Below are 112421 nucleotides of genomic sequence, written 5' to 3' on the forward strand. Positions count from 1 at the left end.
CAGTTGCAGTGCCCGAGCGAGACGCATAAAAAATCCGATGCCAATTCAGGCATCGGATTTTGATTTCTTGCGGCCCAAGGTCAAGCGAAAGGGCTTAACTGACTGGCATTAGCCTTGCGGCTCCCTTTTTCGACTCAGCGTGACTCAGTGCAGGATCTGACTGAGGAACAGCTTGGTCCGCTCGTTCTGCGGGTTGCTGAAGAAGGTATTCGGATCGGCCTCTTCGACGATCTCGCCCTTGTCCAAAAAGATCACCCGGTTCGCCACGGTGCGGGCAAAGCCCATTTCATGGGTCACGCAGAGCATGGTCATACCGTCTTCGGCCAGACTGACCATGGTGTCCAACACCTCCTTGACCATTTCCGGGTCGAGGGCCGAGGTCGGTTCATCGAACAGCATGATCTTCGGCTTCATGCACAGTGCGCGGGCGATGGCCACGCGCTGCTGCTGGCCGCCGGAGAGCTGCCCCGGGTACTTGAGGGCCTGCTCGGGAATGCGCACGCGCTCCAGGTAATGCATGGCCACTTCCTCGGCCTCCCGCTTGGGCATGTTGCGCACCCACATCGGTGCCAGGGTGCAGTTCTGCAGCACGGTCAGGTGCGGGAACAGGTTGAAGTGCTGGAACACCATGCCCACTTCGCGACGCACCGCTTCGATGTGTTTGAGGTCGTGGGTCAGCTCGGTGCCATCGATCACGATGCGGCCCTGCTGGTGTTCTTCCAGGCGGTTGAGACAGCGGATGGCGGTGGACTTGCCGGACCCGGACGGGCCGCACAGGACGATACGCTCGCCCGCCTGCACGTTCAGGTTGATGTCCTTGAGCACATGGAACTGGCCGTACCATTTGTGCACGCCCTGCATCTGGATCATGCCCGGCTCGGTGCTGGCCGACTGCTTGATTGCTTCACTCATGACAAAACTCCTAACGCTTGTGGCCAGTGTCCAGCTTGCGCTCCAAATGCATGGAGTAGCGGGACATACCAAAACAGAAAATCCAGAAAATCAGCGCGGCGAACACATAGCCCTCGGTCGCCATCCCCAGCCAGGCCGGGTCGGTGGTCGCCTGCTTGATGCTGTTCAGCAGGTCGAACAGGCCGATGATGATCACCAGGCTGGTGTCCTTGAACAGGGCAATGAAGGTGTTGACGATGCCCGGAATCACCAGCTTCAGTGCCTGCGGTAAAATCACCAGGCCCATCATCCGCCAGTAGCCCAGGCCCATCGCCGCCGCCGCTTCATATTGCCCCTTGGGAATGGCCTGCATACCGCCACGCACCACCTCGGCGACATAAGCCGACTGGAACAGGATCACGCCAATCAGGGCGCGCATCAGTTTGTCGAAGCTCAAGCCTTCCGGGAGAAACAACGGCAGCATCACCGAGGACATAAACAGCACGGTGATCAAGGGCACACCGCGCCAGAACTCGATAAAGGTGACGCACAGCACGCGAATCGCCGGCATGTCCGAACGCCGCCCGAGGGCCAGCAAGATGCCCAGTGGCAAGGCTCCGGTGATACCGACGGAAGCGATCACCAGGGTCAGCATCAGACCGCCCCATTGGCTGGTCGCTACCGTGCTCAGGCCGAAGAAGCCGCCATGCAACAGCCAGTAAGCCAGCAGCGGATAGACGACCAGAAAGCCCAGTCCATACAGGCTCTTGCGCGGCACCTGGGCGATGAACAACGGCGCCGCGCCGATGATCGCCAGCCAAAAGGTGAGGTCGACGCGCCAACGCAGCTCAGACGGGTAGAAACCGTACATGAACTGGCTGAAGCGCTGCTTGATAAAGACCCAGCAGGCGCCTTCACTGGTGCAGTCGGCGCGGGTGGTACCGCTCCAGTCGGCTTGGATAAAGGCCCATTGCAGCAGTGGCGGGATGATCAGCCAGACCAGGTAGATGGCTAAAAAAGTCAACAGGGTGTTGAACCAGCTGGAGAACAGATGGGCCCGCAGCCAGCCAAGCACGCCGACACTCAAGAGTGGCGGCGGTAGATCGGGTTTGAAGGTATGAGTTGTCATGCGCCTATCTCTCCACCAGCGCCATGCGCTTGTTGTACCAATTCATCAACATCGAAATGCTCAGGCTGATGGCCAGGTAAACGCTCATGGTGATGGCAATCGCCTCGATCGCCTGGCCGGTCTGGTTGAGCACCGTACCGGCAAACAGCGACACCATGTCCGGGTAACCGATACCGGCGGCCAGCGAGGAGTTCTTCGCCAAGTTCAGGTACTGGCTGGTCAGCGGCGGAATAATCACCCGCAGGGCCTGCGGGATGATCACCTTGCGCAGCGTGATACCCGGTTTGAGGCCGAGAGAACGCGCGGCTTCGGTCTGCCCGTGGCTCACCGCCTGAATCCCGGAACGCACATTCTCGGCGATAAAGGCCGCGGTGTAGATCGTCAGCGCCAACACCAGCGCAATCAGCTCGGGAATCAGCACCCAGCCGCCGCGAAAGTTGAAACCCGTCAGCTCCGGCAGACTCCAGCTCAGCGGATTACCCGCGAGCAGAATGGCGATACCCGGAATCGCGACCAGCAGCGCCAGGGAGCTCAGCAGCAGCGGAAAGGGTTTTCCGGTCACCTCGAACCGCGCCCGGCCCCAGCGCACCAGCAGCACGATGCCGACCAGGGTCAGCAGCAGCGCCAGCAGGAAAGGCACGAAGGCTTCGGTCGCAATGGGTGCGGGCAGATAGAGTCCACGGTTGTTGAGAAAGAACGTCCCCCCAAGCTCCATGCTCTGCCGCGGTCCCGGCATCGCCAGCATCACCGCGAAGTACCAGAAGAAGATCTGCAGCAGCGGCGGGATGTTGCGGAAGGTCTCGATATAGACCGTGGCGAGCTTACTGATCAGCCAGTTCGGCGACAGCCGCGCGACGCCCAGGATGAAGCCGATAATGGTCGCGAAGACGATACCGATGACCGACACCAGCAAGGTGTTGAGCAAACCTATGACGAACACACGGCCGTAGGAGTCGCTCTCGTTGTAGTCGATCAGGTGTTGCGCAATACCGAAACCGGCACTGCTATTCAGGAAGCTGAAGCCGGAAATGATCCCTCGTGCGGCCAGGTTTTGTTGCGTGTTGTTGAACAGGTACCAGCCGAACGCCACGACGGCGATAACGGCAATAATCTGGAATAGCCACGCGCGGATCTTCGGATCGGTCCAGACCGAACCTCTAGGACGCGGGACATTAGCAGTAGTTTGCATAGCAGCCCTCTTGGAAGCCCCACGCCCGCAGGAGCGGGCGCAGAGTTCACGGAATCAAGAACAACAGCGGCGCTCCAGAACCGGAGCGCCGCTGCAGAAGGTCAACGCACCGGCGGTGCGTATTGCAGACCACCCTTGTTCCACTGGGCATTGAGGCCACGTTCGATCTTCAGCTCGCTGCCGGCACCGACGTTGCGATCGAAGATTTCACCGTAGTTACCGACTTGCTTGACGATCTGTACCGCCCAATCTTTCGGCAGTTTCAGATCCTTGCCGAACTCACCCTCGCTACCGAGCAAACGGGCGATATCCGGGTTCTTGGTGGATTTGGCCATTTCCTCGACGTTCTTCGAGGTGATGCCCAGCTCTTCGGCGTTCAACTGTGCGAACAGCGACCAACGCACAATTTTGAACCACTCATCATCACCCTGACGCACTGCCGGGCCGAGCGGCTCCTTGGAGATCACTTCCGGCAACACCACGTAGTCGTTCGGGGACGCCAGCTTGATACGCTGCGCATAGAGTTGCGACTGGTCGGAGGTCAGCACGTCGCAACGACCGGCTTCCACAGACTTGGCGCTCTCATCGGAGGTGTCATAGGTGATCGGGGTGTACTTCAGGCCATTGGCGCGGAAGTAGTCGGAGAGGTTCAGCTCGGTGGTGGTGCCGGCCTGAATGCAGACGGTGGCGCCATCGAGTTCCTTGGCACTGGAGACGCCCAGCTTCTTGTTCACCAGGAAGCCCTGGCCGTCGTAGTAGGTCACGCCGGTAAAGCTCAGGCCCATGGCCGCATCACGCGAGCTGGTCCAGGTGCTGTTACGCGAGAGGATGTCGACTTCACCAGACTGCAACGCCGTGAAGCGTTCCTTGGCGGTCAGCGGGCTGAACTTGACCTTGCTGGCATCGCCGAACACCGCGGCGGCCACCGCACGGCAGACATCCACGTCGATCCCCAGGTAGTTGCCCTTGGCGTCGGCGTAGGAGAAGCCCGGCAAGCCATCGCTAATACCGCACTGCACGAAGCCTTTCTTCTTCACTGCATCCAGGGTTGCGCCCGCCTGAGCGAAGCTGCTGACGCCGAGCACCGCTGCAGCGGTCAGCACAGCCAGGGTGGATTTCACCATCTTCATTAAAACCTCCAGTTGCTGTTGTTGTGTTTGGAGTCTCGGCCCCACCGCCGTACCCTTATGAGGCACGCTCAACCCTCTCGATAGCAGCAGGGTCAACCGGGGTGCAGACCTAAGGAGTGAGTCTAGCTGGCGATAGTCCTCTCGGCCAAAAACTCACCCCCGCCCATTGTTCGAATGGACTGGAGAGGGATCATCTCGTTCGCTTGTGCGCCAACCTGCAGCGTTTGACGAATCTGTTGGGAATCTCCCATCGCTTGTTTTGTCTGTGGCAGCGCCCAGAAATCCGCAGTGTTACCACCGCTGGGCCTTGCGATCAGTCAGCGCAGGACCTAGCAAAGCCCGTACCAACGCCTCTTGAAAAGCACTATTCGGGCAGGTCAAGGGCAAAACTTGTAACCTTGCGACAAGTTCTTCACTGATTCGCCAAACCCTCGGCGAATCCACGCCCTGTCTGAGGGCGCTCGCAGCGTACCGGAGTCGCTCATGCACGAAACCCTGATACTTCAGCCCACACACGCCGCCGATGCGTGCGTCATCTGGTTGCACGGCCTGGGCGCCGACCGCTATGACTTTCTGCCGGTGGCCGAGGCGTTGCAGCAACGCCTGCTCAGCACCCGCTTCGTGCTGCCGCAAGCACCGACCCAAGCGGTGACGATCAACGGTGGCTATGCCATGCCCAGCTGGTACGACATCCTCGCCATGAGCCCGGCTCGGGCGATCAACCGCGAGCAGCTGGAAGCCTCGGCACAGAAAGTCATCGACCTGATCGAAGCGCAACGCGACAGCGGTATCGATCCGGCACGGATTTTCCTCGCCGGTTTCTCCCAGGGCGGCGCAGTCGTGCTGCACGCTGCATTTTTGCGTTGGCAGGGGCCGCTGGGCGGCGTGCTGGCGCTGTCCACCTATGCACCGACCTTCGGCGCCGAACTGCAGCTGTCGGATACAAAAAAACAACTGCCGGTTTATTGTTTGCATGGCACCTTCGATGAGGTGGTGCTGCCTGCGCTGGGCCGCGCCGCCCATGATTGCCTGGTCACCCAGGGAGTGCCGGTGACCTGGCAGGAGTACCCGATGAGCCACGAGGTGTTGCCGGAAGAGGTGCGCGATATCGGCACTTGGCTGGCGGCGCGCCTGGGCTGAACTCTTTGCAAACAGGCCAGCAAAAACCGCCATGAGCCAAACCGCCGTTGCCGCTATCGGTTCGCTGCGCGATACCGAGTCGATCGAACAGCTCTCCCTCCAAGATCGCGCCATGCCGCCCAGCACTTACGAGCTGCTGCAACGCAGTGCGGCACGCAGCCCAGATGCCACGGCGCTGACCTTCCTGTTACAGGGTAATAATGAAGAGACGCCCTACCGGCTAAGCTACGCCGAGTTGTTCGGCAAAATCACCCAGACCGCCAACGCCTTCCATCGCCTCGGTGTGCGCCCAGGCAAGGCGGTGTCGTTCCTGTTGCCGAACCTGCCGCACACACACTTCACTATTTGGGGTGGCGAGGCCGCGGGGATAGTCAATGCGATCAATCCGCTGCTGGATGCCGAGCACATCGCCGAACTGATCCGCGCAGCCGATTCCGAGGTGCTGGTGACCCTGGCCCCTTTCCCCGGCACCGATCTGTGGGACAAGGTCGCCGGCCTGCGTGAACGGTTGCCGGAACTGCAAGCGATTGTCACCGTCGACCTGGCCAACTACCTGCCAGAGCCACAGCGCAGCGGCTTGCAAGTCCAGCGCGGCGGGTTACCGACGGGCGCGCTGGACTTCGACGAACTGATCGCCGCCTGCCCGGACGATCACCTGGAAAGCGGCCGGATGATTCAGCCCGACGACATCGCCTCCTACTTCCACACCGGCGGCACCACCGGCACCCCCAAGCTGGCGCCGCACAGCCATCGCAACGAGGTGGCGATGGCGATGATCCTCGCCATGGCGATCGACCTGAACGAGCGGGACACCACCCTCTGCGGGCTGCCGCTGTTCCACGTCAACGGCGTGATGGTCACCGGCCTGGCGCCGTTCTATGTCGGCGCCCAAGTGCTGCTGGCGACCCCGCAGGGTTTTCGCAACAGCAGCCTGATTGAGAACTTCTGGAAGATCATCGAACGCTACCGCGTGAGCTTCTTCAGTGGCGTACCGACTATCTATGCCGGCCTGCTGCAAGTGCCGAGCGCCGGCCACGATCTGTCCAGCCTGCGCTATGCCCTGTGTGGCGCGGCGCCGATGCCGGTGGAGCTGATTCGCCAGTTCGAAGGCAAGACCGGGCTCAAGCTCATCGAAGGTTACGGCCTCACCGAAGGCACCTGCGGCAGTTGCGGCAATCCCCCGGCGGGCGAGCGACGGCCCGGCTCGATTGGCCTGCGCATGCCCTATTGCGAAGTGAAGATCGCCGTACTCGACGAGCAGGGCCAGTACCTGCGCAATGCCGCAGAGAACGAGATCGGCACCCTCTGCCTGCGCGGCATTACGGTGTTCAACGGCTACCTGCAGGCCGACAAGAACACAGGCATCTGGGTCGATGGCGACTGGTTCAATACCGGCGACCTCGGCCGTATCGACGCCGATGGCTATATCTGGCTGACCGGGCGCAGCAAGGATCTGATCATCCGCGGCGGGCACAACATCGACCCGCAGATGATCGAAGAGGCCCTGCACAAACACCCGGCCGTGGCCATGGCCGCCGCCGTGGGTAAACCCGACGTCAAGGCCGGTGAGTTGCCGGTGGCCTACGTCCAGCTCAAACCCGGGGTGACGGCAAGCGAAGCCGAACTGCGCGAGCATGCCGCCGCGCATATCCCGGAACGCGCGGCGATCCCCAAGGAGGTGTGGATCATCGACGCCATACCGGTCACCGCGGTGGGCAAGACCTTCAAGCCGGCCCTGCGTTTCGATGCCATTCGTCGCGTTTTCGAAGAGTCCCTGCGTCACCTTGATCCGACTATCCGGGTCGAAGTCATTGCCGATGATCGGCATGGGCAACTGGCGCGGATCCATGTCACGCAGTTGGATACGGCGCGGCGGGCGGCCATCGAAAACTGCCTGGTCGGCTTTGCGGTGAGGTGCGAGCTAGTCGCGGCGGACTGAACCCGGCAAGCACGACCGGTCGACCGCCAAGCAAAGGCCGCCACCTTTGCTTGGCAGCAAACCCGTCGAGAGCAGCAAACCAACGATGGGGTAGCGATCAACCCAGAGTTCAGCAATCCGCTAAGGGTCTGAGCGACCACTGGTCGGCCCGACTTTGCGCGAGGATTGTCAGCCTGGCACGGCTCGAATACTGTCGGGCCAGGTGTTCGCCCAAACGAAAGGAAGCGTACGCGATGCCCTCCACCTCTCGCAGCCAGCCCGGCCAACCACCCTCCTTGCGATGAAAACCGCGCATTGGCAGGCAGACCTGCAGCAAATGCGACAACTGCGACTGTTTCACAACGTCGCCGCCAGTAGCCTTGCACTGCTACTCAAGGAGTTTCACGCCTGCGAATTAGAGGCCGATGAAGTCCTGCTTTCACCGTTCAACCGTAATCAGTACCTCTATCTTCTGCTCAAAGGCCAGCTCAAGGTCTACCTCGGTTCGCTGGATAACCAGGCGGTCAGCACCCTGGAAGTGGGTGAGTGCGTCGGCGAAATCAGCTTTATCGACAACGACCACCCTTGCGCCTATGTGGTCGCCACGGCGCCGAGCCTGGTGCTGCGCCTACACCGGGAATCCCTGCTCAAGCTGCTCACGCAATCGCCGCAACTGCTGCATAACCTGCTGGAGCTGCTCTGCGAACGCGTGCGCCAAGGCAACCAAATCATCCTCGACAGTGAACAACACGCCAATATCGACACCCTCACCGGCTCCTTCAACCGCCGCTGGCTGGAGCATGTGTTTGCGCGCGAGAACACTCGCTGCGCCTTCAACGGCCAGCCGATGTGCCTGTTAATGCTGGATGTCGACCACTTCAAAGCCTACAACGACCAGCATGGCCATCTGGCCGGTGACTATGCCTTGTGCCTGGTCGCCCATACCCTGCGTAAGCAGTTACGGCCGAAGGACAGCCTGACCCGCTATGGCGGTGAGGAATTCGTCATCCTGCTGCCGGAGATGGCCGCAGAAGAAGGCCGCAGCATCGGTGAGCGGCTAAGGCGAGGGCTGGAACAAATCAACTCCTTCTACTCCCCAGTCGGCGTATTGCCCGGCGTCACCCTGTCCATCGGTCTGGCGCAAATGCGCGCCAAAGATAGCCTGCAAAGCCTGATCGCCCGCGCCGACAGCGCGCTTTACCAAGCCAAGCAACTAGGTCGCAACTGCCTCTGCGGCGAAGCGACAGACAGGCTCTGCTAGAGTGCCCGGCATAACAACGAGCTCGGATGCTACCCATGCGCAAACTCTCGATGGCCCTGATCGCCCTGCCTGTCATCGGCCTCGCCATCTTCTTCAGCCTGCCTAACCTGCTCGACCGCAAGCTCAATAGCGTTGCTACGCCGGCGCCCTACCCGGCCAGCGCCGATGCTAAACAACTGCACAACAGCTTGTTTATCGCCGACCTGCACGACGATGCGCTGCTCTGGGAGCGCGACCTGCTCAAGCGTGTGGATTACGGCCACTCGGACCTGCCGCGGATGCTCGAAGGCCGGGTTGGCCTGCAGGTGTTTTCCACCGTAACCAAGACCCCGCGCGGCCTGAATTACGAAAAAAATGCCAGCGACAGCGACAACATCACCCTGCTGGCCATGGCCCAGCGCTGGCCGCGCGCGACCTGGACCAGCCTGCTGGAACGCGCGCTCTACCAAAGCCAGAAACTGCATCAGGCCGCTGCCAATAGCGCCGGCCGCCTGGTGGTGGTGAGAAACCGCGGCGAACTGGCCAGCTTTATCCAAGCCTGGAAACAGGACCCACAGCGCCTCGCCGCCATTCTCGCCACCGAGGGTCTGCACCCGCTGGAGGGCAAACTTGAGAATATCGACCGCCTGTATGACGCGGACTTCCGCATCGCCGGGCTCACCCACTTCTTCGACAACGAAGTCGGCGGCTCCGCCCACGGCCTGGAAAAGGCTGGACTGACACCCTTTGGCCGCCGCGTGATCGCCCGCCTGGAAGAAAAAGGCATGCTAGTCGACCTGGCCCACGCCTCGCGAGCACTGATCGACGACGTGCTGGCCATCGCCACACGCCCGCTACTGGTCTCCCACACCGGCGTCGAAGGCACCTGCCCAGGCACACGCAACCTCAGCGACGAACACCTCCAGCGCATTGCGGCCACCGGTGGGGTGATCGGCATCGGCTACTGGGACACTGCGGTGTGCGCCACCTCGGTCGCCGCCATCGTCAAAGCGATTCGTTACACGGCCGATAAAATCGGCGTTGAGCATGTGGCCCTGGGCTCCGACTTCAACGGCACCATCCATGCGCCCTTCGATGCCACGGGCCTGGCCCAACTGACCGAAGCTCTGCTGCAGGCGGGCTTCAGCCGCACCGATATTGCCGCGATCATGGGCGGCAATGTGCAACGCTTGCTCCTGCAGAGCCTGCCACAAGCCTAAGCAACGTCGCTCAACAGCCCGCAGCGCCGGGGCCTTAAGGGTTCTGGTGCGCCACCCGCCGCAACATTTCGCCACACCGGCTTCTTGCTTTACACTGGCGGGCGTTCATTCCTTAATCAATTGAAGAGATTCCCGTGCTCAAAGCACTTAAGAAAATGTTTGGCAAAGGCGAGGGCGAACTGCCCGCGTCTGGCCCCGTTGCAACCTCTTCCGCTCCCACTACCGCCGCCGAGGGTGCCGCCCGCCAGCGTCAGCCTGCGCACACCGCCCGCGAGCCGCAAGCCGCCCAAACCGACAACACGCCACGCAGCGCCACGGCCAAGAGCGACAGTCCGAAGACCGAGAAACCGCGCCGCGCACGCCCCGCGAAAGCACCGGTCAGCACCTGGAAGCTGGAGGATTTCGTCGTCGAACCGCAAGCCGGCAAGACCCGCTTCCATGACTTCAAGCTCTCGCCAGAGCTGATGCACGCCATCCACGACCTCGGCTTCCCTTATTGCACGCCGATCCAGGCGGGCGTTCTGGGCTTCACCCTGGACGGCCAGGACGCCATCGGCCGGGCACAGACCGGCACCGGCAAAACCGCGGCCTTCCTGATCTCGATCATCACCCAGCTGCAGCAGACCCCACCGCCGAAAGAGCGCTACATGGGCGAGCCGCGGGCGCTGATCATCGCGCCAACCCGCGAGCTGGTGGTGCAGATCGCCAAGGACGCCGCCGCGTTGACCAAGTACAGCGGTCTCAACGTGATGTCCTTCGTCGGCGGCATGGACTTCGACAAGCAGCTCAAACAGCTGGAAGCCAAGCACTGCGATATCCTGGTCGCCACCCCCGGCCGCCTGCTGGACTTCAACCAGCGCGGCGAAGTGCATCTGGATATGGTCGAAGTGATGGTGCTGGACGAGGCCGACCGCATGCTCGACATGGGCTTTATCCCGCAGGTTCGGCAGATCATCCGCCAGACCCCGCACAAGGGTGAGCGCCAGACTCTGTTGTTCTCCGCGACCTTCACCGAAGACGTGATGAACCTGGCGAAGCAGTGGACCACTAACCCGGCCATAGTCGAGATCGAATCGGAAAACGTCGCCAGCGATACCGTTGAGCAGCATGTCTACGCGGTGGCGGGCAGCGACAAGTACAAGCTGCTGTACAACCTGATCGCGCAGAACGACTGGACCCGCGTGATGGTCTTCGCCAACCGCAAGGATGAGGTCCGGCGCATCGAAGAGCGCCTGACCAAGGACGGCATCAGCGCCGCGCAGATGTCCGGCGATGTGCCGCAGCACAAGCGGATCAAGACCCTGGAAGACTTCCGCGAAGGCAAGATCCGCGTGATGGTCGCCACCGATGTCGCCGGCCGCGGTATCCACGTCGACGGCATCAGCCACGTGATCAACTTCACCCTGCCGGAAACCCCGGACGACTACGTGCACCGCATCGGCCGGACGGGTCGCGCCGGCGCCAGCGGCACCTCGATCAGCTTTGCCGGTGAGGACGACGCCTACGCCCTGCCGCCGATCGAAGCGCTGCTGGGGCGCAAGATCAATTGCGAAACCCCGCCGACCGAGCTGCTCAAGCCGGTGCCGCGCAAGCACTAAGCGTGGCGCGAAGGAAAAAGCGGCGCAGGGCAACCTGCTCCGCTTTTTATGGCTGTGGTTCGGGCCACGAAGCGTAGCCTGGGTAGAGCCGTTTTTTAGCGAAACCCAGCGAGGCCTGGCTGGGTTTCGCTTCGCTCTACGCCAGCCTGCAGATGCCGCGACAGCTATCCCCTAACCTTGCAGGGACGCGTCATTCCCTTACAGGCATTCGCCTGTCCGCTTGCCGAAAAATACTTAAAAGTCCAACATAGACAAATAAGTTTATTTTCAGCCTCGGAGTGGAACCATGTCCAGCAGCCTTCCCTATGTCATTCAACAGGCTGAAGCCGAGCAATTGCTCGCCAAAGTCGACGTGCACCAGGCCATGAGCAAGATGTTCCGCGACCTGGCTGCCGCTACTGCCGTACAACCGGCACAGCAGTTGGTGGAGTTTCCCAACGCCGCCGGCGACTTTATCAATTACCTGGGAGTCCTGGCGGCAGAGCGGGTCTACGGGGTCAAGACCTCGCCCTATATCAAGGGCGAGCAGGGTGCACTGGTCACCGCCTGGACCCTGCTGATGTCCATGGACAGCGGTCAGCCCTTGCTGCTCTGCGATGCCGGCGCACTGACCACCGCGCGGACGGCCGCCACCACCGCCGTGGCGGTAGACGCCTTGGCTGCGCCGCAGGCCAAACGTCTCGCGGTGATCGGCAGCGGTCCCGTGGCGCGCGCCCATGTGCAGTATGTGCGGGGCCTGCGCGACTGGCAGAGCATCCACCTCTACTCCCCCGGCCTCGCCCAGCAAAGCGCGGCGGCGCACACCGAGCTGAGCAACCTCGACCCACGCCTGCAACTCAGCGCCAGCCTGGCGGAGGCGGTCGCAGACGCCGATGTGATCATGCTCTGCACCTCGTCGGCCAACCCGGTGCTGGACCCGAGCACGCTGAGCAAACCGGCGCTGATCACCTCCATCAGCACCAATGCCGTGCGCGCCCATGAGGTGCCGCCGCAGGCGCTGGCGCAGATGGATGTGTACTGCGACTACCGCGCCACCACCCCAGGTTCTGCCGGTGAAATGCTCCTGGCCAGCAGCCAGCATGGCTGGAGCAACAGCGCCATTCTCGGTGACTTGCCGGAACTGCTGAGCGGCACGGCGCGTCTGCCCGACTACCAGCGCTCGGTGTTCTTCCGCTCCATCGGCCTGGGCCTGGAAGATATCGCGCTGGCCAATGCGCTCTACCAGCTTTATCAGCAAACCCACTAAGAACCCGTTCAAGATCGTCGCAGGATGTACTAGGAGCCCCCATGCTCGAAGCAGACTTCATCATCATTGGCGCCGGTATTGCCGGCGCCGCCACCGGCTTTTGGTTGTCGCCACACGGCCGCGTACTGATTCTCGAACGTGAGTCGCTGCCCGGCTATCACGCCACCGGCCGCTCCGCGGCGCTCTATACCGTGGCCTATGGCAGCCCGCAGGTACGCGCGCTGACCGCCGCCAGCCGCGCCTTCTTCGATGCACCGCCGGCAGGCTTCAGCGAACACCCGCTCCTCAGCCCCCGCGGCGAGATGGTGGTGGATTTCAACGGTGACCCCGAAGAGCTGGAGCGCCAATACCTGAGTGGCAAGACCAGCGTCCCCGAGATGCAATTGCTCAGTGCCGACCAGGCCTGCGCCCTAGTGCCAGTACTGCGCCGGGACAAGGTCCACGGCGCCATGCTCGACCCAAGCGCCGCCGATATCGATACCGATGCCTTGCACCAGGGTTACCTGCGCGGTATCCGCCGCAATAACGGGCAGATCCACTGCGACAGTGAAGTCACCAGCCTCGAGCGCCTAGACGAGGTCTGGGAAGTCCGCACGGGCAAGCAGACCTACCGCGCGCCGGTGCTGATCAACGCCGCCGGGGGCTGGGCCGACAAGCTGGCCGAACTGGCCGGCGTGCCGCCCCTGGGCCTGCAACCGAAACGCCGCGCAGCGTTCATCTTTGCGCCACCGGAAGGCCTGGATACCCATGCCTGGCCGTGCCTGGTGAGCCTCGACGAATCCTTCTATTTCAAACCGGACGCCGGCATGCTGCTCGGCTCGCCCGCCAACGCCGACCCGGTCGAACCCCATGATGTGCAGCCGGAAGAGCTGGATATCGCCATGGGCATCTACCAGATCGAAGAAGCCACCACGCTGAACATCCGCCGACCGACGCGCACCTGGGCCGGCTTGCGCTCCTTCGTCGCCGATGGCGATCTGGTCGGCGGTTACGATCTGCAGGCACCGGGTTTCTTCTGGGTGGCGGGCCAAGGCGGCTATGGCATCCAAACCTCCGCGGCGATGGGCGAAGCCTGCGCCGCACTGATCCGCCAACAACCGCTCCCCGAGCACCTGGGGCGCTTCGGGCTGAGCGCAGCCATGCTCTCCCCGGCACGCTTGAAATGACGCGCACAGCGCTTTGCGGCACACTCGCAGCATCCGGCGCGCACCTTACGCGCGCCTGTCGCAGTCACCTGGAGTCCCATCCCGCATGAAGCCAGAGCACCGCCAAGACCCCGCCCTGGATAATTTCAGGGCGATTGCCGACGCCATTGCCACCTTGTTCTACCCCCATGCCGAGGTGGTGCTGCACGACTTGCGCAGCCAGCGGGTGGACTACATCGCCAACAATATCTCTAAGCGCGAAATCGGCGACGACGCGGCGCTGGAGGATTTGCTCAGCGAAGAGCGCGGCGAGCGCAATATCGGCCCCTACGAGAAGCTCAACTGGGACGGTCAGAAGATTCGCTCGGTCAGCAGCGTGCTGTGCGATGCCCAGGGCGCGCCGTTGGCCGTGCTCTGCATCAACCTGAACATCTCCCTGTTCGAGAGCGCCAAGGCCGCGCTGGATCTGTTCCTCTCCTCCAGCAAGCTGATCCCGCAGCCGGACGCACTGTTCCGCGACGACTGGCAGGAGCGGATCAACACCTTCCTGCACAACTGGCTACGCCAGCGTCAACTCGGCCTCAACCTGCTCACCCGCGAGCACAAGCGCGAACTGGTCGAAGCCCTGTACGGCGAAGGTGCGTTCCGTGGCAAGAGTGCCGCCAACTACGTGGCGAATGTCCTGAATATGGGCCGTGCCACGGTCTACAAGCATTTGAAAGAGATCAAGGGCGAAGGCTGACGAGGTGTTTGCCTGGCGGGCTGGGCTATGGATTGGATGGCAGATTTCGGCCAGGAGCTGCCATAGCAATTGATCCAGCTTTTTAGCTGCTCAAGATCTTGAGCCATGACCAACGCTCTTGGTAACTCTTCGCTTTTTGAATGAAGAGGTCTGGCTGATGATTCAACGGATTTATGCGTAACAGACCTTCGTCTGCGTCCGTCAAACCGTAGGGCGCATAAATTTCTCCGCTCCGGATATCCAACCCAATGCACGTACCCGAGATTAGATAGCGATCAACTCCCTCTTTTGCTGAGCGAAGCTGAGGGTAAGGTCTACCGAACCGCTGGGCGTACCAGAGGTGGACACGTGCTTGGTTTTTGACCTCGATACTGATATCCAGATCTCGGCATGCGTCTTGGACAGCGTTGATTACTGAGTTCTCAGCTTCCCAAGATACATCCTCATCGAAATAGAAGATGTCGTAGTCTTTGATACCCCATCCCGCTGGTAACCCAGACTTTTGATTCCACACTGTTTGGAAAAGGCAACCAGCCGTCAGCATGCATTGATCCAGACCTAGGGCTGGCAAGCGACGAATCAGCTCGGCATTTACACGGTTAGTTGCAGCAATCTCGATGAGCCTTTCACTTGTCAACACTGCCTAATTTCCCTGTTCCCTGAATGTAAATTTCCCTGAGAGTTCTATATTGGGTAGAAAGCAGCCACTCACCTTCCCCCAACAAATAGCCCCGCAGATGCGGGGCTATTTTCTTCCTGCAAGCTTACTTGCCGTAGATATCGAAGTCGAAGTACTTGCTCTGAATCGCCTGATACTTACCGTTGGCGCGGATCGCCTTGATCGCGTCATTCAGCTTATTCAGCAATGTCGTATCGCCTTTACGCACGGCGATACCGGCGCCTTCACCGAAGTAATGCGGATCGGTGAAATCCGGGCCGACGAAGGCGAAGCCCTTACCACTGCCGGTCTTCAGGAACCCCTCATTCAATGGGATGGCATCCGCCAACACACCGTCCAGACGCCCGGACAGCAGGTCCAGGTAGATCTCGTTCTGCGTGCTGTAGCGCACCACCGTCACGCCCTTGGGCTCTAGCACCTCGGTGGCGAAGCGATCGGTGGTGGTCGAGCGTTGCACCGCGATGCGCTTGCCCTTGAGGCTCTGGAAGTCGGCATCGACCTCAGTGCCGGCCTTCATCGCCAGGCGCGCCGGGCTGTAGTAGTACTTGCCGGTGAAATCCACCGACTTGCGGCGCTCATCGGTGATGGTCATCGACGACAGAATCGCATCGACCTTGCGCACCTTGAGGGACGGGATCAAACCATCGAACTCCTGCTCGACCCACTGACACTTGACCTGCATCTGCTCGCACAGCGCATTGCCAATATCATGGTCGAAGCCCTCGATCTCCCCCGCCGGCGTCTTATAGGCGAACGGTGGATAGGCCGCCTCGATGCCCAGCCGCAAGGGCTTATCGGCGGCGAACAGGCTGGAGGCCATCAGGCCGAGGGCGATGCTGCCCAGTAGTGCGATTTTTCTCATGGTTGCGACTCCCGCTGTACGTAGACGTATAGGACTACTCGCTGCCGGCACGGGCCTAGCAGTTAAGTTCGGTTTGGGTATTAAGTTGCAAGGCAGAAGAAAGGGCACCAGCGGTGGGCAGGTGCTCAAACAGATTGGCTGATGACTGACGGTGAGGGTTCATGGCTCGCCACTGTATTGTACTTGTGAGTCCATACTGGACTTAAAAGTACATATCGTCAACAGTCCAAAACCTTCCCGCATTCCGCTGCGGGATCCTGGGCAATAGCGCTAAACAGTGAGGTGGGGTCAGGCGCCAGAGTGCCAAGACTGGCGCTGCTCGCCGCCACGCTGGAGCGGCGCTGCGAGGCGGTGAGTCAAACGGCAGCGAAGCCAATGGACAGCAGTTCTAGGAGGCCTAGAAATAAGACTGTTTCCCTAGTTTTTCTGCCAACGCTCAGCCGCTTGCTGATCGCTGCAGCGTCCCTCGACCCAGCGCGGGCCGTCGGCGGTGTCTTCCTTCTTCCAGAACGGCGCGCGGGTTTTCAGGTAGTCCATGATAAAGGCGCAGGCATCAAATGCCGCCTGGCGATGGGCGCTGGCGGTGCCGACGAAGACGATCGGCTCGCCCGGCTCCAGCCGGCCGATGCGGTGCAGCACTTCGATCTTCAGCAACGGCCAACGCTGCTCGGCTTCGCTGGCGATCTTGGCCAAGGCTTTTTCGGTCATTCCGGGGAAGTGTTCGAGGAACATCCCGGCCACCTCGCGGCCCTCGTTAAAGTCGCGCACATAACCGACGAAGCTGACCACCGCGCCGACACCGACGTTAGCTGCGTGCAGAGCGTTGACTTCAACACCCGGATCGAAAGCGCTTTCCTGTACCCGAATGCCCATGCTAGCCACCTGTGACCGTGGGGAAAAACGCCACCTCGTCACCATCCGCCAGCGGCTCATCGAGGCTGCACAGCTCCTGATTGCGCGCGCACATCAGGTTCTGCTCGGCCAACACCGCCCAGACGCCACCGCGGGCCAGCAGGTGCTGACGCAGCGCGTCGAGGGTGGCGAACGTCTTGTCACCGCCCAGTTGCTCGGCATCGATACCCAGCGCCTCACGGTAACGGGCGAAATACTGCACGCGAATCATCATTGCTCCTCGGCTTTGGGCTCTTGCACCTTGAAGGCACCGCTCTTACCACCGAGCTTTTCCAGCAGGCGCACGCTTTCGATGACCATGCCGCGATCCACCGCTTTGCACATGTCGTAGATGGTCAATGCCGCAACGCTGGCCGCGGTCAGCGCCTCCATCTCCACCCCGGTCTGCCCGGCCAGCTTGCAACGGGCGCGGATCCGCACCGCGTCGTGGCCCTCTGCCGTCAGTTCGACTTTGACGCTGGTCAGCATCAACGGGTGGCAGAGCGGAATCAGATCTGCGGTTTTTTTCGCCGCCTGAATGCCGGCGATGCGCGCCACGGCAAACACATCGCCCTTGGGATGCCCGCCGTCTTGGATCAGTTGCAGGGTTTCCGGGCGCATGCGCACCAAGGCTTCGGCGACGGCTTCACGGGAAGTCACCGCTTTTTCGGTGACATCGACCATATTGGCGCGGCCTTGGGAGTCGAGATGAGTTAACACTGCCTTACTCCTGATGAGGAGTGGCGATTGTAAACCCGCGGGTCAGATTCCGGCACGCCTGAATAGCGGCCAATCGACGAGAAGGGGGCCGGGCGGCGCCTAACCGCCCGGCGGTCGGCAGACTTACATATTGGCTTCGGCGTACTCCGCCAGCACCGAGCGCGGCACCCCTTGCAGGGTGATGTGCACGCCGTGGGGGAAGTCCTTGAAGCGTTCGGTGAGGTAGGTCAGGCCTGAACTGGGCGCCGACAGATAAGGCGTATCGATCTGCGCCAGGTTGCCCAGACAAACCACCTTAGAGCCGGTCCCGGCGCGGGTGATGATGGTTTTCATCTGGTGTGGAGTGAGGTTCTGGCACTCGTCGATCAGGATCAGGCTCTGCTGGAAACTGCGACCCCGAATGTAGTTCAGCGATTTGAACTGCAACGGCACCTTGCTGAGGATGTAATCGACGCTGCCATGGGTGCTTTCATCATCCATGTGCAGGGCTTCCAGGTTATCGGTGATGGCGCCGAGCCAGGGTTCCATCTTCTCCGCCTCGGTGCCCGGCAGAAAGCCGATCTCCTGATCCAACCCCTGCACGCTGCGGGTGGCGATGATCCGCCGGTAGCGTTTGCTGACCATGGTCTGCTCGATCGCCGCGGCCAGCGCCAGAATGGTTTTACCCGACCCGGCAGCGCCGGACAGGTTGACCAGGTGGATGTCCGGATCGAGCAAAGCGAACAACGCCAAGCTCTGGTACACGTCCCGCGGACGTAAGCCCCAGGCCTCCTGATGCAGCAGCGGCTCCTGGTGCAGGTCGAGGATCAGCAGTTCGTCGGCCTTGATGCCCTTGATCCAGCCGACAAAGCCCTGCTCATCGACGATGAACTCGTTGATATGCACCGCCGGCAGGTTGTCGGTGAGCTGCACGCGGTGCCAGGTGCGACCATGATCCTGGCGGGTTTCCACCTTGCTCACGCGGTCCCAGAACGAGCCGTTAAGCGTGTGATAGCCACGCGGCAGCAGCGAGATGTCGTCGACCAGCTGGTCGGTGTGATAGTCCTCGGACTCGATACCGCAGGCGCGCGCCTTCAGGCGCATGTTGATGTCCTTGGTCACCAGCACCACGGCCAAACCGGGCTTGCGCGATTTCAGCTCCACCAACTGATTGATGATTTTGTTGTCGTTGAGGTCTTCCGGGAGCCAGGTGATGGGCTCGGCACGCCGGCTCATGAGGATCGACAAAAAGCCACAAGGCCCACTCTTGTCGCGCTGAATGGGTACCCCATGCTCCACTTGTTCCGGCGAGGCTCCACCGAGAATCTTGTCAATCAGGCGAATGGCCTGACGGCACTCGGCGGCGATGCCTTGTTTGCCGGTTTTCAGCTTATCCAGTTCCTCCAATACGGTCATCGGGATGGCAACGTGGTGTTCCTGAAAGTTGAGCAACGCGTTGGGATCGTGGATCAGGACGTTCGTATCGAGGGCGTAGAGGGTTGGAGCGGTAGGGCTGGAGCGTCCGTGGTCATCCATACTCGGTCACCTTCTTATAGGAGCCAAGCGACGGAATGCCAGAACGGCGCTCCGCCGCGGAGAGGCCGCCGTCTTCTCGGGCCGCGGCGCAAGAAGATGCAAACAAGGTATAGGCCGATGGCCGCCACCTGTGTTGCAGGGTTCGACGGTCTGTCTTTTAAATACTCCAAAAAACATGACAGCAAAAAGTAATTTTTTTGTTTTTAGGGTTTATTTGTCGGCACGACGAAAAGCGCTTGGCGCCGCCCGGGTAGCTCGTTACAGTCGAAAGTCCTACCGCCTCGCGGCAGGTTCCTCCGCGCGGCAACGATTCACCTCCACGGTCACATGCACCAGCTCGGTAAAGCCCGCCAGGCGCGCCTTGTAGCGATCCGCCGAGGTGTCGCCATGGGTTACCGCCCCAAGATCAAACCGCAGAGCGTGGCTGGGTAGAGCCATCTTTGGCGAAACCCAGCGTCTGCCCCAGCTGGGTTTCACTTCGTTCTACCCAGCCTACACCCCTAGCTCCAACCTATAAGCGTTATAGCTAGAGCCTGGACAGCGCAGCGCCTAGAATCAGCGCAGCCTTTAGGAGACGACTCATGCTGATGGTGCTATCCCCCGCCAAAACCCTCGACTACGCCAGCCCACCGACCACCGCCCGCTACACCCAGCCCGAGTACCTCGATCACGCCCAAGAGCTGATCATGCAACTGCGCGAACTCAGCCCCGCCCAGATCGGCGAGCTGATGCACCTCTCGGACAAGCTCTCCGGGCTGAATGCCGCGCGCTACGGCAGCTGGACGCCGCTGTTCACTCCCGAGAACGCCAAGCAGGCGCTGCTGGCCTTCAAGGGCGATGTGTATACCGGCATGCACGCGCAAGACTTCACCGAAGCCGACTTCGACTTCGCCCAGGAGCACCTGCGCATGCTCTCGGGCCTATACGGTGTATTGCGGCCGCTGGATCTGATGCAACCCTATCGCCTGGAAATGGGCACCAAACTGGCCAACCGCCGGGGCAAGGATCTCTACGCGTTCTGGGGCGAGCGCATCAGCGGCTGGCTGAATGAAGCCTTGGCCGCTCAAGGCGACGATATCCTGCTCAACCTGGCCTCCAACGAATACTTCAGCGCGGTGAAACGCCAAGCGCTCAACGCGCGGATCATCGACACCGAGTTCAAGGATCTGAAAAACGGCCAGTACAAGATCATCAGCTTCTATGCCAAAAAAGCCCGCGGCATGATGGCGCGCTACGTGATCAAGGAACGCCTGAGCACCCCCGAAGGGTTGAAGGACTTCAATTGTCAGGGCTATCGCTTCTCGGCAGAAAACTCCAAACAGGACAGCCTGGTGTTCCTGCGCGACGCGCCACAAGACTGAGCCCTGACCTTGCCCCCTATCTATTACCCCAACCCCCTGTTGTAGGATGGTGCCTCCCCTCTCGGCGAGGCCCCCACATGCCCTATCGCAGCACTCCAGCAGGCCGCCAAACTTATGAGTCGAGGTCCTGGCCATGCTGATCGGCGCCCTGCTCGTCCTCACCTGGCTGATTCTGCTGATCCGCTACCCGGCTAAAGCCCTGCCGGTGTCCCTCGCCGCCTTACTCGGCCTGGCCATGGTCGCGGTCTGGGTGTTCTGGCTGGAGCAACGTGAAGAACGCCAACTGGCCCACCTCGAGCTGCGCTTGAACTACGCGCCCGACGCCTGCCCGGCCGACCGCCCGCTGGCCCTCCGGCTGAAGAACGGCAGCGACAAGCCATTGCTGGAGTTGCGCTGGAGAGTCAGCGCTTATGCTCCGGGAGACAGCGTCAACCTGGTGCAAAGCTTCTACGATTCGCCCCGCTACCGCGGCCCGGGCGAACTGCTCCCCGGCGAGAGCTGGCAAGATTGCCTGCCACTCCCGCCCCTGCGCCCCGGCTATCGCGCGGCGACCGTGGAATTCCGCGCCGAGCGTCTGCAAGGTAGTTTTGCCGATTAACCCCTCGCCCCGAACCGACATCGGCTACGAACCCGCCATGCCCAACCAAAGGACTAGCGCATGACCCAGCCCACCGCCCTCATCACCGGTTGCTCCAGCGGCATCGGCCGCGCCCTGGCAGAGGCCTTCCAAGCCGCCGGCTACCAAGTCTGGGCCACCGCCCGCAAAACCGACGACCTCGCCGCCCTCAGCGCCGCCGGTTTTATCGCGGTACAACTGGACGTCAACGATGGCGCCGCCGCCGAACAGCTCGCCAGCCGCCTGAACCAGGAAACCGGCGGCCTTGACGTACTGATCAACAACGCCGGTTTCGGCGCCATGGGCCCATTGCTGGATGGCGGCGTCGACGCGCTGCGCCGGCAGTTCGAAACCAATGTCTTCGCCCTCGTCGGCGTGACCCGCGCGCTGTTCCCGCTGCTGCGCCGCAGCAAAGGTCTGGTGGTGAATATCGGCAGCGTCTCCGGCGTCTTGGTTACCCCGTTTGCCGGCGCCTACTGCGCCTCGAAAGCCGCCGTACATGCGCTGTCCGACGCCCTGCGCCTGGAGCTCGCACCCTTCGGCATCGGCTTGATGGAAGTCCAACCCGGCGCCATAGCCTCCAGCTTTGGCGCCAACGCCAGCCGTGAAGCCGAACAGGTGATTGCCGAAGGCTCACCCTGGTGGCCGATTCGCGAAGGCATCCGCGCTCGCGCCAAAGCCTCGCAAGACCACCCCACACCCGCCAGCGACTTTGCCCGCAACTTGCTCGCCGCCGTCCAAAGCGCCTCCCCGCCACGCCTGCTGCGCCTGGGCAACGGCAGCCGCGCGCTGCCGTTGCTGGCATGCTTGGTGCCTAAGGCGCTGCTGGAGAAGGTACTGAAAAAACGTTTTGGCCTGGATCGAACGCTTTGACTCAGCCATGGCCGCTAGACTGCCGGCAAGGTTGGCCAGCTCGGAGTCATGGAGGGCTATATGAGAGACCCAGCAAAGCCCAAGGTGTATTACAACAGCGCCTGCCCGGTGTGCAGAGCCGGCATCAACGCTCAAAGAAAGCGCATGGAGTCGTGTGGCATCACCGATATCGAGTGGGTGGATGTGCACCACAACCCGGAGGCGGTTAAAGAAGTCGGTGCGTCTCTGGAGGAAGTCCGCGAGCGCCTTTACCTTAAGGACGAAGCTGGGCATATCAACATAGGCACCGAAGCCTTTGCCGAACTCTGGGCGAAAACGCCGAAGCAGCGTTGGCTGGGCCATATGGTTCGCCTGCCAGTCATTCGCCCCAGCGTAGCGTTCGCCTACAAAGTCTTCGCCAGGCTGCTCTATCGCTGGAATCGCAGGCTCGGGCATTGGTAGCGGCTTTAAGCACGCTAGTGTGCTGTCTCAGAATTATTGTTTCGATGACACCGGCTCGTAGGGTGCGCCGTGCGCACCAGGCACCCGGTGTCAGTGGTGCGCACGGCGCACCCTACACAGGCCAGCCGCAGCCGCTTGAGCAATGATTATTGCGAGACAGCACACTAGCGAGCAAGCGCCGCCAGCGGCCGCGGCTTGGGCTTACGGAACACCAGCACGTTCCCCAGCATCACCAATACCAGCCCCGCCAGCGCGGGTAAGGTCCATTGGTAGCCCTCGACCAAGGCCGAGATATTCAGCGCGACGACCGGGAACAACACGGTGCAGTAAGCGGCGCGCTCCGGCCCCATGCGGCCGACCAGGGTCAGGTAGGCGGTAAAGCCGATGACCGAGCCGGGAATCGCCAGGTAGAGCAGCGAGCCGACATAGCGGCTGCTGGTATCGAAACTGAACGGCGTACCGCTGAGCAGGCAATAACCCGAGAGCAGCAGCGCGCCATACAGCATGCCCCAGGCGTTGGTGGTCAGCGGCTTGAGGCCGGCCTTCTGCTGCAGGCTGGAGAGCATGTTGCCGGCGGAGAAGCACAGCGTGCCGAACAGCGCCAGGCCCAGACCGATCAGGGTTTCCTGGCTGGCCTGGTGGCCGGCCAGTTCGGGCCAGAACAGCAGCGCCAAGCCTGCCAAGCCGAGGGCGCCACCCGCCAGCACATTGGCGGCCACCTTATGGCCAAAGAAGATCCGCGCATTCAGTGCATTCCACAGCGTCGCGGTGGAGAACACCACGGCGATCAACCCACTGGGAATCCACTGGCTGGCGGTGTAGAAGCACAGGAAGTTGATGCAGAACAGGCACAGCCCCTGCGCCAAGCACAGCAGTTGCGCGCGACCATCGAGCTTCTGCAAGCGGCGGCTGAGCAGCAAGACGGCGAACAGCACCGCAGCCGCCAGGCCAAATCTATAGGCAATCGACAGCGGAATGGCGACTGCGCCCATCTGCAGCTTGATGGCGATCCAGGTGGTGCCCCAGATCAGCACGGTGAGTAGATACAGCGAGAGGTTCATGCGCGACTCCTACGACTATGCCGGGGAGTCTGGGCCGTGCAAGCGACGACCCGCTTGCACAAACTTGCGCTTATTTGCTGCGCCGGGCTGGCAGCGGCGCCCGCGCGCGTTAGCATGGGCCCACTAGAGCGCCGCAGTCGGCGCGGGTTCAGGCCATGTCGCAACTCGCACAGATCCAGGTATTCCAATCGCTGAGCAGCTCGCCGCATGCCCGTCTCGAGCATTGTGCCGAACTCGGCGACGGCCTGATCGCGGCGCTCTGGAGCAACCACCACGACGCCCGCGAATACCAGGGGCCGAGCCACCACACCCTGTCCTGCTACCTGGCGGGCGGCACCGGCACCTTCCGCCGCGACAGCCCGAGCAGCAAGGGCGCGCCGGACAAGCTCTGCGTGCTGCCCGCCGGCCATGAGTCGGCCTGGGTGATCAATGGCGAAATCCGCCTCGCCCACCTCTACATCAGCCCCGAGCGCTTCGCCCTCGGCGCCCTCAGCCTGCTCGACCGCGAGCCGCGCGAGCTGCAGCTGCGCGAGCGCACCTTCCTCGACGACCCGCAGCAGGCCCTGCGCTTTCGGCAGTTGACCGCGCTGAACTGGGACGAGCCCGGCGAGCGACTGCTGACCAGCAGCCTGGCCCACGAGATGCTCAGCCACGTCCTGCTCAACCAGGTCGGCCTGCGCCAGGGCCTGCGTCTGAAGGGCGGCTTGGCGCCACGCCTGCGCCGGCACTTGATCGACTATATCGAAGCGCACCTGGCCGAGCCCATCAGCCTGGGCGAGCTGGCGAGTTTCGCCGCGCTGTCCGCCTACCACTTCGCGCGCATGTTCCGCGCAAGCTTCGGCGTCCCGCCCCACCGCTACCTGCTGGCCCGGCGTTTGGCGCGGGCGCAACAGCTGCTCAAAGACGGCGCCCTGCCCCTGGGTGAAATCGCCCTGGCCTGCGGCTTCGCCAGCGCCAGCCACTTCAGCAATCGCTTTCGCGCGGCCCTGGGCGCCACACCTGGCGACTACCGCGCGGCCCTGTGCGGCTAGAAAACGCGGAGTCAGTCGTCACCCCGGCGTAGGCCCCCAACTGAATACTCTGTGGCCTGGGCACCGACCAGATATTGCTAAGGGCTAAGCAGCAAAATCAGCGCAACCTAGTTCTGCGTCTGAGCCTGCGGCCCCAAGTTGCGCCGGAACCAGTCATCCAGCATGGCCTTCTCATAGCGCAGGCGATCACTGCTGAAATAACGATTGCCGTGTTGCAGGTAAGACTGATCGATCACCAGCGCCTCGCGATTGGCGATCTCCTGGCCGTCCTGTTGCAGGGCATAGTGCAGTTTGATCCGTGGCCAGGTGATTTCGCGCATGAAGCGCACCTCGCCGTAATTGATCCGCCAGGGCTCGTAACGCCCCGCCAGGTCGATATCCAGCACCTGTACTCGCAGGCTCTGGCCTGGTTGCAGGTAGCGCTGGCCAAGTTTCTCGATAAAGCTCTGCAACTCGTTCAGCACCGAATCATCGGCGCCGCGACCGTAGGCACGGGAGAACCGCGCATCGCTGTAGTTTTCCGGATGGCTGAAGCTGACCTCGGTGGTCGATGCCAGTGCTACCGGGGCCAGCACAAGCAACAAAACACCAAGAATCAGCGCAATAAACAGGCGCATTGCACACCTCCTAACGGTGCTTATTCGCACTCACCGTCAGGCTCAGTTTACGCCCACCGCCACGGCTGAAAAGCCGTTTCAAGCCGCCAGCGGCAGCAGCCCGCCTAACGGCAGCAGCAGGCTCAACGGCAGCACCCAGCGGCTACGCCAGGCCAGCAAGGCGACCAGCAGCAGGCCGGCCAGCATCAGTTGGCAGAGCCAGATCAGCGCGCCGATCTCGCCGCCCAAACGTTCGCTGCACAGCCCCAGCGCAATGCCGAAAGCCAGCACCGCCGCAATCCGCAACACACGACTGCGCAGGGGCGAGGGAGCCCCGCTTAGGATCGCCTGGTGATGCCGCGACATCGCCAGGCTCAACGCGGTCATGGCCAGGTAGCTCAGGGCAAAACTCAAACAGAGCATCAAGCGCTCTCCTCGGCCAGTTGACGACGAACAGCTACGGGGCTTGCCGTCGGCACGGGTGGCCGACGCCAGGCCAGCAAGGCACAGATCAGGCCGGTTGCCAGCAGGCTCAGGTCGATGCCCGCCAGCACCCAGTCACCACGTGGCACGCTGGCCAGCAGGTGGCCATCGGTGCTGGTCAGCGCGTTCAGCCAGGGCAGCCCCAGCGCCAGCACGGCGGCGCTGCCGAGCAGGTCGCGCGCGACGCGCCCACTGTTGCGCCGCACTAGCGCCCACAGCGCAACCAGCAACCAGACGCCGATAAACACATAGGCCTCGGCGCTAGCCCGCTCGGCTAAGCCGGCAGGCAGCAGGCGGTTGCCATACAGCAGGCCGAGGCTGGCCAGCGGCAGGCCGCCGAGCACCGCGCCATTCAGCGCCCGCACCAGGCCTATGCCACGGCCGCCGCGCGCCTCGCGCTTACGCAGCCAGACCTGCAAGCCGCCCACCAGCATGGCGCAACCCATCAGGCCGAGTAGCAGGTACAGGCCCCGGACTAGCTGCCCGCCGAACTGGGCCATGTGCAGGTTGCTCAGCCAGGCGTAGCTCTGGTAACCCGCCGCATAGGGCCGTTGCTCGTTTAGCAGCTCGCCGGTGCCGGCGTCGTAGGACAGGACCCACTGGAAGTCGACGATCTTCGACCGCTCGAAACGCCGGATATCCACCACCGCCGCCGCATCGCCCGGATGGTGAACACTGATCCAGCCCGGCTGACCGCCGCCCCAGCGTTGCCGAGCCTCTTCGAGCAAAGCATCGAGGGACACCGACGGTGGCGCCGGACGCTTGACCTCCTCACGTTGGTAAGTCCCCATCGCTTCGTGGAAGAAGCGCTCGGCATCGCCCTGGTAGCCCACCTGCACGCCGGCCGGCATGTAGAACACCACGAAGATGGCGAGGCCACTGTAGGCGATGAGCAGGTGGAACGGCAGGCCGAGCACGCCGAACAGGTTATGCGCATCCAACCAGGCGCGCTGGCCGTTGGCGTTCGGCCGCAGGGTGAAGAAATCCTTGAAGATGCGCCGGTGGATGATGATGCCGCTGACCAGCGCCACCAGCATGAACATGGCGGCGATGGCGACTAGGTACATGCCGATGGCGCCGGCGTGCAGGTCGTAATGCAGGGTGAAGAAGAAGGCTCCGCCGAGAGTGTCCGGCATCGCCTCGCCGCTGCTGGGGTCGAGGGCGAAGCTCTGGAAGCCACGCTCGTCCGCCGGCTCGTAGCCGGCCCACCAGAAGGGTTCGCGTTCGCTCGGCGGACGCAGCCAGATGGCGTGGGCATCCGGCGCCTTGGCCAACAGCCAGCCGCGCACCTGGTCCAGGCTCAGGCTGTGCTCGCCGGGTACATGCAGCGCCGGGCGCATCCAGCGTTCCAGTTCCTTGTCGAAGCAGGCGATGCTGCCGGCGAAGAGGATGACGAACAGCAGCCAGGAAGGCAGCAGGCCGCCCCAGGTATGCAGGCCGGCCATGGATTGTCGCAAGCTCATGGTCGCGCTCCGAATTCAGCGGGAAGGAATGCCGCCAAGGCCATCAGCGCGGTCAGCCCGAGCAGCACCAGCCAGACGCGCAACGCGCTGCGCGCCGCGAAGGCGTAGAGGATTGCCGCGGTATAAACGGCAAAACAGGCCAGGCTGGCGAACACCACCCGGTCGCTGCGCATCAGCGGCAGATACACGGCAAGAAACGCGGTGGCCGCATAGGCCAGCGCATATCCGCCGAGAATCGCCGCCAGAATGCGCGAGGTCACGGCCCAGCGCGTGGAGGTCTTGGCTTTGCTCACGGTCTTTCCCTTATCCGGCCCGGCTACCCCGGGCACTGGTCAGAAGTTGTAAGCCACGGTGCCGGTGATGGTGCGCCGTGTGCCGATGAAGCAGTCGCCGCGCGCCAGGCAGGTGGTGTAGTAGGTCTTGTCCTCGAGGTTGCTGCCGTTGAGCCTGAAGTCCCAGTTCTGCAACCGGTAGCTCAACAGGGCATCGACCAGGGTGGTGGACGGGGTTTTCAACTTATCGCGGCCATCCCAGCTCGCGCCCACATAGCGCACGCCAGCGCCGACGCTGAAGCCCGGCAGGTCACCGATGCTGAAGCGGTAGAGGCTCCATAGCGACATCGGCGGCCAATTGGGCTCGATCGAAGCTGCCGTACTGCGCCTGCACTTGGCCCTGCCGCTCTGCCTGCGGGCGTTTGCTCACCAGGTTGACGATGCCGCCCACCGAACTCTGCCCGTAGAGCATCGACGACGGCCCCTTGAGCACCTCGATGCGCTCCAGGGTGTAGGGATCGGGACGCGAGTTGGCGTAATAGCCGAAGGTCTGCTGCAGTCCGTCCTGGAAGATCACCGGTGCGCTGCCACGGATGGTGCTCCAGTCGCCAGGCCGTAGGTTTCGCCACGCACGCCGGCGGTGTAGCGCAGCGCATCCTGCACGCTCTGCGCGCCCTGATCACGAATGCGATCGGCGGTGATCACCGATACCGACTGAGGGGTTTCCAGGATTGGCGTATCCGTTTTGGTGCCAGTCGAGTTGCGCTCGGCGACATAACCGACCACCGGGCCGAACGGCGATTCGGTTTCTTCGACCCCGGTGATGCTCAGGCTCTGCAGCTCGACCTGCCCGTCTCCCTGTTGGGTTGGCGCTGCGGCGCCTTTGCTGGCATCTGCGGCCAATGCGGCCAGCGGCAGGCCGAGGCCGAACAGGGCCGCGCGCACTGCAGTGGCCACGGGCTTACGAGCAGAGAATGCAGCCATGGGAACATCCTTCTAGGGTCGGGTTTCGAATGCTTCGCCGGCTCCGTGCAAGCGAACGAGAAAAATCCGCGGAAGTGTTTACGAATTATTTGTATTTAGCAATTATTTTCAAATAGCCCGATCAAAGCCTGAAGCGGGGCCGTGGCGCCCGGCCGCTCGCCCCTTACCAGGGGTAAGCCGCGCTGGTGTTCAGCGTGCATGGGGCGGGGATGCCGGCGGCGGGGCCTCGGTGAGCACCTTGCTCTCGGGGATCTCGAACAGGGGGCGAAGGGCTGGCCGGCGTTCGGGGTAAAATCGGCGGGGTAGCTGGGGCAGGATGCCAGCCCGCCCTGTGCCCAGGGGCAGGCCTAGTCGGCCTCGACTTCACCCTCAGCTGCTTGGCCGGGCTGGCTGCGCTTGTGCCCGGATTTTTCCGTCGACACCGAGGGGAACTGCGACGAGGCATAGCGCACCACCAAAATCGCCAAGGCCAGCAGCAGAATCGCCCCGGACACGTACACCACGCCCATATCCGGGCTGTGATGGTGCGACACATCGGAAATCAGCAAGCGGGTCAGCGCGGTGATCGCCACATAGATCAGGAAGCGCACCGGCATATGGTTGGTCTTGAAGTAGATGCCGACCATGGCGCCGAGTTCCAGGTAGATGAACAGCAACAGAATGTCATCGACCGTGATATGGCCCTTCTCCACCATGCCCAGAAACGCCACCACCGCCGCCCAAGCCGTGATACCGCCGATGGCGAACAGCGCCAGGTAGTGAAAGCTCTCGACCAGCAGATTGCCCAGCGACTCCGCCAGGCCGTGCACGTTCGCGCGGAGGGCTTCGGCCCAGTTCAGTTTCAAGATGCTGCTCCTTGGTACGACTCGCCGTGATGATGGCGCTCGAAGGTGACACTTGGGTTATGCAGGATGGGGGCCAGTGCAAGCCTCCTGGGCGGAGTGGCGAGAACGGGCACTCACTGCTAACGTCATCACATCCCGCGGACCTGGGAAGCGGTAATAAACCTTGTGCCCTGCGCCGAACCCGCTGATACGAGACGCCAGGTCGGTTAGTGGAAGTCACTCGGGGAACCCCCCTTTTCCCGGCCCGCCCCCCACACAGTCGGCCATTGGCGCTCCAGGCTCCGGGGGCCAGGCAGAAAACCCAGGGAGACGGGCTCCAACCCGCCGCCAACGCCGAGCTGAGGATTCCACCGGGAGCAGCCTATGGCTGCCGCCAAGGAGGGCCGAGTGTTTCGCAAAATCCAAAACCTGCGTACCCGCACCCTGCTCTATTTGCTGCTGTTGCTGTCCGGGTTTGCCCTGGCCAGCTACTGGACCACCTCCCATCTGCTGCAGCGGAGCCTGCTGCAATTCGAAGAGCGCCATGCCCAGGAGGAGCTGGAACGGGTCCGCGCGGTGCTCACCGCCGAGGCCCAGGGCCTGCTGGGCAGCGCCGTGGACTATGGCGCCTGGGACGACACCTACCAGTATCTGCAACAAAGTAATACTGATTACCTGGAGAGCAATTTCACCGCCGCCTCCATGAAAACTCTGCGGGTGGATTTCGCCACCTTCCTCACCGCCGCCGGCCAACCTCATTCCGCCTTCGATGCCGGCTCCGAGCAACTGGAAGAACTCGGCGCCGACAGCGCCAAGCTGCGCGAGGTGCAAGCCGGCCTCGCCACGCTCACTCCCAGCCTGCAACAAAAGGGCGCCTACCTGCTGCGCTGGATCGACGGCATCCCGGCCCTCCTGGCCTACGCCCCGGTGCTCGACAACAGCCGTACCCAGCCGCGGCGAGGCTGGCTGGTGATGGGCCGTCTGCTCGATGATGACGGCCAGGCCGAGCTGGCGCAGTTGGTCTCCACGGCGTTCCAGTTGGCGCCGGCGGCGGCAAGCGTGCAGACGCCGCGGACGACGTCGGACAGCATCCGGGTTAGCCGGGTCCTCGAGGACTCCCTCGGCAGCAGCGCCCTGCGCCTCATCATCCAGCACCCACCGATCCTGCACAGCCAGAAACGCGCCGGCGACCTGCTGCTGATCGGCAACTCCCTGGTCATCCTGGTGCTGGCGGCGCTGGCCGCCGCCGCCCTGCTCGATCGCCTGATCCTCAAACGCCTCAGCCTGTTCTCGCGCCTGGCCGAACAACGGCAGCGGGTGGATGAGCAACCGCCGGTCTGGCCGGTGCAAGGCCATGACGAACTGGACCAACTGGCCCAGTCGCTCAACGAGCTGATGGCGGAAGTGCACTCCGCCCATGCGAATCTGTACCAGGATGCGCGCAAGGACCCGCTGACCGGCTTGGGCAACCGCAAGTTCCTCGGCGAGCGCCTGCCCCTCTACCAAGCCATCCAGCAGCGTCAGCCGGAACTGGCGCTGACCATCTACCTGATCGATCTGGACGACTTCAAACTGATCAACGACTGCCTCGGCCACGAGGCCGGCGATGCCCTGCTGGACAGCATCGCTCAACGGCTGCGGGTTTTGATTCGCGCCAGCGACACCGCGGTGCGCATGGGCGGGGACGAGTTCGCCGTGCTCAGCCTGGAAAGCGCCGGGCAGGGCAGCCACATCCTGGCCCAGCGGCTGCTGGAAGAGATCTGTCAGCCGCTGATGTTTCAGGGCTCCCGCCTGGCGATCAGCGGCTCCATCGGCATCGCCCATGCCGCGCCGGACATGAGCCAGGAGGAGCTGCTGCGCAACGCCGACATCGCCATGTACCAAGCCAAGCGCGCGGGCAAGAGCCGCTATGCGTTCTACTCCGCGGCCATGCATGCCAACGTGCAGGAGCGCATGTTCATCGAGCAACGCCTGCGCCAGGCCCTGATCATGGGCCAGCTGGAGGTCTGGTTCCAGCCGATAGTCGACTGCACAACCCTGGAGGTGGTGATGGTCGAGGCGCTGGCACGCTGGCCAACCGACGCGGGCTTCTGCCCGCCCGACAAATTCATTCCGGTGGCCGAGGAAGCCGGCCTGATCGGCGAACTGGGGCACTATATCGCCCGGCATGCCGTCCACGCCTTGCCGCGCTTGCAGCAGCTGCGGCCCGGGCTCGCCCTCAATATCAATCTGTCGGTGAAGCAGTTGCTGCAGGTCGACCTCGTCAGCCAACTGTGCGAACTGATAGACGCCGAGCCGCTATCCCGGCACAGCGTGCACTTCGAGCTGACCGAAAGCGCGTTCTCGGAAAACCTGGAGCTGCTCCAGCAACAGGTGAACGCCCTGGTCGCGGCCGGCTTCAAGCTCCACCTCGATGATTTCGGCACCGGCTACTCCTCCCTGCAGCGCCTGCAACACCTGCCGATGTCGGCCCTCAAGCTGGACAAGTCCTTCACCCGCCTGCTTGACGAGGGTGATGAACGTATCGTCAAGGTGATTCTCTCGCTCGGCGAACAGTTGCAGATGAGCGTGATCGCCGAAGGCGTAGAAACCCCCCAGCAGAAGGAGCGTTTGCAGGTGCTCGGCTGCCGGTTGATGCAGGGCTATCTGTTCGCCAAGCCCATGCCCGAACCGCAGCTGCTGGACTGGCTGCAGGCCCGCGAGACGGCCGCCAGCCCGCCGCTGGAGTCATAGAACCGCACACTGCGCCCCGTCGCCGCGGGCAGAGTTGGCTGGCGCCGCAAGCCAACTCTATTCGCTGAGCGATCCGCGCCGGGCATCCGGCATGAGCTGGAGATATTGCTCCGTGCTCATATGCACCAGCGCTTCATGATCGCCCGACTCGAAATACACATCCTTGACGCCCACCAGGGCCTGGTCGATCAGGGTTTCCATCTCGAAGGCACTGCCCACCGGCGGAATCGCGCCATACTCGCAGTCGCCGAAACGGGCGCTGAACTCGTTCTCCCGGGCCAGCCGCCAGTGGCGTTTGGTGAGTTTGCGCACCTTGCCGAGATCAACCTGCCGAGTCGCCGGCACCACCGCCATCAGCCAGTGCCCCTGGAAGTCATCGAGGATCACCGACTTGGCCATCAGATGGGGCGGCACGCCGGCGCGCCGGGCCGCTTCACGAGTGGTCACCGAGGGGTCGTGCTGCAGCATGTCGTAGCGGGAATGGTTCTGTGACAAGTAGCTTTGCAAACGGGTGGCCATGGTCATGATGCACCTCCTGCCGTTGGCCTGAGGATTGACGCCGGCCTCATCGTCCTGCTGAAACCCGCGCTGGCCGGTGCGGGTAGCTACCGGCTCATTCGCAACAGGGGTACCTCCCTGCCCCTACCTTGAGCGGTGAGCCAGGGCCCACTGCTCGCTCTACAAGTCTAGTGCATGGGTGTGCGGCCGCAGCGTCTAAGCCAGGCGTGGTTACACGACATCGTTTTAACCACCTGCTTGAAGCGGGCCGCTATCCAAGCGCGGCGGACTGCTTTATGCTTGCAGGCTGTATATAAACACAGTAATCAGCACGACTAACCCGCATGAAGGTGAGGTGATGAATGGCCGTCGAAGTGGTGTACCGCAGCAGCCGAGATCTGGAGCGTTTGTTCATGGATAAAGCCGAAGCCGATCGTCATGACAAAATGCTCGAACTGGCGGAGTTAGTGACGCAGGTGTTGCACAAAGCCGTACCGTCACTGAGCGAGCAACAAGGCGAAGAAATCGGGATTTATATGGCCAAGAACCGCGAGGTATTTGCCAAGGCCTTCAAGAGCCAGCCAGACGCCTTGAACGAGCTGATCAACCCTGTTGAAGAACCTGCGGACTGACATCCAGCGTTCTACAGCCGCCTGACCTGCGTCAGATGCCTGCCGAAGAAAGCCCCTCACGCGCGAGGGGCTTTTTATGCTTGGGAAAATCGTTGGTTATCGGCTTTTTTAGCCGTCAGGTTTTTCCAACGCCTCGACCATGGCCCGCATAAACCGCGCCGCTTCCCCGCCGGTTACCGCGCGGTGATCGAAGGTCAGCGACAGCGGCAGGATCGGGTGCACCAGCACCTTGCCAGCCACCGCCACCGGTTCTTCACGAATACCGCCGGCGCCGATGATCGCCACTTGGGGCGGCACCACCACCGGATTGGCGTAACGCCCGAACAGGGTGCCGAAGTTGGACAGGGTGATGGTCGCACCCATCATTTCCTGGGGTGGAATCGAGCGCGCTTTGACGTCCTCCCGCAGACGCGCCATGCCCTCCTTGAGGTCTTCCGCACTGCGCGCGCCGACATCGCGCAGTACCGGCACGAACAGGCCATCCGGCGTATCCACGGCGATGCCGAGATCGAGTTGCCGATGCTGCTTGATCGACAGCGACTGGCCATCGAACCAGGCGTTGAGCAGCGGCTCGACCGCACAGGCGGCGGCGATGGCTTTACCCAGGCGGATCAATGGGTCGCGGGCTTTGCCCCACTGGTGCAGGTCGGCGTCGCCATAGAGGGTCACCGGCACCACGGCGGCGTGCGACTTGGCCATGTTGATTGCCATGCTGCGGCGCACGCCACGCAGCTTCTCGCCGCCAAATTTGTCCCGCGCCGTTTGCGCCGTCGCTTCGACATCGGCACGGGTGATCATGCCGTCGGCGCCGGAGCCGCTCAGGCCATTGAGTTCCACCCCCAACTGCTTGGCCAATTGGCGCACGCCGGGGGTCGCACGTGGCGCCAGATGCTCGCGGGTAGACGGCGCGGCACCGACGAAGAAGCTGTCTTCCTGAGCGCTACCACCCCCTTCCAGGCGACCGACCACGGTGCCGGCATCGTCTTCCCCCTCGTAAGCCAGCAACGGCTCGCCGACGTGGAGGATCTCGCCATCGTTGCCGAAGCATTTGGCGATCACCCCGTCATAGGGTGCGGGAATATCGACTATGGCCTTGGCGGTTTCCACCGACACCAGCAACTGGTCGGCCTTGACCGTATCGCCGGCCTTGACGTGCCATTCGACGATCTCGGCTTCCTGCAGGCCTTCGCCCAGATCGGGCAATTTGAAGTACTTCATCTCCAATCTCCCATTTCGCTTCCCCCGTAGCTGTGGTCCAGCGCAAGCATCGCGGGCATGGCCCGCTCCTAGATGATCAGCAGCGTGTCGCAGGCCGCGAGAATGTCTTCGACGCCGGGGATATACAGCTGCTCGAGGCGATACAGCGGCGGCGGAATATCCGGCGCGGTGACCCGCTGGATCGGTGCCTGCAAATCCAGGAAGACCCGCTCGTAAAGGCTGGCGGCGATCTCCGCACCCACCCCGCAGGAGCGCGGCGCCTCGTGGACTATCACGCAGCGCCCGGTCTTGCGTACCGAGGCCTCCAGGGTGTCCAGATCCAGCGGCTTGATGCAGGCGACGTCTATCACCTCGGCGGACACGCCCTGCTCGGCCAAGGCGGCGGCGGCTTGCAGGGTCTCGTGGACGCTGGCGCCCCAACTGATCAGGGTGATGTCGCTGCCTTCGCGCAGGGTGAAGCAGGTGTCCAGCGGCAGGCGCCGGCCATCGTCGACCAGGGCTTGCGGGTTCATCCGATAGAGCCGCGTCGGTTCGAGGAAGATCACCGGATCGGGATCGTCGATCGCCGCCAGCAGCAAGCCATAGGCCCGCGCCGGCGAGGACGGAATCACCACGCGCAGCCCCGGAATATGCGCAAACAAGGCCTCGGTGCTTTCACTGTGGTGCTCCGGCGCGCGGATGCCGGCGCCCATCGGGCTGCGCAGCACCAGCGGGCAACTCAGACGGCCACGGGTGCGGTTACGCAGGCGGCTGGCATGGGACACCAGATGATCCATGGCCGCGTAGATAAAGCCGAGAAACTGAATTTCCACCACCGGCTTCAGGCCTTGGGCGGCCATGCCGACGGCCAGGCCAGCGATCATGGTTTCCGCCAGCGGGGTGTCGATCACCCGCTTGAAGCCAAAACTGTCGCGCAGGCCCTGGGTGGCACGAAACACGCCGCCGTTAACGCCGACATCTTCGCCGAACACGACGACGTTTTCGTCCTCGCGCATGGCGCGGTGCAGGGCCAGGTTGACCGCTTCGAGCAGGGTCAGTTTGGCATTCGGCACTTTTGTCTCACCCATGGCGCGCACCTCCGACGTGGCGCGCGGCGCCGGATGAGGGCGAGGCGCTTTGCGCCTCGCGGCGGGCCGCACGCTCCAGCAACCACTCGCGCTGCTCGGCCAAGGGCGCCGGCCATTTGGCGTAGACGTAGTCCAGCACCGCTTCGACCGGCTGGATGCCGGCAGACTCGAAGGCGTCCACCGACCTCTGTACCAGCGCCTGGCACTCGGCGACCAGCGCTTGCTCGCGGGCTTCATCCCACACACCTTGGCTGGCGAGAAAGGCCTGCAGCCGTTTGACCGGCTCCTCCAACCAGGCCTGTTTGACCTCTTCGGCCGGGCGGTAACGGGTCGCATCGTCGGCGGTGGTGTGATCGCCGAGGCGGTAGCTCAGGCATTCGATCAACACCGGGCCTTTGCCATGGCGTGCACGTTCCAAGGCGACCTGAACTCGGTCGTAGACGGCGAGTATGTCGTTGCCATCCACCTGTTCGCCGTGGAAGCCGGCGCCGAGGGCTTTCTGCGCCAGGGTCGGCGCGCCGCACTGGATGCGCCGTGGCACCGAGATCGCCCATTGGTTGTTGTTGACCACGAACACCACCGGCAACTGCCAGGTGCCGGCGACGTTGAGCGCCTCGAGGAAATCGCCCTTGCTGGTGGCCCCATCGCCGCAGGTGGTCACGGCGACCCGGTGTTCGCCGCGGATCTTGAACGCGCTGGCCACCCCGCAGGCATGCAGCGCCTGGGTAGCGATCGGCACGCAGATCGGAAAGTCCTGCGCGGCCGCCGAGTCGACGAAGGCGCTGCCGCGCTCGTCGCCGCCCCAGTAGAGGAGGATTTCTTCCATGCGCACGCCGCGCATCAGTTGCACGGCGGTGTCGCGGTAATAGGGCACCAGCACGTCTTGCGGCTGCATCAGGCCGCCGATGGCGACACCAATCGCCTCCTGGCCGAGGGTCGGCGCGTAGGTGCCGATGCGGCCGGTGCGTTGCAGGGCGACGGCCTTCAGGTCGAACAGACGGGTCAGCACCATCTGCCGGTAGAGCTTGGTCAGCAGATTGAAGTCGTCGGCCCAGGCCGGCAGCGTACCGAGCGCGCGGCCATCGGGGTCGAGGTAGCGGGTATACGGGAGGTCGATCTTGTTAGGGGTCATGACACGACTCCTCGACACACCGGGTAGGTGCGATGGCGTTCCCCCTCCGCTTGTGGCGGCGGGACTCTCGGCGGCTGCTCCCGGGTGGGGGCTCAGCCGCTATACAGCAGGCGTTCGGCCAAGGCATCGGCGACGCGCGCGGGGGAGCGTTTGTCGGCCTGGGCATGGGCGTAAATCTCGGTTAAGCGTCTGTCTATTTGCGCAAGATGCGCCGTAATGGCTGGCAAGCTTTCCCCGCGGTGCTTGAGTGCCACATAAATCAAGCCGCCGGAGTTAATCACGTAGTCCGGCGCATACAGAATCCCCCGCGCCTCCAGCTCATCGGCAATCTCGGTGCTCGCCAACTGGTTATTCGCCGCCCCGGCCACCGCCGAGCAGCGCAGCTGACCCACCGTCTGCGCATTCAAGATGCCGCCCAGGCCGCAAGGCGCGAGGATGTCGCACGGCGTGCCGAGCAGCGCTTCACTGGCCACCGGCTGTGCACCGAGTTGCTCCACCGCCAACTGCACCCGACCGGGGTCCAGATCGCTGACCAATAGCTCGACCCCGGCGGCATGCAACTGCTCGGCGAGCGCATAGCCAACATTGCCGAGCCCTTGGATGGCGACGCGCAAACCTTCCAGGTCATCGCTACCGAGGCGCGCCTGGGCCGTCGCACGAATACCGGCGAACACCCCCATGGCGGTATGCGGTGAGGGATCACCGGCACTGGTGGTACTGGTGACGTGGCGGGTGTGTTGGGCGATGCAGTCCATGTCGGCACTCGAGGTACCGCTGTCGACCGCCGTGATATAGCGGCCGTTGAGGGTTTCGATAAAGCGCCCGAAGGCTTCAAACAAGGCGCCGCGATTGTCCACATTCGGCGGCCGGATGATCACTGCCTTGCCACCGCCTTGCGCAAGCCCGGCCAACGCGGCTTTGTAACTCATGCCTTGGGCCAGGCGCACGGCATCACGAATCGCACTGCGCTCATCGGGATAAGCCAGGTAACGGCAGCCGCCGAGGGCCGGGCCGAGGCGCGTGTTGTGAATCGCGATAATGGCCTTGAGGCCCGTGACGGGATCCTGTGCCAGGTGCAGCGCCTCGAGTCGGGCGGCTTCCATGATGGCAAACATGCTGAGGCTCCATTGCCTGTAATTATCAGCAGTATAGGTCGCACCCCCGACGGCGACCGAACGGGCAGGTATAAGTACGCAGCCGGGCTGCGGCAGGCAGCATAAGGCCGGCTTGCTCGGCCAGGCTTGTACCGTCATAACGGCTAGTCACGGGGCGCACCGAGCGCTTCCGTGCATTGGAGCGCGCACCTTCAGCGCTGCGTCGGTTTTTTCTGCAAGCGGCGGGATAAAAGGGCTAGACGCAGGTTAGGCGACCCGCTACAAACCAAGAGCGAATTGGAGAACCCGATGACCCCGCGCCAAGCCTGCCTTGCCTGCCTCGAACGTGAGCCGCCTGCGGTCTTTGAAGCGGCGTTGTGGATTGCTGCCGAGCACGATCCGGCCCTGCAGCCGGAGCGCTGGCTGCGTGACATCGCCGGCTTGCAACAGCAAGTGGCTGCAGGTTTGCCGGTGCTGCCCAGCCATGAGCTGGCCCAACCGCTGCTGCGCCGGCTGAATGAGCTGGGCTTCCATGAGGACCATGAAAGCCCGCTGCGGCCACAGGCGGCCCTGCTCCACCGCGTGCTGCAACGGCGCCGCGGCCAACCCCTGTCGCTGGCCTTGGTGGCCCTCGAACTGGCCCGGCGCTTGGAGATTCCCCTGCAGGGCGTGAACTTTCCCGGGCATTTCTTACTGCGCGTTCCTGGCGCCGATCATCTGCTCGACCCCTGCGGCGGGCGCCGCCTTTACACCCAGGACTGTCGCGAACTGCTGGCTCAGCAGCTTGGGCCTAGCGCACAACTCTGCGCCGGACACCTGCAAAACTGCGATGCCCGCAGCCTGCTGCAGCGGCTTTCGCGCAATCTGCGGCATCTGCATCTGCAGGCTCAAGACTATTTGGCCGCGCTGAAAGATGCCGAACGCGTGCTCGAACTGGGGCCACCCTCCGCCAGCGACCACCTGGCCCGCGCCGAGCTCTATCAGCAGCTGGACTGTCCACAGGCCGAGCGTTTCGATCTAGAGCACGCCCTGCTGCTGAGCGACGACCCGGCGCAGCGCCTAGCGCTGACGCACAGGCTGCGCCAGCTCAGCCAAACGCCGGCACTGCATTAACAGGCCAAGCTGAGTCAACAGACCCAGGACCTTCACCCTACTGCGCGGCATGCGGGGAAATCCGCGCGCTGGCCGCTTCCCCCGTCAGACTGGCCGGATCAACCGGTGTATTTCTGCAGGTTGGCCAGCATTTGCGTCATCGCCTCGATATTGTCCGCCGGATGGCTGGCGCCTTCGAAGTCGCAGATCTGCTGCCACTGGGCCGCCACGTCTTCCGCGTCAAACCCGGCTTGCGGATCGAAACCGGCGCCATTGCTGCGCTCCCAGCGCACCTTGCCGATCCAGCCGCCGCCCACTTCGAACAGGCCGGCGGTTTCCTGGCAGTTTTCGCTGCCCAGGTAGACCACCAACGGGCTGACCAGCTCCGGCTTGAGTTGTTCGAAGACTTGCTGCGGAATCAGGCCTTCGGTCATGCGGGTGCCGCCAGTCGGGGCGATGGCGTTGACCAGGATATTATTCTTGCGGCCTTCGATGGCCAGGGTGCGGGTCAGACCGTACAGGCCGAGCTTGGCCATGCCGTAGTTGGACTGGCCGAAGTTGCCGTAGATGCCCGAGGTCGAGGCGGTGAAAATCACCCGGCCGTAGTTCTGCTCACGCAGGTGCGGCCAGGCGGCGCGGGTGACCTTGTAGGCACCTTCGACGTGGACCTTGTAAACCAGGTCCCAGTCGGCGTCCTCCATCTTGTGGAAGGTCTTGTCGCGCAGGATGCCGGCGTTATTCACCACCACGTCGAGGCGGCCGAAGGCGTCCAGCGCGTGCTGCACGATCTTTTCGCCGTCGGTCACCGAGTCGTGGTTGGCCACCGCGGTGCCGCCCGCCTCACGGATTTCCGCAACCACGCGGTCGGCGGCCGAGGCGTTGGCGCCCTCGCCATGGGTGCTGCCACCCAGATCGTTGACCAGCACCTTGGCGCCATGCTGGGCGAACAACAGCGCATGGGCACGGCCAAGACCACCGCCGGCACCGGTGACTATCACGACTTTATCTTCGAAGCGGACGGCTTCACTCATAAACGGCTCCTACGGCGGGGTTTGCGATGGGGCGAGTGTCGTGCAGGCGCGCGGCGCTCACAATGAAGACCGCCGCGGCTGAATGGTGGCCGATAAGGCAGCGGGATGATTATCCCCGAGGCCTTATCACGCCGATTGATCCGCCGGACGAATCAGGCTGAGGTGGTTGTACAGATGCAGCACATGGGCCAGGGCGTATTCCTCATGGCTCAACACACCATAGGCGAAGTGCGGCTGCAGCGCGCCTCGGTGTGCGGCGAAGCGCGCGAAGGCGTCTTGCAGCCGCTGCAGGGCCTGCTCCTGGCCGGCCGGCTCGGCCAGTGGCGCGGCGCCGGGGATCGGCTGATCCAGCGGATGACGCATGGCGCCGCGGGCGGCGAACACCCCGAAGGCGGCCACACCCAGGCTGTGACGGAACCAGGCGGGTTTCAGCTCCGGATAGCCATCCAGCGAATAGTCGATGCTTTGCGCGCAGTGGTTGAACACCTCGGCCGGGCTCCAGCCTTGGACGCTGACCAGCGCCCGCCCGGCCAGTTGCGCGAGCACAGCGCGCGCCGCCGGCAGGCTCAGGCCGGCGGGTGCCGGGCCGAGCGGCAGCGCCCAGAAGCCGGCGCCCAGCGCCGCTGCCGTAGCGCCCAGGGCCCCCAGTTTCAACAGCTGCCGTCGTTGCATCGGTTCCCCTCCAGGTGCAGGCGAAACGCCAAATAGTGCTTGAGCACCTGCTCCGGCGCCTCGGTCTGCGGATAGTGGCCGATACCGTCCAACAACAGGGTATCGGGTTGCGGAATCAGCTCGCGATAACGCGCCACCATATGGGCGCCGGAAATCGGATCGACCGCACCGTCGATCACCCGCAGCGGTACGCCGCCTTTTTGCATGGCCGCAACCCAGCGCTCACGCTGCACCCGACGCTCCGGTATATAGCGGATCAGGCGGTGCATCACGCCCGGGCCATCGTTCGCCGCGATCAGGCGCCAGAAGTCGTCCAGCTCACTGGCACTCGGCCGGGTGTTGGGACCGAAGATTTTCCCGAAGCTAGCGGCCAGCTTCCGCCGGGAAAACAGCCGGCCGATCAACGGGCCCAGCGGGCCGAGCAACAGCTTCTGCACCAGCACCGGCCTATGGGTTTCCGGAAACAGCCCACCATTGAGGAAGACGCAGGATGCCAGTTGCAGGCGCCCGTCGTGATGGCGCGCCAGCAATTCCTGCGCGACGCTGTCGCCATAGTCATGGGCCAGGACATGCACGGCCCCGTCAATGCGCAAATGACTCAGCAACGCCTGCTGGAGATCCGCCTGTTCCAGCAGGCTGTAGGCATGCCCACGGGGCTTGGCCGAATCGCCGAAGCCGAGCATGTCGCAGGCGATCAGCCGATATTTTTGCGCCAGCGGCTGCCACAGGTAGTGCCAGTCCCAACTGGCGGTGGGAAAGCCGTGAAGCAACAGCAGCGGCTCGCCCTCCCCGGCCGTCCAATAGCGGATGGCGTGGCCGCGGAAGTCGAAGCTCTGCCCCTGCGCCCGCCAGTCGTGCAAGGCAATCCCGGCCAGGGCCATCAGGCGGCGTAACCGGGGTTCTGTTGATCCAGTTTGCGCAGCAGCGCCGGCCAGGCCAGTTGCCCGCCCATGCCCTGGGCGCTGCGCATCACCCCGGCGACCATGGCTTTGGCACCCGCCAGGATCGGCTGAGGAATATGGATCAGCTCGACGCCGCCACTCTGCGCCATGACTTGCACCTCACAGGCGCGCTGCAGGGTGAACATCATCAGGAAGGCATCGGCGATGCTGCTCGAGCAGGTCAGCAGACCATGGTTGGGCAGGATCATGAAGTTGCTTTCACCCAGGTCCGCCTGCAAGCGCGCCTTCTCCTCGTGGTTCAGCGCCACCCCCTCGTAACCGTGATAGGACAGGCTGGAGAGGACGAACAGCGATTGCTGCGACAGCGGCAGCAAACCCTGCTTCTGCGCCGAGACGGCGATGCCGGCGGCGGTATGGGTGTGCAGCACGCAGGCCACATCATGGCGGACTTCATGCACCGCACTGTGGATGGTGTAACCGGCCGGGTTGATCTCATAGGGGCTGTCCATCAACTTGACGCCGCCGAGATCGACCTTGACCAGGCTGGAGGCGGTGATCTCGTGGAACATCAGGCCGAAGGGGTTGATCAGGAAGTCTTCGCTGCCCGGCACCTTGGCCGAGATGTGGGTGAAGATCAGATCATCCCAACCGTGCAAGGCCACCAGGCGGTAGCAGGCGGCAAGATCGACACGGGCCTGCCACTCGGCGGCAGAGACCCGATCCTTGATGTTCGCGGTGGGCAGAACTTGGGCTGTGTTCACGGGGTTCACCTCGGCATTTATTAGTGTGGCGTGCCGAGGAGTCTAGCGAGGGATGCCGCCGCCGGTAGTTGCCGTGGCAGCCAGCTTAGTGGCCGAGCGAGTCAGAGCGCCGCGACTTCAGCTGGCTCAGCAGAGAGATTGAGCAGGCCGTTGAAGAATGTAACGAGGGGCGGGCGCAGCTCACGGATCAGCTCAACGGCGCGCGGATGCATCAGGCCTTCAACGAGGCGGCGAAGTCGGCCAGCCAAGGCTCGGCATCGGTTTCCGGGTTGACCGTCTCGCTGGCGTCCAGCCGCAGCATGGCCTGCACCTCGCGGATACCCAGCTCGGCAAACAGCTCGCGGACCTGTTCGCCGCCGGCACAGAAGGTGTCGCCATAGCTGGAATCGCCCAGGCCGATCACCGCACCGGGCAAGCCACGCCACCCCGGCAGTTGATCGCGGATCGCGTAGTAGAGCGGTTGCAGATTATCGGGCAACTCGCCCATGCCAGTGGTCGAGGTCACCGCCAGAAAGGCCTCGGGAGCAAAGGCCTGCAATTCGGCCAGGCTCGCCCGCGGGTTATGCCAGGCGTCGAAACCCGCCGCCTTGAGTACCTGCTCGGCGTGGCGGGCGACTTCCTCGGCGGTACCGAAGACCGAACCGGAGAGAATGGCGACTTTCATACAATGGCTCCCGAAACTGGCTGCGACTCAGGCTTTGTGAAAACGTAGCGAGCGAAGGTTAGACAAGGCAAAAACAGGCGAAAAAGCGCAGTTTACATGGGGTAAATGAGCATTTTGAGCCTGTTTTTAACGCCGTATAACCGAGCGCAGTAGCTTTCACACAGCCTGAAATGCCGGGCATTATGCCTGATGAGACTCGCGGCGATCCGCGCCGCCGTGAATACCCGCCGGCCCTGCCCTCAGGTGCCGCGCAATTAGTGCAACACCCGGCGCCTGCCAGCACCCGGACTGCCTTCGGCACGCTAGGCGCGAGCGCGCCACGCCCGCAGCTTTTGTGCACAGCGGCGGACTGCGGTAACGTTGCCCTGTCCGCCGCCCCTACTGCTCGGGCTGGCGCCTACTTTTAGCCGACGAGTCGCGCATGAGCGTTTCCGCCCCCATTCTGATTACTGGCGCCAGCCAGCGGATCGGCCAACACTGCGCCGAACGCCTGCTCGATGATGGCCATGCGGTAATCATCAGCTATCGCACTGAGCGCGAGAGCGTGGCGCACCTGCGCGCACGCGGGGCCTTGACGCTGCCAGCGGACTTCTCCACCGAGGCCGGTATCCTGGCCTTTATCGCCACGCTCAAGAGCCACACCCAGCGCCTGCGCGCGATTGTGCATAACGCCTCGCAGTGGCTGACGGAAACGCCGGGCAACGAAGCCGCCGCCTTCCAGCAGATGTTCAGCGTGCACATGCTCGCGCCTTACCTGATCAACCTGCAGTGCGCCGAATTGCTCGAGCGCTCGAGCCCGGCCGATATTGTCCACATCGGTGATGACGTGGCGCGCAGAGGCAGTGCCAATCGCCCGGCCTACTGCGCCAGCAAGGCCGGGCTGGATAGTCTGACGTTGTCCTTTGCGGCCAAATTCGCGCCACGGATCAAGGTCAACGGCATCGCCCCGGCGCTGATCCTGTTCAACGAGCACGACGACGCGGCGTACCGCGCCAAGACCCTGGGCAAATCCGCGCTGGGCATCGAGCCGGGGCCCGAGGTGATCTACCAGAGCCTGCGCTATCTGCTCGACAACCCCTACGTCACCGGCACCACGCTGACCGTCAACGGCGGCCGCCACCTCAAATGAGCCGGCGGCGGGCGCAGCGGAATATACCCGCCACGAATTCCTGAAACTGATTGGACGGAGTAACTAGTTATGCCGCGACTGGAGCCTGGAATGGCACGGATTCGGGTCAAAGACCTGCGTCTGCGCACCTACATCGGAATCAAAGAGGAAGAGATCAACAACAAGCAGGACGTGCTGATCAACCTGACCATCCTCTACCCGGCGGTCGACGCCGTACAGGTCAACGATATCGAACACGCGCTGAACTACCGCACCATCACCAAGGCGATCATCCAGCACGTCGAAGGCCATCGCTTCGCCCTGCTCGAACGCCTGACCCAGGAAATCCTCGACCTGGTGATGAGCCACCCGAGCGTGCGTTACGCCGAAGTGGAAGTGGACAAGCCGCACGCCCTGCGCTTTGCCGAGTCGGTGTCGATCACCCTCGCCGGGCATCGCTAAGCACCTGTTCACTATCTGCTGCTCTTGGTCATGCGGCGTTGAAACCAGGTTCTTAGCCGACACTCATACCGCCCGACAGCTCGCAGCCGTCGGGCATTGCTGCTTCAGCCCAGCGCTTCTATCATCGCGCCCATCTGCCACCCGCACGTCCTCGGAGAACCCTGCCATGACCGAGCAAGAACACCTCGAACTCGAAGCCGCCGCCTTCCGCCAACTGGTGCAACACCTGCGTTCGCGCCCGGATGTGCAGAACATCGAGCTGATGAACCTCGCCGGCTTCTGTCGCAACTGCCTGTCCAAGTGGTACAAGGCCGCCGCCGACGACATCGGCCTGGCCGTCACCGCCGAGCAGGCCCGCGAAGAGATCTACGGCATGCCGTACAGCGAGTGGAAGAGCAAATACCAGCAGGAAGCCAGCAGCGAACAACAGGCGGCTTTCGATAAGGGCCACAAGCCATGAGCGCACTCCTCGACTTTCGCGCCAGCCTGCGCAGCGAGCAGCACCTGTTCGCCGCCACCCTGGCCTTTATCGCCGAGCACTACGACTATCGGCCCAGCGCCTTTGTCAACGGCACGCTGGAAAACGCCGCCGGACAGAATGAAGGCTCCTGCAAGACCCTCGGCCTGGCGCTGCTGGAAGGCTTGAGCCTGGAAGAGACCCTGCAGGCCTTCGGCGAACACTACCGTGCCGTCTTGGCCAGCCCGGATGGCTCCGACCACGGCAATATCCGCGCGCTGATGGAAACCGGCCTGAGCGGCGTGCGTTTCACCCAGCCGCCGCTCAAGCACAAGGGTTAAGAAGCCACGCCGTCATGCGCAAATAACCGCGCAACTGTCGGCAACGGCTGACAGACATATCTCAAAAACCCACTTATCCTGCAGCCCTGGAAAACACCAAGGACGGTGTTCCGCACGCTGACGCGCCGTCCTCCGTTGCCCCCTTACCTGGCTTGGAGTCGCGTGGATGCAGCAGACCTTGGTATGGAAACCCTGGACCAACCCTGGCGTGGAAAACCTGCGCCTGAAGCAGGATGACAGCGGTATACACGCCAGCAGCCATCTGATGCAGAGCGTGCGTGGCCAGAGCATTGCGGCCACCTACGTCTTGAACTGCGACCCACGCTGGCGGTTTCGCCGCCTGTGGCTGAAGGTCGACAACTTCGGGCAAAAAAGCCTGACCTTGGATCGCGATATCCGTGGCCGCTGGTATCAGAACGGCGAACTGCGCCACGACCTGCTCGACTGCCAGCACGTGATGCTCTCCGCCTCGCCCTTTACCCATACGCCGGCCTTGCAACGCTGTGCCCTGGAAGCCGGGCAGAGCGAGCAAGTGCAGGTGGCCTATATCGACCTGCTGACCCTCAAGGTCGAGGCCCGCACCCAACGTTACCTGTGCCTGCGCCAGCACGCCGAGCAGACGCTTTACCGCTGCGAAGCGGAAGGCAAAAAGCCCCGCGAACTGACCGTCGATCGCGATGCGCTGCTGATGAAAGCCAGCGATCAGTACCTGCGCATGAGTTCACGGACGCTGACGTTGAACACCTGGGTATGAACCCGCGCCGCTAAGCAGAAGCCCCGCACTTGGCGGGGCTTTTTATTACAGCGGTACTTACTGCGCGTCGAGGTAACGCTCCACATCCAGCGCGGCCATGCAGCCGGCGCCAGCGGAGGTGATGGCCTGACGGTAGATATGATCGGCCACGTCGCCGGCGGCAAACACGCCCGGCACGCTGGTCGCCGTGGCGTTGCCATCGCGACCACCGTTGACCACCAGATAGCCGTCTTGCAACGCCAACTGGCCTTCGAACAGCGAGGTGTTCGGCGTGTGGCCGATGGCGACGAACAGGCCGTCGACCTTGAGCTCATCACTGCTGCCATCATGGTTTTTCAGGCGCACGCCGGTAACGCCCATGTTGTCGCCGAGCACCTCGTCCACCGCGGCATTCAGCTTGAGCACGATCTTGCCTTCAGCGACCCGGGCGTGCAGCTTGTCGATCAGGATCTTCTCGGCGCGGAAGGTCTCACGACGATGCACCAGGGTAACCTTGCTGGCGATATTGGCCAGGTACAACGCCTCTTCCACGGCGGTGTTACCACCCCCGACTACCGCTACTTCACGGTTGCGGTAGAAGAAGCCATCACAGGTCGCGCACGCGGAAACGCCCTTGCCCATAAAGGCTTCTTCCGACGGCAGGCCCAGGTAGCGAGCGCTGGCACCGGTGGCGATGATCAGGGCATCGCAGCTGTAAGTCGCGCTGTCACCGATCAGGGTGAAGGGCTTGCCGGCCAGATCCACCGCATTGATGTGGTCGAACACTATCTCGGTTTCGAAGCGTTCCGCGTGCTCTTGCATCCGCTGCATCAACGCCGGGCCGGTCAGCCCGTGGACGTCGCCCGGCCAGTTGTCGACTTCGGTGGTGGTGGTCAACTGACCGCCAGCCTGCATGCCGGTGATCAGCAGCGGCTTGAGGTTGGCGCGAGCCGCGTAAACCGCAGCCGAATAACCGGCAGGGCCGGAGCCGAGGATGATCACTCGCGAGTGACGAACTTCAGACATAACTGACTCCTCCCGACGGCGAGTCGGAAATAAAAAGGGATCACCACAGCACTTGGGGAAGGCTGGTAGACAAGGGTGATCCCGCTAAAAAGGTCTGCCTAACGCAGAGAATTTGGCCATCGGGCCTTAGCCCAACGGCTGCCGACTGAAGAACGCCTTCAGCCGGCATGATCCATCCACAGCGGATGGATCCTGTTGTTGCAGGTCAAGCGTTCCAGCGGGCTGCGAAATTACAGTGCCGCAGCGTTTTCCGCCAGGTAGGAAGCCACACCGGCAGCGTCGGCCTTCATGCCTTTCTGGCCTTTGCGCCAGCCGGCCGGGCAGACTTCGCCGTGCTCTTCGGTGAACTGCAGGGCCTCGACCAGACGCAGCACTTCGTCGACTTCACGACCCAGCGGCAGGTTGTTCACCACCTGGTGCTGGACCACGCCGTTCTTGTCGAGCAGGAAGGTCGCACGCAGCGCCACGCCGTCTTCGTGTTCAACGCCATAGGCGCGAGTGATTTCGTGCTTAACGTCGGCCACCATGGTGAACTCGACTGCGCCGATACCGCCCTTCTCGACCGGGGTGTTGCGCCAGGCGTAGTGGGTGAACTGCGAGTCGATCGACACGCCGACCACTTCCACGCCCAACTCGCGGAATTTATCCATGCGGTTGTTGTGCGCGATGATTTCCGACGGGCAGACGAAGGTGAAGTCCAGCGGCCAGAAGAACAGCACCACATATTTGCCGCGCAGGGCGGACAGCTGGAAGTTCTCGACTATGGAACCGTCACCCAATACCGCAGCAGAGGTGAAGTCCGGGGCTTGCTTGTTGACCAATACGCTCATGGAAAAACTCCTTTAGCTTTAAATTTGAGGGCGAGTGGAAGAATTGACGGCAAGGCTACGCAGGCCCGATCAATTGAGGAAGTGCCGATTCTTAATCCACTTGATAGGCAATCCCTATGCAGACTGAGCGCCGCAGACAAGCCGCCCAGGCTTTCCCCTCACCCCCAAAGCCGGTAAGGTCGGCGCGACTTTAACTCTCGGGAGACCCCCATGCCCGCCCCTGTACTGTCCGGCCCACAATATTTGCGCGAAGGCCTGAAGCTGGTGCTGAGCCCTGGCTTACGGCTGTTCGTGCTGTTGCCGCTGGCGATTAACCTGATCCTCTTCGTTGCCTTGATCGGTTTTGCCGTGCAGCAGTTCAACGGCTGGATCACGGCGTTTATGCCCGACCTGCCGGACTGGCTGAGCTTTCTCAGCTACCTGCTCTGGCCGCTGTTCTTTGTGCTGGTACTGCTGATGGTGTTTTTCACCTTCACCCTGCTGGCCAACATCATCGCCGCACCGTTTAACGGCTTCCTGGCGGAAAAAGTCGAAGTGGTGCTGCGTGGCGAGGACAACTTCCCGGCGTTTCGCTGGAGTGAGTTGGTAGCCATGGTGCCGCGCACCTTTGGCCGTGAATTGCGCAAACTCGGCTACTTCCTGCCGCGCGCCATCGCCCTGCTGATCCTGTCGTTTATCCCGGTGCTCAACCTGCTGGCCGCGCCGCTGTGGCTGCTGTTTGGCGTGTGGATGATGTGCGTGCAATACATCGACTACCCGGCGGACAACCACAAGCTGGGCTGGAACGAGATGCTCGCCTGGCTGCGCGAGAAGCGCTGGCAGAGCCTCGGCTTCGGCGGCTCGGTGTACCTGGCGCTGCTGATTCCGGGGGTCAACATCCTGATGATGCCCGCGGCCGTGGCCGGCGCCACCTTGTTCTGGGTGCGTGAGCGCGGCGATAGCGCTGTCACGGCGGCGCAACGCTAACGTCACACGGGTTACATGGCGCCAGCCGAGACTGGCGCCATGACCGCCTCTCCCCTGCATATCGCGCTGATCAGTGAAACCTTCCCGCCGGAAATCAACGGCGTGGCCAATACCCTCGGGCGCCTGTGTGCGGGCCTGCGTGAGCGTGGCCATCGCCTGCAACTGGTACGCCCACGCCAGGCTGCCGACCAGGGCCAGAACAGCGATGACGACCTGCTGCTGACCCGCGGCTGGCCGTTGCCCGGCTACCCCGGTTTGCAGTGGGGCCAGGCGTCCATGCACAAACTGCTGCGGCGCTGGCAACGCCAGCGTCCGGATGTGCTCTATATCGCCACCGAAGGCCCGCTGGGGCTGTCCGCCCTGCGCGCCGCGCGCCGCCTCGGGATTCCGGTGGTCAGCGGGTTTCACACCAACTTTCAGCAATACAGCGAGCACTACGGCCTCGGCCTGCTGACCCGGGCGCTGACCCATTACCTGCGCTGGTTTCACAACCGTTCACAGCTGACCCTGGTGCCCAGCGCCAGCCAGCGCCTGGAGCTGGAGCGGCGCAGCTTCGAGCGGGTCGATCTGCTGGCGCGCGGCGTCGATGGGCAACTGTTTCACCCGGCCAAACGCTCGACCGAGCTCCGCGCGAGCTGGGGGCTGGGGGACGACGATCTGGCGGTGCTGCATGTCGGCAGGCTCGCAGCGGAGAAGAACCTGGGCCTACTCGCCCGCAGTTTTAACACGTTGCAAGCCGCCCACCCGCAACGGCGGCTGAAGCTGATCCTGGTCGGTGACGGCCCGCAGCGCAGCGAGCTGCAGCAGGCGTTGCCGGATGCCCTGTTCTGCGGCGTGCAACGCGGCGAAGAGCTGGCCGCGCATTACGCCTGCGGCGATCTGTTCCTGTTTCCCAGCCTCTCGGAAACCTTCGGCAATGTGCTGCTGGAAGCGCTCGCCTCCGGGCTTGCCGTGGTGGCATTCGACCAGGCCGCAGCGGCCCAGCATATCCACCATGGGCATAACGGCGCGCTGGCCATGCCGGGGGATGATGCGGCCTTTATCGATGGCGCCTGCTGGCTGTTGGAGGACACCGAGACCTTGCGCCGCGTGCGCCTGAACGCTCGCCAACATGCCGGTCGGCAGGGCTGGGAGGCCATAGTCCAGCGCTTCGAGGAGCACCTGCGCAGCGCTCGCCAGAAAAGTGAAGCCAGCTGCGGATCGTAAACAGGCTTGAACCAGCGCTAGCTGTGAGGCTCGCCGCTTGCCGTCTTGACCGAACGCAGTCAGCCCAACCGATTGCGGGTTTCGCCAGGCGAAAAAAAGCCCCGATGTGCCGGGGCTGCTCCCACATCCTTGTGGATCGCTTGAGGAGTGGCGCGCTGGCTAAACAGCGCACCGGGGGAACACCACTAAATAACCGCTAACTCAGACCAGGCTCATCAGCGCTTCACGGCTGAAGGGCAGGATGTCCTCTTCGCGACCCTCGCGGACTTTCACCGCCCAATCCGGGTCGACCAGCAGAGCGCGGCCGACCGCCACCAGGTCGAACTCCTGCTTGTTCAGGCGCTCCAGCAGGCCCTCCAACTTCGCCGGCTGCGCGACCTTGTCGGTGTTGACCATAAACTGCAGGAACTCGCCGTCCAGCCCTACGCTACCCACGGTGATGGTCGGCTTGCCGGTCAACTGGCGCGTCCAGCCGGCGAGGTTGAGCTCGGAACCGTCAAACTCCGGCTCCCAGAAACGCCGGGTCGAGCAATGGAAGATATCCACACCGGCGTCCGAGAGCGGCTGGAGGAATTCGCCGAGGGCTTCTGGCGTCAGCACCAGACGTGCGCTGTAGTCCTGCTGCTTCCACTGCGAGAAGCGGAAAATGATCGGGAATTCCGGCCCAACCGCGGCGCGCACGGCCTGGATCAGTTCGATGGCGAAGCGCGAGCGGTTCGCCAGGCTGCCGCCGTATTCGTCGCTGCGCTGGTTGCTGCCTGCCCAGAAGAACTGGTCGAGCAGATAGCCGTGGGCGCCGTGGATTTCCACGCCGTCCATGCCGATCGTCTGGGCGTCTTTGGCCGCCTGGGCGAAGGCCGCAATCACCTCGGCGATGTCTTGCTGGGTCATGCCATGCACGACCTCGACGCCGTCCTTGAGCTTCTCGCTCGGGCCATAGCCAGGCACGCTGGCATCCGGTTCGGTGCCCAGCTTGCGCACGTTACCGACGTGCCACAGCTGCGGCACTATCTTGCCGCCTTCGGCGTGTACCGCATCGACCACTTTCTTCCAGCCGGCCAGGGCGTCTTCACCATAGAAGCGCGGCACGTTCGGGTAACCGTTGGCGGCTTTATGGCCGACGGTGGTGCCCTCGGTGATGATCAGGCCAACGCCAGCGGCAGCGCGGCGACGGTAGTACTCGATCACCTTGGAGTTCGGTACGCCACCCGGCGAGAAGGAACGGGTCATCGGTGCCATGACCACGCGGGTGGGCAGCTCCAGAGCGCCGAGGTGGAAGGGTTCGAACAGGGCTTTAACGGGCATGGCTATCTCCTCGCAGGCAAACAATAAGCAGGCGACCGGTCGTCTCGCTGCTGGATACAAAAAAACGTGAAAAATCAGCGCGGCGTCAGCAGACGCTCCAACTGGTGCAAAAATACCTTGAGGGGCGCCGCACTGGCGCCGACTTTCATGCGCATCAGCGCACCTTCCCAGGCATTGCCGATAAATTCGGCCAGCGCCGTGCAGTCGGTTTCCGCCGGCAGTTCGCCGGCTTCGCGGGCCGCCGTCAGGCACTGCGCAAGTATCTCCACCGAGCGTTGCAGAATGCTTTCCACCTGGGTGCCGATGGGCTGGCAGAGCTCGGCCATCTCGAAGCTCAGGCTGCCGATAAAGCAGTGGTATTCGGGCTTTTCCTGGCGGGCGAAGTGCACCATCAACTCGCGGTAATAACCGACGATACGCTCGCGCGGACTCAGCGCCGGGTTGCCCAGGGCCTCGGCATAACGCACCAGGCGCGGCCCATAGAGGTGCTCCAGGGCCTGCAAGGCGAAGTCTTCCTTGCTGGCGAAGTAGTGATAGAAGGAGCCCTTGGGAATCCCGGCGGCCTGGACGATCTCCTGCACACCGGTGCCGTGATAACCACGGCGGGTCATCACCTGGGCGCCTTTGGCAAGGATCAGGTCGCGCTTGTCGAGTCGGATACTAGAGTTGGTGGCGCTGGTCATGGTGCTGTTCATGGCGCAAGCATATGACCGGTCGTCTCGCCCCGCCCAGCACTATTGATGTGCGTGATTAAGCGTCAAAAGCGGTAAGGAAACGGGGCATGCTCGGCATCCCGGGCAGTCGCTTGATTGAGCAACGCCCGGATTGCCCGGCCAGCCAGCGCTGAAACCCCTGGCAAAGCTGGCACGACTGCCGTGATCAACGGCGAGTCCCGCGGCTGTGCCAGGCGCGGTTTAGCTCAGTGCTTTTTCGATCGCCTGGACCAGTGCCGGATCATCCGGTGTGGTACGTGGCGAGAAGCGCGCCAGCACCCGGCCATCCTGGCCCACCAGAAACTTCTCGAAATTCCAGGTGATGTCGCCGGGAAATTCGGCACCCTCGCCCGCCAGCAAGCGATACAACGGATGGCGGCCAGGGCCATTGACCTCCAGCTTGCTGCCCAGCGGAAAACTCACCCCATAGTTGCGGCTACAGAATTCGCGGATCTCGTCTTCGCTACCCGGCTCCTGGCTAGCGAACTGGTTGCATGGCAAGCCGAGCACGCTGAACCCCTGGTCGCGGTAGTGCTGATGAAGACTTTCCAAACCGGCGTACTGCGGCGTCATCCCGCATTTGGAGGCGACATTAACCACCAGCAACACCTGGCCCTTGAAGGGCGCAAGCGGCAACTCCTGGCCATCGAGGGCGCGTAAATTGATGTCGTGAAAGGCACTCATGACGAACTCCCAGTAAACACAACGGACAAAAAAGGCGCCCGTAGGCGCCTTCTCAGTATTCTCAGTCTGCCGCTTTAGCAGCTTAGCTGAATCAATGGTGGTGACCACCTTCGCCATGCACGTGACCATGGGCGATTTCTTCTTCGCTGGCGTCACGCACTGCAACGATTTTAATCTGGAAGTTCAGCCGTTGACCCGCCAGCGGGTGGTTGCCGTCGACCGTCACATCATCGCCATCGAGGTCGCGGATGGTGACGATCTGCATGCTGCCGTCCGGAGCGGAGGCGTGGAACTGCATGCCAACTTCCAACTCGTCGACGCCTTCGAACATGCTGCGGCTCAGCGTGCTGACCAGTTCGGCGCTGTACTCGCCGTAGGCTTCTTCTGGCTCAACGGCCACGCTCAGCTCGTCACCGGCTTGTTTGCCGACCAGAGCCTTTTCCAGACCGACGATGATGTTGCCTGCACCTTGCAGGTAGACCAGCGGAGCGCCGCCAGCGGAGCTGTCGATCACCTCACCGGCGTCGTTGCTCAGGGTATAGTCGATGGAGACGGCCTTATTGGCGGCGATCAGCATGGGGCGAGACCTTTGCGAAAGATTGTAGAACGGGCAAGTTTAACCAAGCAGTCGCCCGAAAGCGACCCGAGCGCTGACGGACGGCCGAGCGCCGGCGCCTCCCGTATCCTTGACTTTCGTCAGGACGAAGACGGCCATTGGCTGGCAGTCCTGTCCTGCGGGCATACGCAGCACCTGCGCCACCAACCGCCCTGGCAGGCGCGCAGCTGGGTGCTCGATCCGCTGCAACGGCAAGCACGGATCGGCCAGCTGTTTGCCTGCGGTTGGTGTGCCCAAGAACTCGAGCAAATCGAGCAAACCAAGGAGTAACGATGCCTGCACGCAATATTCTGGTGATCAACTGTGGCAGCTCGTCGATCAAGTTCGCCTTGGTCAACGAGGCCCACTCGCAGTTTGCCCTGAGCGGTCTCGCCGAACGCCTGGGCAGCCATGAGGCCGTGCTGCACTGGCAGCGCGGTGGCGAAAGGGACAGCCTGATGATCCCCAATGCCGACCACCGCGCCGCGCTCGCGCAGTTGCTGCCGCTGGTGCACGGCGCGGCCGGCGGCAAGTTGCACGGTATCGGCCACCGCGTGGTGCATGGCGGTGAACGCTTCACCAGCGCCCGCAAAATCGACGCGCAGGTAGTGGCGGCGATCCAGGCCACCGCGCCCTTGGCGCCCCTGCATAACCCGGCCAACCTGCTGGGCATAGAGGCGGCCATCAGGCTCTACCCGAACCTGACCCAGGTCGCGGTATTCGACACCGCCTTCCACCAGACCCTGCCCGAATACGCCTATCGCTATGCCCTGCCGGAGCCGCTGTACCGCGAGCACGGCGTGCGCCGTTATGGCTTCCACGGCACCAGCCACCGCTACGTCAGCCATCGCGCGGCCGAGCTGGCCGGCCTGGCGCTGGGCGACAGCAGTTGGCTGTCGGCGCATCTGGGCAACGGTTGCTCGACCTGCGCCATCGTCAACGGCCAAAGCCGTGACACCAGCATGGGCCTGACCCCGTTGGAAGGCTTGGCGATGGGGACCCGCAGCGGTGATGTCGACCCCAACCTGCACAGCCACCTGGCCCGCACCCTAGGCTGGAGCCTGGAGCAGATCGAACGGATGCTCAATCACGACAGCGGCCTGCAAGGCTTGTCCGGCCTGTCCCATGACATGCGCAGCCTGGAACAGGCACGCGAGCAAGGCCATGCCGGTGCGACCCTGGCCATCGAGGTGTTCTGCTATCGCTTGGCCAAGTCCCTGGCGGCGATGAGCTGCGCCCTGCCGCAACTGGACGGGCTGATCTTCACCGGCGGTATCGGCGAGAATTCGGCGCTGGTCCGCAGCAAAACCGTGGCCCATCTCAAGTTGCTCAACCTCGCGCTCGACCCGCAGGCCAACGCCCGCTGCATCCGTGGCGTCGCCGGGCCTATCCAGGCTTACGGCCACCCGCGCGTGCTGGTGGTGCCGACCAACGAGGAGCGCCAGATCGCCCTGGACACCCTGGCATTGCTGACTAACTGAGGCAAACCTGTAACTGAAGCGAAGCTGTAGCGGCAAATTGATTCGCCCAGCCTGACCCCAGCGGGCGAATGAACTCGCCCCCACAAGGAAATGACATGCAGACCTTTTTTATCGCCCCGACCGGCTTCGGCGTCGGCCTCACCTCCATCAGCCTCGGCCTGGTCGGCGCCCTCGAACGCGCCGGGCTGAAGGTCGGCTTCTTCAAACCCATCGCCCAACCGCATCCCGGCGATCTCGGCCCGGAGCGCTCCAGCGCGCTGATCGCCCGCACCCATGGCCTGCACTCACCGCAACCGCTGAGCTTGGCCCAGGTCGAGCGGATGCTCGGTGACGGCCAACTGGATGAACTGCTAGAACAAATCATCAGCCTGTACCAGCAGGCAGCGAGCGATAAAGACGTGGTGATAGTCGAAGGCATGGTGCCGACCCGGCATGCCAGCTACGCGGCACGGGTCAACTTCCACCTGGCCAAGAGCCTGGACGCCGAAGTGATTCTGGTCTCGGCGCCGGAAGATGAACCCCTGAGCGAACTGTCCGACCGCATCGAAATCCAGGCCCAGCTGTTCGGCGGGCCGCAAGACCCGAAAGTGCTCGGCGTGATGCTCAACAAGGTGCGCAGTACGGACGGTATCGACGCCTTCGCCGCGCGCCTCAAGGAGCTCTCGCCGCTGCTGAAAACCGACGACTTCCGCCTGCTCGGCTGCATCCCTTGGCAGGAGCAACTGAACGCCCCGCGCACCCGCGATATCGCCGACCTGCTGGGCGCGCGGGTGATCAACGCCGGCGACTATGAGCAACGCCGGATGCTGAAGATCGTGCTCTGCGCCCGCGCCGTGGCCAACACCGTGCAGTTGCTCAAGCCCGGCGTATTGGTGGTCACCCCGGGGGACCGTGACGACATCATCCTCGCGGCCAGCCTGGCGGCGATGAATGGCATGCCGTTGGCCGGGCTGCTGCTGTGCAGCGACTTCCCCCCCGACCCACGGATCATGGAGCTCTGTCGCGGCGCGCTACAAAGCGGCTTGCCGGTGCTTTCGGTCACCACCGGCTCCTACGACACGGCAACCGACCTGAACCGCCTGAACAAGGAAATCCCGGTCGACGACCGCGAGCGCGCGGAGCGGGTTAGCGACTTCGTCGCCAGCCATATCGACTACCAGTGGCTGCGCCAACGCTGCGGCGAGCCGCGCGAGTTGCGCATGTCGCCACCGGCGTTTCGCTACCAGTTGGTGCAACGCGCGCAAGCCGCGAACAAACGCATAGTCCTGCCGGAAGGCAGCGAGCCGCGCACAGTGCAGGCCGCGGCGATCTGCCAGGCCCGCGGCATCGCCCGCTGCGTGCTGCTGGCCAAGCCTGAAGAGGTGCAGATCGTCGCCCGCGCCCACGGCATCGAACTGCCGCCGGGCCTGGAGATCCTTGACCCGGACCTGATTCGCAACCGCTATGTGGCGCCTATGGTCGAGCTGCGCAAAGGCAAGGGCCTGAACGCGCCCATGGCCACGCAGCAACTGGAAGATTCGGTGATGCTCGGCACCATGATGCTGGCCTTGGACGAGGTGGACGGCCTGGTCTCCGGTGCCATCCACACCACCGCCAGCACCATCCGCCCGGCCTTGCAGCTGATCAAAACCGCACCCGGCTACAACCTGGTGTCCTCGGTGTTCTTCATGTTGCTGCCCGATCAGGTGGTGGTCTATGGCGACTGCGCGGTGAACCCCGATCCAAGCGCGGCGGAGCTGGCGGAAATCGCCCTGCAAAGTGCCGACTCGGCCACGGCCTTCGGCATCGAGCCGCGCGTGGCGATGATCAGTTACTCCACCGGTGATTCCGGCAGTGGCGAGGAGGTGGAAAAAGTCCGCGAGGCGACCCGTCTGGCCCGCCTGGCCCGCCCCGAGCTGCTGCTGGATGGGCCCTTGCAGTACGACGCGGCGGCGATCGACAGCGTCGGCCGGCAAAAAGCGCCGAACAGCCCGGTGGCCGGCCACGCCACGGTGTTCGTGTTCCCCGACCTGAACACCGGCAACACCACCTACAAAGCCGTGCAACGCAGCGCCAACTGCATCAGCGTCGGGCCGATGTTGCAGGGCCTGCGCAAACCGGTGAACGACCTGTCACGCGGCGCGCTGGTCGATGACATCGTCTACACCATCGCCCTGACCGCGATCCAGGCGGCCACCTTGCCGGCATAGAACGCCCGCAATTCTGGCGTAAACAAGCTGTTGGTCAGGCTTGCAGTTCACCGAGCGCAGGTTACCCTGTGCCGCCACTTGGCCCCTTGCGCGCAAAGAACACGCGGGCCAGTTAATAACGATCCCGGGCGGGCCAAACCGCCCCCCCTTTTTTTGGAGGCCCCTGCCCCCATGCTGCGTCTTCTGCCTGCTCCGCTTAAAGGTTCGATTGCCACGCTGTTGTTGGCGTTCAATACCCTGATTTTTTGCTGGCCGCTGTTTATCGGCGCACTGGTCAAGGCACTGCTGCCCTTCCAGGCCGCCAGACGGCTGATCAACGTCGCCATGCACTGGTCGGCCGAAAGCTGGATTAGCGTCAATAAAACCTGGATGGACGCGGCGGGTCGCACTCGCTGGGATGTGCAAGGGCTCGAAGGCCTGGACCTGCACCACACCTACTTGGTCACCAGCAATCACCAGAGCTGGGTGGACATCCTGGTGCTGCAATACCAGCTCAACCGCCGCGCGCCTTTTTTGAAGTTTTTCCTCAAGCGCGAACTGATCTGGGTGCCGGTGATCGGCCTGTGCTGGTGGGCGCTGGAGTTTCCCTTTATGAAACGTTTCAGCAAGGACTACCTGAAAAAGTACCCGGAAAAGCGCGGCCAGGACCTGGCCACCACACGCAAAGCCTGCGAGCGTTACAAGACCAACCCGGTCTCGGTGTTCAACTTCCTCGAAGGCACGCGCTTCACCCCGGCCAAGCACGACCAACAGGGGTCGCCTTTCCGGTACCTGCTCAAACCCAAGGCCGGTGGCATTGCCTTCGTACTGGATGCCATGGGCGAACAGCTGACCTCGCTGGTCAACGTCACCATTCACTACCCGCAAGGCAAGCCGAGCTTCTGGAGTCTACTGTCCGGGCAGGTCGAGCAGATCGTGGTGCGTGTCGAACAGCAGGAAATTCCGCGGCAGTTCATCGGCAAGGATTACGACCAGGACGAGCAATACCGCCTGGCCTTCCAGCAGTGGGTCAACCAACTGTGGGAAGCCAAGGACGCGCAGCTGGCACGGCTGCATCAGCAGTTCCCGCCGGCGCTTTAAGCCTGCGCTATGGCTCAAGCGAGTCAACAGCTGCCTTGCAACCGCAAACGACAAGGCCTCCAAATCAGGAGGCCTTGGGCCCAGCGAGAAGGCTTATTAGTATTGCGGCTGGGACTGTTGCTGCGCCGCTAGCGGGCGCAGATTGACCTCGACCCGCCGGTTCTGCGCACGGCCTTCGGCGTTGGCGTTGCTGGCAATCGGCTGATCCGGGCCAGCGCCACGGGTAGACAGGCGCGAGCCATCGACCCCTTGCGAGCTCAGATAGTTGGACACGCTCTGCGCGCGACGCTGCGACAGATCCATGTTGTGCTGCCGGCTGCCGGTGCTATCGGTGAAACCGACGATCTCGATGCTGTTCTCGTTGAACTGCTTGAACGAGGTCGCCAGGTTGTTCAGCGGCGTATAGAAGTTGCTGGCGATATCGGAGGAGTCGGTGGCGAAGGTGATATTGCCGGGCATGATCAGCTTGATCTGGTCGCCCTGACGCTGCACCTCGACACCCGTGCCTTGCATACTGCGGCGCAGCTCGGCTTCCTGCTTATCGGCGTAATAACCATAACCACCACCGGCGGCGGCACCGACGGCGGCGCCGATCAGCGCGCCCTTGCCGCGGTCGTCATGACTGATCAACGCCCCCGCCGCGGCACCGGCCAGCGCACCTAGCCCACCGTATTTGGCGGTTTTGTTTGAGCTGGGCGGCTGGTTGTCGTAGGGGTTTTGCGAAGCACAGCCGGCCAACAGGGCCACTGCGGTAGCGGCGATGATCAGACGACGCGAAATAAACATGAACTCTACTCCTGGATATTTTTTTCAGCCCCAGTGGGCCGCGAGTAATTAGAGCATGGCCGGGGCCAGAAATTCCGTGCGCAAACCGCTAGGCTCGGACAAAGGGATTTTCGCGCATCTCATCGCCCAGACGCGTCTCCGGGCCGTGGCCGGTGACCACGGTCGCATCCTCATCCAGGCTATACAGGCGCTGCTTGATCGAGCGTTCGATGGTCGGGTAGTCGCCCCCCCACAGGTCCGTGCGGCCTATGCCGCGGCGAAACAGGGTGTCGCCGGCAATCAACAGCTTGGCCTGGGGAAACCAGAAACTCATCGAGCCGGGTGTATGGCCGGGCGTGTGCAGCGCCACCCCGCAGCCACAGGCCAGTTCCTCGTCATCGTGCAGCCACTGATCCGGCGCCGGCACCGGGGTGTAAGGCACACCGAACATGCGGCACTGCATCTCCAGGTTATCCCAGAGGAACTGATCGTCCTGATGCAGATGCAAGGTGGCGCCGGTCTTTTCCTTCATCTGCCCGGAAGCCAGGAAATGATCCAGATGCGCATGGGTATGGATGATGCTGACCACCTGCAAGCCATGGGCCTCGAGGCGCGCCATGATCAACTCGGGATTGCCGCCCGGATCGACGACTATGGCCTTCTTGCTAATCGGATCGCCGATGATCGTGCAGTTGCACTGCAAAGGTCCAACGGGGAAGGTTTCGCGAATCAAAGTGGGCTGGCTCATCACGGCATCTCCAAAAAAATCGTTCCCCGTGCAGATCATGGGGGTGCACGAAGGCTGCGCGCGGGCACTCTCACTTAATATGGCAAGCGCTACCTATAGAGTGCCCGCTTGCTACGGGAATGGAATCAGGGTTCGGCACGGTAATCGCTCGGTAACTTTCCCGTCCACTTCTTGAACGCCCGGCGAAAGTTCGAGGGGTCGCTGAAACCCAGCAGGTAGGCGATCTCGTACAGCGGCAGGTGGGTGGTGGTCAGGTACTGCAGGGCCAGGCGCTTGCGCACTTCATCCAACACCTGTTGGTAGCTGGTACCCATCAGTGACAGGTGCCGCCGCAAGCTGCGGCCGCTGGTGTGCAGGGCCTCTGCGGCGCTGCCCAGGTCGGGAAAGTCACCCGGCCGCGCTAGCAACAGGCGGCGCACCCGCGTCAGCAGACCATCCTGAACGTCCAGGCTGGCCAGCAGCGCCTCGCATTGCTGCTCGCACATTTGCACCGTGGCCGGGTTGGCCAGGGCCATCGGCCGCTCGAGGTAAGCCTTCGGCAGACTCATGCGGTGGTAGGGCTGCTCGAACGACACCGCGGCGCCAAAGACCTCCCGATAGCGCGCCGCATAAGCCGGCGCGGGATAGGCAAACCCCACCTCGACCCCCTGCATCGCCTCGCCGACCAGGAAGTGCGCGATGCTGTGCAGGCTGCTCAGCAAACCTTCGGCGGCAAAGCGGCTGAGCGCGCCCAGCGGCATCGACTCACTGGCGCGCAATTCGACCCGCTCGCCCTCCTCGACCATCTCCAATTCGAACGCCAGGCCGAGCACTCGGTAGTACTTGAGGGCGAACTGGATGGCCTTGCCCAGATTGGCGCTGGACAGTACCGCATAGCCGAGTATGCCGTGGGTCGAGACGTTCAGCCGCTGCCCCAGCACCAGTCCCAACGCCGGTTCGTTACAACGCAGCAGCGCGGCGCTGGCTAGCAGGTTGAAGTCGATAAAGGACAGGCGGCCCTTCGGATTGTCCAGCACCTGCGGCCTGACCCGCGCCGCAGCCAGCAGCTCGGCGCGCGGCAGACCGAGCTCATCTGCCAGATCGAGCAGCGCGTCGACGTAAGCCATCGGGACCAGTTCGGCGGTGAAATTCAACGGCTGTTTCATGCTGGCGGCGGCTTCATCATTATTATTTTTATCGGCTCTGGCTGAAGAACATGGCCGGATATGACCCGAATTTTGGCTGAAGATAACCTTGTCCGGCAAAGGCCGGCAAGCTCATAGTCGCACGATAGTGCTAATAATATTCCGGGAGTCCGTATGCTCAGTACCACCCCCCAAGGTTTGGAAATCCGCCCACGGCAACTGGACTTCGATCTGCCAAACCCGCTGCCCCGCCACTGGCACAGCGGCGACGCCTTCAAAACCCACACCTTCAACGCCATGTCGGTGCTGTTCCCCGATGGCGAGCGCTTCTTCATCGACTCGGTGCGCTTGTTCCGCCAGCAGATCGACGACCCCTTGCTGCAGGAGCAGATTCGCGGCTTCATCGGCCAGGAAGGCCATCACAGCCGCGAGCACGAGGAGTACAGCCGACGTCTGCGCGAACTGGGTTATGACGTGGACTATCTGGAGCGCGGACTGAAGCGCCGGCTGAGCTTCGTGAAGAAGCACCTGCCGGCCAAGCTGCAACTGGCCGCCACCTGCGCCGTCGAGCATCTGACCGCGATCATGGCCGACGCCGTGCTGAAAAATCCGCGCTGGTTGGACGGCGCCGACCCGGCCATGGCCAAACTCTGGCGCTGGCATGCGCTGGAAGAGACCGAGCACAAAGCCGTGGCCTTCGATGTGTATCAGGCCGTCTGTGGCAGCAAATGGCTGCGACGGCGGGCGATGTTGCAGAGCACGGTCTTCTTCACCCTCGACACCTTCAAGGGGCTGGTACACATGCTCAAGCGCGATGGCCTGCTGTGGAATTGGCGGGTCTGGCGCGATGGCCTGACCTGGCTGTGGGGCAAGGATGGCATCTACCGCCAACTGGTCGGCGTTTACCTGGATTTCTACCGCGGCAACTTCCACCCCTGGCAGCACGACAACCTGCACCTGGTCGAGCAGTATCGCCTGGAGTTCGACCCCCAGCCGAAAGCCGCCTGAGCGCCCCGCACATGCCTGAGGCCCCGACCGGGGCCTTTCGTTTTTCTGCGCTGCAATCGCGCGACGCCCTGGCCATAAATGACCTTGACATTGGCTGCTGATAACCTTTTCCAACCTGATTGCCCCACCCATAGTGAGACCCTGGTTAAGCAACGACTCAGGGAGTCAGCATGCTCAGCACCACCCCTGGCAGCATGACAACCTTGAGCTGCTGTACCGCTCCCGCGCGGAGTTCGAGCCGCAAGCCCAACCGGCCAGACTGCCGCTTGAGTCCGCAGATAAACACAAGGCCCCGATTGGGGCCTTGTGTTTACCGCAAGCACGGCTTGTAGCGCTCGCTTGCCTTCAGCCCTGCAAGAAACGCAAGGCATCCGCCGCGCTCTGCTCGGGAATTTCCTCCATCGGAATATGCCCGACACCCGGGTAGGTTTTCACCTGAATCCCCGGCAGATCGCGCTGCCACAACGGCACAGGCTTGGGCGAAATCCAGCGGTCACGCTCGCCCCACATCAGCAGCGTCGGCGCCTTGATCGCCGCGACCGGCGCTGGCGTGCCATGCAGCTCCTCGCGGTTGACCTGCAGCAGTCCACGCGCGCCGCGGGCTGACGCCTAACCTAGGTTGTGGGCGGGCACAGGGAGGCGATCAGCAGCTCGCTCAAGACCGCCTTGGCCTGTTCGATTTCTACCCGCGCGGCTGACCGGCCGAGCAGCTCCAAAGAAGCCGCTTCCAGCGCCCAGATCAGCGCGCGATAGGTCAGCGGATCGCGCACACCGCTCGTACCCTCCAGGCGCTCCACCAGCAAACTCACCATTTCCAGATGCGCGCGTTGCCGGTGCGGCGCCAGTGGGGAGTCCGCACGCAGCGCCTCTTCCTGCATCAGGCGGATGATCGGCCCAACCGCCAGGTGATAGTCGAAGAAGCAGGTGACCATGTCGTGCAGCCAGGCTTGCGGGCTGCCGGCGGCGTTTTGCAGGTCGCGAAAGCGCGCCAGCAGCAGAAGCACTGCGGTCTGGTAGATGCCTTCGAGCACCTCCATCTTGTTCGCGAAGTATTTATAGAAGGTCCGCCGCGACACCTTGGCCCCATCGAGCAGGTCATTTACCGTGGTATCCGCCAGCCCCTTGCGGGCAAACAGCGGGATCGCCGCCAGCTGAATATTGATGCGCTGCAAATGCCCGACCAAGGGTCCATCACCCGACTCGCCCTGCTGCCGGGCGACCGCACCATAGCCGCCCAGATCCTCGAATACCGCCCGCACCGCCCCTTGCTCGGCTCGCTCCAACTCCATCGCGCATAACTCCCAACCTAGGCCTGGGTGACGGCGCCACCCGAGCTGGTTACTCTTGGCACGCCCTCTCCCGCCGGAATCTTCCTTGCCGATGAAGCTAACACGCCGCCTGCTCTGGCCGCTGGCCATCCTTTTGCTGGTCGTGGCGCGCGCGCTCCCGGCTGCCGAGCTGTTCTACCTGGGGCAGAAGATTCCGGATATTCAAAAACCCTGGACCAGTGCCGATTACCAGCAACTGGTCGAGGCGTTGCAGAAGATCGACAGCACCCAGGTCAACGCCCTGCCACGGCGCAGTGGCGAATTCACCGGGCCGATCTATCGGCGCATGGTCAGCGAGGAGAATTTCCGCCCGCAGCTGAATATCTATGCGCCGCTGGAGTTGCGGCAAAACGGCGCCCGCGAGGTGCTGTTCCAGCTCAAGGAATTGATGCGTCTGTACTTCGACTTTCGCGCCGTACAGCAGCCTTATGGCGCCGAGGCGCTGGGGCTGATGACCTACTCGCTACGTCAGCAAGCGGTGCTGTTCACCCTCACCACCGAGTTCTGGATGACCCTCTCGCAAGGCGAGCAGAGCAACCCCGTGCGGCTGCAGGGCCTGCAGGAAACCAAGGCAGCGGCGGCCATGCTGACCTCCAGCGCGCTGGATTACCTGGGCCTGACCAAGCAATTCGGCCGTGAGGATCTGGTGTTGTATGCCGCCGAGATCGGTAAGCAATTGCCGGAACTGTTCGTCCACCTGAGTGCCGAAGTACGCCCGGAAATCCTCGCGCGAATCGCCCAGCTGATCAAGCAGCACCCCTATGCCGAGGTGCGCGCCAGCCTGGCCGAACTGCAACCGGTACTGGCCGGAATCCAAGCCGATGTGGAAAAGCAACTGGCCCAGCCGCTGAAGGCCAATCACCAGATCGCGCCTAAGCTCGACCTGTCGGCGCCGCAGCTACCCTAGGTTGGGTAGCGCCTTTTTCCGCCGTTTCAGCGCAATAAGTTTCAGCGCAATAAACCCAGCCCCTTGGCCCGCGCCACCGCCTGAGTACGCCGTTCGACGCCGAGTTTGCTGTTGATATGGCGGGCGTGGGTCTTGACCGTATGCAGGGAAATAAACAGCCGCTCGCTGATTTCCTGATTCGAACAACCCTGGGCGATCAGCTTCAACACCGCCAACTCGCGCGAGCTCAAGGCCTCTGCCGGAGCGCCGCTATCGATGCTCTCGGGCTCGCCATCGAACGCCGGCAAATGCGCCAACAACGCCTCGCGCAGCGCACAAGAGGGGCGCGCCGCCAGCTGTTCACGCAACCACTCCGGTTGCTGCACGAGCAACTCATTGAAGGGTAACAAGCCACCACCTCCGGCCGCGTCCAAGCAACTGGCCAGCTGTTGCTGGGCCTCGCGCTCACGACCCGCGCCGCGCAACAGCAAGGTCAACTGAACCTGCGCGATGACCCCAAGCAACTGTCCACCGGCGGTTTGCGCACGCGCACTCAAGGCCCGCAAGCGACGCTCGGCGTCCGGCACCTGCCCCTGAATCCGCTCCAGGGCGGCGCGTTGTAATTCGATATGCAACGGCAACTGCGGGTGGTATTCCGGCGCCGCAGCCGCCTGCTCACCGCTGTAGGTTTCGGCCAGGCGCACCAACCAACTGCCCGCCAGTTCAGTCTGACCGCGCAGCAACCAGAGCTCGCATTTGACCAGGGTGATCATCGCCAGGTAGTAGATCGCCGGCACGTCCCAGATGTGCATCAACCGCTCCGCCTCGGCGAGCTGGGCGAAGGCTTCCGGCAAGCGCCCACTGCGCCCTTCCAGACCGGCCAGTACACAGTGACCAATCAGCAGACTGGTATCGCGACAGGCGCGCGCCTCCGCGATCCCGGCAGTTAGGCGGGCGCGCGCGGCCTCGGGTTGCAGCCGCAAGGTCAGTAGATAGCCTTCATACAAGGTCAGCCGGGCGCGCACCGCATACAGGCGTTGCGGCGCCAGGCCACGCAGGCATCCCAGGCCCTGGCGCACTTCCTCCTGCGCCCGCACCACCTCGCCACGCGCCTGCAGTACCCGCGCACGGTCGTAGTGCGCCAACGCCTCGAACAAGGGATTACCGACCCGCTGCGCCAGCTCCAGAGCATCGCGGTTGAGGCCGCGGGCGCGCCACAGATCGCCGCGCACTATCGCCAGGTTGGCCAAGGTCGACAGGCACATTAAACGCTGCCCGAAACGCTCCAGCGGTAGCGTCGCCAACGCCTCCCCGCAATACAACTCCGCGCGAACGCTATCGCCGCGGCCACGGGCAATCACGCCACTTAACGCCAGCCACTGCGCCAGCATCGAGCGCTGCGCCCTGGCCGAGGGCGCCGGTAGAAAACGTGACAACTGGCTCGCCAGCTCTTGCGCGGCGTCCAACTGGCAGGCCAACGCCAGCGCCCAGGCGTACAGCACAATCAACCTCGGCGTGCTGCTCAGCAAACTCTCGGGCAGGTCCATTTTCCAGCGCAGCAGCATCGCCACATTCTGCTCGCCGAGCAGTTGCTCCTCGGAAAGACTCTGCACCAGGCTCGCCGCCACATCCGGCTGGCCGGCGCGCAGGGCCTGTTCTATGGCTTCATCGAGCAGGCCCTGGCTACTGAACCAACGACAGGCACGCAGGTGCAGGCTGGCCGCCGGTTGCGACACGGCCACGGCCGGGCGTGCCCGCAACAGGTCGGAAAACAGATGGTGATAGCGAAACCAGCGGCCCTGCTCATCCAGCGGCACCAGAAACACCTGATGCGCCTGTAGATGCTGGAGAATCGCGGCGCTGTCGTGGCCTTCGCGTACCGCATCGCAGAGCTCGACGCAAAAACGTTCGAGGAAGGCCGTGCCATACAGAAACGCTTGCACCTCGGCGCTCTGGCGCTCGATCACTTCTTCCAGCAGATAGTCGCGAATCAAACCATCGGCGCCGTGCAGTGAGTGCGCCAGCCCCTCTGCATCCCCCGCGTCCGAAGCCGCCAACAGCCACAGACGCAGCCCGGCGACCCAACCTTCGCTGCGCAGCAACAGACTGTCGAGGGCTTCGCCATGCAACTTGACGCCCTGGCTAGCGAGCAGTTCGCTGGACTCCTCGGCGGTCAGGCGCAAATCCTGCTCCTGCAACTCGAGCAGTTGCCGAGACAGACGCAGGCGGGCCAGATGCCAATCCGGTCGTTGCCGGCTGGTCACCAGCACCAGCAAACCTTCAGGTAGGTGATTGAGGAAGAATTGCAGGCAGCGATCCAGCACCGCGCCTTGCGCCAGATGGTAGTCGTCCAGCACCAGCAGCAGCGGCGTCGCCGGGTCGAGGCGCTGGGTCAGCTCATCGAGCAAACCATCCAGCCACTCTTCGAAAGCAAACGGCTGGTGTCGCTGGCGCATTTTCAACAGCCCCAGCGCATCCTCACCCAGGCCGGGGAAAAACCGCTGCAGTCCCGCCAGCAGGCGCTCGAGAAAACGCCCGGGATCGCTATCCCTGCGGCTGAGACCAAGCCATAAGCTTTGCCACTGAGTCGGCAAGCGCTCACAGAATTCGATGGCTAGCGAGCTTTTACCAAACCCGGCCGGTGCGCTGATCAGCAGCAGGCGACCGGTCAACCCGGTCGCCAGCCGCTCGCACAAACGCGGCCGCAACACGTAACCGACAGGCAACGGTGGGCGAAAAAAACGCCCCTCAACTGCAGGAATGGCGGGATAGGTAAAGCCTTGCGAACTGGATAGGTCAGTCATCACCCGGCTCTTGTCGTGGTGGCGTCATCGGGAGCGTGAACGTTCAGCAGCCTAGTCGCTTGGCCAACGCATTTGAAGCCCCATGACGGCATTACCTGGCAATTTGACTGTGATTGAGCCGCGAACATTCGCCGAGTAAATACCGGACAAAAAAACTGGACATTAAAAAACCGGCCCAAGGGCCGGTTTTTATGTCGCAAGAAGCGGGGTTAACGCACGCCAGCCTGACGCAAGGCTGCCGGGGTGTAATCGGTTTCCGAAGCGGTGTACTTGAAGTCGTAGGATTGTTTCTCCTCGTTCTTCATCCCCAGCGCCAGGTAACGGCCGGACAGCAGGTCATAGAGGCTTTCCAGGGTGTACCACGGCACTTGCGTGTTGTAGTAGTACTGGGCATGGGCCTCAGCCACACGCCAGAGCGTACCGCGACCGTCGTAATGATCGACCTCGGCAACTTGCCAGGTGTCCTCATCGAGGTAGAAGTCACGTTTGGCGTAAATGTGCCGCTCGCCCGACTTCAGCGTACCCACCACATGCCAGACGCGGTGCAGCTCGTAACGGGTCAGATCCTGGTTGATGTGGCCGGCCTTGATGAGGTCGCTGTACTTGAGCTTCGGTGAATCCAGACCGTAGCTGTTGTAAGGAATGTAGATTTCCTTCTTGCCTTCCAGCTTCCAGTCGTAGCGGTCCGGCGAGCCGTTGTACAAGTCGAAGTTATCGGAAGTCCGCAGACCGTCTGCTGCGGTACCCGGGCCGTCATAGGACACCTGCGGAGCACGGCGCACGCGACGCTGACCGGCGTTGTAGATCCACGCCAGACGTGGCTCTTTAACCTGGTCGAGGGTCTCATGCACCAGCAACACGTTACCCGCCAACCGCGAAGGAGCGGTGACCCGCTGCTTGAAGTAGAACAGGATGTTGCTCTCCTTGCTCGCGTCGTAATCCTTCAGGTTGGCACGGAAGGTGAACTCGTCCTGGAAGTAGACCAGTGAGTACGAGCCATTCGGTTGCGGCGTCGCCTGCGTCACCAGACGGCGTACGCTACCACCGCGATAACGGGTGATATGGTTCCAGATCGCCTCTACACCGTTCTGTGGGATCGGGAAGGGATAGGCCTCTTTGAATTTATCCAGACCGTTACCACCCTGCACCAACACGGTAGTCGTCGCGTTAGCCTTGGCGGCAGCCGCTATATTGGCCGGAACATTCGCCGAACGATGGGTGGGGAATACCGGGATTTTGTAGCTGTCCGGGTAACGCTTGAACATCGCCAGCTGGCCAGGGGTCAGCTTGTCTTTGTACTGATCGACGTTTTGCGCGGTGATGGTGAACAGCGCTTTCTCGCTGGCGAACGGATCGGCCAGGAAGCCCTTGCTATCCACGGCGCCGGCATTCTGCGGTAGGCCGCCGGTCCACGCGGGGATCGAACCATCGGCGTTACCGGCCATCTCGGCGCCCAGCGGAGTCAGGGTGGTGCCCAGCTTCGCGGCTTCGTCAGGAGACACGGCCGCCATCACACCGGTGGCCAGCAGGGACAGCGCCAGAGCGCCGGTTTGCAGCAGACTTTTTGTTGTTTTCATGTGCATAGTCTTCCTCAAAAATCCTGTCCGCTTAGAAGTTCACGCCGAAGCTGAGTGCGACGAAGTCACGATCGATCGAGGTGTTGTAGTCGCCACCGAAGAAGTCGGTGTAGGACAGGCTGCTCGTGTAGGTGTTCTGGTATTCGGCATCCAGACCCAGGCTGACGGCCTTGCTGCCTTCGTTGAAGATGCCATTGGCGCCATAACCATCGACATCATGGGACCAGGAGATGCTCGGCTTCAGATTGACACCGGCGAAGGCATCGTTGTAGTCCCAGATGGCACGAGCGCGATACCCCCAGGAGGTGGTGGTGACGAAGCCGTCATTTTCGCAGTATTTGCTGACGTTTTCAGCGGTTGCACTGCCAAGAGTGCCGGCGTTAAGCCCCTGGCAAGTCGGTAGACCGCCGAGAGTGCCATCCAGCGGGCCTGGGCCGTACACCGGATCTCTGCCATAACGAGCTTCCGAAGTGTGCTCCAACCCACCGACATGACTCACACCAATCTCGCCAACCAAGGTCAGACGCGAGGCGCCCATGACCTGATCGAAGAAATGGGTAAAGGTCGTTTGGAACTGTGTGATCTCTTTACGGCGATACCCATGCAGATCTTGGCCAGCTTGGCCATCCAGCACGGAAACATTGCCGAAACCAGGCAAAGGTGTAATACCGGCAAATAGGATGTCTGTGGTGTTCAGCTGTACCGGCGCATTCGGACGATAGCTGACCTCCCCGCTCCAGGCAGTACCCGTGGGCAGAGTGGTGGAGAAGCTCAAACCGTAGAGTCGGATGTCTTCGGGGTATTCAATGAAATACTTCGAGTTACCGGCAATCACCAATGGGCCTAGAGCCCCTGCCACGTTAGCAATGTTATAGCTGGCCTGCGGGGCTCCGGTGGCACTGAAGACCGGAGCACGGCTGTGGTAATTGATGAAGTAGGCACCAAACTCGGTATCCAGCGGCTCAGCGAAATAGCGCAGTGCAGTGCCCCATTGCCCGCTATCGTCTGCGTCACGATCTGGCCCACGGCGCACCAGAACACCCTCCTCATTTACATCCACACCCAATCTGGGCGCTAAAGCGAGAACGGCGGGAGGCAGGCTTGAGCGTTTACGCAATACACGCAGGTTGTCGTCGCAACCATCCGCCACGATATCCGGCTGGGCGAAGAAGGTACCGCAGTTATCCGTGACAGTCTGATCCCACTCCAACTGATAGAAAGCTTCAGCCGAGAGGTTCTCGGTCAGGCTCTGGGACACATAGAACATATTGACCGGAATCAGACCCTCTTTGATTTCGGCGCCTGGGCGACGGAACGCGGAAGCATCGATGGGGTTGATCGAGTTGATCGAGTTACCGATAAAGGTACTTTCGCCCCAGCTCACCACCTGTTTGCCCAGGCGCACGGAGCCCGGCTGATCGGCGATATCGTAGTTGTGATAGACAAAGGCATCGAGAAGCTGCGCGCCGGAAGATTTCGCGCCCTCTTTGCGGCCGTTGTCGTCGATGTCTTTGAACAGGCGGTGTTCGTCCTTCAGCTCGAAGTCGTACCAGTATTTGCCGCGCACGAACATACCGGTGTCGCCGTACTTCAGCTCGAGGTCATGAATACCCTTGAAGATTTTTGAGAAGGTCTCGCCCTTCTTGAAGTTCAGGTGCGAGTCGTCGGAAGTCTGCGACAGACCGTCCCCACCGTTATTCACCCCAATCAGATCCGGATCGGCACTGCGCGCCGACCAGCTAGCACCAACGGACAACGAGGAGTCGAATTGCCCTTCGATCTCCCCGATATTGAAAGTCACACCGAATGCCGGAGCGGCGAGAGTGGATGCGAGACTGACGGCCAATGGCAGTCTTGCCAGACGCCAGAGCGGATTTGTTGTTGTCATCGACGCTACCCCATGTGTTTTTTGTTATGGATGGCGCTGACTATAGCTACAAGGTGGTATCCGATGATCCATCTAAAGTGTGATTTGCGGCAGCCACCCACTCTGGCTCGCCGGTTGCGACCGATCAGTCAGTTCAGGAAGCCCCCAAGAAGGGAGCAGAGATAGCACTTAATGACCCAAGCGTTTGCTTGGCGGGGCGGCCGCACCGGCTGGGGGCGGCCGGATACGGTTAGAGCGTGGACAGGAAGGCGCTACCAGAAGCCTGCCATTGGGCGATATCCAGGCGAATGCGCTTCTTGTCCAACTTACCCACGCTAGTCTTGGGAATTTCAGTAACAAGCGCGATCTGCGTGGGAATCGCCCATTTATTCAGGAGACCCTGCTCGACGAAAGGCTTGAGATGCTCCTTCAAGCCCTTGGCATCCAGCTCCTGCCCTTCACGCACAACCAGCAGGGCAAAGGGCCGCTCCCCCCACTGCGGATCAGGCACACCGACCACCGCCACTTCACGCACCGCGGCATGGCGACTGATCAGATCCTCCAGTTCGAGGGAGGAAATCCATTCACCACCGGTCTTGATCACGTCCTTGATGCGGTCGCGGATATCGATGAAACCCATACCATCGATAGTGGCGACATCGCCGGTGTGCAGCCAGCCGTGCTCCCAGAGTTCGGCACCTTTCTGCGGTTCGTGGAAGTAGCCCTGAGTCAACCAGGGCGCACGCAGCACCAACTCGCCCTGAGACTCGCCGTCGGCCGGCAGGAACTGGCCATGGTCATCCATGATCGCCGCCTCGACCAACGGCACCGGCACGCCGGCTTTGATCCGGTAGGTGGTGCGCTCGTCTTCGCTACCGGCCAGCAGCTCTTCGTTGAGGTGCGCACAGGAGATCAACGGACAAGTCTCGGACATCCCGTAAGCCGCGGTGAGCTGAATGCCACGGGCCTTGGCCGCCTCGTATTGCGCACGGGTCAGCGCACTGCCGCCGATGATCAGCTTCCAACCGCCGAAATCCACTCCCTGGGCGCTCTTGGCATTCATCACCATCTGCAGGATGGTCGGTACGCAGTGGGAGAAGGTGACCTTCTCCTTCTGCCACAGCTTGACCAACAGTTCCGGGTCGTAACGCCCCGGGTAGACCTGCTTGACCCCGAGCATGGTGGCCACGTAGGGCAGTCCCCAGGCATGCACATGGAACATCGGGGTGATCGGCATATAGACATCATTGGTGCCCATCAGGCGGATGCTGTCCAGGCTACCCATGACGCTGGCCGCCGACAGGGTGTGCAGCACCAGTTGGCGATGGGTGAAATACACCCCTTTGGGATTACCGGTGGTGCCGGTGGTGTAGAAGGTGGTGGCCAGGGAGTTTTCGTCGAAATCCGCGAAGTCGTAGCTCGAGCTCGCAGCCGCCAGCAGCTCTTCGTACTCACCGACCAGGTTTGGCAGCGCCGCACTCTTTTCTGTGGTATCGGTCAGCAGCAGGGTTTTCTCTACACTGGTCAGTTGGCTGGCGATGCCCTGATAGAGCGGCACGAACTCGCTGTTGACCAGCACGAACTTATCTTCCGCATGATTCATGGTGTAGAGAATCTGCTCGGGCGACAGGCGGATATTGATGGTGTGCAACACCGCGCCAAGCATCGGAATGGCGAACATGCACTCGAGGTAGCGGTGGCTGTCCCAGTCCATCACCGCCACGGTATCACCGGCCTTTACCCCCGCCGTCGTCAGTACGTTGGCCAAGCGCGCGACCCGCTCATTGAAGGTCGCATAGCTGTAGCGCACGCTGTCGCGGTAGACGATTTCGCGAGTTTTCTCGTAACGGCTACCGGACAGCAGCAGACGCTTGATCAACAGGGGATAAGGGTAGGCATTTTCGGCCGGCGGAATGACACGGGTCTGCAACATAGAAGCACCTACTCGAATGCGTGTTGTTATCTGACTGGCATGCACTCTAGAACCCTTAGTCGCCATAGAAATCAGCCCTAAGAATGATTTGCCAGGTGACTCTTTGGCCAGTTCCGGTCACGCGGTAGAATTGATTGCAGCCGCCGACTTCGGCCCGCTACTCATAGATCAAATACAGTCATAGAGGTAACTTCGATGTCCGATATCGTCATTGTCAGCGGTGCCCGTACTCCCATGGGCGGTTTCCAGGGCAGCTTGTCCAGCGTTCCCGCCGTCGAGTTGGGCGCTACGGCCATTCGCGAAGCGGTGGCCCGCGCCGGCATCCAAGCGGCTGACGTAGAAGAAGTGATCATGGGCTGCGTCTTGCCCGCCGGCCTCAAACAAGGCCCCGCCCGCCAAGCGGCGCTGAATGCCGGGCTACCCAGCGCCACCGGCTGCACCACCATCAACAAGCTCTGCGGCTCGGGCATGAAGGCCGTGATGCTGGCCCATGACCTGCTGAAAGCCGGGACCAACAGCGTGATGGTCGCCGGCGGCATGGAAAGCATGTCCAACGCCCCCTACATCCTCGAAAAAGCCCGCACCGGTCTGCGCATGGGCCACGGCGAGATCAAGGACCACATGTTCCTCGATGGCCTGGAGGATGCGCGCAGCGGCCGCCTGATGGGTTCCTTCGCCCAGGAAACCGCCGACCAATATGGCATCGGCCGCGAAGAGATGGACGCCTACGCCATCGAGTCGCTGAAGCGCGCCCAGGCCGCTATCGCCAACGGCTCGCTGAACGCCGAGATAGCTCCGGTGAGCGTCGTCACCCGTAAGGGTGAAGTGCTGGTCAAGGACGATGAGCAACCGCTGAACGCCAACCTGGACAAGATCCCAGCCCTGAAACCCGCATTCCGCAAGGACGGCAGCATTACTGCCGCCAACGCCAGCTCGATCTCCGACGGCGCCAGCGCCCTGGTGCTGATGACTGCCGAAGAAGCCGCCCGCCGTGGCCTCAAGCCACTGGCCAAGATAGTCGCGCACGCCACCCAGAGCCAGGACCCGAGCGAGTTCACCCTCGCCCCCATCGGTGCCATGAGCAAGCTGTTCGAGAAGACCGGCTGGAGCAAGGCGGATGTCGATCTGTTCGAGATCAACGAAGCCTTCGCCATGGTCACCATGCTGGCCATCCGCGAACACGGCCTGGATCACGCCAAGGTCAACATCTACGGCGGCGCCTGCGCTCAGGGCCACCCGGTTGGCTCCACCGGCTCGCGGATCATCCTGACCTTGATCAACGCACTGCGTAATACCGGTGGCAAACGCGGGGTCGCATCCCTCTGCATCGGTGGCGGCGAAGCCACTGCCGTGGCGGTGGAACTGCTCTAAGAGCCTGTTCAAGCTCGTCGCGAGCGCAGGTCAGGGCCGCACCCGTTCCCTACGGGTAGCGGCATCCCCACATCCATGTGGGTCACAAGGCGTAGCGAGCCAAACAGGCGAGGAAGTGGACGACTGCATGGATGCAGGAGTTAGGGCGAAGCAGGATGCCCCAGCCGAGTTTACGAGTGGTAAATGAGCAGTCCGAGCCTGTTTGCAACGCCGCATGGCGCGCGCAGCCCGCAGCAGATATTGAACAGATTCTAAGGGGCAAGTCGGAACACAAAAGCCTGCAATTCAGGCTGTGTGAAAACCTAGCAGTCTGAGCCGTGGATGAAGACATTGCCCGTCTCGCTCGATACGGGCATTGTCGTTTCTGGGCTATAGCCAGGGCGAAGCACGCAACCAAGGCCATGTGTTTCCGGTTTCACGGGACGAACTGACTCCCGCGGAGCATCTGGTGCGGGTGATCGAAGCCCAGGTGGCGAGTCTCAAGGTGCGTGAGATGGACTTCAGCAAGGCCAGCGGGCGCCCCGCGTAGGATCCGGCCGATTGGCTCAAGCTTTACCCGCATGGCTATTTTCAGCGCCTCCGCTCCTCGCGGCGGCTGGCGGCCCATCCGAAGATGATGGCCAGGCGGCGCGCCACCGTCGAACACCCCGTCGGCAACCTGAAGCAGTGGCGGTCCGGCAACGGCCGCGTCCTGTTGCGCCAGTTAAAGGGCGCTCGCACCGAAATGGCCTTGGCGTGCCAGCCTACAACCTCAAACGGGCGGTCAAGGTGCTGGGGGGCGGTGAACTCATCGCGCCGATGGGTTGAAACGCCGTGTTCCCCATCATCATCCGCACAAAAGCAAACGCCCCGGACAGGTCGGGGCGTTTGCTTGGCCCGCTATCAGCGGGTTTTCACAGGGTCTGTTAGTGCGGTTTTTTTGTTTAAGCGCGACTTGTTTAAGCGCGCAAGGACAACTCGGCTCTAGCGCGTCCCGCCTTGGGACAGGCCGAACATCAGCAACAGCAGGTCCTGATCCGGACGCAACTGCACCTTGGCTTTAGCATTAGCCGGCACAGGACAATGACCTAGACCGCTCGCTGCACTCAGCACCTCCGGGCCAGGCTCATGCCAGGCCGCGACGGCAAGGGAAGCCACTCCTAGGGCTCCTACGAGGAACAGACCTCGTGCGATTTCTAGCTTCATGATTGCAACCCCTTGATAGCGCTGCCAAACGCTGTTTGGTAACCGTAGATCAGTTGTTGCCAATCCGCTTCATTCCACGACGAATGGCGCCTTAGCTGGCGCAAGTCGTGACGGGCCGCACGTTGTTTGCTCAAGCGACGTCGAGCCTTCTCCAGATCCAGCAGCGCCACGTCCGCCCGGGCCGCCGCGCCCTCACCCGTGACCCGCACAAAGATATGCTTGGCGTACAGGCAACCGTGCTGCCAGCGGCCAAGGTGCAAGCGTGCCAGCATGGCGCCCAGCGCATGCAGTAACTGTTGATGCAGCTGCTCGCCATAGTGCGCACGGCCACCGCTGGCGTACCAGTTGTCGATTTCCTGAAAGCCGTCCAACGCCGCCGTCACCAGCAGTCCGCGCCAGCTTTTATCCGCGCTGCACAACGCAGCGCAATACACCACCTCGGGAACTCGCACCCCGAGCCGGCGAAAACCCTCCAAGGCATCACGCTCGCGCAGCACCGTCGGCCGCCCGAAGGGATGCCGCAGGCTGCGATAGAGATGCCCTACTTGGCGTTTGGCATACAACAATTGCCCGTCCGCACGGACTCGCTGTACGCCACTCTCGCCGCCACGCCGCTGATTCGGCTCTTCAACCCATTCGCCGTGCTGTTGCCACCAGTGTTCAAACTGCTCGGAGGGTGCAAATGTCGGAGTCGAATACAGCGTTTCACTCATGCTTGATTACCCTTTACGCAATACATAAACCCGCCACATGGCATACAGCGGCAAGAAGTCCAAATGCTCCTGAACCTGGAAGCCGGCCTGACGGAACTCGTCTTCAACAGTAGCCGCCGGTAACACAAACCGATTTTGGTAACTTTCCTGCCCAGCCTGGCCCTGGCGCTTCTGCTCCAGACGCTTACGTTTCCAAGCCTTGAAATTGCCATCGACCCACAGCGAAACAATCAAGCTATCGCGCGTTACCCGCTTGCATTCACGCAATAGCGTCATGCGGTGCTCGGCATCACCGACGTGATGCAGCAGACGCATGCAGAAGATGCTGTCCACGGCATTGTCCGGCAGATCGATGGCGAAGGCAGATGTCGGCAAAGGCCGTACCCGTTTCACCACTTCTGCCGGCTGAGCGGCACAAGCCACTTGCAGCATATCCGCCGAGTTGTCCGCGCCGATGATCACGCGGTTGGGCTTTTCTGCCAGCAACGACCAGAAACGCCCGGCCCCACAGGGCAAGTCGAGCACCAGACCCGGCTCACCCGCCAGCGCCAGGGCGCGCCGCGCCAACTGCTGATCACGCCAATGGGACAACTTGCGCCAGCCACTCTCCTGATGCTTCTCCAGGTATTGCCGGGCATGTTGCTGATCGTATTTGTTGGAAAACTCGAGCTTGACGGGGTCGATCATGGGCCATCTCCTGCGGATCATCGCCCAACCTTATGCAGGCGCCCGTCAACAGCGGGTCAAACCCAGGTGAAAATTTCGTGAAAGCGCGCCCGCCGATCCTCTACGCGAGCCTATGACCCGCAAGGCTCAAGAAAGTTTGCTGGTCATAGGTCCAGGCCCCGATAGGGACACCGAAGTGGCAGTCAGTTCAGTTCGACCCGAAAGCGGCAGCCATTGGGTTGCGCCGCCGTGAGCTGAACCTTCCAGCCCTGGTCCTCGCAGATCCGCTGCACCAGGGAAAGCCCCAGTCCCAGACCATCGCCATGCTGCTCGCCGCCACGCACAAAGGGCTGGAACATGGCTTCGCGCTCGTTCTCGGGAATGCCGACACCGGTGTCTTCGATGACAAAACCATTGTTCAGCAGGCCCAGGCTGATCCGCCCCTGCTCGGTGTAATGCCAGGCGTTGCGCAGCAAATTGCCCATCACCGCGCGCAACAATGTCGGATTGAAGAGTTCGCGGCTGGGTTCGCCGCGCCGGTAATCCAGCTGCAAGCCCTTGCTCTCAATCGGCTCGCGCCACTGCGCCACCAGCTCATCCGCCACAGTGGACAGGCTGACCGCCGCCAGTAGGTTGCTGTCCCCCTGCTGGGCGCGGGCGAGCAACAGAAAGGTCTGCACCAGCTCACGCATCTCGTCACAGGCCCGCGCAATGCGCTGCACGTGCGCACGGGCGCGCGGATCCAAGCCGGTGTTTGCCAGCAGTAATTCGCAGGAGCTGGCCAGTACCATCAAGGGTGTACGCAACTCATGACTGACATCGCTGGTGAACAGGCGTTCGCGGGTCAGCGCATGGCGCAGCAGGCCGAGGGTGGCATCGAAGGCGGCGGCTAACTGCCCGACCTCGTCGGCGGCATAGTCCGGCGCCAAGGGTGGCGCCATGGCCAACAGTTGATCCCGATGACGAATCTGGCGGGAGAGGCGGACTACCGGCTCGATCACCTTGCGCGCCAGCAGCCAGCCCAGCACTGTGGCCAAGGCAATGCTCAGCAGAAAGCCGATCAACACCACGGCGAAGAGCACTTGCTCACGGTCTTCGAACCCGCTCTGATCCTGCAGCAGCATATAGTGGCGACCGTCGACGACACGCACGAAAGCGTGATAGGACAGCTCGCCACGAAACACCTCATGAAAGCCCGGCGCCAGCTCTTTGAGATCGTCCGGCAAGGCGAACTCGTCACGACCGCCAGAGAAGTAGAACAGTTGCTCCGGCTCTGGACGCAAGCGCCATTCGTCCATGCTGTCCATCTGCAGCAGGCGATCGAGATCGCCGCCCAGCTCGCTGGACAGCAGCTTCTCCTCCACCAGATGCACGGTTTCGACTATCCCCAGGGCAAAGGCGCCCGCCACCAGAGAGGTCATCAGCACAAAGGCGATCACGATCCGGCGTGACAGGCTGTGCTTAAACTCCATCGTTCGCCTCCGCCAGGCGATAACCCACACCATGCACGGTCTGCAGCAGCGCCGTGGCGAAGGGTTTGTCGATCACCTGACGCAGTTGATGGACGTGGCTGCGCAGGCTATCGCTGTCCGGGCAGTCATCTCCCCACAACGCCTCTTCCAATACCTCGCGGCGCAACACATGGGGACTCTTCTGCATCAGCGCGGCGAGCAGTTTGAGGCCGATCGGGTTGAGCTTAAGCGTCCGCCCGCCGCGGCTGACCTGCAGCGTATCGAGATCGTACGTCAGATCCGCCACCTGCAGGCTGCGCCGCCCGCCGCCTTGGCTGCGGCGCAAGACTGCCTCGATGCGCGCCGCCAATTCGGACAGGGCAAAGGGCTTCAGCAGGTAATCGTCGGCGCCGGAGCGAAAGCCCTGCAGGCGGTCATCCAACTGGTCACGGGCGGTGAGCATGATCACCGGGGTATCCCGGCGCGCGTCCTCGCGCAGGCGCTTGCAGAGGCTGTAGCCGTCCATCCCAGGCAACATGATATCGAGCACTATCAGGTCGTAATGCTCGGTCGCCGCCAGGTGCAGACCGGACAAACCGTCCTGCGCGCAGTCCACGCTATAGCCTTGCATGCCCAGGTAGTCGGCCAGGTTGGCCAGAATGTCGCGGTTATCTTCGACCAACAGAATTCGCATCGGTACTTTCCTCGTGGCGCGCTAACTTCCCGCGCAGCAGGGGCCAACCTTAACTCGAAGCCCCCTCGAACCAAGCCCCTTTGACAGTTTTTTCACACTTGATTCACGCCGTGACCACAGGCCGACCGGCAGACTGCCGCCCATTGTGCTCAGGAGTCGCGCGCCGTCACTGCTGCGCACTACCTCACTATACGAGCTGTGGCTACTGTTAGCGGCGTGACTGAGCGGTGCCCGGGGCTGCATGTTTTCCATCGGCCGGATGCTGCAAGGCGCGCACTTTTTCCCGCATAACTCACGGTGGGACTTCCACCCACAAGATTGCGCCCATGCTGGGCGCACAAAAAAAGCCCCGCACTAGGCGGGGCTTTTTTCTACCACTTGGATCAGACCATAAGGGCTGGTCGGCTTACATCATGCCGCCCATGCCACCCATGCCGCCCATGTCCGGCATACCGCCAGCCGCAGGCTTGTCTTCCACGATCTCGGCGATCATCGCTTCGGTGGTGATCATCAAGCTGGCGATGGAGGCCGCGGCCTGCAGAGCAGAACGGGTCACCTTGGCCGGGTCGAGGATACCCATTTCGATCATGTCGCCGTACTCGCTGGTCGCAGCGTTGTAACCGAAGTTACCCGAACCTTGCTTGACCTTGTCGATCACCACACTTGGCTCGTCACCGGAGTTGGCCACGATCTGACGCAGCGGCGCTTCAGCGGCGCGACGCAGCAGAGCGATACCGACGTTCTGATCGGCGTTCTCGCCTTGCAGACCTTCGATGGCTTGCAGGGCACGTACCAGGGCGACACCGCCGCCAGGTACCACGCCTTCTTCGACGGCTGCGCGGGTCGCGTGCAGGGCATCTTCTACGCGGGCTTTCTTCTCTTTCATTTCAACTTCGGAACCGGCGCCAACCTTGATCACGGCAACACCGCCTGCCAGTTTGGCCAGACGCTCTTGCAGTTTTTCACGGTCGTAGTCGGAAGAAGTGTCTTCAACCTGCTTGCGAATCTGGGCAACGCGGCCTTCGATATCGGCTTGAACGCCAGCACCGTCGATGACGGTGGTGTTTTCTTTGCTGAGGATCACGCGCTTGGCATTACCCAGGTGTTCTAGGGTAGCGCCTTCCAGGCTCAGACCGATTTCTTCGGAAATCACGGTACCGCCAGTCAGGACGGCGATGTCCTGCAGCATGGCCTTGCGACGGTCGCCAAAGCCTGGGGCCTTGACGGCGGCGACCTTAACGATGCCACGCATGTTGTTGACCACCAGAGTCGCCAGGGCTTCGCCTTCGACGTCTTCGGCAACGATCAGCAGCGGACGGCCGGCTTTGGCCACGGCTTCCAGCACTGGCAGCATTTCGCGGATGTTCGAGATCTTCTTGTCGACCAGCAGGATCAGCGGGCTTTCCAGCTCGGCGACCATGGTGTCCGGCTTGTTGATGAAGTACGGGGACAGGTAGCCACGGTCGAACTGCATGCCTTCGACGACCGACAGTTCGTTTTCCAGGCCCGAGCCTTCTTCAACGGTGATCACGCCTTCTTTACCGACTTTTTCCATCGCCTGGGCAATGATGTCGCCGATGGAGGTGTCGGAGTTGGCGGAGATGGTGCCGACCTGAGCGATGGCTTTGGTGTCGGCGCACGGCTTGGCCTGGGCTTTCAGCTGAGCAACGATGGCGATGGTCGCCTTGTCGATGCCGCGCTTGAGGTCCATCGGGTTCATGCCGGCAGCGACGGCTTTCAGGCCTTCGCTGACGATCGACTGAGCCAGCACGGTAGCAGTGGTGGTGCCGTCGCCAGCGTCGTCGTTGGCACGGGAAGCGACGTCTTTAACCAGCTGGGCGCCCATGTTCTCGAAGCGATCTTTCAGCTCGATTTCTTTGGCAACGGAAACGCCGTCCTTGGTGATGGTCGGAGCGCCGTAGCTCTTCTCGATGATCACGTTACGGCCTTTCGGGCCGAGGGTCGCTTTTACCGCGTCGGCCAGGACGTTAACACCAGCCAGCATCTTCTTACGGGCAGAATCGCCGAATTTAACTTCTTTTGCAGCCATGATCGTTATTCCTCAATTCGTTTCGGTGGAACGGAATTCGTAGCGACGATGCGCTGAAATCAGTCTTCAACAACGGCCAGGATTTCGTTCTCGCTCATTACCAGCAGGTCTTCACCGTCAACCTTGATGGTGTTGCTGCCGGAGTAAGGACCGAATACCACTTTGTCACCCACTTTCACGGCCAGCGCACGCACTTCACCGTTGTCCAGCACGCGGCCGGTACCCACGGCGAGGATCTCGCCACGGTTCGGCTTTTCAGCAGCGGAACCCGGCAGAACGATGCCGCCAGCGGTTTTCGATTCTTCTTCACTGCGACGGATGACGACGCGGTCATGCAGAGGACGAAGCTTCATTGTCGATCTCTCCCAAGTAAGGTGGTTTAAAGCCGCCGGTTTATGCACCGGCTGGTTAACACATCCGGCGTTGCCGGTTGCGGCCCGCAGGGCGGACCGCAGAAGACTGCCTGTCGTCACCGACAGAGACCTTGCGGTGACCACTACATAAGGGCTGGCAAGGGTATTTCAAGGGTGACCACGAAAAATCTTTAGAGCCGGCCTAATATCTGCTGCGCTTGGCCATGCTGCGTTGAAAACAGCCTCGGAATGCTCATTGACTGCAGTCAACTCCGCTTCCTCGCCTTTTTTCGCCTTGCCTGACCTGCGCTCGCGACGATCTTAAACAGACTCTTAGGAATCGCGGTGCTCGAACTCGCCTTCGATGACGTTCGGCCGGGTCGGCCCTGAGCGCGCGTGCAGGTCATCGGCAAAGGCGCGCTGGCGCAGGGCCTGAGCGGCCACACGCTGGCGCACTTTATTCACCAGCAGGCGTCGGCTAAACGGCAGCAGGCAGAGCAAGCCGAAGATGTCGCTGATAAACCCCGGCAACAGCAGCAGACCGCCGCCGACCGCGATCAGCAGACCTTCGAGCATTTCCTGCTCGGGCAGCTCGCCGCGTGCCAGGCGCTCACGGGCGCGCCAGGCGGTGGCGACCCCAGCCACCCGCAGCAGCACGCTGCCGAGCACGGCACTGCCGATAATCAGCAGCAAGGTCGGCAACACCCCGATGGCACTGCCGACTTTGATCAGCACGGCCAGCTCAATCAGCGGAAACACTAGAAGAAGGAACAGAAAAGCACGCATCAACACAATCCCTGGACGGAAGTAAGGACTTCCAATGCTGGTTAAGTAATGGCGCAACAGTGCAAATTCAAGCCTGCAGCGCCCCGCCGGTCGGCCAAACCTCGGCCCGCGCCAGTGCCACCAAGGCCTGGCGCACTTCGCCAGGACTGTTACAGGATGTTGGAAAGGCCAGCCAATACAGCGCCTGACCGATGCGCAGGTGAAAGCCCTCGCTGTCGATCCCAGCCAGTTGCGCCGCGGGTTCACGCGGCAAGCCGGCCAGCTCGACGTAATGGGCGATGGCGCTGGCATGATCATGGTTCATGTGTTCGACCATCCCCGCCTCGACCTGACCGGCGAAGGGGTTGGCCAAGGTGATGCTATCGATCCAGTGGATGGCGCCGAAACCGCCGATATAGCGAGCGCGCACCGGCTCCAGGACCCAAAAGTCGAAGTCATGTGCCTGGTGGTAACCCTGCGAGCCGGGGAAGTAGCGGTAATAGCGCTCGGCCGCCGCGGCGAGCGCCACCTCATCGCTCAACTGGCGGGCTTGCGCCAGCAGGGTCAGGCGGCCAACGGCCTGCACATCCTCCGCGCCACGCTCGCCGACCAGCAGCGAACACTTGGGCTCGAACTGTAGATTGTGGGTGTGCTGGGCGATGCGGCTGATCAGGATCAGCGGCCGGCCCTGTTCGTCCAGGCAGTACGGCACCACCGATCCGAAAGGGTAGCCCGGCATGGCTTTGGACTGGGTGGAGAGCACCCCACGGTATTCCTTGAGTAGCAATTCTCGGGCATGCTTGCCGGCTTTCACGCTCACCTTATGACTCCTCGCAAAGAATTCGTCGAAAACGGACAGGCGCTCAGCATAACGATTCGCAGCGCCAGCGGGGCTAACAACCGATACACCTTCGAGGGGATTTGGCATGCAACTGCAAGACAAAGTCATCATCATCACTGGCGGCTGCCAGGGTCTAGGCCGCGCGATGGGCGAGTACCTGGCGGCCAAAGGCGCCAAGCTGGCCCTGGTCGATCTCAACCAGGAAAAGCTCGACGAAGCCGTGGCCGCCTGCAAGGCCGCCGGTGGTGACGCCCGGGCTTACCTGTGCAACGTCGCCAATGAAGAGCAGGTGACCCACTGCGTGGCGCAGATCGCCGAAGACTTCGGCGCCATCAATGGCCTGGTCAACAACGCCGGCATCCTGCGTGACGGCCTGACCATCAAGATCAAAGACGGCGAAATGACCAAGATGAGCCTGGCGCAGTGGCAGTCGGTGATCGACGTCAACCTGACCGGCGTCTTCCTCTGCACCCGCGAAGTGGCGGCGAAGATGATCGAGTTGGGCAACCAAGGCGCGATCGTCAACATCTCCTCGATCTCCCGTGCCGGCAACGTTGGTCAGGCCAACTACTCCGCCGCCAAGGCCGGCGTAGCCGCCGACACCGTGGTCTGGGCCAAGGAGCTGGCGCGCTACGGCATCCGGGTCGCCGGCGTCGCACCGGGCTTTATCGAGACCGAAATGACCCTCGGCATGAAGCCCGAAGCCTTGGAGAAGATGACGTCGGGCATCCCGCTCAGGCGTATGGGCAAACCGGCGGAGATCGCCCATTCGGTCGCCTACATCCTGGAAAACGACTACTACACCGGTCGCATCCTCGAGCTGGACGGCGGCCTGCGTCTCTGATCGCAGCTTTAGCTCCAACAAGAAGAAGCCCCACAACCGCGGGGCTTTTTTCATCGAAGCCTGAATCGAGAGCGCTTACCAGCCGACCCCGACGCCCAGCAAGTAGCGCCGATCCGAGCCGCTCACCGCCGCCACACCAGCGGTCTGGTTCAACTCATAGAGCAGCGACAGGCGCGCCCAACTGTTGAGGCGATAACGCAAACCGAACTCGCTGTCGAGGGCATAGTCGACCGCGCTGATCTGCGGAATCTGTAGCTCTGCGTTGCTATAGAACTCCAGCCGCGTGCCCCAGAGTAGGCGCTTGTAATCCCACTCCAACGAGTAAGTATTGAACTCCAGATCACCCGCCGCAGACTCGAAGGTGGCCCGGTTGAACTGGCTGATCAGATCGAAACGCCCCAGTTCGTTGTCCCAGAAACGATAACCGGGACCGCTGCCGAGAATGCGCTGACGCTGGATGCTGTCGAACTCATCGCGCTGCTGCTCGATGCCGGCACGCCAGAACCAGTGTTCGCTGAAAAAGCGGTCGAGGTCGTATTCATACTGCCAATGGTTGTCGGTCGGCTCGCCGTTCTTGGTCTCACGCTCCAACTCACCGGTCAGCACGTGGCGCCAGCGGCCATGCTCGACCCGGGTGTTGCCCTTGAGCTGCCACTCATCGGTATTGTCATCATTGCGCTGCATGTCCAGCTTGGCGTCCAGGTTGCCTTCCCAGACCCGATCCTGCAGCAACGGGCGCGGCGGCACCAGGCGAGTGATACTGGCCAGCGGCACCGTCTCGGTGGTGGAGTTGAGCACCCGGACCATGCCCTTGCCGGCCGCCTCCAAGCGCTTGCTATGCTCGCTGTCGAGGCCTGCACGACGCAGCAACACGGGTTTGTCCGAGCGCAGGGTGTCGATATCCTGCCAGTCGATCAGCACCTGGCCGGCGTACCGGGTGCTCAGCGCCAGCTTGCCGCCATCCAGCAGTAAGATCTCGCCACTCAGGCGATCGCCATTATTCAGCCAGACGGTGTCCGCCCAGGCTGAGGTGACGAGGCCCAATAGAGCAGTTAAAAACATAACACTCGAAAGCAGGATGCGTAGCAGCATGATCCATCGACAGGCAGAGGGTGAGGAGAAGGCGGCAGAGCATGCCTGGGCCCTCGGGCCAGCGGCAAGCGCCGAGGCGCGGCGGGCGGCGCTGTATCTGACCCTGGCGCAGGTGCCGGCAGGCAAAGTGGTCAGCTATGGCCAGTTGGCCGAACTGGCCGGTCTTGGCCGTGCGGCGCGCTGGGTCGGGCGCAGCCTCAGCCAACTGCCGCAAGACAGCACGCTGCCCTGGCATCGGGTAGTGGCCGCCGGCGGGCGGCTCAGCCTGATTTCAGGCAGCCCTTCCGGCGACGAGCAACGGGCGCGGTTACGCGCCGAAGGCGTGCGCATCCATAACGAACGGGTGGATATGCAGCGGCATGGCTGGCGCCCAGTGGAGCACAGCGGTTAGAGTGCGCGCTGTTTTTGTAATCCTGTTTTGCTAATCCGACTTTGTTCTCCAAGCTCCGTACTCCCCAGGCAGATCACAGCCCAATGCCCCGTAAAACCTGGCGCGCCGCCCTCGCCGCCTACGCTAGCCCCGCCAGCTTGGCTCTGCTCCTGCTGGGGTTCGCCGCCGGCCTACCTTATATGTTGGTGTTCTCCACCCTCTCGGTCTGGCTGCGTGAGGCCGGTGTGGCGCGTGAGACCATAGGTTTCGCCAGCTTGATCGGCCTCGCATACGCTTTCAAATGGGTCTGGTCGCCACTCCTCGACCAATGGCGCCTGCCGCTGCTGGGCAAGCTGGGCCGGCGCCGCTCCTGGCTGGTGCTCTCGCAAGTGTTGGTGGCCGTTGGCCTGGCCGGCATGGCGCTGTGCGATCCCCAGCAACACCTGGCCTGGCTGATCGCCCTGGCCGTGTTGGTGGCCTTTGCCTCGGCCACCCAAGACATCGCCATCGACGCCTACCGCCTGGAAATCGCCGAAGACAGCCGCCAGGCCGCGCTGGCCGCCAGTTACATGGCCGGCTACCGGATCGCCGCGCTGTTAGCGACTGCCGGTGCACTGTATTTCGCCGAGTGGTTCGGCTCCACCGGGGGGCTGTACAAGCACGCGGCCTGGGCCGGCACTTACCTGCTGTTCGCGCTGTTGATGCTGCCGGGGCTGCTCACCAGCCTGTGGATGCGCGAACCGCCGGTGCCGCTGCGCACCCAACTGTCGGCCGCCCGCTATGGCTTCAGTCATCAGATGATCTCGGTGCTGGTGTTGATCGTGTTGCTGGTCTCGGTGCCGGCGCTGTTCACCCAGCTGTACCGGACGAACTTCGAGAGCGTGCTGTTCCACGGCCGCAGTCTCCTCGATCTGCTGCTGCACGATCGGGCCTTTCTGCGCGCCCTGCTCTACCTCATCCTGACTGCATTGTGCCTGTCGTCCATGGGCCGCCGCGGCTTGGCGCCGGTGCTGACGCCGATCAACGACTTTATCCTGCGCTACCGCTGGCAAGCCCTGCTGCTGCTCGGCCTGATCGCCACTTATCGCCTGTCGGACACTGTGATGGGCGTGATGGCCAACGTGTTCTACATCGACCAAGGTTTCAGCAAGGATCAGATCGCCAGCGTCAGCAAGCTGTTCGGCCTGGTCATGACCCTGCTCGGTGCCGGCCTCGGAGGTTTGCTGATCGTGCGCTTCGGGATCTTCCCGATTCTGCTGATCGGCGGTGCGGCGTCGGCGGCGACCAACCTGCTGTTCCTGCTGCTCGCCGGGATGGGCCCACACCTGCAGATGCTGGTGCTCACCATCTCCTGCGACAACTTCAGCGCCGGCTTGGCCACCGCGGCCTTCGTCGCCTACCTGTCGAGCCTGACCAACCTGAAGTTCTCCGCCACCCAATACGCGCTGCTCAGCTCGATCATGCTGCTGCTGCCGCGGCTGATCGGTGGCTACTCCGGGGTGATGGTGGAGAAGTTCGGCTATAGCGACTTCTTCCTGATTACCGCGTTACTCGGCGTGCCGACCTTGATCCTGATCGCCTGGCAGTGGCGCCGCGAGGGTCCGCAGACAAATGGCTCGACGCCAACTCCCACCAGCGAACAGCCCTCCACGGATCAGCCATAAAAAACCGGCCTTTTGCCCTGCGCAGCATCAGTTGCTCTGCAACAGATGCACCACCCTATGCGGGAAGGGGATATTGATCCCCGCTGCCGTCAGGCGCTCCTTGGCCTGCTCGATAAAGTCGAAGGTCACCGGCCAGTAGTCAGCCGTGGCCACCCAAACCCGCAACGACAGACTGATCGCGCTATCGCCCAGCGCGGTGACGACCACCACCGGCGGCGTATCCTCGAGCACCCGCGCATCGGCAGCGATCTCCAACAGCACCGCGCGAGCCAACTGGATATCGCTGCTGTAATCGATCCCCAAATTGATATCGACCCGACGCTTTTGCTCACGCGAGTAGTTGGTGATAGTGCCGTTGGAGAGGCTGCCGTTAGGCACTATCACCACCTTGTTGTCGGCGCTTTTCAGGGTGGTGTGGAAGATCTGGATGCTATCCACACTGCCGCTGACACCCTGCGCCTCGATCCAGTCACCGGCGCGGAACGGGCGGAACAGCAGAATCAGCACCCCGCCAGCAAAATTCGCCAGGCTGCCTTGCAGCGCCAGGCCGATAGCCAGACCGGCGGCACCGATAGCGGCAATGAAGGAGGTCGTTTCCACCCCCACCATCGAGGCCACGCTGACCAGCAGCAGCACCTTGAGGACGATGTTGGCCAGGCTGCCAATAAAACCGTGCAGGGCGCGGTCGACATTGCGCAGTTCCAACAGGCCACCGACCTTGCGGGTCAGCTTGTTGATCAGCCACCAACCGATCAGCAAGGTGAGCAAGGCCAGCGCCAGCTTACCGCTGTATTCCAGCAGCACCGGCAACCAGGTCTCCGACATTTTCACCCATTGCTCGACGTTGATATCCATCGGGACGCTCCTTTCAGCGACTTAAAACGAAACCGCCATGGCAAGCCATGGCGGTCACACAGATTGCGCAACCCCTGCGACGCCACTGCGGCGCAGCGGTTGCGTAGACGGCGAATTAATCGCGGAAGTTGTTGTACTGCAGCGGCATGCCGAAGTCTTTGGCGCGCAGGGCGGCGATGGCCTCCTGCAGGTCGTCACGCTTCTTGCCGGTGATCCGTACCTGCTCGCCCTGAATAGCGGCCTGCACCTTGAGTTTGCTGTCTTTGATATGCGCGACGATCTTCTTCGCCAGCTCTTTATCGATACCTTCACGCAGCACGGCTTCCTGCTTCACGCTTTTGCCCGAAGGGTAGGCCTCCTTCAATTCCAGGCATTGCACATCGATCTTGCGCTTAACCAGGCTGAGTTTGAGAATCTCCACCATCTGTTCCAGCTGGAAATCCGCATCGGCGGTCAGGTTGATGGTCAGTTCCTTGAACTCGAAAGTGCCTTTTCCACGTAGATCGTAACGACGCTCCAGCTCTTTCATCGCGTTATCGACGGCGTTGGTGACTTCGTGTTTGTCCAGTTCGGACACCACGTCGAACGAGGGCATGGGATTTCTCCAGATAGACGGCGCGATCCGCATCACGGACAGGATGCGCCAGGCTTGACGGTTAAAATGCCAGGTCATTATATAACTGCCGAGACAATCACTGCCCGGCCATGTACCGGCACCATCACTACTTCCTGCGAGTCTGCCAATGCCCAACCCCCATCTCAGCATCCTGGTGGTGGACGACGCCAAGTTCTCCAGCGCCATGATCGGCCGCGCCTTGAGCCAGGCTGGCTACCTCGACGTGCGCTTCGCCAGCAGCGCCGTCGAGGCGCTCAAGTTGCTCGAACAGCGCCCGGCCAGTGTACTGCTGGCCGATTGGCTGATGCCGGAAATCGACGGCCTGGAACTGACCGGCCGCGTGCGCCAGTTCGACGAGATGACCGACCACTACACCTACATCATCCTGCTCACCGGCCAGGACGGCGACAACGTGCTCAACGAAGCCTTCGACCGCGGCGTCGATGACTTCATCAACAAGGCGGCGATGAGCGAGCAACTGGTGCCGCGGGTCTACGCCGCCGACCGCCTGTGCAACACCCTGCAACGCCTGCTGCAGGAAAACCGCCTGCTGACGCAGAACATCGCCTGCCTGGAACAACGCAACCTGGTCGACCCCCTGACCGGCCTGGGCAACCCGCGCTACCTGCAGCAGATGCTGGTCGACAGCCTGCGCAAGATCGAGTCCCGCGGCGGTGCCGTGTGTTACCTGTTGATCGGTTTGCAGGAGGCCCCGCAATTACGCCTGCAATATGGCCACAGCTTCTACAACGAACTGCTGCACGGCGTCGCCCGGCGCCTGCAACAGCTGGTGCGCCCGCTCGATGTGCTGACGCGGCTGGACGATAACCACTTCGGCTTGCTCACCCTGCTCGAAGACCTGCAAGAGTGTGCCCCGAGCAGCTTCAAACGCCTGCATGAGGGCCTGAACCTGAAAGCCTTCAAGACCAGCGAAGGCTTCATCACCCTCAAGGCCGGCATCAGCCTGGTCGGCATGGACGCCAAGGCACTGCCCATCGATCCGGATAGCTTGATCCGGCACGCCGCCACGCTGCTGCCCGAGTCCTACGCGAGCGGCCGGGTGGCGGCGATGCGCCTGCCGCTGCACAAGTAAGCATGACCTGGCATGTGCTGGGCGCCGGCAGCCTGGGCAGCCTCTGGGCCGCTCGACTGGCCCGCGCCGGCCTGCCCGTGCGCTTGCTCCTGCGTGACCGCGCGCGCTTGGCCGCCTACCGCGCGGCCGGCGGCTTGACCCTGGTGGAGCAAGGTCAGAGCAGCCTCTACCCCATCGCCGCGCAAACCCCGGCGGACTCAAGCCCGATCCGCCTGCTATTGCTGGCCTGCAAGGCTTACGACGCCGAAGCCGCGGTCGCCAGCCTGGCCCACCGCCTGACTGCCGATGCCGAACTGATCCTCCTGCAGAACGGCCTGGGCAGCCAGGACGCGGTGGCCACTCGCCTACCGCACACGCGCTGCATCCTCGCCTCCAGCACCGAGGGGGCGTTTCGTGAGGGCGATTTCCGCGTGGTGTTTGCCGGCCATGGCTACACCTGGCTCGGCGACCCGCTCGACCCCAGCCCCCCGGCCTGGCTCGCCCAGCTCGGCAGCACCGGCATTCCTCACCAGTGGACCCCCGACATCCTCACCCGCCTGTGGCGCAAGCTGGCGCTGAACTGCGCGATCAACCCGCTGACGGTGCTCTACGACTGCCGCAACGGTGGCCTGCTCGAGCACCCGGCGGAAGTCGCCACCCTCTGCGCCGAACTGGGCGAACTGCTGAGCCTCTGCGGCCAGCCCGCGGCCGCCGAGCAGCTCGCGGAAGAAGTCGAGCGGGTGATCAAGGCCACAGCCGCCAACTACTCGTCGATGCACCAGGACGTCGCCCAAGGCCGGCGTACCGAGATCAGTTTCCTGCTCGGGCACGCCTGTGCCGTGGCCCACCGGCATCAGCGCGAACTGCCGCACCTGAATGCCCTGCATGGGCGCCTGGTCCGCCATCTCAACGCCCGCGGATTGCCCACCCAGTAAAGCCCGCGTTACCCTGCCAGCTCCTCCGTCAGCCGCGATCAACCTGCCCATGACCCTGCGCAAGCGCCTTGAAAACCTCCCGGTTGGCCGCAAACTCCTGGCCGCACTGCTGGCGTTGCTGACCACCGTCCTGCTGGTGGCCAACCTGGCCTTTATCAGCGCCGCCTACTGGATCTCCCAGGAAAACATGGCGCCGCAAGCCCTGCAGACCCTCGGCCGCCTGATCGCCAGTCCAACCCTGAGCAATGAAGCGCTCAGCTCGCCAGCCGCCGCCGAGGCCCTGCTGCAACGCCTGAACGGCTACGCGCCGCTACGCGCGGCCGTGCTCTACGACAGCAACGGACAGCGCCTGGCACAGCTGGAACGCGGCGAGAAACTGCAACTGCCGCAGAACCTCGAACAGCTGGACAGTTGGCGCTACGGTGAGTTTCGCGCCAACCAGCTGATCGCACTGCCACAGACCGGCAAAGCGCCTGGCCACCTGCTGCTGGTCGCCTCCAGCGAGTTGCCCGGCGCCTTCTACACCGGCACCTTGACCGCCAGCCTGGTGATTCTCGCCTTCAGCGTGTTGCTCTGGATCTTGGTGGCCCGGCAAATCCGCCGCATGGTGACTCGGCCGATTCGCAAACTGGAAGAGTTGTCGCGCCAGGTCACCCGCGAAGAGAACTATGCCCTGCGCGCCGCCCGCGGCAATCAGGACGAAATTGGCAGCCTGGCAGAGGCCTTCAACACCATGCTGTCACGCATCGAGGCGCGCGAGCAGCAGCTCAAGCGCGCCCGCGACGATGCGCAAATGGCCTTCGACCAGGCCCAGGGTCTGGCCGAGGAAACCCGCCACTCCAACCGCAGGCTGGAGCTGGAAGTGCAGGTGCGCAGCAAGATCGAAAAGAAGCTCACGGGCTTCCAGAACTACCTGAACAGCATCATCGACTCGATGCCCTCGGCCCTGATCGCCCTCGACGAACAGCTCTACGTCACCCAATGGAACCAGGAAGCCAGCGCGCTTTCCGGCACCCGGCTGGAGGCGGCCCTGAACCAGCCGGTATTCCTGGCTTTTCCACCCCTCAAGCCGTTCCTACCGCAGCTCAAACACACCGCCGAACGGCACACCGTGGAGAAAATCGAGCGCGTGACCTGGCTCAAGGATGACGCGCCACGGCATTACGCCCTGACGTTCTATCCGCTGATGGGCGGCGCCGGCCGCGGCGTGGTGATCCGCATCGACGACATCACCCAGCGCCTAGCGCTGGAAGAGATGATGGTGCAATCCGAGAAGATGCTCTCGGTCGGCGGCTTGGCCGCCGGCATGGCCCACGAGATCAACAACCCGCTGGGCGCCATCCTGCACAACGTGCAGAACATTCGCCGGCGCTTGTCTGCCGAGCTAGCGAAGAATCTCGAACAAGCCGAGGCCGTGGGCGTCTCGCTGGAGACGGTGAATCGCTACCTGCAAGGCCGTGAAGTGCCGCAACTGCTCGACGGCATCCAGCAAGCCGGCTCGCGGGCGGCGAAAATCGTCAGCCACATGCTCAGCTTCAGCCGCATGAGCAATCGCCAGCTCGCCCCCTGCCAGTTGCCGGCACTGATCGACCAGGCGGTGGACATCGCCGGCAACGACTTCGACCTGACCGAAGGCTTCGACTTCAAGGGCCTGAGCATCCTGCGCGAGTTCGATCCGCAGATCGGCCCGGTGCCTGGCATCGCCAACGAACTGGAGCAAGTGCTGCTCAACCTGCTGAAGAATGCCGCCCAGGCGATCCATCAACGCGAAGACACGCCGGGCGCAGAGCCGCTGGAACCCGGACGCATCACCCTGCGCACCCGCCTGACGCCGCCCTGGGTGGAGATTCAGGTCGAAGACAACGGCGTCGGCATGCCCGAGTCGGTGCGCAAGCGCATCTTCGAGCCGTTCTTCACCACCAAGGAGATTGGCCAGGGCACCGGGTTGGGGCTGTCGGTCTCCTACTTCATCATCACCAACAACCACAAAGGGCAGATGGAAGTGCACTCCACGTTCGGCCAGGGCACCTGCTTCACCCTGCGCCTGCCGCTGGCACCTGCCCAGGACCTTTCAGGACTTTAAGCATGCGACTCTCGAAGATTTACACCCGCACCGGTGATGCCGGCGAAACCGGCCTGGCCGACGGCCGCCGGGTACCCAAGGATCACCCACGGGTGGAGGCCATGGGCGAGGTGGATACGCTCAATAGCCAGCTGGGCCTGCTGCTTGCAGGTCTGGCCGAGCAGGAAGGCATGTGGCCAGGACTCGGCGAGCTGATCGAGGTCTTGGCGCCCTGCCAGCACCGCCTGTTCGACCTCGGCGGCGAACTGGCGATGCCGGTCTATCAGGCCCTGGACTCGGCCGAGGTGCAGCGCCTGGAAGCGGCCATCGACCGCTGGAACGAGGAGCTGGGGCCGCTGGAAAACTTCATCCTGCCCGGCGGCTCGCAGCTGGTCGCCCAGGCTCATGTCTGCCGCAGCCTGGCGCGCAGCGCCGAGCGTCGCTGCCAGCACCTCAATGCACTGGAACCCCTGACCGGGGTTGGCCTGGCCTATATCAACCGTCTGTCCGACCTGCTGTTCGTCGCCGCCCGCCTGATCGCCAAACGCATGCAGATCAAGGAAGTGCTCTGGCAAGCCGCGCCGAAGCCGGAAAACACCTGACTGCGACTGGTTTGGCCGGCAGTAGCTGCCCGGCCAATCACCGACTTATTCGACTTGCGGCCAGAACGCGCGAATCCCCGCCACCCCTTGCGCGCCAATCTGCCAGGCACGCTCGGTCTCTGCGGCACCGACACCCCCGAGCAGATAGACCGGCTGATTGAAACCGGCGATCAGCTCCGCGGCCTTGTCCCAGCCCAACGGCTGCGCCTCGGGATGGGTCTGGGTGGCCTGCACGGGCGACAGGGTGACGAAATCCACCCCCATCTGCGCCGCCAACGCCAACTCTTCGGCGTTGTGGCAGGACGCCGCCAGCCAGCGCGCCGCCGGGAACGGCCGACCGCCGCTGACCAGCTGGCGCAGCTGGGTCGAGGTCAGGTGCCAGCCGGCCGCGGGGAAATCCCCCAGCCACTCCAGCGGGCCTTTCAGCATCAGTTGCGCGCGCCCGGCACACAGGCCCACGGCGTCCACCGCCAAGTCGCGGTACTGCGGGTCGTACATAGTCGGCGCGCGCAGCTGCACCAGCCGCATGCCGCTGTCCAGAGCCGCCTTCAGCCCCCGCAGCAGGGCCTGCGGCTCCAGGTCCTGCGGGGTGATCAGGTAGTGCTCCGGCAGGCGCGCGGCGGCCACTATAGGCCGGTTCGCGGCGGGAAACTCATAATCGGCCAACTGTTTGGCGCTGACCCAGGCCAGTGGCTGACCCTCGGCGCCATGGGGCTCGCCACTGAAGGCCGAGACCTCCCAGACATCCAGCAACACGTGCTTGTCCGCATAGTCGTGCTGCACCTGGATCAACGGCCGTGCGGTGCTCACCTGAATCCCCAGCTCTTCGGCCAGTTCGCGCTGCAGCGCCGCCGGCACCGACTCGCCCTCCTCCACCTTGCCGCCCGGGAACTCCCACAGACCGCCTTGGTGCTTATCCTCCGGACGGCGGGCCAGCAGGACCCGCCCATCCACGCCGCGGATCACTGCCGCCGCTACCTGTACTCGTTTCACGCCGCGCTTTCCTCAAGTGCTGCCTGGTACCAGCCCTGGAAGGCCGGCCACTGGTAAATGGTTTCAACATAAGCCGCCGCCGCAGCCGGCAGGGCGACCTGATAACTGCGCAAGCGCGTGGCCACCGGCGCAAAAAACGCATCCGCCAAGCTGGCGTGGCCGAACAGAAACGGCCCGTCCTGACCGAACTCGGCTTGGCAGCGCGCCCACAACGCACAGATCCGCTCGATATCCGCCTGCACCTCCGCCGGCAGCGGCTCCAGCGGCCGAGCGCGCTTGAGATCCATCGGCATATGCGTACGCAAGGCGCCGAAGCCACTGTGCATCTCCGCACACACGGCCCGCGCCACGGCGCGCGCATACTGCCCGCGCGGCCACAGATGGGCTTCGGGGAAGCGCTCGGCGAGGTATTCGCCGATCGCCAAGGAGTCCCAGACCGGGCCTTCTTCGGTCTTCAGCAGCGGCACCTTGCCGGTCGGCGAGTGTTCGAGAATGCGCGCACGGGTATCCGGGCGGTCGAGGTGCACCAGCACCTCGTCATAGGGCGCGCCGGTCAGCTCCAGCGCCAGGGCGGCGCGCAGCGACCAGGAGGAATAGGTTTTGTCGCCAATTACCAGAGTCAAAGACATACGCCTCTCCTTAGTTCGTCAGATTCCAAACATCCTGAAGGGGACCATAAGAGGCGTGGAAGGCAAAAGGCAAATTCCCATTTTTTATCCTGGAATGAAAAACGGGAATAGGCGGGATCAGGAACGGTACTCCGCGTTGATGCGCACGTACTCGTGGGACAAGTCGGTGGTCCAGATCGTCTCGCTGCAGGTGCCACGGCCCAGCTCGATGCGAATGCCAATTTCCGCCTCGGCCATCACCGCCGCGCCCTGCTCCTCGGTGTAGCTGGCGGCGCGGCAACCGCGGCTGGCGATGCAGACGTCGCCGAGAAACACGTCGATCTTGCTGACATCCAGCTGTGCCACACCGGCGCGGCCGACCGCCGCGAGAATCCGGCCCCAGTTCGGGTCGGAGGCAAACAGCGCGGTCTTGATCAGCGGCGAGTGAGCCACGGCATAGGCGACGTCCAGGCACTCTTGGTGGGTCGCGCCGCCATTCGCCTGCACGGTGACGAACTTGGTCGCGCCCTCGCCATCACGCACTATGGCCTGGGCCAGCTCCATGGACACCTCCAGCACCGCCTGCTTCAGTTCGGCGAACAACGCGCCGCTGGCTTGCGTCACTTCCGGCAGTTGGGCTTGGCCGGTAGCGACCAGGATGCAGCAATCGTTGGTCGAGGTATCGCCGTCGATGGTGATGCGGTTGAAGGATTTATTCGCCGCATCGCGCAGCAGATCCTGCAGCACGCCCTGGGCGACCTTGGCGTCGGTGGCGATGTAGCCGAGCATGGTCGCCATGTTCGGCTTGATCATCCCGGCGCCTTTGCCGATGCCGGTGACGGTGACGGTGACGCCATCGTGCAGGAACTGGCGACTGGCGCCTTTAGGCAGGGTGTCGGTGGTCATGATGCCACTGGCAGCCGCCGCCCAGTTGTCTGCGGACAGGTCAGCCAAGGCCTCCGCCAGCGCGCCCTCGATCTTCTCCACCGGCAGTGGCTCGCCGATAACCCCGGTCGAGAACGGCAGTACCGCGCTCTCAGTCACGCCCGCCAGCGCCGCCAGCTTGGCGCAAGTCCGCGTCGCGGCGAGCAGGCCTGGCTCGCCCGTGCCGGCATTGGCGTTACCGGTGTTGGTCAGCAGGTAACGGACCGGGCCGAGCACGCGCTTCTTGGCCAGAATCACCGGTGCCGCACAAAAGGCGTTAAGGGTGAACACGCCCGCCACGCTAGAGCCTTCGGCACAGCGCATGACCACCACATCCTTGCGCCCAGCGCGCTTGATGCCGGCAGAGGCAATGCCGAGTTCAAAACCGGAAACCGGGTGCAGGGTAGGCAGAGGGCCGAGACCGACAGGCATGGAGTGAGCTCCTTGTCATAAACACTAGAGTTGAAAACTGCGCAGCAGCGCAGATTGAGCCAAAAACGCCGCGAGCGGCTAAGCCGGTCGCGGCGTTGAGTCACAGACTAATCAGCCTTAGCTGATTTGCCCATGGCAATGTTTGTACTTCTTGCCCGAGCCGCAGTAGCACAGCTCGTTGCGACCGATCTTTTGCTCATTGCGCACCGGCGCCAGCGTCGCCACGGCCAGTTCGCCTTCGGCTTCGGCCCGCTCCAGCGGTTGCGCCAAGCCTGAGACTTCGGCGTGCTGGAACTGCATGCGCTGCGCCAGCTGCTCCGCTTCGTGACGCAGGCGCGCCTCCTCTTCGGCCGGATCTTCGCGCCGCACCTGCACGTGGGACAGCACGCGAATGGTGTCGCGCTTGATCGAATCGAGCAGGTCCTGGAACAGGGTGAAGGACTCGCGCTTGTACTCCTGCTTCGGGTTCTTCTGCGCATAACCGCGCAGGTGAATACCGTGACGCAGGTGATCCATGGTCGACAGGTGGTCTTTCCACAGGTCGTCCACTACCCGCAACAGAATCTGCTTCTCGAAGGTGCGCAGCGCTTCGGCGCTGGCCAGGTCTTCCTTCTCGTGGTACGCCGCCAGCAGGGCGGCGAGGATCTTCTCGCGCAGCGGCTCTTCGTACAGGTGGGCGTCGTCGTCGAGCCACTGCTGAATCGGCAGTTTGCTGCTGAAATCGCTGAACAGCGCGGCTTCCAGGCCGGCAACGTTCCACTGCTCCGGCAGCGATTGCGGCGCAATGTGCTGGCTGATGGTGTTATCCAGCACTTCTAGACGGAAGTCGGCGATGGTTTCGCCAATATCGTCGGCGGCCAGCAAGCTGTTGCGCATGTGATAGATCACTTTACGCTGTTCGTTCGCCACGTCGTCGAACTCGAGCAGTTGCTTACGCATGTCGAAGTTGCGCCCTTCGACTTTGCGCTGCGCCTTCTCGATGGCGTTGCTCACCATGCGGTGCTCGATCGCCTCACCGGGCTGCATACCCAGGGCCTTCATGAAGTTCTTCACCCGGTCCGAGGCGAAGATGCGCATCAAGTTGTCTTCCAGCGACAGGTAGAAGCGGCTGGAACCCGGGTCGCCTTGACGACCGGAACGACCACGCAACTGGTTGTCGATACGCCGCGACTCATGCCGCTCGGACGCGATCACATGCAGGCCACCGGATTCGACCACCCGCTGGTGACGCTTGTGCCAGTCGGCCTTGATTTGCGCGACCTGCTCAGGCGTCGGATTGTCCAGGGCCGCCACTTCGACTTCCCAGTTGCCGCCCAGGAGGATGTCGGTACCGCGACCGGCCATGTTGGTGGCGATGGTCAGCCCGCCCGGGCGACCGGCCTGGGCGATGATCTCGGCTTCTTTCTCGTGGAATTTGGCGTTGAGCACCTTGTGCTCGATGCCTTCCTTGCTCAGCAGCTGGGAGACGTACTCCGAGGTTTCGATCGAGGCCGTGCCCACCAGCACCGGACGCCCTATCGCCTGACTCTCTTTGATATCGGCGATGATCGCCGCGTACTTCTCTTCCTGGGTCAGGTAGACCAGGTCGTTGAAGTCCTTACGCGCCAACGGCTTGTTCGGCGGAATCACCACTACGGCCAGGCCGTAGATCTGCTGGAACTCGAACGCCTCGGTATCGGCCGTACCGGTCATGCCGGACAGCTTGTTGTAGAGGCGGAAGTAGTTCTGGAAGGTGGTCGAGGCCAGCGTCTGGCTCTCCGCCTGAATACTCAGGCCTTCTTTGGCTTCGATCGCCTGGTGCAGCCCCTCGGAGAGTCGGCGACCCGGCATGGTCCGGCCGGTGTGCTCGTCGACCAGCAAGACCTGATCGTTCTGCACTATGTATTCGACGTTGCGATGGAACAGCTTGTGCGCACGCAGGCCGGCATAAACGTGGGTCAGCAGGGCGAGGTTGTGCGCGGAGTACAGGCTCTCACCTTCGGCCAGCAGACCCACCTGGGTCAGCATGTCCTCGATGAACTGGTGCCCCTGCTCGTTCAGCTCGACCTGGCGGGTCTTCTCATCGACCGTGTAATGGCCTTCCTGGGTGACTACACCCTCTTCCTCCTCGATGTGCTGCTTGAGGCGAGGGATCAGTTGGTTCATCTGCATGTAGAGCTTGGAACTGTCTTCCGCCTGCCCGGAAATGATCAGCGGCGTACGGGCTTCGTCGATCAAGATGGAGTCAACTTCGTCGATCACGGCGAAGTTCAGTTCACGCTGGAATTTCTCGTCCAGGCTGAACGCCATGTTGTCGCGCAGGTAGTCGAAACCGTATTCGTTGTTGGTGCCGTAGGTGATATCGGCGGCGTAGGCGGCGCGCTTCTCTTCCGGCGGCTGGAACGGGCTGACAATGCCCACGGAGAGCCCGAGGAACTCATACAGCGGACGCATCCAGTTGGCATCGCGGCGGGCCAGGTAGTCGTTCACCGTGACCACGTGCACGCCCTTGCCGGACAGCGCATTCAGGTAGACCGCCAGGGTCGCCACCAGGGTCTTACCCTCACCGGTACGCATCTCGGCGATTTTGCCTTCGTGCAAGGTCGCGCCACCGATCAGCTGCACATCGAAGTGACGCATGCCCATCACCCGCTTACCGGCCTCACGGGCCACAGCGAAGGCTTCCGGCAACAGTTGATCGAGGGTTTCGCCTTTGCCCAGACGGGCCTTGAACTCTTCGGTCTTGGCGCGCAGCTGCTCATCCGAGAGAGCCAGCATCTGCTCCTCAAACGCACTGACGGCTTGCACCGTCTTGAGCATGCGCTTCACCTCGCGCTCGTTCTTGCTTCCAAAGAGCTTTTTCAACAAAGGCGCAAACATATCGACAGGATCTTCCACACGTATGGATGGAGGGCGGCCCCGTGAGTCGCCCGCGCAGCCCTCATGGCTGCTTGCGAAGCGGGCATTCTACCCGGAAACGTTGGCGAGGAAAGTAGCGTTATTTCGGTGTGCCAGCACCCGCGGCATTGCGGCTTTAGACTGACTGCACAGTCGACTCGCCGAGCGCAGAGCAGCACCGACACACGCGTCAACTGACGCCAGTCTCGGCCTGTAGCGGCAACGGCTGAACCTTCCCCGCTTTCCTATATGGAGCCCGCACCGCCAAAATCAAGCCCTGGCGAGTGACCGAGCCGAATCGGCCACGCCACCAGGCGTCATTCACAGAACGCTGGGGGCAGCGACCTTTCTGCTACCATGGCGACTCTGCAACCTCAGGCGTCCCGCCATGGCTTTTCGTCCTTTACCGGCCCGAGCTCCCGCCGCGCTGCTGCGTGAGGCGAAGCCCCTGCAAGCACTGTTCAACCAGGCCCAACGCCTCGCTCAACTACAGCGCTTACTCGAAAGCCAACTGCAACCCGCTGCCCGCGAACACTGCCACGTGGCATCCTGGCGCGAGGGCTGCCTGCTATTAATAGTCACCGATGGCCACTGGGCCACCCGCCTGCGCTATCAACAACGACGCCTGCAACGCGACCTACAGGCCTTCGCCGAGTTCACGAACTTAACCAAGATCCTCTTTAAGGTGCAGCCGCCCGCCGCAGCAAGACACAGTAGCGGTCACATCATTGAGTTATCGCAAAGCGCCGCCGACAACATCCAGGCTACCGCCGACGGCATCAGCGACCCGAATTTGCGCGCGGCCCTGGAGCGCCTGGCCAGCCATGCCAAAGACCGCAAATAGCGCCGCGCTAAAGGGCGCTACCGCGCAGAAATCACAGACAGAAAAAGGCCACCCTGGGGTGGCCTCTAAAAACAGCAAAAGAGAGAGTCTTGCTTAACCGGCCGCAACCGGCCGCATGTACGAGATCGGCGCACTCTTCACGTCGTCGAAGGTCACCACTTCCCAAGCATCTTGCTGCTCAATCAAGGTGCGCAGTAGACGATTGTTCAGCGCATGGCCCGACTTGAAGCCACGGAACTCGCCAATCAGGCTGTTACCCAGCAGATAGAGATCACCGATGGCATCGAGGATTTTGTGTTTAACGAACTCGTCCTCGTAACGCAGGCCGTCTTCGTTAAGCACGCGAAACTCATCGACTACTATGGCGTTTTCTACGCTGCCGCCGAGCGCCAGGTTCTGCGAACGCAGGTGCTCGATGTCACTCATGAAGCCGAAGGTCCGCGCACGGCTCACTTCTTTGACGAAGGAGGTGCTGGAGAAGTCCACCGTGGCACTCTGGGTGCGATTGCGGAAAACCGGATGATCGAAATCGATCTCGAAGCTCACCTTGAAGCCGTCGAAGGGCAGGAAGGTGGCGCGCTTGTCGCCCTCTTCCGCTGTCACTTCGCGCTTGATGCGGATGAACTTCTTGGCCGATTCCTGCTCCTGCAGGCCTGCGGATTGAATCAGAAATACGAAGGGCCCAGCACTGCCATCCATGATCGGCACTTCGGACGCGGAGAGCTCGACGTAGGCGTTATCGATGCCCAGGCCAGCCATGGCCGAAAGCAGGTGCTCCACGGTGTCCACCTTGACATCACCATTGATCAACGTGGTCGACATGGTGGTTTCACCGACATTTTCAGCCCGCGCGCGAATTTCTACGACAGGATCCAAGTCGGTACGACGAAACACGATACCGGCATCCACCGGTGCCGGCTTCAGGGTCAGGTAAACCTTTTCCCCGGAATGCAGGCCGACGCCAGTGGCGCGGATGATGTTCTTCAGGGTGCGTTGTCTGATCATGGCTTTGGCCGCTATAGCACTAGTTGCGAATTGTTTTCAACAATGGCCGGCGATGATAGCAGAACCGGCCTTTGCTGAACACCAATCACCCCAATACTCCTGATACATTTCATTAATCAGCCTGACGACGCAGGAAGGCCGGGATGTCCAAATAATCCAGGTCGTCTTGCGGGCTCAGCTTGGCCGCGGTGGCCGCACCAGCGTGAGCCTGATTGCGCATCACGGTCGGGCGATCCAGATCACGGTAGTTGACCGCAGGCTGCTCCTGACGCGATGCAGCCGCCGCGACAGCCGCCGGTTGCACGGTGTTATCGATGACCTTGACCGGCTTCTCGATTTTCGCGCCCAGACCTGTGGCGACTACGGTCACGTGCAGCTCATCGCGCATGTCCGGATCGATCACGGTCCCCACTTTCACGGTGGCGTGCTCGGAGGCGAACTGCTCGATGATGTTACCGACGTCGGAGTACTCACCCAGGGACAGGTCAGGACCGGCGGTGATATTGACCAAGATGCCACGCGCGCCCTGCAGATTCACATCTTCCAGCAGCGGGTTGCGGATGGCCGCTTCAGTCGCTTCACGCGCCCGGTTCGGGCCACTGGCGCAGCCTGTGCCCATCATCGCCATGCCCATTTCGCTCATCACGGTTTTCACGTCGGCGAAGTCGACGTTGATCATGCCGGGACGCTTGATGATGTCGGAGATACCGCGCACGGCTCCAGCCAACACATCGTCAGCCTTGGCGAAGGCCGACAGCAGGCTGGCGTCTTTACCGAGGATGGTCAGCAGCTTCTCGTTGGGGATGGTGATCAACGAGTCGACGCTCAAGGACAGTGCGCGGATGCCTTCTTCGGCGATCAGCATGCGCTTGCGGCCTTCGAACGGGAATGGACGGGTCACCACCGCGACGGTGAGGATGCCCATTTCCTTGGCCACTTCGGCGATGATCGGCGCCGCGCCGGTACCGGTACCGCCGCCCATGCCGGTGGTGATGAAGACCATGTCGCAGCCTTGCAGCACTTCGGCGATGCGCTCACGGTCTTCCAGCGCCGCCTGACGGCCGACTTCCGGGTTGGCGCCAGCGCCCAAGCCCTTGGTCACGCCCGTGCCCAGTTGCAGGACGGTACGCGCACCGACATTTTTCAATGCCTGTGCATCGGTGTTGGCGCAGATGAACTCAACGCCTTCAATGTTGTTTTTGGCCATGTGGTTGACGGCATTACCCCCACCGCCACCCACGCCTATTACTTTGATAACTGCACTCTGCGGGATGTTGTCTACGAGCTCAAACATGGTCCCCTCTCCTTTGCTTTCTAGTTGTAACGCCTACTGCACACGCGGTTTAACATCAAAAATTGCCCTGAACCCAGCGTTTTAACCGTTCCAGTACAGGTGTCTTGGGTTCATCGCTATAACTGCCGCTAATGCCAGACAGGGAGATGCCGTCGGACTGCTTTTGCAGCCCATACAGCAGCAGGCCCACGCCTGTGGAATAGATGGGGTTACGTACGACATCGGCCAGTCCCTTGACGCTGTTCGGTACGCCTAAGCGCACCGGCATATGAAAGATCTCTTCGGCCAGCTCGACGGCTCCCTCCATCTTCGCTGTGCCGCCGGTAAGGACGATCCCGGCCGGGATCAGGTCCTCGTAGCCACTGCGCCGCAGCTCAGCTTGCACCAGGGTGAAGAGCTCGTCATAACGCGGCTCCACCACCTCGGCCAGCGACTGGCGGGACAGGTCCCGCGGCGGACGATCGCCGACGCTGGGGACCTTGATGGTCTCGCCTGCGCCGGCCAGCTTGGCTAGGGCGCAAGCATACCGAATCTTGATCTCTTCGGCATATTGGGTTGGCGTGCGCAGGGCCATGGCGATGTCGTTGGTGACCTGATCACCGGCGATCGGAATCACCGCCGTGTGACGGATGGCGCCTTCGGTGAAGATCGCGATGTCGGTGGTCCCGCCGCCGATATCCACCAGGCAGACACCCAGCTCCTTCTCGTCATCGGTCAACACCGCATACGCGGAGGCCAGCTGCTCGAGGATGATATCGTCGATTTCCAGGCCACAGCGACGCACACACTTCTCGATGTTCTGCGCCGCATTCACCGCACAAGTGACCACGTGCACCTTGGCCTCCAGGCGCACGCCCGACATGCCGAGCGGCTCACGCACGCCTTCCTGGTTATCGATCACGTAATCCTGCGCCAGGGTGTGCAGCACCCGCTGATCCGCCGGAATCGCCACGGCTTGGGCGGCATCCAGCACGCGTTCGAGGTCCGCCTGGCTGACTTCGCGGTCACGGATGGCGACTATGCCGTGGGAGTTCAGGCTGCGAATGTGGTTACCGGCCACGCCGACGAAAGCCGAGTGAATCCGGCAACCGGCCATCATTTGCGCTTCTTCTACCGCACGCTGAATGGATTGCACGGTGGACTCAATATTCACCACCACGCCCTTCTTCAGGCCGCGCGAGGGGTGGGTACCGATGCCAACGATTTCCAGCTGGCCGTCAGCCGTAACCTCACCCACCAGCGCCACCACCTTGGAGGTGCCGATATCGAGGCCGACGATCATCTTGCCGCTCTGCACGTTTGCCATGTTACTTGCCTTCTCCTGATTCACTGCACGGCGACGGTTTTGCCCGTCGCGGGCGCTACCGGCTCACGCCACGCCACGGCCAGGCCGTTGGCGTAACGCAGGTCGACACGCGAAATATTGGCGATCTGTTCTTTCAAATTCTTTTCGTAGATGGCGACGAAACGGCGCATCTTCTCGAGCAAATGATCACGCCCCAGCAGCAGCTCCAGGCTTTGTCCGGTGCTGTTCACGCCGGTGGAAAGGAACCAGCTGCCACGCTCACGCAACTCCAGGCGGGCCACGGAGAAACCCAGCGGCCGCAGCATCTGGCTCAGCACTTGGTATTGCTGCATCACCTGTTCCTGGGCACGCTGCGGGCCCACCAGCTGCGGCAGGTTTTCGTAATTGGCCAGCTCGCGCGGGGTAAACGCCTGACCTTGGTTGTTCAGCAAGGCCTCATCGCCCCAACGGGCCACCGGCAGTTGTTCTTCCAGGCGGATGGACACGCGATCCGGCCAGACCCGACGCACTTCGGCATGGGCGATCCAGGGCATTTGCTCCAGCTCCGCACGCATGCCGGCGAGGTCGACGGTGAAGAAACTCGCCGCCACATAGGGGGCGATACGTTGCTGCACGGCTTGCTGGCTGATGTAGCTGAGCTCGCCGTCGACATTGATCTTGGTGATCGGCCGGTCGGCATAGGGCAGCAAGCGCTGCGCCAACTGGTAGGTGCCAAAGCCCAGCACCAACAGCAGCAGCGGCCAGAGCACACGCTTGAGCAGGGCAAAATTTGGCTTCGGCAGGCGCACCGACAAGGGTTCCTTGGCCACCATCCGACTGGCGCCCCGCTGCGCCGGCTGGCGCGGTGAGACGCGGCCGGTAACGGGTTGCTGATGACGGAGCGTGGCGCCGTGCATGGTCTTAACCTCGCGCCTCAACGCTGTCGGCCAGAATCGCCAGCACCAACTGCTGGAAATCCAGACCGGCGGCGCGAGCGGCCATAGGCACCAGGCTGTGATCGGTCATGCCCGGTACGGTGTTCACTTCCAGCAGCCAGAACTTGCCAGCGGCGTCCTGCATCACGTCCGCACGCGCCCAGCCCTGGATACCCACGGCGTCACAGGCGCGCGCGGTCAGCTCTTTCAGCTCCTGTTCTTTCGCCGCATCCAGGCCGCAGGGAATGCGGTACTGGGTATCGGAGGCCAGGTACTTGGCGTCGTAGTCGTAGAAGCTGTGCGGTGTGCCCAGGCCAATCGGCGGCAGCACTTCGCCGCGCAGCACGGCGATGGTGTACTCGGGGCCGTGAATCCACTGCTCGACCAAGACCTGGGAGTCGTAAGTGCTGGCGGCCTGCCAGGCGACAATCAATTCGTCGACGTTGTTCACCTTGGCCATGCCGATGCTGGAACCTTCATGGGCTGGTTTGACGATCAAGGGGAAGCCCAGTTCCATAGCCGCCGACCGGCAGTCATCCGCGCTGGCCAGCACCGCATGCCGCGGCGTCGACAGCCCGAGGCTTTGCCAGACCTGCTTGGTCCGCAGCTTGTCCATCGCCAGCGCCGAAGCCAGCACGCCGCTACCGGTGTAGGGGATCTCCAAGCACTCGAGCAGGCCCTGCATGCTGCCATCTTCGCCGCCACGGCCATGCAGCACGATGAAGGCACGGTTGATCTTCTCGCCGACCAGGCGGTGCAGGAAATCATCCCCAACGTCGATCCCGAAGGCATCCACACCGGCACTCAGCAGCGCGTCCAGCACGGCATTGCCGGACTTCAGCGACACCGCACGCTCGGCGCTCTTGCCGCCGAACAGCACGGCGACGCGGCCAAAGGCCTGTGGGGCCAGGTTGGATTTCAATTCGCGACTCATTTCGACTTCCTCGCGGCGGCCGATGCACCGGTGTCACCGAACTCACCACCCGCAAACAAGGGGCTTTGCAACAGTTGTGGGGCCAGACCGCCGATATCACCCGCGCCCTGGCACAGCAGGATGTCGCCGGCGCGCAGCAGCGGCTTGACCAGCGGCGCCAGCTCGGTGCCGCGCTCGATATAGATAGGGTCGAGCTGGCCCCGCTGACGGATGCTGTGGCACAGGTGCCGGCTGTCCGCCCCGGGAATAGGCTCTTCGCCGGCCGGGTAGACCTCCATCAGCAGCAGCACGTTGGCATCGGCCAACACCTGGACGAAATCCTCGTACAGGTCACGGGTACGACTAAAACGGTGGGGCTGGTACACCATCACCAGACGCCGCTCCGGCCAACCGCCACGCACCGCCTTGATCACCGCGGCGACTTCGCGCGGGTGATGGCCGTAATCGTCGACCAGCATCACGCTGCCACCATCGACCGGCAGTTCGCCGTAGACCTGAAAGCGCCGACCGACCCCTTGGAAACCCGACAGGCCCTGGACTATGGCGTCGTCGGTAATGCCTTCATCGGTGGCGATGGCGATGGTGGCCAGGGAGTTCAGGACGTTGTGGTTGCCCGGCATGTTCACCGAGACAGCCAGCGGTTCGCGTCCGGCGCGCAGCACGGTGAAGTAGGTGAGCATGCCGTCCTGGCGGATATTGATGGCGCGCACGTCGGCGTCTTCGCTAAGGCCGTAGGTCATGGTCGGGCGGCCGATCTGCGGCAGGATTTCACGCACCACCGGATCATCCACACAGACCACGGCCAAGCCATAGAACGGCAGGTTGTGGAGGAACTCGACGAAGGTTTTCTTCAGTTTGTTGAAGTCCCCTTCGTAGGTGCTCATGTGGTCCATGTCGATGTTGGTGACCACGGCAACCATTGGCTGCAGGTGCAGGAAGCTCGCGTCGCTCTCATCGGCCTCCGCCACCAGATAGCGGCTGGTGCCCAGCTGAGCATTGGTGCCCGCGGCATTCAGACGACCGCCGATCACGAAAGTCGGATCCAAACCAGCGGCGGCGAACACCGAGGCGATCAGACTGGTGGTGGTGGTCTTACCGTGAGTACCGGCGACGGCGATGCCGTGGCGATAGCGCATCAGCTCGGCCAACATTTCCGCCCGGGGCACCACCGGGATGCGGCGCTCCAGGGCAGTCGCGACTTCCGGGTTAGAGGTATTCACCGCGCTGGACACCACCAGCACATCGGCATGCTCGGCGTTCTCGGCACGGTGGCCGATGAAGATCTGTGCGCCGAAATTCTCCAGGCGTTCGGTCACCGCCGAGTTCTTGAGATCGGAACCGGAGACTTGGTAACCGAGGTTCAGCAACACCTCGGCGATGCCACACATGCCTGCTCCACCGATGCCGACGAAGTGAATACGGCGGATACGGCGCATTTCCGGTTGCGGGAAGGCTTTCTGGCTCTCAACCACGGGCCACCTCCAGGCAAATCTCCACCACGGTACGGGTGGCGTCGGGTTTGGACAGGCGGCGGGCGGTGCTCGCCATATAGATCAGTCGTTCGGGATGCATCAAAACCTCGGTCAGGCGCTCGGCCAATTCGGCGGCACCGGTCGTCGCTTGCGGCAGCAGGAAGGCAGCGCCCTCCCGCGCCAGATAGTCGGCATTGCGGGTCTGGTGATCGTCGATGGCGTGCGGCAACGGCACTAGCATCGACGGCAGCCCGGCGGCAGCCAGTTCACTGATAGTCAGCGCGCCAGCGCGGCAAACCACCAGGTCGGCCCAGGCATAGGCGCCGGCCATGTCTTGGATAAAGGGGGCGACGTGAGCCTGCACGCCAGCGGCGCGATAGCGATCGGCCGTGACCTCGGCGTGTTGCTTGCCGGCCTGGTGGACCACTTCCGGACGCAACTCGGCCGGCACTTCGCCCAAGGCTTCCGGCAGCAGCTTGTTCAGCGGCTCGGCACCGAGGCTGCCGCCGAGGATCAGCAGGCGCAGCTTGCGGTTGTGCAGAGCCGGACGCGGCGTTTCCAGGAACAGCTCTTCGCGCACCGGGTTGCCGGTGGTACGGCGCTTGAGCGAGGCGCTGAAGGTATTCGGGAAGGCCTCGCAGACGCGGGTCGCGAAGCGCACCAGGCTGCGGTTGGCCGTCCCGGCCACCGCGTTCTGCTCGTGGATGATCAACGGCACGCCGGCCAGTTTCGCCGCCAGCCCACCGGGGCCGGTGACATAACCGCCCATCCCGAGCACACACACCGGGCGCAACTTACGCACGATCCTGCGCGCCTGGAACAAGGCCCGGACCAGGCTGAACGGCGCTTTCAGCAGCGCCAGCAGGCCTTTGCCACGCAGCCCAGCGACGTTGATCAGGTGCAGCTGCAGGCCGGCCTGCGGCACCAGCTCGTTTTCGATGCCGCGTGGCGTGCCCAGCCAATGCACGTTGTAGCCGCGCGCCTGAAACTCACGCGCGCAGGCCAGCGCCGGGAACACGTGGCCGCCGGTACCACCGGCCATGATCAGAATATTAGCGGCCATGGACGACCTCCTCGGGCTGGCTCTTGTTCTTGGGGAGGTCTTCGGCGAAGTCACTCTCGACGAAGTCGATATCCTCACTGCCCAGCACCGTGCGCCGCTCCCACTCGATGCGCAGCAGCAAGCCAAGACAGGCACAGCAGATCACCAACGAACTACCGCCGTAACTGAGGAATGGCAAGGTCAGGCCCTTGGTCGGCAACAGGCCGACGTTCACCCCGATATTGATCAAGAACTGACCAATCCAGAGAAACGCCAGACCGTAGGCGACATAGGCGGCGAAGAACTGCTTGGCCTTCTCCGCCCACAGCCCGATATACAAGGCCCGCACGCTGACGAAGACGAACAGGCCAACGGTGGCCAGCGCGCCGACCAGACCCAGCTCTTCCGCCAGCACTGCGAACACGAAGTCGGTGTGGGCCTCCGGCAGGTAGAACTGTTTCTGGATGCTATTGCCCAGCCCCACCCCCAGCCATTCGCCGCGGCCGAAGGCGATCAACGCCTGAGTCAATTGATAACCGGAACCAAACTGGTCGGCCCAGGGGTCGGTAAAGGTGATCAGGCGTTGCAGGCGGTATTCCTGGGTCTGCACCAACACCACCACGGCGCCGACCGCCAGCCCGACCATCAAGGCAAAACGGAACAAGCCGACACCGCCGAGGAACAGCATGGCGGCGGCGGCCCCCATCATCACCACGGTGGCACCGAAGTCCGGCTCCAGCAGCAGCAGGCCGGCCATCGGCAGCAGCACGACGAAGGGCTTGAAGAAGCCGGCCCAGCTCTCGCGGACTTCTTCCTGGCGGCGCACCAGATAGCCGGCCAGGTAGAGCACCACGAAGACCTTGGCGATTTCCGAAGGCTGCACGTTGAAGGCCCCGAAACCGATCCAGCGCATCGAGCCGTTCACTTCGCGGCCGATGCCCGGCACCAGCACCAGCACCAGCAAGCCGAAGGCCGCGACCAGCAACAACCAACCCAGGCGCTGCCAGGTGGACAGCGGAATTATCAGCATCACGCCCGCCGCGCCAATGCCGATCACGATGTAAATCAGGTGACGGATCATGTGGTACAGCGGGTTGCCGGATTGCACGGCCGCTACTTCCGAGGACGCCGAGGTGATCATCACCAGCCCCAGGCCGAGCAGTGCCAGGCAGCCCGCCAGCAGCGGAAAGTCCAGGTCGATGCCGCGCCGGCTAAACAGCGGCGATGGGTAAGGACGCAGGATGCCTAGCAGTGTCGTAAGCATCAGGAGAGCGCCTCCACCGCTTGGGCAAACAGGCGCCCGCGCTCTTCGAAATTCTTGAACATGTCCAGGCTGGCGCAGGCTGGCGACAACAGCACGGCATCGCCGGCTTGGGTCAGTTCGGCGGCTTTGCGCACCGCTTCCTCGAGGGTTTTCACGTGAATCAGCGGTACGCCTTCGCCATCCAGGGCCGCGGCGAGCAACTGCGCATCACGCCCGAGCAGCAAGACCGCACGGCAATGTTTGCCGACCGGCGCACGCAGGGCCGAGAAGTCGGCACCCTTGCCGTCGCCACCGGCCACCAGCACCAGTTTGCCGACTATATCCGCACCCAGACCTTCGATGGCCGCCAGCGCAGCGCCGACGTTGGTGGCCTTGGAATCGTCGTAATAGCTCACCCCGGCCCGCTCACGCAGCCATTGGCAGCGGTGCGCCAGACCGCTGAAGGCGCGCAGTGCCTGCAGCATCGGCGCGAACGGCAGGCCGAGCGCATGACCCAGCGCCAAGGCGGCCAAAGCGTTGGCCTGGTTATGCGCGCCCCGGACTTTCAGTTCGCGTACCGGCATTAGCGTCTCGAATTGGAAGGCCAGATGCTTCTCACCGCCCTCCTCGATCAGGCCGAAACCCTTGAAGTCCGGCTTGTTCAGGCCAAAAGTCCAGCACGGCACTTGCTCACCGATCAACGGCCGCGACAGGCCGTCCTGGCGGTTCACCACCACTTGCCGGGCGCCGCGGAAGATCCGGTGCTTGGCCTGGTGATAGGCCGGCAGACCGCTGTAACGGTCCATATGGTCTTCGCTGATATTCAGCACGGTGGCCACTTCGGCATTCAGTTGCTCGGTGGTTTCCAGCTGGAAGCTCGACAGCTCGAGCACGTACAGCTCGACGTCATCCTGTAACAGCTCCAGCGCCGGGGTGCCGAGGTTGCCGCCGACGGCGACCTTCTTACCGGCGGCTGCCGCCATCTCGCCGACCAGGGTGGTCACCGTGCTCTTGGCGTTGGAGCCGGTGATGGCAATGATCGGCGCCTTGGCGTGGCGGGCGAACAGTTCGATATCGCCCAACAACTTCACGCCGCGCACGGCCGCCTGTTGCAGCGCCGGGGTGGCCAGCGCCAGGCCAGGGCTGACGTAGAGTTCGTCGGCACGGCAGAGGAAGTCCACATCCAGCTCGCCACAACGCACTTCAACCTGCGGAAACTGCGCACGCAGCGTGGCCAGCTCCGGCGGGTTCTCGCGCGTGTCGGCGACAGCAAAGCGGACGCCCTGACGCGCGAGGAAGCGCACCAGCGACATGCCGCTCTTGCCGAGGCCGACAACGATGCGGAAGTGGTCAGAAGCGATCAGGGTCATGGGCTCCTCGTCCTTAACGCAGTTTCAACGTGGCTAGACCGATCAACACCAGAATCACGGTGATGATCCAGAAGCGCACTATGACGCGCGGCTCCGGCCAGCCTTTGAGTTCAAAGTGGTGATGAATCGGCGCCATGCGGAACACCCGCTTGCCGGTCAACTTGAAGGAGGCGACCTGGATCACCACCGACAGGGTTTCCATCACGAACACCCCGCCCATGATGAACAGCACAATTTCCTGACGGACGATCACCGCGATGGTGCCCAGCGCGGCGCCAAGGGCCAAGGCGCCGACGTCGCCCATGAAGACTTGGGCCGGGTAGGTGTTGAACCAGAGGAAACCAAGGCCGGCACCGACCAGCGCGGCGCAGAACACGATCAGCTCGCCAGAGCCCGGCACGTAGGGAATCAACAGGTATTCGGCGAACTTCACGTTACCCGACAGGTAGCAGAAGATCCCCAGCGCGCCGCCGACCATCACCGTGGGCATGATGGCCAGGCCGTCGAGACCGTCGGTCAGGTTGACCGCGTTGCTCGAGCCGACGATGACGAAGTAGGTCAGGACGACGAAGCCGATGCCCAGCGGGATGCTGACATCCTTCAGCACCGGCAGGATCAGCGTGGTTTCCACCGCGCTCGGCGCAGTCATATAAAGGAAGAGCGCCGCGCCCAGACCGAACACCGACTGCCAAAAGTATTTCCAGCGGCTGGGCAGACCTTTCGAGTTCTTTTCGATCACCTTGCGGTAATCGTCGACCCAGCCGATGCCACCGAACAGCAGCGTGACGATCAGCACGACCCAGACATAGCGATTGGACAGATCCGCCCAGAGCAGAGTGCTGATGGCGATGGCCGAGAGAATCAGCGCGCCGCCCATGGTCGGCGTACCGGATTTCGACAGGTGCGATTGCGGGCCGTCGTTGCGCACCGACTGACCGATCTGGCGAATCTGCAGGGTGCGAATCATCCACGGGCCCAGCCACAGCGACAGTGCCAGCGCGGTGAGCACGCCCAAGATCCCACGCAGGGTCAGGTATTGGAAGACCGCGAAGCCCTTGTAGAACTGTTGCAGATACTCCGCCAGCAGCAGCAGCATTTAGTGACTCCCCTCGCTGGTACCGCACAAGGCCGCGACGACTTTTTCCATCGCCGCGCTGCGCGAACCCTTAATTAGAATGGTGGTGTTGCCCTGTTCGGCGCCCAGGGCTGCGATCAGGCTGGCCTGGTCGGCAAAGTGCCGACCGGCGGCGCCGAACGCCGCGACGGCATGCGCCATCAGCGGGCCCACGGCGTACAGGGCGTCGACCTTGCCGGCGGCATAGGCGCCAACGTCGCGATGCCCCTGCTCGGCCCACTCACCCAGCTCGCCGATATCCCCGAGGACCAGAACGGTGCGCCCGGAAAAGCCGGCGAGTATATCAACGGCCGCACACATGGAGGTCGGGTTGGCGTTGTAGCTGTCATCGATGACGCGCACGCCATTCGTCGCCAGCTGCGCTACGGCGCGGCCTTTGACCGGTTGCACGCTTTCCAGCCCGGTGACGATACCGACCAGCGGCACGCCCAGGGCGAAAGCCGCGGCGGCGGCGGCCAGCGCATTGGCGACGTTATGAGCGCCAAGCAGATTGAGTTGAATCCGCGCGCTACCGGCTGGGCTATGCAGGCTAAACGCCTGGCAACCGCGGGCGTCGCGGCTCAGCTCGCCGGCACGGAAATCCGCCTTGAGGTTATCCAGCGCGAAACTCAGCACCTTGCGAGCCTTGGCGCGCAACTGCCAGGTCACGAAGGCTTTGTCGTCCAGATTGAGGACCGCGACCCCTGCTGCAGAAAGCCCCTCGAGGATCTCGCCCTTGGCCTGGACGATCTTCTCCGGCCCACCGAACTCGCCGACATGGGCGGTACCGGCATTGGTAATGATGGCCACTTGCGGCCGAGCCAGGTTGACGGTGTAGGCAATCTCGCCGATGCGCGAAGCCCCCAGTTCAATCACTGCGCCGACATGCTCCGGCGCCAATTCCAGCAAGGTCAGTGGCACGCCAAGGTCGTTGTTCAGGTTGCCACGGGTCGCCAGTACCGGACCACCGTGCCCGGCGATGCCCGCACGCAGGATACTGGCGAGCATTTCCTTGACCGTAGTTTTGCCGCTGGAACCGGTGATTGCGGCCAGCGGGCCGAGGTAGGCCTGGCGATTCAAGGCGGCGAGTTGCCCCAGCGCCTGACGGCTGTCGTGCACGACCAGTTGCGGCAACGGCGCACCGGCAACTTCACGCTCGACCAGCGCCGCCACGGCGCCTTTTTCCGCCACTTCATGCAAATAGGAGTGGCCGTCGAAACGCGGGCCGCTCAAGGCGATAAACAGCTGACCCGGTTGAATCGCGCGGCTATCGGTGCTCACCGCATTGAATGCTGTGTCCGCGCCAACCAGACGCCCCATCAAGGGCGCAACGATTTCACTCAAACGCAGGGCCTTAAGCATGCGCCACCTCCCATGCAGCCAAGGCCTTGCCGGCCTCGTCCAGATCGGAGAACGGCTGCCGCTCACCCTTGATCTCTTGATAGTCCTCATGCCCCTTGCCGGCCAGGACTACTACGTCCGCAGCCTCGGCACTGGCGATCAACTGGGCGATGGCCTGACCGCGACCGTAGACGAAGCGAGCCTGTTCCGGCGCCGTCAGGCCCGCACGGATATCGGCGAAGATCTGCTCCGGGGCTTCACCGCGCGGGTTGTCATCGGTGACCAACACGCCATCGGCCAAACGTTCGACCACCTCAGCCATCAGTGGACGCTTGCCGCGGTCACGGTCGCCGCCGCAGCCGAACAGGCAGAGCAGACGGCCCTGGGTATGTGGGCGCAAGGCTTCGAGGACTTTTTCCAGCGCATCAGGGGTGTGCGCGTAATCGACCACGACCAACGGCTGCTTGCCGCCACCCAGGCGCTGCATACGCCCAGCCGGGCCTTGCAGCTCTGGCAGGACTTTGAGAATTTCGTC

The 112421-nt window shown here is 62.8% G+C and carries 110 protein-coding genes and 4 pseudogenes (1 of these 114 running past the window's edge); 41 read left to right on the top strand and 73 right to left on the bottom strand.

Translation table 11 applies throughout. From position 1 onward, the window contains the following. Nucleotides 1-144 precede the first annotated feature (144 nt). The 4 genes from FFS13_RS05070 to FFS13_RS05085 form a co-directional block, all read right to left on the bottom strand. On the bottom strand, nt 145-912 hold the full coding sequence (locus tag FFS13_RS05070; RefSeq protein ID WP_137818023.1) for an amino acid ABC transporter ATP-binding protein: 768 nt from the start codon (nt 910-912) through the stop codon (nt 145-147). Between the two features lie 10 nt (nt 913-922). Next, nucleotides 923-2020, bottom strand: a complete 1098-nt coding sequence (locus FFS13_RS05075) for an amino acid ABC transporter permease (protein ID WP_137818024.1) — start codon at nt 2018-2020, stop codon at nt 923-925. Between the two features lie 4 nt (nt 2021-2024). Continuing rightward, nucleotides 2025-3209 carry an amino acid ABC transporter permease gene (locus FFS13_RS05080; RefSeq protein ID WP_171006424.1) on the bottom strand — a complete coding sequence of 395 codons (1185 nt, stop codon included), beginning with the start codon at nt 3207-3209 and terminating at the stop codon, nt 2025-2027. Nucleotides 3210-3310: 101 nt separating this feature from the next. Next, nucleotides 3311-4339 (bottom strand): amino acid ABC transporter substrate-binding protein, encoded by a 1029-nt coding sequence (locus FFS13_RS05085; RefSeq protein ID WP_137818025.1) that lies wholly within the window; start codon nt 4337-4339, stop codon nt 3311-3313. Nucleotides 4340-4822: 483 nt separating this feature from the next. Here FFS13_RS05085 and FFS13_RS05090 point away from each other — a divergent pair, with 483 nt between their 5' ends. From FFS13_RS05090 to FFS13_RS05125, 8 genes are all read left to right on the top strand, one after another. Continuing rightward, complete coding sequence (locus FFS13_RS05090; RefSeq protein WP_137818026.1) at nt 4823-5479, top strand: alpha/beta hydrolase; 657 nt, start codon at nt 4823-4825, stop codon at nt 5477-5479. Between the two features lie 31 nt (nt 5480-5510). Next, nucleotides 5511-7418, top strand: a complete 1908-nt coding sequence (locus tag FFS13_RS05095; protein WP_137818027.1) for an acyl-CoA synthetase — start codon at nt 5511-5513, stop codon at nt 7416-7418. 280 nt (nt 7419-7698) lie between these two features. Further along, nucleotides 7699-8658, top strand: a complete 960-nt coding sequence (locus FFS13_RS05100; RefSeq protein ID WP_137818028.1) for a GGDEF domain-containing protein — start codon at nt 7699-7701, stop codon at nt 8656-8658. A 35-nt stretch (nt 8659-8693) separates the two neighbouring features. Then, nucleotides 8694-9857 (top strand): dipeptidase, encoded by a 1164-nt coding sequence (locus FFS13_RS05105; RefSeq protein ID WP_137818029.1) that lies wholly within the window; start codon nt 8694-8696, stop codon nt 9855-9857. Between the two features lie 134 nt (nt 9858-9991). Further along, complete coding sequence (gene rhlB / locus FFS13_RS05110; RefSeq protein WP_137818030.1) at nt 9992-11455, top strand: ATP-dependent RNA helicase RhlB; 1464 nt, start codon at nt 9992-9994, stop codon at nt 11453-11455. A 286-nt stretch (nt 11456-11741) separates the two neighbouring features. Then, the gene (locus tag FFS13_RS05115; protein WP_137818031.1) at nt 11742-12701 is read left to right on the top strand and encodes an ornithine cyclodeaminase family protein; all 960 of its coding nucleotides are present in this window, start codon (nt 11742-11744) and stop codon (nt 12699-12701) included. A gap of 41 nt (nt 12702-12742) precedes the next feature. Further along, nucleotides 12743-13867 (top strand): FAD-binding oxidoreductase, encoded by a 1125-nt coding sequence (locus FFS13_RS05120; protein ID WP_137818032.1) that lies wholly within the window; start codon nt 12743-12745, stop codon nt 13865-13867. Nucleotides 13868-13952: 85 nt separating this feature from the next. Beyond that, nucleotides 13953-14588, top strand: a complete 636-nt coding sequence (locus FFS13_RS05125) for a transcriptional regulator (protein WP_137818033.1) — start codon at nt 13953-13955, stop codon at nt 14586-14588. Nucleotides 14589-14670: 82 nt separating this feature from the next. Here FFS13_RS05125 and FFS13_RS05130 read toward each other — a convergent pair whose 3' ends face one another. The 7 genes and pseudogenes from FFS13_RS05130 to FFS13_RS19980 form a co-directional block, all read right to left on the bottom strand. Further along, nucleotides 14671-15228 (bottom strand): nucleotidyltransferase family protein, encoded by a 558-nt coding sequence (locus tag FFS13_RS05130; RefSeq protein ID WP_137818034.1) that lies wholly within the window; start codon nt 15226-15228, stop codon nt 14671-14673. Between the two features lie 124 nt (nt 15229-15352). Continuing rightward, nucleotides 15353-16129, bottom strand: a complete 777-nt coding sequence (locus tag FFS13_RS05135) for an ABC transporter substrate-binding protein (RefSeq protein ID WP_137818035.1) — start codon at nt 16127-16129, stop codon at nt 15353-15355. A 417-nt stretch (nt 16130-16546) separates the two neighbouring features. Continuing rightward, a complete protein-coding gene (gene moaE, locus FFS13_RS05140) occupies nt 16547-17002 on the bottom strand; it encodes a molybdopterin synthase catalytic subunit MoaE (protein WP_137818036.1) in 456 nt (151 codons plus the stop codon). 1 nt (nt 17003) lies between these two features. Continuing rightward, nucleotides 17004-17252 carry a molybdopterin converting factor subunit 1 gene (moaD, locus tag FFS13_RS05145; RefSeq protein ID WP_137818037.1) on the bottom strand — a complete coding sequence of 83 codons (249 nt, stop codon included), beginning with the start codon at nt 17250-17252 and terminating at the stop codon, nt 17004-17006. Then, entirely contained in the window at nt 17252-17740 is a 489-nt protein-coding gene (gene moaC, locus FFS13_RS05150; RefSeq protein ID WP_137818038.1) for a cyclic pyranopterin monophosphate synthase MoaC, read from the bottom strand. Before moaC ends, moaD begins: the two co-directional genes overlap by 1 nt. 123 nt (nt 17741-17863) lie before the next feature. Further along, nucleotides 17864-19255, bottom strand: a complete 1392-nt coding sequence (locus FFS13_RS05155) for a PhoH family protein (protein ID WP_137818039.1) — start codon at nt 19253-19255, stop codon at nt 17864-17866. 273 nt (nt 19256-19528) lie between these two features. Then, nucleotides 19529-19660: pseudogene (locus tag FFS13_RS19980) on the bottom strand (cation transporter); the annotation flags it as partial. A gap of 176 nt (nt 19661-19836) precedes the next feature. On the opposite strand from FFS13_RS19980, the gene yaaA reads away from it, so the two are divergent. From yaaA to FFS13_RS05180, 4 genes are all read left to right on the top strand, one after another. Further along, nucleotides 19837-20616 carry a peroxide stress protein YaaA gene (gene yaaA / locus FFS13_RS05165; RefSeq protein WP_137818040.1) on the top strand — a complete coding sequence of 260 codons (780 nt, stop codon included), beginning with the start codon at nt 19837-19839 and terminating at the stop codon, nt 20614-20616. A 133-nt stretch (nt 20617-20749) separates the two neighbouring features. Further along, on the top strand, nt 20750-21214 hold the full coding sequence (locus FFS13_RS05170) for a multidrug transporter (protein ID WP_137818041.1): 465 nt from the start codon (nt 20750-20752) through the stop codon (nt 21212-21214). A gap of 60 nt (nt 21215-21274) precedes the next feature. Next, entirely contained in the window at nt 21275-22105 is an 831-nt protein-coding gene (locus FFS13_RS05175) for an SDR family oxidoreductase (RefSeq protein ID WP_137818042.1), read from the top strand. A 60-nt stretch (nt 22106-22165) separates the two neighbouring features. Then, nucleotides 22166-22546 carry a DUF393 domain-containing protein gene (locus tag FFS13_RS05180; RefSeq protein WP_137818043.1) on the top strand — a complete coding sequence of 127 codons (381 nt, stop codon included), beginning with the start codon at nt 22166-22168 and terminating at the stop codon, nt 22544-22546. A gap of 164 nt (nt 22547-22710) precedes the next feature. On the opposite strand, the gene FFS13_RS05185 is transcribed toward FFS13_RS05180, so the two are convergent. Continuing rightward, complete coding sequence (locus FFS13_RS05185; RefSeq protein WP_137818044.1) at nt 22711-23607, bottom strand: DMT family transporter; 897 nt, start codon at nt 23605-23607, stop codon at nt 22711-22713. 29 nt (nt 23608-23636) lie between these two features. On the opposite strand from FFS13_RS05185, the pseudogene FFS13_RS20330 reads away from it, so the two are divergent. After that, a pseudogene (locus FFS13_RS20330) lies at nt 23637-23714 on the top strand (hypothetical protein); the annotation flags it as partial. 48 nt (nt 23715-23762) lie between these two features. Next, nucleotides 23763-24638, top strand: coding sequence for a helix-turn-helix domain-containing protein (locus tag FFS13_RS05190; RefSeq protein ID WP_137818045.1), 876 nt, complete (start codon nt 23763-23765; stop codon nt 24636-24638). Nucleotides 24639-24745: 107 nt separating this feature from the next. On the opposite strand, the gene FFS13_RS05195 is transcribed toward FFS13_RS05190, so the two are convergent. From FFS13_RS05195 to FFS13_RS05225, 8 genes are all read right to left on the bottom strand, one after another. After that, nucleotides 24746-25255, bottom strand: coding sequence for a DUF3016 domain-containing protein (locus tag FFS13_RS05195; RefSeq protein WP_137818046.1), 510 nt, complete (start codon nt 25253-25255; stop codon nt 24746-24748). 78 nt (nt 25256-25333) lie between these two features. Further along, entirely contained in the window at nt 25334-25657 is a 324-nt protein-coding gene (locus FFS13_RS05200; RefSeq protein WP_137818047.1) for a DUF3325 domain-containing protein, read from the bottom strand. Further along, the gene (locus FFS13_RS05205) at nt 25657-27180 is read right to left on the bottom strand and encodes a PepSY domain-containing protein (RefSeq protein WP_137818048.1); all 1524 of its coding nucleotides are present in this window, start codon (nt 27178-27180) and stop codon (nt 25657-25659) included. Before FFS13_RS05205 ends, FFS13_RS05200 begins: the two co-directional genes overlap by 1 nt. Continuing rightward, complete coding sequence (locus FFS13_RS05210; RefSeq protein ID WP_137818049.1) at nt 27177-27473, bottom strand: DUF3649 domain-containing protein; 297 nt, start codon at nt 27471-27473, stop codon at nt 27177-27179. Before FFS13_RS05210 ends, FFS13_RS05205 begins: the two co-directional genes overlap by 4 nt. Nucleotides 27474-27512: 39 nt before the next feature. Next, on the bottom strand, nt 27513-27800 hold the full coding sequence (locus tag FFS13_RS05215; protein WP_137818050.1) for a TonB-dependent receptor: 288 nt from the start codon (nt 27798-27800) through the stop codon (nt 27513-27515). Beyond that, nucleotides 27763-28029 (bottom strand): TonB-dependent receptor plug domain-containing protein, encoded by a 267-nt coding sequence (locus FFS13_RS19985; RefSeq protein WP_256657823.1) that lies wholly within the window; start codon nt 28027-28029, stop codon nt 27763-27765. Before FFS13_RS19985 ends, FFS13_RS05215 begins: the two co-directional genes overlap by 38 nt. Beyond that, on the bottom strand, nt 28026-28436 hold the full coding sequence (locus FFS13_RS19990) for a TonB-dependent receptor plug domain-containing protein (RefSeq protein WP_256657824.1): 411 nt from the start codon (nt 28434-28436) through the stop codon (nt 28026-28028). The genes FFS13_RS19985 and FFS13_RS19990 overlap by 4 nt, the downstream gene beginning before the upstream one ends. 347 nt (nt 28437-28783) lie before the next feature. Continuing rightward, nucleotides 28784-29281 (bottom strand): phosphate-starvation-inducible protein PsiE, encoded by a 498-nt coding sequence (locus FFS13_RS05225; RefSeq protein ID WP_137818051.1) that lies wholly within the window; start codon nt 29279-29281, stop codon nt 28784-28786. A gap of 387 nt (nt 29282-29668) precedes the next feature. Between FFS13_RS05225 and FFS13_RS05230 the strand changes: the two genes are divergently transcribed. After that, nucleotides 29669-31993, top strand: coding sequence for a bifunctional diguanylate cyclase/phosphodiesterase (locus tag FFS13_RS05230; protein WP_171006425.1), 2325 nt, complete (start codon nt 29669-29671; stop codon nt 31991-31993). Between the two features lie 57 nt (nt 31994-32050). Here the strand turns inward: FFS13_RS05230 and FFS13_RS05235 are convergent, their stop codons facing one another. After that, nucleotides 32051-32518 (bottom strand): aminoacyl-tRNA deacylase, encoded by a 468-nt coding sequence (locus FFS13_RS05235; protein WP_137818053.1) that lies wholly within the window; start codon nt 32516-32518, stop codon nt 32051-32053. Nucleotides 32519-32853: 335 nt separating this feature from the next. On the opposite strand from FFS13_RS05235, the gene FFS13_RS05240 reads away from it, so the two are divergent. Beyond that, the gene (locus tag FFS13_RS05240; RefSeq protein WP_137818054.1) at nt 32854-33123 is read left to right on the top strand and encodes a YebG family protein; all 270 of its coding nucleotides are present in this window, start codon (nt 32854-32856) and stop codon (nt 33121-33123) included. Between the two features lie 108 nt (nt 33124-33231). Here FFS13_RS05240 and FFS13_RS05245 read toward each other — a convergent pair whose 3' ends face one another. The 4 genes from FFS13_RS05245 to FFS13_RS05260 all read right to left on the bottom strand — a co-directional run bounded on the left by FFS13_RS05245 (nt 33232) and on the right by FFS13_RS05260 (nt 37655). Next, entirely contained in the window at nt 33232-34341 is a 1110-nt protein-coding gene (locus tag FFS13_RS05245) for a dihydrolipoamide acetyltransferase family protein (protein ID WP_137818055.1), read from the bottom strand. A 68-nt stretch (nt 34342-34409) separates the two neighbouring features. Beyond that, entirely contained in the window at nt 34410-35408 is a 999-nt protein-coding gene (locus FFS13_RS05250; protein ID WP_137818056.1) for an alpha-ketoacid dehydrogenase subunit beta, read from the bottom strand. Beyond that, nucleotides 35401-36540, bottom strand: a complete 1140-nt coding sequence (gene pdhA / locus FFS13_RS05255; RefSeq protein WP_137818057.1) for a pyruvate dehydrogenase (acetyl-transferring) E1 component subunit alpha — start codon at nt 36538-36540, stop codon at nt 35401-35403. Before pdhA ends, FFS13_RS05250 begins: the two co-directional genes overlap by 8 nt. A gap of 92 nt (nt 36541-36632) precedes the next feature. After that, nucleotides 36633-37655: a Glu/Leu/Phe/Val dehydrogenase gene (locus FFS13_RS05260; protein ID WP_137818058.1), complete on the bottom strand. Its 1023-nt coding sequence runs from the start codon at nt 37653-37655 to the stop codon at nt 36633-36635. A 288-nt stretch (nt 37656-37943) separates the two neighbouring features. Here FFS13_RS05260 and FFS13_RS05265 point away from each other — a divergent pair, with 288 nt between their 5' ends. After that, nucleotides 37944-38747 (top strand): SirB1 family protein, encoded by an 804-nt coding sequence (locus FFS13_RS05265; protein ID WP_137818059.1) that lies wholly within the window; start codon nt 37944-37946, stop codon nt 38745-38747. A 98-nt stretch (nt 38748-38845) separates the two neighbouring features. On the opposite strand, the gene FFS13_RS05270 is transcribed toward FFS13_RS05265, so the two are convergent. From FFS13_RS05270 to FFS13_RS05290, 5 genes are all read right to left on the bottom strand, one after another. Continuing rightward, nucleotides 38846-39757: an SDR family oxidoreductase gene (locus FFS13_RS05270; protein ID WP_137818060.1), complete on the bottom strand. Its 912-nt coding sequence runs from the start codon at nt 39755-39757 to the stop codon at nt 38846-38848. Nucleotides 39758-39883: 126 nt separating this feature from the next. After that, nucleotides 39884-40429 carry a DUF1569 domain-containing protein gene (locus FFS13_RS05275; protein ID WP_137818061.1) on the bottom strand — a complete coding sequence of 182 codons (546 nt, stop codon included), beginning with the start codon at nt 40427-40429 and terminating at the stop codon, nt 39884-39886. After that, nucleotides 40408-41310 carry an alpha/beta fold hydrolase gene (locus FFS13_RS05280; protein ID WP_137818062.1) on the bottom strand — a complete coding sequence of 301 codons (903 nt, stop codon included), beginning with the start codon at nt 41308-41310 and terminating at the stop codon, nt 40408-40410. Before FFS13_RS05280 ends, FFS13_RS05275 begins: the two co-directional genes overlap by 22 nt. Beyond that, nucleotides 41310-42074 (bottom strand): class II aldolase/adducin family protein, encoded by a 765-nt coding sequence (locus FFS13_RS05285; RefSeq protein WP_371922935.1) that lies wholly within the window; start codon nt 42072-42074, stop codon nt 41310-41312. Before FFS13_RS05285 ends, FFS13_RS05280 begins: the two co-directional genes overlap by 1 nt. A 229-nt stretch (nt 42075-42303) precedes the next feature. Beyond that, nucleotides 42304-42756: a flavodoxin gene (locus FFS13_RS05290; RefSeq protein WP_137818064.1), complete on the bottom strand. Its 453-nt coding sequence runs from the start codon at nt 42754-42756 to the stop codon at nt 42304-42306. A 421-nt stretch (nt 42757-43177) separates the two neighbouring features. Here FFS13_RS05290 and folM point away from each other — a divergent pair, with 421 nt between their 5' ends. The 5 genes from folM (at nt 43178) to FFS13_RS05315 (ending at nt 45878) form a co-directional block, all read left to right on the top strand. Beyond that, nucleotides 43178-43885, top strand: a complete 708-nt coding sequence (gene folM / locus FFS13_RS05295; RefSeq protein ID WP_137818065.1) for a dihydromonapterin reductase — start codon at nt 43178-43180, stop codon at nt 43883-43885. 69 nt (nt 43886-43954) lie between these two features. Next, nucleotides 43955-44326, top strand: a complete 372-nt coding sequence (folX, locus tag FFS13_RS05300; RefSeq protein WP_137818066.1) for a dihydroneopterin triphosphate 2'-epimerase — start codon at nt 43955-43957, stop codon at nt 44324-44326. 166 nt (nt 44327-44492) lie between these two features. Continuing rightward, entirely contained in the window at nt 44493-44786 is a 294-nt protein-coding gene (locus tag FFS13_RS05305; RefSeq protein WP_137818067.1) for a DUF1244 domain-containing protein, read from the top strand. After that, entirely contained in the window at nt 44783-45124 is a 342-nt protein-coding gene (locus tag FFS13_RS05310) for a HopJ type III effector protein (RefSeq protein ID WP_137818068.1), read from the top strand. Before FFS13_RS05305 ends, FFS13_RS05310 begins: the two co-directional genes overlap by 4 nt. Nucleotides 45125-45290: 166 nt before the next feature. Next, nucleotides 45291-45878: a putative glycolipid-binding domain-containing protein gene (locus FFS13_RS05315; RefSeq protein ID WP_137818069.1), complete on the top strand. Its 588-nt coding sequence runs from the start codon at nt 45291-45293 to the stop codon at nt 45876-45878. Between the two features lie 57 nt (nt 45879-45935). On the opposite strand, the gene trxB is transcribed toward FFS13_RS05315, so the two are convergent. Both trxB and FFS13_RS05325 read right to left on the bottom strand, forming a co-directional pair. Next, complete coding sequence (trxB, locus tag FFS13_RS05320; protein WP_137818070.1) at nt 45936-46883, bottom strand: thioredoxin-disulfide reductase; 948 nt, start codon at nt 46881-46883, stop codon at nt 45936-45938. A gap of 230 nt (nt 46884-47113) precedes the next feature. Next, complete coding sequence (locus tag FFS13_RS05325; RefSeq protein WP_137818071.1) at nt 47114-47713, bottom strand: peroxiredoxin; 600 nt, start codon at nt 47711-47713, stop codon at nt 47114-47116. 210 nt (nt 47714-47923) lie between these two features. Between FFS13_RS05325 and cysZ the strand changes: the two genes are divergently transcribed. Beyond that, nucleotides 47924-48679 (top strand): sulfate transporter CysZ, encoded by a 756-nt coding sequence (gene cysZ / locus FFS13_RS05330; protein ID WP_137818072.1) that lies wholly within the window; start codon nt 47924-47926, stop codon nt 48677-48679. A 15-nt stretch (nt 48680-48694) separates the two neighbouring features. Then, the gene (locus FFS13_RS05335) at nt 48695-49885 is read left to right on the top strand and encodes a glycosyltransferase family 1 protein (RefSeq protein WP_137818073.1); all 1191 of its coding nucleotides are present in this window, start codon (nt 48695-48697) and stop codon (nt 49883-49885) included. Between the two features lie 201 nt (nt 49886-50086). On the opposite strand, the gene FFS13_RS05340 is transcribed toward FFS13_RS05335, so the two are convergent. From FFS13_RS05340 to FFS13_RS05355, 4 genes are all read right to left on the bottom strand, one after another. Continuing rightward, entirely contained in the window at nt 50087-51196 is a 1110-nt protein-coding gene (locus tag FFS13_RS05340) for an NADH:flavin oxidoreductase (RefSeq protein ID WP_171006431.1), read from the bottom strand. A 68-nt stretch (nt 51197-51264) separates the two neighbouring features. Beyond that, nucleotides 51265-51873: a TetR/AcrR family transcriptional regulator gene (locus FFS13_RS05345; protein ID WP_137818075.1), complete on the bottom strand. Its 609-nt coding sequence runs from the start codon at nt 51871-51873 to the stop codon at nt 51265-51267. Between the two features lie 231 nt (nt 51874-52104). Beyond that, the gene (locus tag FFS13_RS05350; RefSeq protein WP_137818076.1) at nt 52105-52587 is read right to left on the bottom strand and encodes a glutathione peroxidase; all 483 of its coding nucleotides are present in this window, start codon (nt 52585-52587) and stop codon (nt 52105-52107) included. Nucleotides 52588-52678: 91 nt separating this feature from the next. Beyond that, nucleotides 52679-53164: a peptidylprolyl isomerase gene (locus FFS13_RS05355; protein WP_137818077.1), complete on the bottom strand. Its 486-nt coding sequence runs from the start codon at nt 53162-53164 to the stop codon at nt 52679-52681. A gap of 12 nt (nt 53165-53176) precedes the next feature. On the opposite strand from FFS13_RS05355, the gene FFS13_RS05360 reads away from it, so the two are divergent. The 4 genes from FFS13_RS05360 (at nt 53177) to FFS13_RS05375 (ending at nt 57932) form a co-directional block, all read left to right on the top strand. Continuing rightward, nucleotides 53177-53473 (top strand): DUF3565 domain-containing protein, encoded by a 297-nt coding sequence (locus tag FFS13_RS05360; RefSeq protein WP_137818078.1) that lies wholly within the window; start codon nt 53177-53179, stop codon nt 53471-53473. Between the two features lie 2 nt (nt 53474-53475). Continuing rightward, a complete protein-coding gene (locus FFS13_RS05365; RefSeq protein WP_137818079.1) occupies nt 53476-54663 on the top strand; it encodes an acetate kinase in 1188 nt (395 codons plus the stop codon). Nucleotides 54664-54758: 95 nt separating this feature from the next. After that, nucleotides 54759-56852, top strand: a complete 2094-nt coding sequence (gene pta, locus FFS13_RS05370; RefSeq protein ID WP_137818080.1) for a phosphate acetyltransferase — start codon at nt 54759-54761, stop codon at nt 56850-56852. A gap of 171 nt (nt 56853-57023) precedes the next feature. Next, entirely contained in the window at nt 57024-57932 is a 909-nt protein-coding gene (locus FFS13_RS05375; RefSeq protein WP_137818081.1) for an acyltransferase, read from the top strand. A 96-nt stretch (nt 57933-58028) separates the two neighbouring features. On the opposite strand, the gene FFS13_RS05380 is transcribed toward FFS13_RS05375, so the two are convergent. From FFS13_RS05380 to FFS13_RS05390, 3 genes are all read right to left on the bottom strand, one after another. Then, nucleotides 58029-58718 (bottom strand): OmpA family protein, encoded by a 690-nt coding sequence (locus FFS13_RS05380; RefSeq protein ID WP_137818082.1) that lies wholly within the window; start codon nt 58716-58718, stop codon nt 58029-58031. Between the two features lie 88 nt (nt 58719-58806). After that, nucleotides 58807-59445, bottom strand: a complete 639-nt coding sequence (locus FFS13_RS05385; protein WP_137818083.1) for an MBL fold metallo-hydrolase — start codon at nt 59443-59445, stop codon at nt 58807-58809. Between the two features lie 125 nt (nt 59446-59570). Further along, nucleotides 59571-60590, bottom strand: a complete 1020-nt coding sequence (locus tag FFS13_RS05390; protein ID WP_137818084.1) for an AraC family transcriptional regulator — start codon at nt 60588-60590, stop codon at nt 59571-59573. A 153-nt stretch (nt 60591-60743) separates the two neighbouring features. Between FFS13_RS05390 and FFS13_RS05395 the strand changes: the two genes are divergently transcribed. After that, entirely contained in the window at nt 60744-61577 is an 834-nt protein-coding gene (locus FFS13_RS05395; protein ID WP_137818085.1) for a metal-dependent hydrolase, read from the top strand. A 345-nt stretch (nt 61578-61922) separates the two neighbouring features. On the opposite strand, the pseudogene FFS13_RS05400 reads toward FFS13_RS05395, so the two are convergent. Both FFS13_RS05400 and FFS13_RS05405 read right to left on the bottom strand, forming a co-directional pair. Beyond that, a pseudogene (locus tag FFS13_RS05400) lies at nt 61923-62168 on the bottom strand (alpha/beta fold hydrolase); the annotation flags it as partial. 23 nt (nt 62169-62191) lie between these two features. Next, a complete protein-coding gene (locus FFS13_RS05405) occupies nt 62192-62866 on the bottom strand; it encodes a TetR/AcrR family transcriptional regulator (RefSeq protein ID WP_137818086.1) in 675 nt (224 codons plus the stop codon). Between the two features lie 91 nt (nt 62867-62957). Between FFS13_RS05405 and FFS13_RS05410 the strand changes: the two genes are divergently transcribed. Then, nucleotides 62958-63812 carry a hypothetical protein gene (locus FFS13_RS05410; RefSeq protein WP_371922934.1) on the top strand — a complete coding sequence of 285 codons (855 nt, stop codon included), beginning with the start codon at nt 62958-62960 and terminating at the stop codon, nt 63810-63812. A 41-nt stretch (nt 63813-63853) separates the two neighbouring features. Here the strand turns inward: FFS13_RS05410 and FFS13_RS05415 are convergent, their stop codons facing one another. The 4 genes from FFS13_RS05415 to FFS13_RS05430 form a co-directional block, all read right to left on the bottom strand. Then, nucleotides 63854-66595 carry a LuxR C-terminal-related transcriptional regulator gene (locus FFS13_RS05415; protein WP_137818088.1) on the bottom strand — a complete coding sequence of 914 codons (2742 nt, stop codon included), beginning with the start codon at nt 66593-66595 and terminating at the stop codon, nt 63854-63856. Between the two features lie 209 nt (nt 66596-66804). Next, on the bottom strand, nt 66805-68172 hold the full coding sequence (locus tag FFS13_RS05420) for a DUF1329 domain-containing protein (RefSeq protein ID WP_137818089.1): 1368 nt from the start codon (nt 68170-68172) through the stop codon (nt 66805-66807). A gap of 31 nt (nt 68173-68203) precedes the next feature. Continuing rightward, entirely contained in the window at nt 68204-70060 is a 1857-nt protein-coding gene (locus FFS13_RS05425) for a DUF1302 domain-containing protein (protein ID WP_137818090.1), read from the bottom strand. Nucleotides 70061-70289: 229 nt separating this feature from the next. Continuing rightward, on the bottom strand, nt 70290-71972 hold the full coding sequence (locus FFS13_RS05430; RefSeq protein ID WP_137818091.1) for a fatty acid--CoA ligase: 1683 nt from the start codon (nt 71970-71972) through the stop codon (nt 70290-70292). A 195-nt stretch (nt 71973-72167) separates the two neighbouring features. Between FFS13_RS05430 and FFS13_RS05435 the strand changes: the two genes are divergently transcribed. From FFS13_RS05435 to FFS13_RS20335, 3 genes and pseudogenes are all read left to right on the top strand, one after another. Then, nucleotides 72168-73343 carry an acetyl-CoA C-acyltransferase gene (locus FFS13_RS05435; RefSeq protein WP_137818092.1) on the top strand — a complete coding sequence of 392 codons (1176 nt, stop codon included), beginning with the start codon at nt 72168-72170 and terminating at the stop codon, nt 73341-73343. 355 nt (nt 73344-73698) lie between these two features. After that, a complete protein-coding gene (locus FFS13_RS19710) occupies nt 73699-73872 on the top strand; it encodes a hypothetical protein (RefSeq protein WP_171006427.1) in 174 nt (57 codons plus the stop codon). A 51-nt stretch (nt 73873-73923) separates the two neighbouring features. Next, nucleotides 73924-74150: pseudogene (locus FFS13_RS20335) on the top strand (transposase); the annotation flags it as partial. Nucleotides 74151-74306: 156 nt separating this feature from the next. Here the strand turns inward: FFS13_RS20335 and FFS13_RS05440 are convergent. The 9 genes from FFS13_RS05440 to FFS13_RS05480 all read right to left on the bottom strand — a co-directional run bounded on the left by FFS13_RS05440 (nt 74307) and on the right by FFS13_RS05480 (nt 82040). Then, on the bottom strand, nt 74307-74528 hold the full coding sequence (locus tag FFS13_RS05440) for a hypothetical protein (RefSeq protein WP_137818093.1): 222 nt from the start codon (nt 74526-74528) through the stop codon (nt 74307-74309). After that, entirely contained in the window at nt 74525-75241 is a 717-nt protein-coding gene (locus FFS13_RS05445; protein WP_137818094.1) for a lipopolysaccharide kinase InaA family protein, read from the bottom strand. Before FFS13_RS05445 ends, FFS13_RS05440 begins: the two co-directional genes overlap by 4 nt. Nucleotides 75242-75247: 6 nt before the next feature. Next, nucleotides 75248-75928 (bottom strand): class I SAM-dependent methyltransferase, encoded by a 681-nt coding sequence (locus FFS13_RS05450; RefSeq protein ID WP_137818095.1) that lies wholly within the window; start codon nt 75926-75928, stop codon nt 75248-75250. Nucleotides 75929-76110: 182 nt separating this feature from the next. Further along, on the bottom strand, nt 76111-77379 hold the full coding sequence (locus FFS13_RS05455) for a HAMP domain-containing sensor histidine kinase (protein WP_137818096.1): 1269 nt from the start codon (nt 77377-77379) through the stop codon (nt 76111-76113). Beyond that, a complete protein-coding gene (locus FFS13_RS05460) occupies nt 77369-78052 on the bottom strand; it encodes a response regulator transcription factor (protein WP_137818097.1) in 684 nt (227 codons plus the stop codon). The genes FFS13_RS05455 and FFS13_RS05460 overlap by 11 nt, the downstream gene beginning before the upstream one ends. Nucleotides 78053-78458: 406 nt before the next feature. Beyond that, a complete protein-coding gene (gene groL, locus FFS13_RS05465) occupies nt 78459-80102 on the bottom strand; it encodes a chaperonin GroEL (RefSeq protein ID WP_137818098.1) in 1644 nt (547 codons plus the stop codon). A gap of 59 nt (nt 80103-80161) precedes the next feature. Further along, nucleotides 80162-80455 carry a co-chaperone GroES gene (locus FFS13_RS05470; RefSeq protein ID WP_137818099.1) on the bottom strand — a complete coding sequence of 98 codons (294 nt, stop codon included), beginning with the start codon at nt 80453-80455 and terminating at the stop codon, nt 80162-80164. Between the two features lie 333 nt (nt 80456-80788). Beyond that, nucleotides 80789-81241, bottom strand: a complete 453-nt coding sequence (locus FFS13_RS05475; RefSeq protein WP_137818100.1) for an FxsA family protein — start codon at nt 81239-81241, stop codon at nt 80789-80791. Between the two features lie 67 nt (nt 81242-81308). Beyond that, nucleotides 81309-82040: a HugZ family protein gene (locus tag FFS13_RS05480; RefSeq protein ID WP_137818101.1), complete on the bottom strand. Its 732-nt coding sequence runs from the start codon at nt 82038-82040 to the stop codon at nt 81309-81311. Between the two features lie 106 nt (nt 82041-82146). Between FFS13_RS05480 and FFS13_RS05485 the strand changes: the two genes are divergently transcribed. After that, nucleotides 82147-82905, top strand: coding sequence for an SDR family oxidoreductase (locus FFS13_RS05485; RefSeq protein ID WP_137818102.1), 759 nt, complete (start codon nt 82147-82149; stop codon nt 82903-82905). A 75-nt stretch (nt 82906-82980) separates the two neighbouring features. Here FFS13_RS05485 and FFS13_RS05490 read toward each other — a convergent pair whose 3' ends face one another. Beyond that, nucleotides 82981-83997, bottom strand: a complete 1017-nt coding sequence (locus FFS13_RS05490; protein ID WP_137818103.1) for a DUF481 domain-containing protein — start codon at nt 83995-83997, stop codon at nt 82981-82983. On the opposite strand from FFS13_RS05490, the gene FFS13_RS05495 reads away from it, so the two are divergent. Continuing rightward, nucleotides 83996-84388 carry an MGMT family protein gene (locus FFS13_RS05495; protein WP_137818104.1) on the top strand — a complete coding sequence of 131 codons (393 nt, stop codon included), beginning with the start codon at nt 83996-83998 and terminating at the stop codon, nt 84386-84388. The genes FFS13_RS05490 and FFS13_RS05495 overlap by 2 nt on opposite strands. Nucleotides 84389-84471: 83 nt before the next feature. Further along, nucleotides 84472-86031 carry an AmpG family muropeptide MFS transporter gene (locus tag FFS13_RS05500; protein WP_137818105.1) on the top strand — a complete coding sequence of 520 codons (1560 nt, stop codon included), beginning with the start codon at nt 84472-84474 and terminating at the stop codon, nt 86029-86031. Nucleotides 86032-86058: 27 nt separating this feature from the next. Here FFS13_RS05500 and FFS13_RS05505 read toward each other — a convergent pair whose 3' ends face one another. Further along, nucleotides 86059-86886 carry a mechanosensitive ion channel family protein gene (locus FFS13_RS05505; protein ID WP_137818106.1) on the bottom strand — a complete coding sequence of 276 codons (828 nt, stop codon included), beginning with the start codon at nt 86884-86886 and terminating at the stop codon, nt 86059-86061. 115 nt (nt 86887-87001) lie between these two features. Further along, nucleotides 87002-87481, bottom strand: coding sequence for a YajQ family cyclic di-GMP-binding protein (locus FFS13_RS05510; RefSeq protein ID WP_119952179.1), 480 nt, complete (start codon nt 87479-87481; stop codon nt 87002-87004). 148 nt (nt 87482-87629) lie between these two features. Between FFS13_RS05510 and FFS13_RS05515 the strand changes: the two genes are divergently transcribed. The 4 genes from FFS13_RS05515 to FFS13_RS05530 are packed head-to-tail and all read left to right on the top strand — an operon-like array spanning nt 87630 to nt 92173. After that, nucleotides 87630-88595, top strand: coding sequence for a response regulator (locus FFS13_RS05515; protein WP_137818107.1), 966 nt, complete (start codon nt 87630-87632; stop codon nt 88593-88595). A 2-nt stretch (nt 88596-88597) separates the two neighbouring features. Further along, nucleotides 88598-89509, top strand: coding sequence for a putative 2-dehydropantoate 2-reductase (locus FFS13_RS05520; protein ID WP_137818108.1), 912 nt, complete (start codon nt 88598-88600; stop codon nt 89507-89509). A gap of 49 nt (nt 89510-89558) precedes the next feature. Continuing rightward, nucleotides 89559-91592: an ATP-binding protein gene (locus FFS13_RS05525; RefSeq protein ID WP_137818109.1), complete on the top strand. Its 2034-nt coding sequence runs from the start codon at nt 89559-89561 to the stop codon at nt 91590-91592. Between the two features lie 2 nt (nt 91593-91594). Next, nucleotides 91595-92173 (top strand): cob(I)yrinic acid a,c-diamide adenosyltransferase, encoded by a 579-nt coding sequence (locus FFS13_RS05530; RefSeq protein WP_137818110.1) that lies wholly within the window; start codon nt 91595-91597, stop codon nt 92171-92173. 45 nt (nt 92174-92218) lie between these two features. Here the strand turns inward: FFS13_RS05530 and FFS13_RS05535 are convergent, their stop codons facing one another. The 4 genes from FFS13_RS05535 to secA all read right to left on the bottom strand — a co-directional run bounded on the left by FFS13_RS05535 (nt 92219) and on the right by secA (nt 97989). Next, complete coding sequence (locus FFS13_RS05535; protein ID WP_137818111.1) at nt 92219-93166, bottom strand: Nudix family hydrolase; 948 nt, start codon at nt 93164-93166, stop codon at nt 92219-92221. After that, nucleotides 93163-93795 carry a glutathione S-transferase family protein gene (locus FFS13_RS05540; protein WP_137818112.1) on the bottom strand — a complete coding sequence of 211 codons (633 nt, stop codon included), beginning with the start codon at nt 93793-93795 and terminating at the stop codon, nt 93163-93165. The genes FFS13_RS05535 and FFS13_RS05540 overlap by 4 nt, the downstream gene beginning before the upstream one ends. A 117-nt stretch (nt 93796-93912) precedes the next feature. Further along, a complete protein-coding gene (gene argJ / locus FFS13_RS05545) occupies nt 93913-95130 on the bottom strand; it encodes a bifunctional glutamate N-acetyltransferase/amino-acid acetyltransferase ArgJ (RefSeq protein ID WP_137818113.1) in 1218 nt (405 codons plus the stop codon). Nucleotides 95131-95247: 117 nt separating this feature from the next. Then, on the bottom strand, nt 95248-97989 hold the full coding sequence (gene secA / locus FFS13_RS05550; protein WP_137818114.1) for a preprotein translocase subunit SecA: 2742 nt from the start codon (nt 97987-97989) through the stop codon (nt 95248-95250). A gap of 406 nt (nt 97990-98395) precedes the next feature. Between secA and FFS13_RS05555 the strand changes: the two genes are divergently transcribed. Continuing rightward, nucleotides 98396-98851 carry a DUF721 domain-containing protein gene (locus FFS13_RS05555; RefSeq protein WP_137818115.1) on the top strand — a complete coding sequence of 152 codons (456 nt, stop codon included), beginning with the start codon at nt 98396-98398 and terminating at the stop codon, nt 98849-98851. A 93-nt stretch (nt 98852-98944) separates the two neighbouring features. Here the strand turns inward: FFS13_RS05555 and lpxC are convergent, their stop codons facing one another. The 12 genes from lpxC to FFS13_RS05615 form a co-directional block, all read right to left on the bottom strand. Beyond that, the gene (lpxC, locus tag FFS13_RS05560; protein WP_137818116.1) at nt 98945-99856 is read right to left on the bottom strand and encodes a UDP-3-O-acyl-N-acetylglucosamine deacetylase; all 912 of its coding nucleotides are present in this window, start codon (nt 99854-99856) and stop codon (nt 98945-98947) included. Between the two features lie 112 nt (nt 99857-99968). After that, nucleotides 99969-101150, bottom strand: a complete 1182-nt coding sequence (gene ftsZ / locus FFS13_RS05565) for a cell division protein FtsZ (protein ID WP_137818117.1) — start codon at nt 101148-101150, stop codon at nt 99969-99971. A 55-nt stretch (nt 101151-101205) separates the two neighbouring features. Beyond that, nucleotides 101206-102456 (bottom strand): cell division protein FtsA, encoded by a 1251-nt coding sequence (gene ftsA / locus FFS13_RS05570; protein WP_137818118.1) that lies wholly within the window; start codon nt 102454-102456, stop codon nt 101206-101208. A 20-nt stretch (nt 102457-102476) separates the two neighbouring features. Then, nucleotides 102477-103352 carry a cell division protein FtsQ/DivIB gene (locus tag FFS13_RS05575; RefSeq protein ID WP_137818119.1) on the bottom strand — a complete coding sequence of 292 codons (876 nt, stop codon included), beginning with the start codon at nt 103350-103352 and terminating at the stop codon, nt 102477-102479. 4 nt (nt 103353-103356) lie between these two features. Further along, nucleotides 103357-104304: a D-alanine--D-alanine ligase gene (locus tag FFS13_RS05580; RefSeq protein ID WP_137818120.1), complete on the bottom strand. Its 948-nt coding sequence runs from the start codon at nt 104302-104304 to the stop codon at nt 103357-103359. Beyond that, a complete protein-coding gene (murC, locus tag FFS13_RS05585; RefSeq protein ID WP_171006432.1) occupies nt 104301-105740 on the bottom strand; it encodes a UDP-N-acetylmuramate--L-alanine ligase in 1440 nt (479 codons plus the stop codon). The genes FFS13_RS05580 and murC overlap by 4 nt, the downstream gene beginning before the upstream one ends. Nucleotides 105741-105768: 28 nt before the next feature. Beyond that, complete coding sequence (gene murG, locus FFS13_RS05590; RefSeq protein ID WP_137818122.1) at nt 105769-106839, bottom strand: undecaprenyldiphospho-muramoylpentapeptide beta-N-acetylglucosaminyltransferase; 1071 nt, start codon at nt 106837-106839, stop codon at nt 105769-105771. Continuing rightward, nucleotides 106829-108070: a putative lipid II flippase FtsW gene (gene ftsW, locus FFS13_RS05595; protein WP_171006433.1), complete on the bottom strand. Its 1242-nt coding sequence runs from the start codon at nt 108068-108070 to the stop codon at nt 106829-106831. The genes murG and ftsW overlap by 11 nt, the downstream gene beginning before the upstream one ends. Before the next feature lie 11 nt (nt 108071-108081). Continuing rightward, the gene (gene murD / locus FFS13_RS05600; RefSeq protein WP_137818124.1) at nt 108082-109431 is read right to left on the bottom strand and encodes a UDP-N-acetylmuramoyl-L-alanine--D-glutamate ligase; all 1350 of its coding nucleotides are present in this window, start codon (nt 109429-109431) and stop codon (nt 108082-108084) included. A gap of 13 nt (nt 109432-109444) precedes the next feature. Continuing rightward, nucleotides 109445-110527 (bottom strand): phospho-N-acetylmuramoyl-pentapeptide-transferase, encoded by a 1083-nt coding sequence (gene mraY / locus FFS13_RS05605; RefSeq protein WP_137818125.1) that lies wholly within the window; start codon nt 110525-110527, stop codon nt 109445-109447. Beyond that, nucleotides 110528-111907: a UDP-N-acetylmuramoyl-tripeptide--D-alanyl-D-alanine ligase gene (gene murF / locus FFS13_RS05610; protein WP_137818126.1), complete on the bottom strand. Its 1380-nt coding sequence runs from the start codon at nt 111905-111907 to the stop codon at nt 110528-110530. It lies immediately after the preceding gene. Further along, nucleotides 111900-112421, bottom strand: partial view of a UDP-N-acetylmuramoyl-L-alanyl-D-glutamate--2,6-diaminopimelate ligase gene (locus tag FFS13_RS05615; protein WP_137818127.1) — the final stretch only. Its footprint extends 942 nt past the window's final position; 522 of the gene's 1464 nt are visible here — the last part of the coding sequence; its start codon lies beyond the right edge, outside the window; it ends in the stop codon at nt 111900-111902. Before FFS13_RS05615 ends, murF begins: the two co-directional genes overlap by 8 nt.

It is taken from the genome of Pseudomonas sp. 2FG (assembly GCF_005502935.1).
Classification (GTDB): Bacteria; Pseudomonadota; Gammaproteobacteria; order Pseudomonadales; family Pseudomonadaceae; genus Aquipseudomonas.

Excerpts from the sequence above, each read along its gene's own strand:
- FFS13_RS05070 (WP_137818023.1), bottom strand. The coding sequence starts at position 912 with ATGAGTGAAGCAATCAAGCAGTCGGCCAGCACCGAGCCGGGCATGATC.
- FFS13_RS05075 (WP_137818024.1), bottom strand. The coding sequence starts at position 2,020 with ATGACAACTCATACCTTCAAACCCGATCTACCGCCGCCACTCTTGAGT.
- FFS13_RS05080 (WP_171006424.1), bottom strand. The coding sequence starts at position 3,209 with ATGCAAACTACTGCTAATGTCCCGCGTCCTAGAGGTTCGGTCTGGACC.
- FFS13_RS05085 (WP_137818025.1), bottom strand. The coding sequence starts at position 4,339 with ATGAAGATGGTGAAATCCACCCTGGCTGTGCTGACCGCTGCAGCGGTG.
- FFS13_RS05090 (WP_137818026.1), top strand. The coding sequence starts at position 4,823 with ATGCACGAAACCCTGATACTTCAGCCCACACACGCCGCCGATGCGTGC.
- FFS13_RS05095 (WP_137818027.1), top strand. The coding sequence starts at position 5,511 with ATGAGCCAAACCGCCGTTGCCGCTATCGGTTCGCTGCGCGATACCGAG.
- FFS13_RS05100 (WP_137818028.1), top strand. The coding sequence starts at position 7,699 with ATGAAAACCGCGCATTGGCAGGCAGACCTGCAGCAAATGCGACAACTG.
- FFS13_RS05105 (WP_137818029.1), top strand. The coding sequence starts at position 8,694 with ATGCGCAAACTCTCGATGGCCCTGATCGCCCTGCCTGTCATCGGCCTC.
- FFS13_RS05115 (WP_137818031.1), top strand. The coding sequence starts at position 11,742 with ATGTCCAGCAGCCTTCCCTATGTCATTCAACAGGCTGAAGCCGAGCAA.
- FFS13_RS05120 (WP_137818032.1), top strand. The coding sequence starts at position 12,743 with ATGCTCGAAGCAGACTTCATCATCATTGGCGCCGGTATTGCCGGCGCC.
- FFS13_RS05125 (WP_137818033.1), top strand. The coding sequence starts at position 13,953 with ATGAAGCCAGAGCACCGCCAAGACCCCGCCCTGGATAATTTCAGGGCG.
- FFS13_RS05135 (WP_137818035.1), bottom strand. The coding sequence starts at position 16,129 with ATGAGAAAAATCGCACTACTGGGCAGCATCGCCCTCGGCCTGATGGCC.
- moaE (WP_137818036.1), bottom strand. The coding sequence starts at position 17,002 with ATGGGCATTCGGGTACAGGAAAGCGCTTTCGATCCGGGTGTTGAAGTC.
- moaD (WP_137818037.1), bottom strand. The coding sequence starts at position 17,252 with ATGATTCGCGTGCAGTATTTCGCCCGTTACCGTGAGGCGCTGGGTATC.
- FFS13_RS05155 (WP_137818039.1), bottom strand. The coding sequence starts at position 19,255 with ATGGATGACCACGGACGCTCCAGCCCTACCGCTCCAACCCTCTACGCC.
- yaaA (WP_137818040.1), top strand. The coding sequence starts at position 19,837 with ATGCTGATGGTGCTATCCCCCGCCAAAACCCTCGACTACGCCAGCCCA.
- FFS13_RS05170 (WP_137818041.1), top strand. The coding sequence starts at position 20,750 with ATGCTGATCGGCGCCCTGCTCGTCCTCACCTGGCTGATTCTGCTGATC.
- FFS13_RS05175 (WP_137818042.1), top strand. The coding sequence starts at position 21,275 with ATGACCCAGCCCACCGCCCTCATCACCGGTTGCTCCAGCGGCATCGGC.
- FFS13_RS05180 (WP_137818043.1), top strand. The coding sequence starts at position 22,166 with ATGAGAGACCCAGCAAAGCCCAAGGTGTATTACAACAGCGCCTGCCCG.
- FFS13_RS05185 (WP_137818044.1), bottom strand. The coding sequence starts at position 23,607 with ATGAACCTCTCGCTGTATCTACTCACCGTGCTGATCTGGGGCACCACC.
- FFS13_RS05190 (WP_137818045.1), top strand. The coding sequence starts at position 23,763 with ATGTCGCAACTCGCACAGATCCAGGTATTCCAATCGCTGAGCAGCTCG.
- FFS13_RS05195 (WP_137818046.1), bottom strand. The coding sequence starts at position 25,255 with ATGCGCCTGTTTATTGCGCTGATTCTTGGTGTTTTGTTGCTTGTGCTG.
- FFS13_RS05200 (WP_137818047.1), bottom strand. The coding sequence starts at position 25,657 with ATGCTCTGTTTGAGTTTTGCCCTGAGCTACCTGGCCATGACCGCGTTG.
- FFS13_RS05205 (WP_137818048.1), bottom strand. The coding sequence starts at position 27,180 with ATGAGCTTGCGACAATCCATGGCCGGCCTGCATACCTGGGGCGGCCTG.
- FFS13_RS05215 (WP_137818050.1), bottom strand. The coding sequence starts at position 27,800 with ATGTCGCTATGGAGCCTCTACCGCTTCAGCATCGGTGACCTGCCGGGC.
- FFS13_RS19990 (WP_256657824.1), bottom strand. The coding sequence starts at position 28,436 with ATGGCTGCATTCTCTGCTCGTAAGCCCGTGGCCACTGCAGTGCGCGCG.
- FFS13_RS05235 (WP_137818053.1), bottom strand. The coding sequence starts at position 32,518 with ATGACCATGGCCACCCGTTTGCAAAGCTACTTGTCACAGAACCATTCC.
- FFS13_RS05240 (WP_137818054.1), top strand. The coding sequence starts at position 32,854 with ATGGCCGTCGAAGTGGTGTACCGCAGCAGCCGAGATCTGGAGCGTTTG.
- FFS13_RS05245 (WP_137818055.1), bottom strand. The coding sequence starts at position 34,341 with ATGAAGTACTTCAAATTGCCCGATCTGGGCGAAGGCCTGCAGGAAGCC.
- FFS13_RS05250 (WP_137818056.1), bottom strand. The coding sequence starts at position 35,408 with ATGGGTGAGACAAAAGTGCCGAATGCCAAACTGACCCTGCTCGAAGCG.
- pdhA (WP_137818057.1), bottom strand. The coding sequence starts at position 36,540 with ATGACCCCTAACAAGATCGACCTCCCGTATACCCGCTACCTCGACCCC.
- FFS13_RS05260 (WP_137818058.1), bottom strand. The coding sequence starts at position 37,655 with ATGTTTGCCATCATGGAAGCCGCCCGACTCGAGGCGCTGCACCTGGCA.
- FFS13_RS05265 (WP_137818059.1), top strand. The coding sequence starts at position 37,944 with ATGACCCCGCGCCAAGCCTGCCTTGCCTGCCTCGAACGTGAGCCGCCT.
- FFS13_RS05270 (WP_137818060.1), bottom strand. The coding sequence starts at position 39,757 with ATGAGTGAAGCCGTCCGCTTCGAAGATAAAGTCGTGATAGTCACCGGT.
- FFS13_RS05275 (WP_137818061.1), bottom strand. The coding sequence starts at position 40,429 with ATGCAACGACGGCAGCTGTTGAAACTGGGGGCCCTGGGCGCTACGGCA.
- FFS13_RS05280 (WP_137818062.1), bottom strand. The coding sequence starts at position 41,310 with ATGGCCCTGGCCGGGATTGCCTTGCACGACTGGCGGGCGCAGGGGCAG.
- FFS13_RS05290 (WP_137818064.1), bottom strand. The coding sequence starts at position 42,756 with ATGAAAGTCGCCATTCTCTCCGGTTCGGTCTTCGGTACCGCCGAGGAA.
- folM (WP_137818065.1), top strand. The coding sequence starts at position 43,178 with ATGAGCGTTTCCGCCCCCATTCTGATTACTGGCGCCAGCCAGCGGATC.
- folX (WP_137818066.1), top strand. The coding sequence starts at position 43,955 with ATGCCGCGACTGGAGCCTGGAATGGCACGGATTCGGGTCAAAGACCTG.
- FFS13_RS05305 (WP_137818067.1), top strand. The coding sequence starts at position 44,493 with ATGACCGAGCAAGAACACCTCGAACTCGAAGCCGCCGCCTTCCGCCAA.
- FFS13_RS05310 (WP_137818068.1), top strand. The coding sequence starts at position 44,783 with ATGAGCGCACTCCTCGACTTTCGCGCCAGCCTGCGCAGCGAGCAGCAC.
- FFS13_RS05315 (WP_137818069.1), top strand. The coding sequence starts at position 45,291 with ATGCAGCAGACCTTGGTATGGAAACCCTGGACCAACCCTGGCGTGGAA.
- trxB (WP_137818070.1), bottom strand. The coding sequence starts at position 46,883 with ATGTCTGAAGTTCGTCACTCGCGAGTGATCATCCTCGGCTCCGGCCCT.
- FFS13_RS05325 (WP_137818071.1), bottom strand. The coding sequence starts at position 47,713 with ATGAGCGTATTGGTCAACAAGCAAGCCCCGGACTTCACCTCTGCTGCG.
- cysZ (WP_137818072.1), top strand. The coding sequence starts at position 47,924 with ATGCCCGCCCCTGTACTGTCCGGCCCACAATATTTGCGCGAAGGCCTG.
- FFS13_RS05335 (WP_137818073.1), top strand. The coding sequence starts at position 48,695 with ATGGCGCCAGCCGAGACTGGCGCCATGACCGCCTCTCCCCTGCATATC.
- FFS13_RS05345 (WP_137818075.1), bottom strand. The coding sequence starts at position 51,873 with ATGACCAGCGCCACCAACTCTAGTATCCGACTCGACAAGCGCGACCTG.
- FFS13_RS05350 (WP_137818076.1), bottom strand. The coding sequence starts at position 52,587 with ATGAGTGCCTTTCACGACATCAATTTACGCGCCCTCGATGGCCAGGAG.
- FFS13_RS05355 (WP_137818077.1), bottom strand. The coding sequence starts at position 53,164 with ATGCTGATCGCCGCCAATAAGGCCGTCTCCATCGACTATACCCTGAGC.
- FFS13_RS05365 (WP_137818079.1), top strand. The coding sequence starts at position 53,476 with ATGCCTGCACGCAATATTCTGGTGATCAACTGTGGCAGCTCGTCGATC.
- pta (WP_137818080.1), top strand. The coding sequence starts at position 54,759 with ATGCAGACCTTTTTTATCGCCCCGACCGGCTTCGGCGTCGGCCTCACC.
- FFS13_RS05375 (WP_137818081.1), top strand. The coding sequence starts at position 57,024 with ATGCTGCGTCTTCTGCCTGCTCCGCTTAAAGGTTCGATTGCCACGCTG.
- FFS13_RS05380 (WP_137818082.1), bottom strand. The coding sequence starts at position 58,718 with ATGTTTATTTCGCGTCGTCTGATCATCGCCGCTACCGCAGTGGCCCTG.
- FFS13_RS05385 (WP_137818083.1), bottom strand. The coding sequence starts at position 59,445 with ATGAGCCAGCCCACTTTGATTCGCGAAACCTTCCCCGTTGGACCTTTG.
- FFS13_RS05390 (WP_137818084.1), bottom strand. The coding sequence starts at position 60,590 with ATGAAACAGCCGTTGAATTTCACCGCCGAACTGGTCCCGATGGCTTAC.
- FFS13_RS05395 (WP_137818085.1), top strand. The coding sequence starts at position 60,744 with ATGCTCAGTACCACCCCCCAAGGTTTGGAAATCCGCCCACGGCAACTG.
- FFS13_RS05405 (WP_137818086.1), bottom strand. The coding sequence starts at position 62,866 with ATGGAGTTGGAGCGAGCCGAGCAAGGGGCGGTGCGGGCGGTATTCGAG.
- FFS13_RS05410 (WP_371922934.1), top strand. The coding sequence starts at position 62,958 with ATGAAGCTAACACGCCGCCTGCTCTGGCCGCTGGCCATCCTTTTGCTG.
- FFS13_RS05415 (WP_137818088.1), bottom strand. The coding sequence starts at position 66,595 with ATGACTGACCTATCCAGTTCGCAAGGCTTTACCTATCCCGCCATTCCT.
- FFS13_RS05420 (WP_137818089.1), bottom strand. The coding sequence starts at position 68,172 with ATGAAAACAACAAAAAGTCTGCTGCAAACCGGCGCTCTGGCGCTGTCC.
- FFS13_RS05425 (WP_137818090.1), bottom strand. The coding sequence starts at position 70,060 with ATGACAACAACAAATCCGCTCTGGCGTCTGGCAAGACTGCCATTGGCC.
- FFS13_RS05430 (WP_137818091.1), bottom strand. The coding sequence starts at position 71,972 with ATGTTGCAGACCCGTGTCATTCCGCCGGCCGAAAATGCCTACCCTTAT.
- FFS13_RS05435 (WP_137818092.1), top strand. The coding sequence starts at position 72,168 with ATGTCCGATATCGTCATTGTCAGCGGTGCCCGTACTCCCATGGGCGGT.
- FFS13_RS05440 (WP_137818093.1), bottom strand. The coding sequence starts at position 74,528 with ATGAAGCTAGAAATCGCACGAGGTCTGTTCCTCGTAGGAGCCCTAGGA.
- FFS13_RS05445 (WP_137818094.1), bottom strand. The coding sequence starts at position 75,241 with ATGAGTGAAACGCTGTATTCGACTCCGACATTTGCACCCTCCGAGCAG.
- FFS13_RS05450 (WP_137818095.1), bottom strand. The coding sequence starts at position 75,928 with ATGATCGACCCCGTCAAGCTCGAGTTTTCCAACAAATACGATCAGCAA.
- FFS13_RS05455 (WP_137818096.1), bottom strand. The coding sequence starts at position 77,379 with ATGGAGTTTAAGCACAGCCTGTCACGCCGGATCGTGATCGCCTTTGTG.
- FFS13_RS05460 (WP_137818097.1), bottom strand. The coding sequence starts at position 78,052 with ATGCGAATTCTGTTGGTCGAAGATAACCGCGACATTCTGGCCAACCTG.
- groL (WP_137818098.1), bottom strand. The coding sequence starts at position 80,102 with ATGGCTGCAAAAGAAGTTAAATTCGGCGATTCTGCCCGTAAGAAGATG.
- FFS13_RS05470 (WP_137818099.1), bottom strand. The coding sequence starts at position 80,455 with ATGAAGCTTCGTCCTCTGCATGACCGCGTCGTCATCCGTCGCAGTGAA.
- FFS13_RS05475 (WP_137818100.1), bottom strand. The coding sequence starts at position 81,241 with ATGCGTGCTTTTCTGTTCCTTCTTCTAGTGTTTCCGCTGATTGAGCTG.
- FFS13_RS05485 (WP_137818102.1), top strand. The coding sequence starts at position 82,147 with ATGCAACTGCAAGACAAAGTCATCATCATCACTGGCGGCTGCCAGGGT.
- FFS13_RS05495 (WP_137818104.1), top strand. The coding sequence starts at position 83,996 with ATGATCCATCGACAGGCAGAGGGTGAGGAGAAGGCGGCAGAGCATGCC.
- FFS13_RS05490 (WP_137818103.1), bottom strand. The coding sequence starts at position 83,997 with ATGCTGCTACGCATCCTGCTTTCGAGTGTTATGTTTTTAACTGCTCTA.
- FFS13_RS05500 (WP_137818105.1), top strand. The coding sequence starts at position 84,472 with ATGCCCCGTAAAACCTGGCGCGCCGCCCTCGCCGCCTACGCTAGCCCC.
- FFS13_RS05505 (WP_137818106.1), bottom strand. The coding sequence starts at position 86,886 with ATGGATATCAACGTCGAGCAATGGGTGAAAATGTCGGAGACCTGGTTG.
- FFS13_RS05510 (WP_119952179.1), bottom strand. The coding sequence starts at position 87,481 with ATGCCCTCGTTCGACGTGGTGTCCGAACTGGACAAACACGAAGTCACC.
- FFS13_RS05515 (WP_137818107.1), top strand. The coding sequence starts at position 87,630 with ATGCCCAACCCCCATCTCAGCATCCTGGTGGTGGACGACGCCAAGTTC.
- FFS13_RS05520 (WP_137818108.1), top strand. The coding sequence starts at position 88,598 with ATGACCTGGCATGTGCTGGGCGCCGGCAGCCTGGGCAGCCTCTGGGCC.
- FFS13_RS05525 (WP_137818109.1), top strand. The coding sequence starts at position 89,559 with ATGACCCTGCGCAAGCGCCTTGAAAACCTCCCGGTTGGCCGCAAACTC.
- FFS13_RS05530 (WP_137818110.1), top strand. The coding sequence starts at position 91,595 with ATGCGACTCTCGAAGATTTACACCCGCACCGGTGATGCCGGCGAAACC.
- FFS13_RS05540 (WP_137818112.1), bottom strand. The coding sequence starts at position 93,795 with ATGTCTTTGACTCTGGTAATTGGCGACAAAACCTATTCCTCCTGGTCG.
- argJ (WP_137818113.1), bottom strand. The coding sequence starts at position 95,130 with ATGCCTGTCGGTCTCGGCCCTCTGCCTACCCTGCACCCGGTTTCCGGT.
- secA (WP_137818114.1), bottom strand. The coding sequence starts at position 97,989 with ATGTTTGCGCCTTTGTTGAAAAAGCTCTTTGGAAGCAAGAACGAGCGC.
- FFS13_RS05555 (WP_137818115.1), top strand. The coding sequence starts at position 98,396 with ATGGCTTTTCGTCCTTTACCGGCCCGAGCTCCCGCCGCGCTGCTGCGT.
- lpxC (WP_137818116.1), bottom strand. The coding sequence starts at position 99,856 with ATGATCAGACAACGCACCCTGAAGAACATCATCCGCGCCACTGGCGTC.
- ftsZ (WP_137818117.1), bottom strand. The coding sequence starts at position 101,150 with ATGTTTGAGCTCGTAGACAACATCCCGCAGAGTGCAGTTATCAAAGTA.
- ftsA (WP_137818118.1), bottom strand. The coding sequence starts at position 102,456 with ATGGCAAACGTGCAGAGCGGCAAGATGATCGTCGGCCTCGATATCGGC.
- FFS13_RS05575 (WP_137818119.1), bottom strand. The coding sequence starts at position 103,352 with ATGCACGGCGCCACGCTCCGTCATCAGCAACCCGTTACCGGCCGCGTC.
- FFS13_RS05580 (WP_137818120.1), bottom strand. The coding sequence starts at position 104,304 with ATGAGTCGCGAATTGAAATCCAACCTGGCCCCACAGGCCTTTGGCCGC.
- murC (WP_171006432.1), bottom strand. The coding sequence starts at position 105,740 with ATGCGCCGTATCCGCCGTATTCACTTCGTCGGCATCGGTGGAGCAGGC.
- murG (WP_137818122.1), bottom strand. The coding sequence starts at position 106,839 with ATGGCCGCTAATATTCTGATCATGGCCGGTGGTACCGGCGGCCACGTG.
- murD (WP_137818124.1), bottom strand. The coding sequence starts at position 109,431 with ATGACCCTGATCGCTTCTGACCACTTCCGCATCGTTGTCGGCCTCGGC.
- mraY (WP_137818125.1), bottom strand. The coding sequence starts at position 110,527 with ATGCTGCTGCTGCTGGCGGAGTATCTGCAACAGTTCTACAAGGGCTTC.
- murF (WP_137818126.1), bottom strand. The coding sequence starts at position 111,907 with ATGCTTAAGGCCCTGCGTTTGAGTGAAATCGTTGCGCCCTTGATGGGG.